Annotated in this window: 94 protein-coding genes, 1 tRNA gene and 1 pseudogene (1 of these 96 running past the window's edge); 53 read left to right on the top strand and 43 right to left on the bottom strand. The window is 67.5% G+C overall.

The features are described 5' to 3' along the window. The 6 genes in view from KOE53_RS06000 to KOE53_RS05975 are tightly spaced (at most 2 nt apart) and all read right to left on the bottom strand, a layout consistent with a single transcriptional unit that may run on beyond the window. Positions 1-1,292 carry the 5' portion of a protein kinase domain-containing protein gene (locus KOE53_RS06000; RefSeq protein ID WP_188045068.1) on the bottom strand. 424 nt of this gene lie to the left of the window's left edge, so 1,292 of the gene's 1,716 nt are visible here — the first part of the coding sequence; its start codon is at positions 1,290-1,292; its stop codon lies beyond the left edge, outside the window. Beyond that, entirely contained in the window at positions 1,289-2,770 is a 1,482-nt protein-coding gene (locus tag KOE53_RS05995; RefSeq protein WP_188057785.1) for a peptidoglycan D,D-transpeptidase FtsI family protein, read from the bottom strand. Before KOE53_RS05995 ends, KOE53_RS06000 begins: the two co-directional genes overlap by 4 nt. Then, positions 2,767-4,170, bottom strand: coding sequence for an FtsW/RodA/SpoVE family cell cycle protein (locus KOE53_RS05990; RefSeq protein WP_188045066.1), 1,404 nt, complete (start codon positions 4,168-4,170; stop codon positions 2,767-2,769). Before KOE53_RS05990 ends, KOE53_RS05995 begins: the two co-directional genes overlap by 4 nt. Further along, positions 4,160-5,407: a Stp1/IreP family PP2C-type Ser/Thr phosphatase gene (locus KOE53_RS05985; protein ID WP_188057784.1), complete on the bottom strand. Its 1,248-nt coding sequence runs from the start codon at positions 5,405-5,407 to the stop codon at positions 4,160-4,162. Before KOE53_RS05985 ends, KOE53_RS05990 begins: the two co-directional genes overlap by 11 nt. 2 nt (positions 5,408-5,409) lie before the next feature. Continuing rightward, positions 5,410-5,952, bottom strand: a complete 543-nt coding sequence (locus KOE53_RS05980; protein WP_188057783.1) for an FHA domain-containing protein FhaB/FipA — start codon at positions 5,950-5,952, stop codon at positions 5,410-5,412. Next, positions 5,949-6,704, bottom strand: a complete 756-nt coding sequence (locus KOE53_RS05975; protein ID WP_188045063.1) for an FHA domain-containing protein — start codon at positions 6,702-6,704, stop codon at positions 5,949-5,951. The genes KOE53_RS05980 and KOE53_RS05975 overlap by 4 nt, the downstream gene beginning before the upstream one ends. A gap of 252 nt (positions 6,705-6,956) precedes the next feature. Here KOE53_RS05975 and KOE53_RS05970 point away from each other — a divergent pair. Continuing rightward, positions 6,957-7,040 (top strand) — tRNA-Leu (locus tag KOE53_RS05970). A 191-nt stretch (positions 7,041-7,231) separates the two neighbouring features. Here KOE53_RS05970 and KOE53_RS05965 read toward each other — a convergent pair. Beyond that, positions 7,232-7,876, bottom strand: coding sequence for a metal ABC transporter ATP-binding protein (locus tag KOE53_RS05965; protein WP_188057782.1), 645 nt, complete (start codon positions 7,874-7,876; stop codon positions 7,232-7,234). Between the two features lie 56 nt (positions 7,877-7,932). On the opposite strand from KOE53_RS05965, the gene aztB reads away from it, so the two are divergent. Genes aztB through aztD form a run of 4 tightly spaced genes read left to right on the top strand, consistent with a single transcriptional unit; the run spans position 7,933 to position 12,283 of the window. Next, positions 7,933-8,832 (top strand): zinc ABC transporter permease AztB, encoded by a 900-nt coding sequence (aztB, locus tag KOE53_RS05960; protein WP_353055594.1) that lies wholly within the window; start codon positions 7,933-7,935, stop codon positions 8,830-8,832. Further along, on the top strand, positions 8,829-10,094 hold the full coding sequence (locus KOE53_RS05955; RefSeq protein WP_188057781.1) for an ABC transporter: 1,266 nt from the start codon (positions 8,829-8,831) through the stop codon (positions 10,092-10,094). The genes aztB and KOE53_RS05955 overlap by 4 nt, the downstream gene beginning before the upstream one ends. Then, positions 10,091-11,017, top strand: a complete 927-nt coding sequence (aztC, locus tag KOE53_RS05950) for a zinc ABC transporter substrate-binding protein AztC (protein ID WP_215401677.1) — start codon at positions 10,091-10,093, stop codon at positions 11,015-11,017. The genes KOE53_RS05955 and aztC overlap by 4 nt, the downstream gene beginning before the upstream one ends. A 51-nt stretch (positions 11,018-11,068) precedes the next feature. Beyond that, entirely contained in the window at positions 11,069-12,283 is a 1,215-nt protein-coding gene (gene aztD / locus KOE53_RS05945; protein ID WP_188057940.1) for a zinc metallochaperone AztD, read from the top strand. Between the two features lie 197 nt (positions 12,284-12,480). Here the strand turns inward: aztD and KOE53_RS05940 are convergent, their stop codons facing one another. Together KOE53_RS05940 and KOE53_RS05935 are read right to left on the bottom strand one after the other, a co-directional pair. Further along, entirely contained in the window at positions 12,481-13,719 is a 1,239-nt protein-coding gene (locus KOE53_RS05940; protein ID WP_188057780.1) for a YibE/F family protein, read from the bottom strand. A 142-nt stretch (positions 13,720-13,861) separates the two neighbouring features. Continuing rightward, positions 13,862-14,854 carry a LysR substrate-binding domain-containing protein gene (locus tag KOE53_RS05935; protein WP_188057779.1) on the bottom strand — a complete coding sequence of 331 codons (993 nt, stop codon included), beginning with the start codon at positions 14,852-14,854 and terminating at the stop codon, positions 13,862-13,864. Between the two features lie 129 nt (positions 14,855-14,983). On the opposite strand from KOE53_RS05935, the gene KOE53_RS05930 reads away from it, so the two are divergent. The 3 genes from KOE53_RS05930 to KOE53_RS05920 are packed head-to-tail and all read left to right on the top strand — an operon-like array spanning position 14,984 to position 18,240. Beyond that, complete coding sequence (locus KOE53_RS05930) at positions 14,984-16,363, top strand: MFS transporter (protein WP_251364183.1); 1,380 nt, start codon at positions 14,984-14,986, stop codon at positions 16,361-16,363. A 39-nt stretch (positions 16,364-16,402) separates the two neighbouring features. Next, positions 16,403-17,623 (top strand): FAD-dependent monooxygenase, encoded by a 1,221-nt coding sequence (locus KOE53_RS05925; RefSeq protein WP_188057777.1) that lies wholly within the window; start codon positions 16,403-16,405, stop codon positions 17,621-17,623. Further along, positions 17,620-18,240, top strand: coding sequence for an NADPH-dependent F420 reductase (locus tag KOE53_RS05920; protein ID WP_188057776.1), 621 nt, complete (start codon positions 17,620-17,622; stop codon positions 18,238-18,240). Before KOE53_RS05925 ends, KOE53_RS05920 begins: the two co-directional genes overlap by 4 nt. Positions 18,241-18,297: 57 nt before the next feature. Here the strand turns inward: KOE53_RS05920 and KOE53_RS05915 are convergent, their stop codons facing one another. Together KOE53_RS05915 and KOE53_RS05910 are read right to left on the bottom strand one after the other, a co-directional pair. Next, on the bottom strand, positions 18,298-19,278 hold the full coding sequence (locus tag KOE53_RS05915) for an epimerase (RefSeq protein ID WP_188057775.1): 981 nt from the start codon (positions 19,276-19,278) through the stop codon (positions 18,298-18,300). A 9-nt stretch (positions 19,279-19,287) separates the two neighbouring features. Further along, the gene (locus tag KOE53_RS05910; RefSeq protein ID WP_188045929.1) at positions 19,288-19,635 is read right to left on the bottom strand and encodes an ArsR/SmtB family transcription factor; all 348 of its coding nucleotides are present in this window, start codon (positions 19,633-19,635) and stop codon (positions 19,288-19,290) included. Positions 19,636-19,798: 163 nt separating this feature from the next. Here KOE53_RS05910 and KOE53_RS05905 point away from each other — a divergent pair, with 163 nt between their 5' ends. From KOE53_RS05905 to KOE53_RS05890, 4 genes are all read left to right on the top strand, one after another. Continuing rightward, positions 19,799-20,944, top strand: a complete 1,146-nt coding sequence (locus KOE53_RS05905; RefSeq protein WP_353055593.1) for an MFS transporter — start codon at positions 19,799-19,801, stop codon at positions 20,942-20,944. A 4-nt stretch (positions 20,945-20,948) separates the two neighbouring features. Next, a complete protein-coding gene (locus tag KOE53_RS05900) occupies positions 20,949-21,650 on the top strand; it encodes a TetR/AcrR family transcriptional regulator (protein ID WP_188057774.1) in 702 nt (233 codons plus the stop codon). 77 nt (positions 21,651-21,727) lie between these two features. Continuing rightward, positions 21,728-22,660 carry a nucleoside hydrolase gene (locus KOE53_RS05895; protein ID WP_188057773.1) on the top strand — a complete coding sequence of 311 codons (933 nt, stop codon included), beginning with the start codon at positions 21,728-21,730 and terminating at the stop codon, positions 22,658-22,660. Positions 22,661-22,780: 120 nt separating this feature from the next. Beyond that, complete coding sequence (locus KOE53_RS05890) at positions 22,781-23,902, top strand: serine hydrolase domain-containing protein (protein WP_188057772.1); 1,122 nt, start codon at positions 22,781-22,783, stop codon at positions 23,900-23,902. 71 nt (positions 23,903-23,973) lie between these two features. Here KOE53_RS05890 and KOE53_RS05885 read toward each other — a convergent pair whose 3' ends face one another. The 6 genes and pseudogenes from KOE53_RS05885 to KOE53_RS05865 all read right to left on the bottom strand — a co-directional run bounded on the left by KOE53_RS05885 (position 23,974) and on the right by KOE53_RS05865 (position 30,726). Then, the gene (locus tag KOE53_RS05885; protein ID WP_353055592.1) at positions 23,974-24,801 is read right to left on the bottom strand and encodes an ABC transporter ATP-binding protein; all 828 of its coding nucleotides are present in this window, start codon (positions 24,799-24,801) and stop codon (positions 23,974-23,976) included. Continuing rightward, entirely contained in the window at positions 24,798-26,513 is a 1,716-nt protein-coding gene (locus KOE53_RS05880) for a dipeptide/oligopeptide/nickel ABC transporter permease/ATP-binding protein (protein WP_188057771.1), read from the bottom strand. Before KOE53_RS05880 ends, KOE53_RS05885 begins: the two co-directional genes overlap by 4 nt. Beyond that, a complete protein-coding gene (locus tag KOE53_RS05875) occupies positions 26,506-27,516 on the bottom strand; it encodes an ABC transporter permease (RefSeq protein ID WP_188057770.1) in 1,011 nt (336 codons plus the stop codon). The genes KOE53_RS05880 and KOE53_RS05875 overlap by 8 nt, the downstream gene beginning before the upstream one ends. A gap of 103 nt (positions 27,517-27,619) precedes the next feature. Continuing rightward, positions 27,620-29,173 (bottom strand): ABC transporter substrate-binding protein, encoded by a 1,554-nt coding sequence (locus KOE53_RS05870; RefSeq protein ID WP_188057769.1) that lies wholly within the window; start codon positions 29,171-29,173, stop codon positions 27,620-27,622. A gap of 279 nt (positions 29,174-29,452) precedes the next feature. Next, a pseudogene (locus KOE53_RS13525) lies at positions 29,453-29,607 on the bottom strand (heat-shock protein HtpX); the annotation flags it as partial. 309 nt (positions 29,608-29,916) lie between these two features. After that, positions 29,917-30,726, bottom strand: a complete 810-nt coding sequence (locus KOE53_RS05865) for a tyrosine-protein phosphatase (protein ID WP_188057768.1) — start codon at positions 30,724-30,726, stop codon at positions 29,917-29,919. A gap of 178 nt (positions 30,727-30,904) precedes the next feature. Between KOE53_RS05865 and KOE53_RS05860 the strand changes: the two genes are divergently transcribed. Next, positions 30,905-31,591, top strand: coding sequence for a hypothetical protein (locus KOE53_RS05860; protein WP_215401676.1), 687 nt, complete (start codon positions 30,905-30,907; stop codon positions 31,589-31,591). A gap of 157 nt (positions 31,592-31,748) precedes the next feature. Here KOE53_RS05860 and KOE53_RS05855 read toward each other — a convergent pair whose 3' ends face one another. The 4 genes from KOE53_RS05855 to KOE53_RS05840 all read right to left on the bottom strand — a co-directional run bounded on the left by KOE53_RS05855 (position 31,749) and on the right by KOE53_RS05840 (position 34,610). Continuing rightward, positions 31,749-31,967, bottom strand: a complete 219-nt coding sequence (locus tag KOE53_RS05855) for an SCO4848 family membrane protein (RefSeq protein WP_188045927.1) — start codon at positions 31,965-31,967, stop codon at positions 31,749-31,751. Continuing rightward, positions 31,964-32,413, bottom strand: a complete 450-nt coding sequence (locus tag KOE53_RS05850; protein WP_188057767.1) for a MepB family protein — start codon at positions 32,411-32,413, stop codon at positions 31,964-31,966. The genes KOE53_RS05855 and KOE53_RS05850 overlap by 4 nt, the downstream gene beginning before the upstream one ends. Positions 32,414-32,430: 17 nt before the next feature. Further along, positions 32,431-33,945: an SDR family NAD(P)-dependent oxidoreductase gene (locus KOE53_RS05845; protein WP_188045925.1), complete on the bottom strand. Its 1,515-nt coding sequence runs from the start codon at positions 33,943-33,945 to the stop codon at positions 32,431-32,433. A gap of 80 nt (positions 33,946-34,025) precedes the next feature. After that, a complete protein-coding gene (locus KOE53_RS05840; RefSeq protein WP_251364182.1) occupies positions 34,026-34,610 on the bottom strand; it encodes a YdeI/OmpD-associated family protein in 585 nt (194 codons plus the stop codon). A 107-nt stretch (positions 34,611-34,717) separates the two neighbouring features. Between KOE53_RS05840 and KOE53_RS05835 the strand changes: the two genes are divergently transcribed. Continuing rightward, entirely contained in the window at positions 34,718-35,161 is a 444-nt protein-coding gene (locus KOE53_RS05835) for a nuclear transport factor 2 family protein (protein WP_188057766.1), read from the top strand. Positions 35,162-35,164: 3 nt separating this feature from the next. Here the strand turns inward: KOE53_RS05835 and KOE53_RS13810 are convergent, their stop codons facing one another. Beyond that, complete coding sequence (locus tag KOE53_RS13810; RefSeq protein ID WP_188057765.1) at positions 35,165-36,592, bottom strand: diguanylate cyclase; 1,428 nt, start codon at positions 36,590-36,592, stop codon at positions 35,165-35,167. After that, entirely contained in the window at positions 36,589-37,425 is an 837-nt protein-coding gene (locus tag KOE53_RS05825) for an alpha/beta fold hydrolase (protein WP_215401675.1), read from the bottom strand. Before KOE53_RS05825 ends, KOE53_RS13810 begins: the two co-directional genes overlap by 4 nt. Positions 37,426-37,525: 100 nt before the next feature. On the opposite strand from KOE53_RS05825, the gene KOE53_RS05820 reads away from it, so the two are divergent. Genes KOE53_RS05820 through KOE53_RS05810 form a run of 3 tightly spaced genes read left to right on the top strand, consistent with a single transcriptional unit; the run spans position 37,526 to position 39,142 of the window. Then, positions 37,526-38,335 carry an HAD-IIA family hydrolase gene (locus KOE53_RS05820; protein ID WP_188057764.1) on the top strand — a complete coding sequence of 270 codons (810 nt, stop codon included), beginning with the start codon at positions 37,526-37,528 and terminating at the stop codon, positions 38,333-38,335. Positions 38,336-38,391: 56 nt separating this feature from the next. Next, the gene (locus tag KOE53_RS05815; protein ID WP_188057763.1) at positions 38,392-38,850 is read left to right on the top strand and encodes a hypothetical protein; all 459 of its coding nucleotides are present in this window, start codon (positions 38,392-38,394) and stop codon (positions 38,848-38,850) included. Then, a complete protein-coding gene (locus tag KOE53_RS05810) occupies positions 38,840-39,142 on the top strand; it encodes a transcriptional regulator (RefSeq protein ID WP_188057762.1) in 303 nt (100 codons plus the stop codon). The genes KOE53_RS05815 and KOE53_RS05810 overlap by 11 nt, the downstream gene beginning before the upstream one ends. A gap of 257 nt (positions 39,143-39,399) precedes the next feature. On the opposite strand, the gene KOE53_RS05805 is transcribed toward KOE53_RS05810, so the two are convergent. Further along, positions 39,400-41,106 carry a hypothetical protein gene (locus KOE53_RS05805; RefSeq protein WP_188057761.1) on the bottom strand — a complete coding sequence of 569 codons (1,707 nt, stop codon included), beginning with the start codon at positions 41,104-41,106 and terminating at the stop codon, positions 39,400-39,402. Positions 41,107-41,507: 401 nt separating this feature from the next. Between KOE53_RS05805 and KOE53_RS13805 the strand changes: the two genes are divergently transcribed. Further along, positions 41,508-43,835, top strand: a complete 2,328-nt coding sequence (locus KOE53_RS13805) for a putative bifunctional diguanylate cyclase/phosphodiesterase (protein WP_188057760.1) — start codon at positions 41,508-41,510, stop codon at positions 43,833-43,835. A 35-nt stretch (positions 43,836-43,870) separates the two neighbouring features. On the opposite strand, the gene KOE53_RS05795 is transcribed toward KOE53_RS13805, so the two are convergent. After that, on the bottom strand, positions 43,871-44,731 hold the full coding sequence (locus KOE53_RS05795; RefSeq protein WP_353055591.1) for a hypothetical protein: 861 nt from the start codon (positions 44,729-44,731) through the stop codon (positions 43,871-43,873). Between the two features lie 251 nt (positions 44,732-44,982). Between KOE53_RS05795 and KOE53_RS05790 the strand changes: the two genes are divergently transcribed. The 8 genes from KOE53_RS05790 to KOE53_RS05755 all read left to right on the top strand — a co-directional run bounded on the left by KOE53_RS05790 (position 44,983) and on the right by KOE53_RS05755 (position 53,053). Then, entirely contained in the window at positions 44,983-45,759 is a 777-nt protein-coding gene (locus tag KOE53_RS05790; RefSeq protein ID WP_353055590.1) for an N-acyl amino acid synthase FeeM domain-containing protein, read from the top strand. Next, positions 45,759-46,700, top strand: a complete 942-nt coding sequence (locus tag KOE53_RS05785) for a ThiF family adenylyltransferase (RefSeq protein ID WP_188045918.1) — start codon at positions 45,759-45,761, stop codon at positions 46,698-46,700. Before KOE53_RS05790 ends, KOE53_RS05785 begins: the two co-directional genes overlap by 1 nt. Before the next feature lie 241 nt (positions 46,701-46,941). Beyond that, the gene (locus KOE53_RS05780; protein WP_188057933.1) at positions 46,942-47,580 is read left to right on the top strand and encodes a GntR family transcriptional regulator; all 639 of its coding nucleotides are present in this window, start codon (positions 46,942-46,944) and stop codon (positions 47,578-47,580) included. After that, entirely contained in the window at positions 47,577-49,103 is a 1,527-nt protein-coding gene (locus tag KOE53_RS05775) for an MmgE/PrpD family protein (protein WP_188057759.1), read from the top strand. The genes KOE53_RS05780 and KOE53_RS05775 overlap by 4 nt, the downstream gene beginning before the upstream one ends. Beyond that, positions 49,103-50,002, top strand: a complete 900-nt coding sequence (gene prpB / locus KOE53_RS05770; protein ID WP_188057758.1) for a methylisocitrate lyase — start codon at positions 49,103-49,105, stop codon at positions 50,000-50,002. Before KOE53_RS05775 ends, prpB begins: the two co-directional genes overlap by 1 nt. A gap of 69 nt (positions 50,003-50,071) precedes the next feature. Beyond that, entirely contained in the window at positions 50,072-51,262 is a 1,191-nt protein-coding gene (locus KOE53_RS05765; RefSeq protein WP_188057757.1) for a bifunctional 2-methylcitrate synthase/citrate synthase, read from the top strand. 2 nt (positions 51,263-51,264) lie between these two features. Further along, a complete protein-coding gene (locus tag KOE53_RS05760) occupies positions 51,265-52,035 on the top strand; it encodes an enoyl-CoA hydratase/isomerase family protein (RefSeq protein ID WP_188057756.1) in 771 nt (256 codons plus the stop codon). Next, positions 52,028-53,053 carry a DUF2804 domain-containing protein gene (locus KOE53_RS05755; protein ID WP_353055589.1) on the top strand — a complete coding sequence of 342 codons (1,026 nt, stop codon included), beginning with the start codon at positions 52,028-52,030 and terminating at the stop codon, positions 53,051-53,053. The genes KOE53_RS05760 and KOE53_RS05755 overlap by 8 nt, the downstream gene beginning before the upstream one ends. Positions 53,054-53,125: 72 nt before the next feature. On the opposite strand, the gene KOE53_RS05750 is transcribed toward KOE53_RS05755, so the two are convergent. The 5 genes from KOE53_RS05750 to KOE53_RS05730 form a co-directional block, all read right to left on the bottom strand. After that, positions 53,126-53,557: a DUF2871 domain-containing protein gene (locus KOE53_RS05750; protein ID WP_188045912.1), complete on the bottom strand. Its 432-nt coding sequence runs from the start codon at positions 53,555-53,557 to the stop codon at positions 53,126-53,128. Positions 53,558-53,577: 20 nt separating this feature from the next. Further along, entirely contained in the window at positions 53,578-54,222 is a 645-nt protein-coding gene (locus tag KOE53_RS05745) for a response regulator (protein WP_188045911.1), read from the bottom strand. Continuing rightward, positions 54,219-55,505 carry a sensor histidine kinase gene (locus KOE53_RS05740; RefSeq protein WP_188057755.1) on the bottom strand — a complete coding sequence of 429 codons (1,287 nt, stop codon included), beginning with the start codon at positions 55,503-55,505 and terminating at the stop codon, positions 54,219-54,221. The genes KOE53_RS05745 and KOE53_RS05740 overlap by 4 nt, the downstream gene beginning before the upstream one ends. Then, positions 55,468-57,609 (bottom strand): MMPL family transporter, encoded by a 2,142-nt coding sequence (locus KOE53_RS05735; RefSeq protein WP_188057754.1) that lies wholly within the window; start codon positions 57,607-57,609, stop codon positions 55,468-55,470. The genes KOE53_RS05740 and KOE53_RS05735 overlap by 38 nt, the downstream gene beginning before the upstream one ends. A gap of 93 nt (positions 57,610-57,702) precedes the next feature. Further along, entirely contained in the window at positions 57,703-58,374 is a 672-nt protein-coding gene (locus KOE53_RS05730; RefSeq protein ID WP_188045908.1) for a maltokinase N-terminal cap-like domain-containing protein, read from the bottom strand. A gap of 393 nt (positions 58,375-58,767) precedes the next feature. Between KOE53_RS05730 and KOE53_RS05725 the strand changes: the two genes are divergently transcribed. The 4 genes from KOE53_RS05725 to KOE53_RS05710 all read left to right on the top strand — a co-directional run bounded on the left by KOE53_RS05725 (position 58,768) and on the right by KOE53_RS05710 (position 62,413). Then, entirely contained in the window at positions 58,768-59,658 is an 891-nt protein-coding gene (locus KOE53_RS05725) for an ABC transporter substrate-binding protein (RefSeq protein WP_188057753.1), read from the top strand. A gap of 65 nt (positions 59,659-59,723) precedes the next feature. Beyond that, complete coding sequence (locus KOE53_RS05720) at positions 59,724-60,617, top strand: ABC transporter substrate-binding protein (protein ID WP_188057752.1); 894 nt, start codon at positions 59,724-59,726, stop codon at positions 60,615-60,617. Positions 60,618-60,620: 3 nt separating this feature from the next. Continuing rightward, positions 60,621-61,643, top strand: a complete 1,023-nt coding sequence (locus KOE53_RS05715) for an amino acid ABC transporter permease (protein ID WP_188057751.1) — start codon at positions 60,621-60,623, stop codon at positions 61,641-61,643. Then, complete coding sequence (locus tag KOE53_RS05710; RefSeq protein ID WP_285895460.1) at positions 61,640-62,413, top strand: amino acid ABC transporter ATP-binding protein; 774 nt, start codon at positions 61,640-61,642, stop codon at positions 62,411-62,413. Before KOE53_RS05715 ends, KOE53_RS05710 begins: the two co-directional genes overlap by 4 nt. A gap of 82 nt (positions 62,414-62,495) precedes the next feature. Here KOE53_RS05710 and tagD read toward each other — a convergent pair whose 3' ends face one another. Then, positions 62,496-62,888 carry a glycerol-3-phosphate cytidylyltransferase gene (tagD, locus tag KOE53_RS05705; RefSeq protein ID WP_188057750.1) on the bottom strand — a complete coding sequence of 131 codons (393 nt, stop codon included), beginning with the start codon at positions 62,886-62,888 and terminating at the stop codon, positions 62,496-62,498. Positions 62,889-63,123: 235 nt separating this feature from the next. On the opposite strand from tagD, the gene KOE53_RS05700 reads away from it, so the two are divergent. The 4 genes from KOE53_RS05700 to KOE53_RS05685 all read left to right on the top strand — a co-directional run bounded on the left by KOE53_RS05700 (position 63,124) and on the right by KOE53_RS05685 (position 66,229). After that, the gene (locus KOE53_RS05700; RefSeq protein ID WP_255499695.1) at positions 63,124-64,866 is read left to right on the top strand and encodes a putative bifunctional diguanylate cyclase/phosphodiesterase; all 1,743 of its coding nucleotides are present in this window, start codon (positions 63,124-63,126) and stop codon (positions 64,864-64,866) included. A 43-nt stretch (positions 64,867-64,909) separates the two neighbouring features. Continuing rightward, on the top strand, positions 64,910-65,065 hold the full coding sequence (locus KOE53_RS05695; RefSeq protein WP_188057748.1) for a hypothetical protein: 156 nt from the start codon (positions 64,910-64,912) through the stop codon (positions 65,063-65,065). Between the two features lie 58 nt (positions 65,066-65,123). Continuing rightward, positions 65,124-65,531, top strand: a complete 408-nt coding sequence (locus KOE53_RS05690; RefSeq protein ID WP_188057747.1) for an acyl-CoA thioesterase — start codon at positions 65,124-65,126, stop codon at positions 65,529-65,531. A gap of 125 nt (positions 65,532-65,656) precedes the next feature. Continuing rightward, positions 65,657-66,229 (top strand): DUF308 domain-containing protein, encoded by a 573-nt coding sequence (locus KOE53_RS05685; protein ID WP_251364181.1) that lies wholly within the window; start codon positions 65,657-65,659, stop codon positions 66,227-66,229. A 3-nt stretch (positions 66,230-66,232) separates the two neighbouring features. Here KOE53_RS05685 and KOE53_RS05680 read toward each other — a convergent pair whose 3' ends face one another. From KOE53_RS05680 to KOE53_RS05665, 4 genes are read right to left on the bottom strand one after another with little or no spacing between them, the layout of a single operon-like run. After that, positions 66,233-66,919, bottom strand: a complete 687-nt coding sequence (locus KOE53_RS05680; protein WP_188057746.1) for an HAD hydrolase-like protein — start codon at positions 66,917-66,919, stop codon at positions 66,233-66,235. After that, on the bottom strand, positions 66,916-67,371 hold the full coding sequence (locus KOE53_RS05675; RefSeq protein ID WP_188045899.1) for an SseB family protein: 456 nt from the start codon (positions 67,369-67,371) through the stop codon (positions 66,916-66,918). Before KOE53_RS05675 ends, KOE53_RS05680 begins: the two co-directional genes overlap by 4 nt. Positions 67,372-67,406: 35 nt before the next feature. Further along, complete coding sequence (nucS, locus tag KOE53_RS05670) at positions 67,407-68,099, bottom strand: endonuclease NucS (RefSeq protein WP_188045898.1); 693 nt, start codon at positions 68,097-68,099, stop codon at positions 67,407-67,409. Positions 68,100-68,108: 9 nt separating this feature from the next. Further along, positions 68,109-69,323, bottom strand: a complete 1,215-nt coding sequence (locus KOE53_RS05665) for an MFS transporter (protein ID WP_188057745.1) — start codon at positions 69,321-69,323, stop codon at positions 68,109-68,111. A 196-nt stretch (positions 69,324-69,519) separates the two neighbouring features. Between KOE53_RS05665 and KOE53_RS13800 the strand changes: the two genes are divergently transcribed. From KOE53_RS13800 to KOE53_RS05645, 4 genes are all read left to right on the top strand, one after another. Beyond that, the gene (locus tag KOE53_RS13800) at positions 69,520-70,452 is read left to right on the top strand and encodes a helix-turn-helix domain-containing protein (protein ID WP_188045896.1); all 933 of its coding nucleotides are present in this window, start codon (positions 69,520-69,522) and stop codon (positions 70,450-70,452) included. Between the two features lie 88 nt (positions 70,453-70,540). Then, positions 70,541-72,115 carry an alpha/beta hydrolase gene (locus KOE53_RS05655; protein WP_188057744.1) on the top strand — a complete coding sequence of 525 codons (1,575 nt, stop codon included), beginning with the start codon at positions 70,541-70,543 and terminating at the stop codon, positions 72,113-72,115. Between the two features lie 134 nt (positions 72,116-72,249). Continuing rightward, a complete protein-coding gene (locus KOE53_RS05650) occupies positions 72,250-72,948 on the top strand; it encodes a hypothetical protein (RefSeq protein WP_188057743.1) in 699 nt (232 codons plus the stop codon). 56 nt (positions 72,949-73,004) lie between these two features. Next, positions 73,005-74,495, top strand: coding sequence for an alpha/beta hydrolase (locus KOE53_RS05645; RefSeq protein ID WP_188057742.1), 1,491 nt, complete (start codon positions 73,005-73,007; stop codon positions 74,493-74,495). Here KOE53_RS05645 and KOE53_RS05640 read toward each other — a convergent pair. Together KOE53_RS05640 and KOE53_RS05635 are read right to left on the bottom strand one after the other, a co-directional pair. After that, on the bottom strand, positions 74,492-75,826 hold the full coding sequence (locus tag KOE53_RS05640; protein ID WP_188057741.1) for an MATE family efflux transporter: 1,335 nt from the start codon (positions 75,824-75,826) through the stop codon (positions 74,492-74,494). The genes KOE53_RS05645 and KOE53_RS05640 overlap by 4 nt on opposite strands. After that, positions 75,823-76,188, bottom strand: a complete 366-nt coding sequence (locus KOE53_RS05635; protein WP_188045891.1) for a hypothetical protein — start codon at positions 76,186-76,188, stop codon at positions 75,823-75,825. The genes KOE53_RS05640 and KOE53_RS05635 overlap by 4 nt, the downstream gene beginning before the upstream one ends. A gap of 406 nt (positions 76,189-76,594) precedes the next feature. On the opposite strand from KOE53_RS05635, the gene KOE53_RS05630 reads away from it, so the two are divergent. The 3 genes from KOE53_RS05630 to KOE53_RS05620 are packed head-to-tail and all read left to right on the top strand — an operon-like array spanning position 76,595 to position 95,143. After that, complete coding sequence (locus KOE53_RS05630) at positions 76,595-92,731, top strand: SdrD B-like domain-containing protein (protein ID WP_188057740.1); 16,137 nt, start codon at positions 76,595-76,597, stop codon at positions 92,729-92,731. Between the two features lie 14 nt (positions 92,732-92,745). Then, positions 92,746-93,150: a hypothetical protein gene (locus KOE53_RS05625; protein WP_188057739.1), complete on the top strand. Its 405-nt coding sequence runs from the start codon at positions 92,746-92,748 to the stop codon at positions 93,148-93,150. A 13-nt stretch (positions 93,151-93,163) separates the two neighbouring features. Continuing rightward, the gene (locus tag KOE53_RS05620; protein WP_188057738.1) at positions 93,164-95,143 is read left to right on the top strand and encodes a M13 family metallopeptidase; all 1,980 of its coding nucleotides are present in this window, start codon (positions 93,164-93,166) and stop codon (positions 95,141-95,143) included. Positions 95,144-95,192: 49 nt separating this feature from the next. Here the strand turns inward: KOE53_RS05620 and KOE53_RS05615 are convergent, their stop codons facing one another. Continuing rightward, positions 95,193-95,828 carry an NAD(P)H-dependent oxidoreductase gene (locus KOE53_RS05615; RefSeq protein ID WP_188057737.1) on the bottom strand — a complete coding sequence of 212 codons (636 nt, stop codon included), beginning with the start codon at positions 95,826-95,828 and terminating at the stop codon, positions 95,193-95,195. Positions 95,829-95,894: 66 nt separating this feature from the next. Here KOE53_RS05615 and KOE53_RS05610 point away from each other — a divergent pair, with 66 nt between their 5' ends. Beyond that, entirely contained in the window at positions 95,895-96,485 is a 591-nt protein-coding gene (locus tag KOE53_RS05610; protein ID WP_188057736.1) for a TetR/AcrR family transcriptional regulator, read from the top strand. Positions 96,486-96,568: 83 nt separating this feature from the next. Here the strand turns inward: KOE53_RS05610 and KOE53_RS05605 are convergent, their stop codons facing one another. From KOE53_RS05605 to KOE53_RS05595, 3 genes are all read right to left on the bottom strand, one after another. After that, complete coding sequence (locus tag KOE53_RS05605) at positions 96,569-97,549, bottom strand: tRNA uridine(34) hydroxylase (RefSeq protein ID WP_188057735.1); 981 nt, start codon at positions 97,547-97,549, stop codon at positions 96,569-96,571. Between the two features lie 212 nt (positions 97,550-97,761). Beyond that, the gene (locus KOE53_RS05600; protein WP_188057734.1) at positions 97,762-99,405 is read right to left on the bottom strand and encodes a hydantoinase B/oxoprolinase family protein; all 1,644 of its coding nucleotides are present in this window, start codon (positions 99,403-99,405) and stop codon (positions 97,762-97,764) included. A gap of 8 nt (positions 99,406-99,413) precedes the next feature. Further along, complete coding sequence (locus KOE53_RS05595; RefSeq protein ID WP_188057733.1) at positions 99,414-101,471, bottom strand: hydantoinase/oxoprolinase family protein; 2,058 nt, start codon at positions 101,469-101,471, stop codon at positions 99,414-99,416. 206 nt (positions 101,472-101,677) lie between these two features. Between KOE53_RS05595 and KOE53_RS05590 the strand changes: the two genes are divergently transcribed. The 9 genes from KOE53_RS05590 to KOE53_RS05550 all read left to right on the top strand — a co-directional run bounded on the left by KOE53_RS05590 (position 101,678) and on the right by KOE53_RS05550 (position 110,717). Beyond that, positions 101,678-102,469: a polysaccharide deacetylase family protein gene (locus KOE53_RS05590; RefSeq protein ID WP_215401674.1), complete on the top strand. Its 792-nt coding sequence runs from the start codon at positions 101,678-101,680 to the stop codon at positions 102,467-102,469. Continuing rightward, positions 102,469-103,239 (top strand): SDR family NAD(P)-dependent oxidoreductase, encoded by a 771-nt coding sequence (locus tag KOE53_RS05585; RefSeq protein WP_188057732.1) that lies wholly within the window; start codon positions 102,469-102,471, stop codon positions 103,237-103,239. The genes KOE53_RS05590 and KOE53_RS05585 overlap by 1 nt, the downstream gene beginning before the upstream one ends. Next, the gene (locus tag KOE53_RS05580; RefSeq protein WP_188057731.1) at positions 103,236-103,991 is read left to right on the top strand and encodes an SDR family NAD(P)-dependent oxidoreductase; all 756 of its coding nucleotides are present in this window, start codon (positions 103,236-103,238) and stop codon (positions 103,989-103,991) included. Before KOE53_RS05585 ends, KOE53_RS05580 begins: the two co-directional genes overlap by 4 nt. Positions 103,992-104,047: 56 nt before the next feature. Then, positions 104,048-105,778 (top strand): ABC transporter substrate-binding protein, encoded by a 1,731-nt coding sequence (locus tag KOE53_RS05575; RefSeq protein WP_188057730.1) that lies wholly within the window; start codon positions 104,048-104,050, stop codon positions 105,776-105,778. A gap of 98 nt (positions 105,779-105,876) precedes the next feature. Next, positions 105,877-107,208, top strand: coding sequence for an ABC transporter substrate-binding protein (locus KOE53_RS05570; protein ID WP_188057729.1), 1,332 nt, complete (start codon positions 105,877-105,879; stop codon positions 107,206-107,208). Then, positions 107,208-108,005 (top strand): ABC transporter ATP-binding protein, encoded by a 798-nt coding sequence (locus KOE53_RS05565; RefSeq protein ID WP_188057728.1) that lies wholly within the window; start codon positions 107,208-107,210, stop codon positions 108,003-108,005. The genes KOE53_RS05570 and KOE53_RS05565 overlap by 1 nt, the downstream gene beginning before the upstream one ends. Further along, positions 108,002-108,727 carry an ABC transporter ATP-binding protein gene (locus tag KOE53_RS05560; protein ID WP_188045877.1) on the top strand — a complete coding sequence of 242 codons (726 nt, stop codon included), beginning with the start codon at positions 108,002-108,004 and terminating at the stop codon, positions 108,725-108,727. The genes KOE53_RS05565 and KOE53_RS05560 overlap by 4 nt, the downstream gene beginning before the upstream one ends. Beyond that, complete coding sequence (locus KOE53_RS05555; protein WP_188057727.1) at positions 108,724-109,611, top strand: branched-chain amino acid ABC transporter permease; 888 nt, start codon at positions 108,724-108,726, stop codon at positions 109,609-109,611. The genes KOE53_RS05560 and KOE53_RS05555 overlap by 4 nt, the downstream gene beginning before the upstream one ends. Next, positions 109,608-110,717 carry a branched-chain amino acid ABC transporter permease gene (locus KOE53_RS05550; RefSeq protein WP_188045875.1) on the top strand — a complete coding sequence of 370 codons (1,110 nt, stop codon included), beginning with the start codon at positions 109,608-109,610 and terminating at the stop codon, positions 110,715-110,717. Before KOE53_RS05555 ends, KOE53_RS05550 begins: the two co-directional genes overlap by 4 nt. Positions 110,718-110,855: 138 nt before the next feature. On the opposite strand, the gene KOE53_RS05545 is transcribed toward KOE53_RS05550, so the two are convergent. Both KOE53_RS05545 and KOE53_RS05540 read right to left on the bottom strand, forming a co-directional pair. After that, positions 110,856-111,587 (bottom strand): SDR family NAD(P)-dependent oxidoreductase, encoded by a 732-nt coding sequence (locus KOE53_RS05545; protein WP_188057726.1) that lies wholly within the window; start codon positions 111,585-111,587, stop codon positions 110,856-110,858. A gap of 205 nt (positions 111,588-111,792) precedes the next feature. Beyond that, positions 111,793-112,566: a FadR/GntR family transcriptional regulator gene (locus KOE53_RS05540; RefSeq protein WP_188045873.1), complete on the bottom strand. Its 774-nt coding sequence runs from the start codon at positions 112,564-112,566 to the stop codon at positions 111,793-111,795. A 130-nt stretch (positions 112,567-112,696) separates the two neighbouring features. On the opposite strand from KOE53_RS05540, the gene KOE53_RS05535 reads away from it, so the two are divergent. Continuing rightward, positions 112,697-113,236: a YbhB/YbcL family Raf kinase inhibitor-like protein gene (locus tag KOE53_RS05535; protein ID WP_188045872.1), complete on the top strand. Its 540-nt coding sequence runs from the start codon at positions 112,697-112,699 to the stop codon at positions 113,234-113,236. Positions 113,237-113,239: 3 nt separating this feature from the next. Then, positions 113,240-115,261 carry an NADPH-dependent 2,4-dienoyl-CoA reductase gene (locus tag KOE53_RS05530; protein ID WP_188057725.1) on the top strand — a complete coding sequence of 674 codons (2,022 nt, stop codon included), beginning with the start codon at positions 113,240-113,242 and terminating at the stop codon, positions 115,259-115,261. The last annotated feature ends 82 nt before the right edge of the window (positions 115,262-115,343 follow it).

Here is a 115,343-nt window from a genome sequence, read left to right as displayed (position 1 = left end):
TCCGCCGCGGGTGCACCCTCGGCGCGACGCACATCGGTGAAGCCCATGCCCGTCAGGATCCCGGTGGCCTCATCGATGTTCTTTCCGACGAGGTCCGCGGCCGAAACTTCGGCACCGGTCTCGGCCGGCGGCTTGGTCGTGGTCGGCGGCTTGGTCGTGGAAGTCGTGGGCGTGGGCTTCGGCTCGTCGTTGTTGCCGTTCATCATGGCAAAGACGGTGCCGGCGCCGACGATCACGAGGATCGCGATCAGCGTGATCAGCGGCCACGTCCACGGGCTGCGCTTCTTCTTGCCCGGCTCCACCTCGTCACCGAGGTCGGCCAAGTGCGGCTCGTCCTGGCCGGCGATGACGGAGGTCCGCGGGATCGCCGTCGTCGCAGCGTCGTTCAGGGTGGTCTGCGGCAGCATGGTCGTTGCCGCGTCGGGCACGACGGTACCGAGGACCTGCGGCACGTAGGCGCCCGCGGTGCGGACGTCGCCGCGATGCAGCGCCGCTGCGGCCTGCGCGAGCTTCGCGGCGGTCGCCGGGCGCTCGTTCGCGTCCTTGGCGAGGCACGCGTACACCAGGAACCGCACGGGCTCGGGAATGCTGTCGGGCAGATCCGGCGGGGTGTCGTTGATCTGTGCCATGGCGATCGCGACCTGTGACTCGCCCGTGAAGGGGCGGCGGCCGGCAAGGCACTCGTACGCGACGACGCCCAACGAGTAAATGTCGGTGGACGGCGTCGCCGTGTGACCGCTGGCCTGCTCGGGCGCGAGGTACTGCACCGTACCCATGACCTGGCCGGTGGCGGTGAGCGGGACCTGGTCGGCGATACGGGCGATGCCGAAGTCGGTGATCTTCACCCGACCCTCGGGCGTGATGAGCAGATTGCCGGGCTTGATGTCGCGGTGGACGAGGCCGGCGTCGTGCGCGGCCTGCAGCGCGGTCGCGGTCTGGGCGACGATGCCGAGGACGCGGTCGGGCGGCAGGATGTTTTCGCGGTCGATGATGGTCGAGAGGGGCTCGCCGGGGACGAGCTCCATCACGATGTACGCGGAGCCCTGCTCCTCGCCGTAATCGAAGACGTTGGCGATGCCCTCGTGGTTGACGAGCGCGGCGTGACGGGCCTCGGCGCGGAAGCGCTCGAGGAAGCCCGGGTCACCCATGTACTCGTCCTTGAGGATCTTGATAGCGACGGTACGCCCAATGACGCTGTCTGTCGCTTTCCAGACCTCGCCCATGCCGCCCACGGCAATCCGTGAACTCAGCTCGTACCGTCCGCCGAACGTGACTCCTGCCGTAGGTCTCATTGGCCTAGCACCGCTTCCATGACTCGTTTTCCGATAGCTGTCGGCAGCTCGTATGAGCTCGCCAAGTAGTTGTGCGCCTCGCCGCCGCCGTTTGCCACGACGACCGCGATCGCAATCTGGGGATCTTCCACCGGCGCGAACCCGGTGTACCAGAGGGTGAAGGGCAGATCAGACCCGTCCGCGGCGGTGCCGTTCTCGGCGGTGCCGGTCTTGCCAGCAACGCGAACCCCGTCGATGCCGGCCGGGACGCCGGTGCCGCTCGGGTCTGAAACTACCTTCTCCATCATGCCGGTCATTGTCTGAGCGGTTTCTTCGGAGATGGGGTTCCCGAGCACCTCTGGCGTGAACTCGCGCTCGACACTGAGGTTCGGCGCGATGATCTGATTGACCAGCTGCGGCTTCATCAGCTCGCCGCCGTTCGCGATGCCCGCGGCCACCATGGCCATCTGCAGGGGCGTCGCGCGCACATCGAGCTGGCCGATGGACGACAGTGCGACCTGTGCCTGGTCGAGGGGCGCCGGCGCGACGCTGGGCGAGACATTGAGGGGGATCTGCAAGTCCTGCTCGAACCCGAACGCACGCGCCATCTTCGGCACCTCGTCGCGGGGCATCTCCATCGCGAGCTCCGCGATGGGGATGTTGCAGGACTGGATGATCGCGGTCTCGAGCGTGGCCTTGTCGCCGGGTCCACACACGGTCCGAGAAGCGTTCTGCATGATCGCGCTCGACTGGGGCAGCTGCAGCTGAGCCGGGTTATCGAAGGTCGAGGCCGGGGTCGCGGCGCCGCTCTCGATCGCGGCCGCGGCCACGAGGAGCTTGTAGGTCGAGCCCGGGTGGTACAGATCGCCCCCGATGGCCCGGTTGACGAGCGGCTGGGCAGGATCCTGCTCGAGCAGCCCGTAGTTCTCGATGATCTGCGCGTCGTTGTTCGACGAGAGCAGCGACGGATCAAAGCTCGGGGTCGAGACCATCGCGAGGACCTTGCCGGTCTTCGGATCGAGGGCAACGACGGCGCCCTCGAGGCCCGCCATGGCCTCATACGCGGCCTGCTGCGCGGCGGGGTTCAGAGTGAGCTCGACCGAGCTGCCCTGGGGGTCCTCGCCGGTGAGAATGCGCATGATCCGGGTGAAGAACTGCGCGTTGCCGATGCCCGAGAGCTCCTGGTTCAGCGCGCCCTCGATGCCGGTCATGCCCTGATTGCGTGAGTAATAGCCGGTGACGGGCGCATACATCGCGCCGCCCGGGTAGGTGCGCGTGAACTGGTACGTGTCGCCGGTCGGCTCGGACACGGCGACGGGATTGCCGTCCACCAGAATGGTGCCGCGCTCGATGTTGAAGCTGTTCTTGGCGGTGCGCTGGTTGAGCGGGTTCGCACGTAGCTCGTCGGCCTGCACGACCTGAATCATGGTCGTCGAGAAGCAGAGCACAATGAACATGAGGAAAATGACGCGAGTGACGCGCTTCAGTTGCTTATTCATGCGCGAATCACCAGCTTCGGTCGGTTGCGGACGGCGTTGGACAGGCGCAGGAGGAGCGCCGCGATGATCCAGTTCGAGATCAGCGAGGAGCCGCCCGCCGCGAGGAACGGGGCGGTGAGGCCGGTCAGCGGGATGACGCGCGTGACGCCGCCGATGACGATGAAGACCTGCAGCGCCACCGTGAACGCGAGTCCGGCTGCGAGCAGCTTGCCGAAGTCATCCTGACCGGCGAAGCCGATGCGCAGGCCGCGCCCGACGAAGAGGAGGTACGCCGCGAGAATCACGAAGAGGCCGATGAGCCCGAGTTCTTCGCCGAGGCTCGGGATGATGTAGTCGCTTTGCGAGAGGGGGGTGTCGTCGGGGAAGCCCTGGCCGAGCCCGGTGCCGCTCATGCCGCCGTTTGCGAGGCCGAAGAGGCCCTGCACGAGCTGATAGCTCGCGCCCTGCGCGTCGTGGAACGGGTCGAGCCAGTTCGTGAAGCGGCGGTTCACGTAGTCGAGCGTCTGGCTGGCGATGAGGCCGCCGGCGACGAAGAGGCCGCCGCCCAGGACGACCCAGCCGGTGCGGCCGGTCGCGATGTAGAGCATCGACAGGAAGAGGCCGAAGTAGAGCAGCGAGGTGCCGAGGTCGCGCTGGAACACGAGCACGCTCATCGCGGCCAGCCAGAACACGAGCAGCGGGCCGAGGTCGCGGGCGCGCGGGAAGGTGATCCCCGCGAACTTCTTGCCCACCATCGAGAGGGCGTCGCGGTTGCGCACGAGGTAACCGGCGAAGAAGATCGCGAGCAGGATCTTGGCGATCTCGCCGGGCTGGAACGAGAAGGGGCCGATCGAGATCCAGACGCGGGCGCCGAACTCCTCGCGGCCGATCCCGGGCAGCATCGGCAGCAACAGCAGGATCACCGCGACGAGGCCGGTGAGGTAGGTGTAGCGAAAGAGCACCAGGTGGTTCTTGATGATCAGGAGGACGGCGGCGGCCGCGACGACGGCGACGATGGTCCAGACGATCTGCCGAACGCTCGTCGCCTCCCAGCCGGTGAGCCCGACGGCGAGGTCGATGCGGTAGATCTGCGCGATGCCGATGCCATTGAGGAAGGTGGCGATCGGGATGATCAGCGGGTCGGCGTCGGGGGCGACCACGCGCACGACGACGTGGAGGCCAATGATCGCGACGACGAGACCGATGCCGAGGCCGAGCAGCGTGGTCGAGACGTGACCGAGCACGGTGAGGTCGACAATGATGACGGCGCCAATGCCGACCGCGAGGGCGAAGATGATGAGCGCGAGTTCGAGGCGGCGCAGGATGCGGGGTGCCCGGATCGCGGTGATGCGCTGCAGCACGGTCTCGCCGGTGCGCGCCTTCTCGTAGCCTGCCTCAGCGTTTTTCGGCTCACTCGTCATCCGCGTTCACCCCCAGCCGCAGCACGATGTCACGAGCCTCGTCGAGGGAGGACGCGTTGAGCGTGCGCTCGACCTGGCGCTGCTCGTAGCCGCCGAGGGAATCGACCGGGATGCCGGTGTCTTCCGCCTCGGAGTTCAGCGAAAGGCCGCCGATGTTCTGCTGCACGCCGCGGTAGATAATGACGGTTTCGCCGTCAGTGCCGACGAAGTAGCGGGTCTGGGTCCACTGGTATCCGAGCAGCACGCCGCCAGCCAGGGCGGCGATGGCGAGGCCGAGCCCGACGAGCCACATCGCCCGGCGACGGCGATTGCGCCGCTTTGTCTCGGCGATGAGCTCGTCGAGATACTCGTCGACGCGGGGCTCAAAGTGGCTCTCGGCGACCGGCTGCGTCCGGCGGCCAGACCGACGCCAGCCCGGCAGGCGAATCGCGGTGGTCTGCCGGCGTTCAGCGTGGGCGATGGGGGCCGCGGCCGAGCCCGCGAAACGGGGGCCGAGGTCTTGCTGCGGCTGCGCCGAAGCCTCAATGAGGACGACCGTGACGTTGTCGGGGGCACCGTGCGAGAGGCTCTTGTCGATGAGGGCGTCGACGGCGCCCTGCAGGTTCGCGCGACGGCGGAGGATGAGCTCCATCTCGTCGTCCTCGACGTAGCCGCAGAGGCCGTCCGAGCAGAGTAGCCAGACGTCGCCGGGGCGGGTATCGAGCACCATCGTGTCGATCTCGGGGGAGGAATCGACGTCGCCGAGCACGCGCATGAGGACGGAGCGGCGCGGGTGCGTCTTCGCCTCTTCCTCGGTGATGCGCCCGCTGTCGACGAGGCGTTGCACGAAGGTGTGATCCTTGGTGATCTGCTTCAGCTCGCCGCCACGCAGCAGGTACAGGCGGGAGTCGCCGATGTGAGCGACCGCGAGCTGGTTGTCGAGGGTCACAATGCCGGTGAATGTCGTGCCGAGCCCCGAGAGCTCGGGCCGGTCGTACACGGTCTCGGAGAGCTTGCGGTTTGCGGCGAGCAGTCGGTTGCGCAACGTGTCGGTCGCGGACTTCGGGTCAGGGAACTCGAGCCCATCAACCTCGGCGAGCGCCTGGGTGGTCAGCGCGGAGGCGACATCGCCGCCCGCGTGACCGCCCATGCCATCGGCAACGAGGAAGAGCCGGGAGCCGGCGAACGCCGAGTCCTGGTTGTTCGATCGCACCATCCCGACGTGGGATCCGATGGCGGTTGCGTACGAGATCGTCACGCCTACGGCCTCAGCTCAAAGGTCGTCGTCCCGATAGTCACCGGGACGAACGTCGCGAGCCGAATCGGGTCGTCCATGCGCACGCCGTCAACGCGGGTGCCGTTGGTCGAGTCGAGATCTGTCAGGGTCCATCCGGCGCCATCGCGGGTGAGCCGTGCGTGATACGTCGAGGTGTACTCGTCGACGATGACGAGGGTGGAGTCTGGGGAGCGGCCGATCGTGATGAGGTCCTCGTCGAGGGGGAGCGAGGTGCCCGCCGCGACGCCCGAGGTGATCATGAGGGTGCGCGCGGGGCCTGAGGATCCTGCTGAGGGCATTGCACCCGCGCCCGGAGTGATGACCCCTGCAACCGGTGCGGCCTGCAGTGCGGCCGCCTTCGGTGCCGACGGCGGCGTGCTTGCCGGAGGGTTCGGGCCTTCGCCGCGGAGCCTGCGGGCCGGGGCCCCGAACAGGTCGCTGCGGAGCGCATAGACAATGGCGAAGATGAACAGCCACAGCGTGACCAGGAAGCCCAGTCGCAGGATGAGTAGGGTCAGTTCGCTCACAGGCCCCTCCAGAAATCTTCGTCGATCTTCGCCTCAGCACCCGGCAGCTGCGCCGTGGGAGGTGCTGTTGGCCGCTGCCGCTGCGGAGCGCGCTGGGGAACCAGCTTGAACCGCAGCGTGCTTTGGCCGATGGTGATCACGATATCGGGGGTGAGGGCGGCCTCGCGGAATCGCTGGCCGTTGATCTTCGAGCCGTTCGTCGAGCCGAGGTCGCGGGCAATGCCGTGAGCGCCGTCCCAGATAATCTCGAGGTGCTTGCGCGAGGCACCGGTGTCGCCGATGCGAATATCGGCGTCGCTACCGCGTCCGATGGTGGTGGTGCCGCGACGCAGTTCGTGCCGCTTGCCGTCGACATCGAGCACCGCGGTCCAGGCGACGGTGCCCTCGACGCTGGTCGCGTCGATCTCGAGCACGCCCTTGGCGAGGGCAGGATCGGGGCGCAGCTCGACGTCGGCGTCGCCGATGAGCTGGTACCCCTGGCGGGCCGCGTGTTTGCGCACGACCGCGATGAGCTCTTCCTCGAGCGGAGTGCCCATGCCCGACAGTCGCGTGGCGTCGTCGGGGGAGAGGCGGACGAGGAAGCGGTTCGGGGCCAGCACGCGGTCACGGTCGACGATCACCGAGCCGATCTCGAGCTCGCGCTTGAGCGCGGCAGCGATCTCCACCGGTTGCACGCCGGAGCGAAAGGTGCGAGCGAAGGCACCGTTGACGGCGCGTTCAAGCCCGCGCTCAACGCTGTCTAGGATTCCCACTGTCTGCTCCTCTGGTCGCGCCGGTGGCGTCTCCGTCGTGCTGCGCTCACTCGCCGCGGGTGCGGCAAACAAGATCGCAGTTTGAGTATGAATGCTACTGGGCCGCGGGGGCGGTCGGCTGAACCCTCGCTGCTTTTCGGCGGATTCGCGGGGGATACGCGCCGGGGGTGCATGCTCACTTTGGTGTCGCGGGGGTTTCGCTGGTACGCTCATCTGGTTATCGAAACGGGAAGCCGTGGAGAGAGCAAACTCGCGCGAGTGGCGGAATTGGCAGACGCGCTGGCTTCAGGTGCCAGTGCCCGCAAGGGCGTGGGGGTTCAAGTCCCCCTTCGCGCACGAGTACAAAAACCCCAGATCAGATAAATGATCTGGGGTTTTTGCGTTTTCGGGTCGGGTGGGCTTGCGGCGGCATTTTTGACCAGATTGAGCGGGATCCTGCCGGAACTGCTGAAGGGTGGACGCTCCGCCGAAGTTGGGTGCGATGCTGGTCGAAGGCTGGCGGTGAGCTCAGGCGCGTGTTGCCTCCTTCAGTCGCGAAAAGACCGGGAACCGTCCCCGAGCCTGACGACCGCGTCGGCGATGCTGGTCGTTTCGGCATCGTGGGTGACGACCGCGACTGCGACGCCGCGTGCGGCCTCCTCAGCAAGGATCGCCCGCGTGCGATCGCGGCTTTCGGCGTCGAGCCCGGTCGATGGTTCATCGAGTAGCAGGATCGGGGCGTGTCGTGCGAGCGCCTGAGCCAGAAGCACGCGCTGCCGCTGGCCCCCGGAGAGTGCAGTGAATGCGCGCCCCGCGAAGGCTGACAGATCCACCCGCGTCAGCGCGTCCTCGACGGCTTGGAGACGCTCGGCGCGCCGCATGCCCCGCCCCCAGGGGCGCACGCTGGACCAGGTGCTCATGCTGACGACGTCGAACACGGTCAGCGGGAGTAGCTCGGGGGTGGTGGTGCGCTGCACGACGAGGGCGATCGGGCCGGTGGAGAAAACGCGCCCCGCGAGTGGGTGACGCACCCCCGCGAGGATCTCGAGGAGCGTGGATTTTCCCGAGCCATTGGGGCCAAGGATCGCCGTCACGGTGCCGCGTGGCAGAGCGATGCTCACGTCGTGCAGTACGCGGAGCTCACCGAAGGCGTAGTCGAGGTGGTGTGCTTGCAGAGCGAGTGTCTTTGTCATCGGGGCCAGTCTACGCCCTGTTGAGAATGATTCCCATTTGCATATATGGTGGGCGAGTGCCTTCTCTCCTCGAACCGTTCGCTACGGAGTTTGTGCTGCGCGCACTGCTCGGCGGGGCGCTTGCCGCCGTCATCTGCGGGATCGTCGGAACCTGGGTCGTGATCCGAGGAATGGCATTTCTGGGTGAAGCCATCGGTCACGGCATGCTGCCAGGGGTCGCGCTCGCCACGGTGGTCGGGGCCCCGGTCATGCTCGGAGGAGCAACCAGCGCCATTGTCATGAGCGCGATGATCGGACTGCTGCAGCGCCGAGGCCGGCTCTCCGCCGACACCAGCATCGGACTGCTGTTCGTGGCGATGCTGTCCCTCGGCGTGATCATCGTGTCCCACTCCAGAACCTTCGCGACCGACGCGACGGCGATGCTGTTCGGCGACATCCTCGCGCTCACCATCCCGGACATCGTGGCGCTTGCCCTCGCCGCGGCGGTGACCGCGTTCATCGCGACGACCCTGCACCGCAGCTTCGTCGCCGTTGCTTTCGATGCACGTATCGCCCAGACTCTCGGCCTACGCCCGCGCTTCGCGCAGCTCGCCCTTGTCGGGCTCGTCACCCTCGCCGCCGTCGCCTCGTTTCAGGCGGTCGGATCGCTGCTCGTTGTCGGGCTGCTGCTGGCGCCCGCGGTTGCAGCCGGCCCGTGGACCCGCCGTATCCCCGCGCGCATGGTGCTGGCGGTGGGATTCGGCATCGTCGCGGTCGCGCTGGGGCTCATCGGATCGTGGTACTTGGGCACTGCCGCGGGGGCCTCCATCGCGATCGCGGCAATCGCGCTCGCAGCAGCCTCATCGGGGGTTGCCGAGGTATGTGGCGCCGTACGCCCCTCCGCTCAGACGCCAGGCTCATCGCCAGCCCCAGACTCCATTCCTCCACTCATCTCCGAGCCCGAAAGCAGTTCATGACCGGTCGTACGCCCCTCGCCACCCTTGGTGTGCTCCTGATTCTGGCCCTCGTTGGCTGCGCCGAACCACAGACGCTGCCAACCGATGCTGCATCTCCCGTTCGCTCGGCTGACCACGGTGCGGTAGCTGAAGCCGTGGAGGTCGCGGAACCGCAACTGCATCTCGTGGCGATCGACCGCACCGGAAGCACTTCAATGCTCGACCTCCTGCGAAATCAGGCCTCCACGCTCGACCGCGTGACTTCGCCCTCCGAGGTGACCACGGACGGCCGATATGTGTTCGCCGCAAACGACGACGGTGTGGAGATTCTCGACAGTGGGGTCTGGGCCTGGGATCACGTCGATCACTTCCACTACTATCGCGCCGACGCGCGCACGATCGGCGTGGTACCGGGGCGCGGCATCGCACAGGTCTCGACCGGTTTACTCTCGACCGTGGGTTCCACTGGCCTGTTCTTCCCGACTTCGGGCGAGGCGGTGTTGCTCGACAACGCGGCCCTTGCACAGGGAGACATTGTCGAAACGTTGCGCATCGATACCGGTGCGCAGAACGGCCTAGTAGTGCCCCTCGAGCACGGCGCACTCGTCACCGGCGCGAGCTCGGGATCCCGAGCAGATCAGCTTCATCTTGTCGGTACGGACAGCGAGGACGATACGGAGACTGAAGACCAATCAGTTGCCTGCGTTGATCCTGCAGGTAGCATCACGACCCGGGTTGGTGTGGTCGTCGGCTGCGCAGACGGTGCAGTGTTGGCGACGCAAGACGGTAGCGGGAACACAATCATCGAGCGGATTGAATACCCCGCGAACGCTGCCGTTCCCGCGACAGAGTTCACCGCCCGCAAGGGGCGACCGACGGTGGCGGGCATCGGTGAGGACCCGGGTGTTTGGCTGCTCGACACGCGAGCGAAAAGCTGGCTCTGGATACCGAGCGACGTGGACCTGCTGGCGGCGGCGGCGGTGGATGACGACGCCGGGCACGTCGTTACTGTCGGTTCCGATGGGGTTGTGCGGGTGCACGCCGCGGAGACTGGCGAGTTGCTCGCCGCATCGGACCCGCTGCTCAACGAGACGCTATCCGGCCTGGCCGGCGATCCTGAATTGGCCGCGCTGGTGACCGTGACAGTCGATGCGGATCGGGCGTACGTGAATGCTCCTGCTGAGGGGGTCGTGTACGAGATCGACTTCGCCGACGATGCTCGCATTGCGCGAGTGCTTGACACCGGTGTCCGGCCAGATCACCTCGTGGAGGTCGGTCGATGAGCCGGCGCACCGCCATGGTCGCAGCGGTCTGCCTCGTGTTGTTCGGGGGCGTCGGCTGCGCTTCGCAGGGAACTAGCGAAGGGCCGCAGGTTGTTGTCACCACGAACATTCTTGGAGATGTGGTCGAAGAGGTGCTGGGCGATCAAGCCACCGTGACGACGCTCATGCGCCCGAACGCCGACCCGCACTCCTTCGAGCTGTCCGCGCAGGACGCGGCGCTTCTGGACCGTGCCGACCTCGTGGTGTCGAACGGGCTCGGGCTCGAAGAAGGATTGCAGCAACACCTCGACCGGGTGACAGACGCGGGCACTCCGATGCTCGTCGCGGGCGACGTCATTGACGTGCTGCCCTACGCGACCGGAGATGCGGCGGGCACACCTGACCCCCACATCTGGACCGACCCTGGGCGGATGATCGATGTGGTCGATGCGTTGGAAACCACCGCGGAGAAGATCCCCGGCATCGATTCGGTGCGACTGGCCGAGAGGGCGGAGGGGTATCGCGCCCAGCTCATCGAGCTTGAGTCTGAGATGAGTGCGGCCTTCTCACAGATTCCGGGCGATCACCGCGCCCTCGTGACCAACCACCACGTGTTTGGTTATCTCGCCGATCGCTTTGACTTTCGGGTGGTTGGGGCAGTGATTCCCGGCGGCACGACGCTGGCAGCTCCGAGTGCCGCTGATCTGCGCGATCTGAGTGCGGCGATCGAGACCGCCAGCGTACCTACGATCTTCGCCGAATCATCCCAGCCGGACCGTCTCATGCAGGTGCTTGCCAGTGAGGCGGACCTCGAGGTGCAGGTCGTCGAACTGTTCACCGAGTCCCTGACCGCGCCCGGCGAGGGCGCGGAGAGCTACCTCGAAATGATGCGCGCGAACACCGATCGTATCTCCACTGGCCTGTACCCCCGGCCGTCCCCATAGCCCCGACATCCGCAGTACGAGAACCACACAACAGAAAGAAGCGCAATGAAGATGACACGAAGAAACGCCCGTCTGGGCGCCATCGCAGCCGCTGCAGGAGTTGCCCTACTCGCTGCGGGCTGCAGCACAACCTCAGGCGAAGCTCCCGGAGCAGTCGCCACTGACGTCACGACGAGTGACGCGCACGACGCCGAGGGGCGAGTCGCCATCTCGTACGAGGGCGGAATCGCCCTGCTCGATGCGAAAACTCTCGAGGTGGTTGACGAGTTCAGTACGGAGGACTTCACTCGCCTGAACCCTGCGGGTGACGGCCGCCACGTGGTCGTGACCATCACCGCGGGGTTCCAATTGCTCGACACCGTGACGCCTGCACTCACCGACCTCGTGGTGCCCGCGACGGCCGCGGGGCACGTGGTGCGGCACGCAGGCAACACGGTGCTCTTCGACGATGGCACAGGAGTCACGACCGTACTGAACACTGCGGCGCTCGCCGAGGTCGGGGACGCGCTGCCGGAGGCCACAACCTACACCGCCGATTCTCCCCACCACGGGGTGTCGATCGTACTCACGGACGGCACACTCGTGACCACTGTCGGGGACGAGACGTCACGGAGCGGGGCGCACGCGCTCGAGTCACACGGGGACCACTGGGACGAGATCGCTTCGAGCGATGCGTGCCCCGGGATCCATGGCGAGGGAACCGCGGCCGACGAGGCCGTGGTGTTTGGGTGCGAGGACGGTGCACTCCTCTACCAGGACGGGGCATTTGAGAAGTTCGACGCCCCTGACGAGTTCGGGCGCATGGGGAACGCATTCGTCTCGGAGACCAGCCCCATTGTGGTGGGAGACTACAAGTCCGATCCTGATGCCGAGGGGTACCTGTTGGGATCTGTCGCGCTGATTGACACCGAAGCCAAGAGCTTCGAAGTGGTGGAGCTGCCCGAGAACGTGCGCTACACGTTCCGCGATGTAGTGCGTGGACCCAATGATCTGGCGTACATCCTCTCGACCGATGGCTCCATACACGTGCTTGACCCGGCAACGGGCGACATCGTGGACGAGTTCCCCGTAATAGACCCGTGGGCGGGCCCGGTCGACTGGCAGGATGCGCACCCGGCGATCGTCGCGAACGGCGAGACCGCGTATGTGACTGAACCGGCAACGAACACCGTTCACGCGGTGGATCTCACAACTGGGAAGATCGCGGCGTCTGTTGCCCTTGATCAGGTGCCGAATGAGATCGCGGTGACGCTCGGCGCGCACTGAGGCAAACCTGCCGAGTGCGGGTGGGGACTGTTTCGGCAATAGAAAAGAGACTTGCGGCCCGGTACATCAGCTTGCGCTGGTGTACCGGGCCGCAATCGCGCGCAGGGCGTCACAGGAGTGCTCGCCCGTCGAGAAGAAACTACCGAGTCTCGGATCGATTGCGTGGAACTGAGAGCTGCGGAAAGGAAGGCAGCTGGTTAGTGACCGTGACGCAGAGCCGCTGGCGGCGAATCGGCTTCGAGGTCTATGTGCGAAGGGGCTTTGCTGAAGAGCACTGAGAACGCTGTCGTCACCGGCATTGCGAGAACGAGCCCGGTCGCTCCGATGAGTGTACGGATGACCTCCTGCGCAATTTGTTCGCTCGTGATGAGCTCCAGAAGATCTCTGGGGTAGGTGTAGAGCAGCAAGAGCACGACAAGCATTGATCCGGTGTAGGCGAACACCAGCGTGTAAATACTCGATGCAATGTGATCTCTGCCCACTCGCATCGCCGAGGCGTAGATGCGGCGTTTGGAGAGATGGGGATTCAGTGCGCGCATCTCCCAGACTGCCGACGCTTGAGAGACGGTGATGTCGTTCAGCACCCCCAAGCCCGCAATCACAATGGTTGCGGTGAGGAGGTCACTCATCCTGAGACCGGGTATCGCGACCATGAGGATGGTGTCCTCCGTTGACCCGATCCCGGTGAATCTGAGCCATCTGGTCACCCACAGCCCGGCAACTGCCGTGAACAGAATCCCGAAGACGGAGCCGAACAGCGCCGCAGTCGTGCGATGTGAGACGCCGTGCGCGAGGTACAGCACAACAATCATGATCCCTATGGATCCGACTGATGCAACGAGGACAGGTGGCTTGCCGGCCAGAATGGCTGGGAGTACAAAGGTGACGAGGAGCGCAATTGCGATTGCGACACCGACGAGTGAAAGCGCTCCTCGCCACCTACCCACGGCAATCACAATGACCACGAATGCGAGCGCGACGAACACCATCGGAGCACCACGCGGGTAATCGTAAAACGCGTAGGTCGGCTTCGCGTCCGGCATGGATTGCGGTGCGTACTCGACGAGCTTCACGGTGTCGCCCTCGCGAGGTGGGCGCTGGGCACTTTGCCGGTCATCAAGTGTGAACGTGACTGTCTCTCCGACGGGGAGGGTGGCGCGCACGACCGTGCACTCGGCACCACCTTCAGGTGCGGTCACTTCCGCCTGCGGCATTCCGTCGTCGGCGCAGGCGACTGGTTCTGAGGAGGAGACCCGGGCCGTGACGATGGTTCCCTCAGCGCCACTGGAATGCGCAGCCGGCGAGACCTGGCCAGATTGAGGCCACAGTAGGAGCATCGACGCGACCGTCGCCAGCAGGATGACCCCAACAATTGCCGAAAGAGTGACTGGGAGAATCCAACGGCGAGAGATGGAAACAGATTCAGCGTCGCTCATACAACCAATCTAATGAAGCTCGTTGCTCACCGCGGGCTGCTCGGTCTGCCAGCCGCAGATCGTCACGACTTCTTCACGCGGGCGTTCCCGTCGCCGAGAATGACCTCGCCTCTGGCGACGACCCCCTACTGACGCTCGGCGATCAGCTCGATGATGCTGCGTTTGCGCGATCGAACGGCAGATCGGGCGTAACCGAGACGCCGGCTCGACCAAAGCCGCCGAGCTTTTCCACTGCGAAATCGAGCAGCGCCGATGCGCGGGGCGTGAGGTTCATGTCCTCGGGCCAAATCCCCACCATGTGGGTGATCGTGACTGGTGGGTCGAGGGGTCGAATGACAAAGGGACGCCCCTCGGGGCCGGTCGAAAGTCGGTTGGGCCGTGACATCAGGAGACCGTAGCCGAGGCCCCGGCCCACGAGCGCCTCGACCAGTCCGATCTCGGACACGCTGACAGCGATCTTGGGTTCGAGGCCGCGCGCAGCGAACGCGTCGATGACGTTGACCGTGCCGGGCGTCGCATAGAACTGGATGAACGGCTCGTCGGCAAGGTCCGAGAGATCAACGGTGTCAGCGGATGCGAGGGGATGCTCCGGATGCAGATGGACCTCGAGCTCGGTGGCGTAGATCTTGCGCCGGCGGTACCCGACCGGCAGAGATACGTCGAGTAAGAGGGCGACATCGAGGTGACCCGCCTCGAGGGCAGAAAGGAGCTCTTCATTCGTGCCCACCATGACCTCGAGCTGCACTCCCGGGTGGCGCTGGGGAAAGCCCTCGAGTAGCTCGGGCACCACGCTCGTGGCGAACGTCGAGTAGCAGCCGAGTTTCACCGGGCCCCGGAGCTCGTCTCCCTGTCCCATGCCGAGCAGCAGCTCTCGCGTGTCCGTGACAATCTGGCGGGCCTGCGCGGCGAATTGCTGGCCAGTCGGGGTGAGGGTGAGCCCACGCGCCTTGCGGCGCACGCACAATTGCTCGCCGACTGCACGTTCAATGGCGGTGACGGCCTGTGACAGCGCGGATTCCGAGATATGCAGATGGGCCGCGGCTGCACTGAGCGTGGTGAAATTCGGGAGCGCCGCGAACAGTTCAAGCTGCCTCAGACTCACGTCGGACACGGCCACCTCTTCTCGCGGAAACATCTTCAGTTTAGCCAAAGTACATCTTCATATTACTGTGATTTACATGTAGAGATGGGCCCCTCAGTATTGACACGAACAGCTTCCCAATCCCCGTGTGCTGGAGGGGCAACAATGACGTTAGGGACAACGATGACCGCTTCACTTTCCCCCGGGAAACCAAACTCTCAGCGCCGGATCGCCTTCGCGACAATCATCGGCACGACGATCGAGTGGTACGACTTCTTCATCTACGCGATGAGCGCGAGCCTCGTGTTCGCGCAGCTCTTCTTCCAGCCTGCGGGCGAAGAGATCGGGCTGCTGCTCTCATTTGCGACGGTCGGCATCTCGTTCCTGTTCCGCCCACTCGGAGCATTCCTCGCCGGACACTTCGGCGACATCATTGGACGGCGCGCAATGCTGGTCCTCACGCTCGTACTGATGGGTGTGGCGACGACGCTGATCGGCCTGCTGCCCACCTACTCACAGATCGGCGTCACCGCACCGATCCTGCTGCTCTTCCTGCGCATCCTTCAGGGTCTCTCGGCCGGCGGCGAATGGGGCGGCGCGGTCCTCATGGCCGTTGAGCACGCCCCGGCGAACCGTCGCGGTCGCGCAGGATCCTGGCCGCAGCTCGGAGTCCCGCTCGGCTTCCTGCTCGCATCGGGCATGACGGCCCTAATGACCGGTGTCATCTCACCGGGTGAGGCCTACCTCGAGTGGGGATGGCGCGTGCCGTTCCTGCTCAGCGTCGTGCTCATTGTTGTCGGCTTCGTCGTGCGCCGTTCGGTCGACGAGAGCCCGGTGTTTGCGGAGATCGCCAAGCGCGGCAAGCAGGCCAGTGTTCCGATCGTGTCGCTTTTCAAAAGCCACTGGCACCTCGTGTTGCTTGCAGCACTCGTGTTCGCCGGGAACGGCACGCTCGGGTACATGACCACCGGCGGGTTCCTGAATAACTATGCGATCAACGTGCAGGGCTTGAACACTCCAGTAGTGCTGCTTGCCGCATCAGCCGCCGCGGTCGTGTGGTTCTTCTCGACCCTCCTTGCGGGGTACCTGTCCGATGCGATCGGGCGACGAAACACCTTCCTGGTCGGCTTCGCGTTGCAGGCGGCTATCGTCTTCCCGATCTTCTGGCTCGTCGACAACGGAGGGCTGCCCGGGCTCTACACGGCACTCATTCTCATCTCGTCCGCTCTCGGGCTCACCTATGGCCCGCTAGCGGCCTGGTACTCAGAGATCTTCCCCGCATCGGTGCGCTTCTCGGGTGTTTCGATCTCGTACGCGGTGGGCGCGATCCTCGGTGGGGCGTTTGCCCCCATGATCGCGCAGATGCTCCTCGAAGCCACAGGGACGACTGCCGCCGTCTCTGGGTACCTCCTCGCCGCATCCCTCGTCGGAGGCGCGGCGACACTGTGCCTGCGTGATCGCTCGGGCATCCCGCTCGGCCCCGATCACGAAGCGGAGCAGGCGAGCGGAGCCACGATGTTCTCCTCACCGGCGGTCGCCCGTGAGCTCGTCGAAAAGCGATAGGGAATCACCCGTGTTGCGTAGTCCAGGCAAGGAGAACTCATGGTGAGTCAGACCACCAGAATTGCAGTCATCGGCGGCGGGATGGGCGGGCTCACCGCAGCAATCGCGCTGACGCGGATCGCCGGCGTTCAGGTCACGGTGTTCGAGCAGGCGAGCAAGCTCGGCGAGGTGGGCGCGGGCGTGACCGTTGCACCGAATGCCGCGCGCGTTCTCGACACGCTCGGCGTCCTCGAGAAGATCAAGGAGCTGGGAGCCGTCCCCGACGGGCACGGGGTGTACCTGGACGCGATGGGCAAGATGGTCACGGACGCGGCATGGGAAGATTCGGCAAAGCAGTATCAGAACATCGGAATGTACCGGCCGGACCTCATCAATGCACTGGCGGAAGGAGTCGATCCCGAGTCGATCCGTCTCGGCCACCGGCTGACGTCCGTTCAGGCACTGGAATCGGGTGTTCGCGTCGAGTTCGAAAACGGGGTGCACGAGGAGTTCGACGCCGTGGTGGGGGCAGACGGCATCCACTCGGTGGTGCGGAAGGCCGTGGATCAGCACCCTGAGCCCGTGTACTCCGGATACATCGTCTATCGCGGGGTCATTGACGCGTCGCGTCTTCCCGAAGACTGGCCAATGATTAGCCAGGTGTGGATGGGCGACAACCGGCACTTCATGTGTTACCCGCTGCAGCAACGGAACCTCTTCAACTTTGTCGCAGGCATTCCGAGCGACCGGCCCCTCAACGGACCCTGGTCTGGCCCGGCGGAGGTGAGCGAACTCGCCGCGGAGTTTGCGGGCGACGGCTGGGACCCGAAGCTCCAACACTTCATCGGTCTCATTGACAAGACCTTCTGGTGGGGCCTCTTCGACCACGAACCCCTCACCAACTGGTCACGTGGGCCAATTGCGTTGCTTGGTGACGCGGCGCATACGATGCTGCCGCACCAAGGCCAGGGAGTGAACCAGGCGATCGAAGACAGCATGGCGCTCGCCACATTCCTGGCGGCCGCCGAGAACGTGTCCGACATCCCCGAGGCGTTCCGGCGCTACACCGCGGTCCGCATGCAGCGCACCGCGATTCTGCAGAATGGGTCGCGCCGGTCTGGCGCAATGTTCGACGCCCAGTACGAGTTTGCGGACCTCACGAAGCGCGACGCTGATATTCGCGTCGGTCGAGACTTCCGCCGAAGTGCGGTGTTTGACTACGACGCGCAGAAGGTCGCAGAACAGGCGCTCAACCGATTCAGGAGGATCTCGGTCGCATGACAACGGTCAGCATTATTGGGAGCGGCAAGATGGGCGCCGCGATTGCAGAAGTCGCGGACCGTGCGGGAGCGGGTGTGCAAATCCTCAAGCGCAGTGCGACGAGCCCCTCCGCGGCCCGCTCGGGGTTCGAGTACGGCGTGATGGGGGACAAGCTCGCCGGCGATCTCGTAGTCCTTGCTGTCCCCAGCGCGGCCTACCCGAGCATTCTCGAGCACTATCGGGAGCAGCTCAGTAGCCGAGTGGTCATCGACATCAGTAATCCCATCGACTTCTCTACGTACGACGAGTTGAAGTCTCCGGCAGATTCCTCCACTGCCGCCGAGCTCGCCCAGATGCTTCCCGAGGGTGCATCGGTGGTGAAGGCGTTCAACGTCAATCTCGGCGACACACTCACCTCGGGCACGAACGGCACGACACCCACGACAGTCTTGTTCGCCGGCGACTACGCCGACGCGAAGATCGCGGTCGCGACACTGATCGAGGCGGCAGGAATGCGCGCGGTCGACGTCGGCCCGTTGACTCGCGCGAGGGAGCTCGAGGCGATGGGGTTTCTCCAGATCATCATGGCGGCGCTCGGGAAGACGCGCTACGAGTCAGGATTCACGCTGCTGGCGTGAGGCCTCGGATGCGTCGTCGACGCATGATGAAACCGGTGTCGGGGCCGGGTCCGTTGCCTAGGTGCCCTGGCTGACCACTGAGCGGAGTGCGGGCTCGAGATCGGGCCAGACGAACTGATAGCCGCTTGCCCGCAGCACCTCCGGCTCGACCCAGCGACTCTTGAGCACGAGCTCCGGCTCGGTGCGCAGCAACCACATCGCCGGCTCAAGCATCCACCGAAACGCGGGCAGCCCGATCCTGCGGTGCACCACCCGGCGCATGGTGGCCATGAGCTCGGCGTTGTTGGAGACGCCGGGGGAGGCCAGGTTGACGGGGCCCGAGATCTCTTCGTGCTCGATGAGGTGATCGATGGCGCCGACCACGTCGTCGATGTGGATCCAGCTGAAGCGCTGCTTTCCGCGGGATCGGCGAGAGTGCGCTGCCTCCGCGGTGGGGGCCGGGCCGATGCCGCGGTAGCGACGGTGACCGAACCACCAGCCGTCGTGCTGCGGCCCACCCAAGCCGAGTCGGGCGAGGCGCAGCAGCATGCTGGTAGCGGGGCCATCGCCGAGCACGATCGACATTCTGAGGGCAACGCGACGAGTGTGCGGGAGGGGCGCCGCGAAGAACTCGTGCTCCCAGTTCCGGGCAACATCCACGGAGAAGCCGGCGCCCAGCTCACCACGATCCTCGTTCATCGGCCGGTCCATCGAGTACCGGTAGATCGTCGAAGTACTGGCGTTCAGCCAGATCGCGGGCGGGTGCTCCGCCTGCTCGATCGCTCTGCCGAGGGTGGCCGTCGTGCTGAGGCGGGAGCGCAGGATCTCGTCGCGATTGCGGCGTGTGTAGCGGCAGTTGACGCTCTTTCCGGCGAGGTTGATGACGACCGCGGCTCCGTCGATCAGCCGGGTGATGGCCCCCTGGTCGTTCCAACTGGCGTCCGGTCCGTGGCGGCCGATGCACCGGACCTCGAACCCGCGCTCGCTGAACTCTTCGACCAGGCGCTGCCCGATGAAACCGGATGCGCCGGTGATGACGACTCGGGGAGGTGGGGTCATGCCTTCAATCTAGCGGCCCGACTCTGGCGCAACGCGCGAGTCGGACGCCGCGAAGAGGATGGCATCGAGCAGCCCGGGAAAGCGCGCGTCGAGCTCTTCCCTGCGCAAAGAAAGCCGTCGGCCCCGGCCGTTCGCGTCATTGCGAATGACGCCCGATTCCCGCAGCACCTTCATGAGGTGTGACTTCGTGGATTTCGGCATGCCCGGGTCGCTGAGCGTGCACTCGGCCATGTCGAGGGGCCCGCTGGATAGTTGACGGGCGATCGCGAGGCGTTCGGGGTCGCTCAGCGCGAAGAGCACGTGGTGCAACTCGATCTCTGCGGGGGCAGGGTGCATGAGCACCGTCGGGCTGGTCATGGTTCGAGAATAGTTGAACCACCCGTCAAGTGTCACTACACTCTAAAACTTGAGCAGTTCGAAAAACTTCGAACTTTAGGGCGAGCGGAGAACAGCGGTGGCGGCAAGGGCAGGCCTCGAAGCACAGGGCCGGAGCACGCGGTGGGGGTTCACCCTCTCGATCGTGTCCATCACCGCGATGATGGCGGGCGCGAGCGCGCCGTCCCCGTTCTACCCCGTGCTCGCTGAAGCGATCGGCTTCGACGCCGTCGCCATCACGATGATCTTCGCGATCTACGCGCTCACGTTGCTGCTCACCCTCTTGATTGCGGGGTCGCTGTCCGATCACATTGGACGGCGCCCGGTCGCGAGTGTGGGGCTCGTGCTCCTCGCTGCCAGCGTCTTCATCTTCTGGCACGCGGATACGGTCCCTCTGTTGGTGATCGCGCGAGTCGTGCAGGGGGTCGCGAGCGGGTTGCTGCTCTCCGCCGTATCGGCGGCGATCACCGACTTCGAACCGCCGTCGCGCCCAGGATCCGCCGCCGTTTGGAACGCCGTGGCCCCAATGGTCGGGCTGGGGCTCGGTGCGCTCGCGGCCGGCGTTGTCCTCGACCTTTTCAGCCACGCCCTGGCCGTTATTTTCGCGCCACTCGTCGTGCTGTACCTGGTCCTCGCGGTCCTCTTCTGGTTCATCCCTGAGACGGCCCCGCGTAAACCCGGCGCGATCCGCTCATTGCGGTTCAAACTGACGGTTCCTGAATCGATGCGTGGGGACTTCTTGCGCGGGGCACCCGCAATCTTCGCCGGCTGGGCCACGGGCGGATTGTTCCTCTCGCTCGGCGCCAACATCGTCCACACCGAGCTGGGCGGACAGGCCCACGCCTGGCAGGGACTCTCTGTCGGCGTGCTTGCCGGTTCAGGAGCGGTCGCCGCGTTCCTTCTGCGCCGACGGTCAGCACGCACGATCTCGATCTACGGCACGGCCGCGCTCGCGGTCGGGACGGCGCTGTCACTGCTCGCCCTCGCTGCAGGATCCCTCCCCGCCTACCTCCTCGCCGTAGCGGTGACCGGGTCTGGTTTCGGCACCGCCTTCTTTGGGGTGGTCAGTTCGCTTGCGCCACACATCCCCGCGACCGAACGCGCAGATGTGTTCGCGGTGATCTTTCTGGTTTCCTACCTGGCATTCGGAATCCCGACCGTGATCGCCGGCGCCCTCGTGCCGGTGTTCGGCCTGACCGCGGTGACCTACGGATATGGGGCGGTGGTGATCGTGCTCGCGGGTCTTGCGAGCCTGCTCAGGGTGCGACGCGGGAGAGCAGGCTTAGGCTAAGAAAATGGAGCGATTGACTGCCGAGCCGGCGACAAGCTCGGTCACACGCATAAAGCGAGACTTGAAAGTGCGCCTCGATGTCGACGTCATCGTGCAGGCAGGCCTCGAGGTCGCCGGTCGGCCGGGCGCGTCGAGTGTCACGGTCCGTGAACTTGGCAAGATGTTGGGCGCCGATCCGACCGCCATCTACCGGCATTTCCGCAACAAGCAGGGCCTCATGCAAGCGCTGGTGGACCGTGTGCTGGTTCTCTGTCAGGAGGGTGTCACTGCACCGCGCGAAGACTGGCGGACGAGGCTCGAGCAATTCGCTGCGTCCACCCTGACCGTCTTTGCCCAGTACCCGGCGATCAGTGTCAATGCCGCGAGCCTGAGCACCGACGGTCCCGGGGAGCTCGGGTCAGTCGAGCTCATCTTGGACGCCCTGCACGTCGCGGGGCTGAGTGGCGACGACCTCACGCGGTACTACGCCATTCTTTCGAGCTCGATGCTCGCGCACGCCTCGGGTCACGCGCACTGGCACTCGGATTCCGAGAATCCGACGCTGGAGGATCGTGACTGGATCGTCCAATCGTCCCCCATCTCGGCGGAGCGGTACCCAAATTTCGCCGCCAACCAGGAAAAGCTGCTCAAGCTGAAGAGCGCCAGCATCTACCTCGACGGGGTGTCTCTGATCCTGGACACTATTGAGGCGCAGATCGCTCGCTGACCGAGCGTGTCCCGGGCGTCCTCGGCCAAGATTGAGGCAGGAACCATCTCCCTGCTCTCAGAGAAACGACGTTGTTTATGGCCGAGAAAATCATCATCGACTGCGACCCCGGCATTGACGACGCCATCGCCCTACTTATGGCCCAGGCCAGCCCACAGTGCGAGGTCATCGGCATCACGACGGTCTCGGGAAATCAGACGATCGAGAAGGTGACCGGCAACGCGTTGCAGTTGGCTGAGCTGCTGGGGATGAGCGGCATTCCCGTCGCGCAGGGCGCCGCCGAGCCGCTCGTCAGGAATGCGGTGCAGGCCGACCCCCATGGCGAAACGGGTCTGGGCGGTTTTGTGCTTCCCGAAACCGAGCGCCGGCCCATTGAATGTGGGGCCGTGGAGTTCATCGTCTCGTCGGTGCAGGAACATCCGGCGCAGAGCGTCACGCTCGTGGCCATCGGACCGCTGACGAATGTTGCTCTGGCACTGCGCGCAGACCCGTCCCTTGCGCAGCGACTCAAGCGGATTGTCATCATGGGTGGCGGGCACCACGCGGGCAACATCACGCCGAGTGCGGAGTTCAACTTCTACGCGGACGCCGAGGCGGCGGCCGAAGTTCTTGAGTCGGGGGCAGCCATTGTCATGCTGGGGCTCGACCTCACGTGGCAGTCGGCGGTCTCGGATCGCGTGCGCGCCGAGATCGCCGCGCTGACGAGCCCTGTCGCGCGAGCGGTCGACGGGTGGCTGAGCTTCTACGCACAGGGTGAGGTGACCCCCGGGGAAGAGGGGCCGTCGATCCACGACGCATGCGCGATCGCCTACGTCATCAACGCCAGCATTGTGCAGACGAGACCGGCCGCAGTCTTGGTGGAGACTCAAGGGCAGTGGACCTATGGCGAATCGGTAGTCGACGAGCACGGGCGGCTCGACCGCGAACCCAACGCTGAGCTGGGGACCAGGCTCGATCGCGACGCCTTCTGGCGCCTCGTCACCGAATCACTCATGGCGTACGAACGCTAGGGCGGATCCCCCGCCAGTCTTGGATACCGGACGCTGACAGAGCCCTCGTCGGCGTGTGCTGGTCGCGAGCTCAATAGAGTTCGAAGTACCTATCAAAGACGATTCGAAAGAGGTACCGCAGTGATCGACTGGCAGACCGGACCAGACAACCGTTGGACGTTCCAGAAGCTCGACGAGATTCTCGCAACGCGGGCAGTTGGCAAGGGAGGTCAGGCGGTGTCACCCCTCGTCGCGGCTCTGCCCCAGCGGGCCACCGCCCCGATGCGGTGGAACCCTTTTGTAGAGGTTCCCGGATTTGCAGAGACCCTGGGAAAGACGTACACCGACTCGCTCATCGTGAGCCACCGGGGCGAGATTATCTTCGAGCACTATGAGCCGGGCATGACGCCACTCACCCGGCATATCTACATGTCGGTCTCGAAGTCGTTCTGCGGAGTGCTCGCCGGCATCTCGATCGAGCGCGGCGAGCTTGAGCCGAGCAAGCTGGTCGCGCACTACCTCCCCGAGCTTGCCGATTCCGCGTTCGGTGACGCGACGGTGCAGCAGGTGCTCGACATGACGGTCGCCCTCGACTTCAACGAGGACTACCAGGACGCCGAGTCCGACGTGCAGCGCCAGGACCGGGTCTCGGGCTGGCGCGCAGGGCGCGACGACGACCCGCATGACTCCTACGCCTTCCTCGCGACCATCCGGAAGGCCGACGAGCACGGCAAGAAGTTCAAGTACTCGTCCGCAGACACCGATGTACTCGGATGGATCCTGGAGCGGGTGACGGGCCAGAAATACGTCGACTTGCTCTCGGATCGGCTGTGGAGCAAGATCGGCATGACGGCGGACGCGTACATGACCGTCGACAAGGCGGAGTTCCCGATGGTGAATGCGGGCCTGTGTGGTACCACACGCGACCTCGCGATCTTCGGGCAGGCGGTGCTTGACGGGCACCCGATCCTGCCACAGGCGTGGCTCGAGGAGATGGCCGCCGGCGGCGACCCCGCACTGGCCTCGGACCGACTTGAGCTTTTCCACGACGGCGGCAGCTACACCGGGCAGTTCTGGCACACCGGTAACTCCGACCGGGCCTACTACGGCGTCGGGATTCACGGCCAGTACGTGTGGATCGACCCGACGCGCAACCTCGTGATCTCGAAGCTGTCGTCTGAGCCCTCGCCGGACAACGATGCGCTTGACCTGCTCAGCCTGCAGTTCTTCGAGCAGATCTCGCACGCGATCGACCGTCGCTAGCCCCGAGACAAGAAGAACGGGCCTGCCTCACGCTTCGTGAGTGCAGGCCCGTTCTTCTTGGTCGAAACGTCCTAGTCGATCGAGAACCCGGGCCGTCCCGGAACCGAATCGAGAAGCTTCGTCGTGTACGGGTGTCGCGGGTGGGTAAAGACGTCATTGGCCTCGCCTTGCTCCACGATTTTGCCGTGGAGCAGCACGAGGACGTGGTCACTCACCTGCTTCACCACCGCGAGGTTGTGCGAGACAAACAGCACCGTGAGCCCGAGCTCTCGTCGAAGGCCTTCAAAGAGCTCGAGTACCTCGGCCTGGGTCGAGAGGTCGAGCGCGGAAGTAATCTCGTCGGCAACGATGAGTTGCGGCCGCACCGCGAGCGCCCGGGCGATCGCGATCCGCTGGCGTTGCCCGCCGGAGAACTCGTGCGGGTACCGCTCGGCGGAGGCCGCGCCGAGCGACACCATGTCGAGCAGCTCGAGGATCCGCGCCCTGTGGGGCGTCACCCGTGCGCGCTGGGGGTCGAGCGCCTCGGCGAGTGTCTGCTGAACAGTGCGCCGGGGGTCGAGCGACGAGTAGGGATCCTGCGGAATCATCTGAATCTGACGCCGCAGCTCCCCGCGTTCGGCCCGGCCGGCATGGGAGATGTCCCTGCCGTTGAAGAGAATCTCGCCCGCGCTCACCTTGTTGATGCCCACGATAGTCTTCGCGATCGTGGACTTGCCAGATCCCGATTCGCCCACCAGGCCGACCGTCGTCCCCGCGGGGACCTCGAAGCTGATGTTGTCGAGGATCTGGATCGCGTGGGTTCCGCTGCCCAAGGTGACATCGAGGTGCTGCACCGAGAGGCGGTTTCCGCTCTCAGAACCCGTGGCCCTATGGTCTGCCGTGCTGATTGCAGTGCTCACTGCGCGACTCCTTCCGTGGCGTGCGCTGTTGTTTTGTCGCCTTCGCGGACGACGCGAATGGGGGAGGGGTCGTCGAGCGACGGCGTCGCCGCCAGCAGCTTGCGGGTGTACGGGTGCGACGCTTCGTGGCGCCGCAGCTGATCCCCGGTCAATCGTTCGATGATCTCGCCCTGCTTCATGACGAGTACCACGTCGCACAGCTCCTGCACCACTCCGATGTCGTGCGAGATGAAAAGCATCGCGGTCTGATTTGCCTGATTGATGGCGCGAAACTGGCGAAGCACCTCGGCCTGCACGGTCACGTCGAGCGCCGTCGTAGGCTCGTCCGCGATGATCAGCTTCGGCTCGGTGACCAACGACGATGCAATGGTCGAGCGCTGCAGCATGCCACCCGAAAGCTCGAACGGGTACTGCTTCATCCGCTTCTCCGGGTCGTGGATGTGGATCCGATCCAGCTGGTCGACCAGAGTTTTCGTGGCCTCGCGCCGCCCCAGCCCGAGGTGCACGCGGGCCACCTCGGTGAGCTGTGTACCCATCCGTAACGCCGGGTTGAAGGTGGTGCCGGGATCCTGGAACACGAGACCAATCTCGGTCGCCAACTTCTTCGGTTCGACCGTGCCGAGCAGGTCCATATCGTCGAGGCGCATGGTCTGTGCCTGCACCTGGATGCCCTCGGCCGAGAGGCCCGCGAGCGCCATGGCGGTCATGGACTTTCCCGAGCCAGATTCGCCCACGAGCCCGAGGACCTGGCCGTGCGCAATCTCGAAGTTCAGGCCCTTCACGAGTTCGCTACCGTCCGGCGCGAACACGTGCAGATCCTGCACGACCACGAGCGCCTTCGACTGCGATGGGTCAACCTGCGCGCTCTTGACGCGGGGGTTCTGGGGCTTCAATGCCCGACGAAGCCCCGGATCGAGTCGCTGCGCGAGCCCGTCGCCGATGAGCATGGCGGCGATGCCCGAGTAGACGAGCATGATGGACGGCGCGATGGCCTGCCACGGCTGCGTGTAGATGGCGGTGAGCCCGTCGTTGAGCAGCCGGCCGAAGTCGTACTCGGGGTTCTGCACGCCGAGGCCCACGAACGAGAGGCTTGAGATCTCGAGGAGGGCGAGCGAGAAGCTTGACGTGGACAGCACGAGCAGCGGGCCGGCAACGTTCGGGAGCAGGTGCCGGCTGAAGATCGCGTGGCCCGGGACGCCGAGCAGGCGCGCAGTGACAATGAAGTCCCGGTTGACGATGCCGCCCATCATGTTCGAGGTCAGGCGCGCAAAGCTCGGAATTCCAGCGACGCCGATGGCGACGACCGCCGAGAAGCTTCCCGGGCCCATGATTGCGGCAATGACGAGCGCCAGCACGAGCGAGGGAAACGCCACCGTCGAATCGATGGTCCTGAGGATGATGTTGCGCAGCCAGCGGGGCGCGAGCCACACGGTGCCTCCGATGAGCACGCCGAAGACGACCGCAACCGCGGTGGCGGAGGTGGTCATGATGAGCGTGAGCCGCGTTGCAACGAGCGTGCGCGCGAGGATATCGCGGCCGAGTTCGTCGGTGCCGAGGAGGTGCTCCGGGCTGGGGCCCTGTCGCGACCCGGAACCCAGTGTCGAGGCTGCCTCGTTCATGAAGATCGGGGCGAAGATCGCGACCAGTACGAGCAGCCCCATCATGACACTGCCCACAATGAGTGTGGGCGGCAGCTTCTTTGACTCAGCCATTGTCGGGCCCCTCAAGTGTGCGCGGGTCGATGAGACCCAGGATGATGTCGACCAGGAGGTTGATCACGATCGCGATGAAGCCGATCACGAGGATGATTCCCTGGATGTTGGGGAAGTCCTTGTAGATGATCGATTGCACGACCTCGAGGCCGAGCCCGGGATAGCTGAAGACACTCTCAATGATGATGGTGCCGCCGATGAGGCCGGCCAGGATCAGCCCGGTGAGCGTCAGCGTGCTCGACATGAGATTGGGAAGCGCGTGCACGATATAGAGGCGGATTGCCTTCAAGCGGTGCCCGCGAGCAGTGCGCATGAAATCTTGCTGCAGGACCGTGTAGGTCTCCTGCCGCACGATGCGCGCCATCGCAAAGGTCGGCCCGAAGGCGAGTGCCGCGATGGGAAGCACGAGGGCGCCCGGCTCCGAGACGCCACCGGCCGGGAGTACCCTCAGCCAGATCGCGAAAATCATGACCAATAGGGTGCCCGCGACATACGCGGGGAACGAGGCGAGGAAGCCCGCAACGGTGCCGAACGAGGTTGCTAACTGGGCGCGTTTGCCGCCGCCAGTCGCGACACCGACCGCCATCCCGAGCGGAATGGCGACAACGAGTACGGCAATGATGGAGCCGAACGCGAGTGCTGCGGTGTACGGCAGCTTCGTCGCGATGATGTCGTTGACCGGGATGCCGTAGCGGAACGAGGTGCCGAGCTCCCCCTGGAAGATGTTTCCGAGGTAGTGCAGGAACTGCACGGGGAGGGGGTCGTTCAGCCCCATCTTGTCGCGCAGCGCTTCGACCGCCTCAGGAGTGGCCTTCGTGCCGAGGATCGCAACCGCGGGGTCGCCGGGCAGCAACGGGACGATCAGGAAGGTGATGACGACGAGGAGCGCGAGCGAGAAGAGCAGCCCTCCGGCTCGGCGGATGCCGAAGGCGATCCAGCCGGATTGCAGCCACGGGGGCCTAGCACGGCTCGTCAGTGTGGTCAGAGACTCTGTAAGTTGCATGTCCGGCTCCTGCGTCAACTTCGACGCATTGGGGTTAGGGATACTGGTCCGCAACGGTGACTGAGGGATGCCGAGTCTCCGGCACCCCTCAATCACCTGCGAGCTATTTGACGATCCGGAAGATGTGGTCGTCGATGGAACCGCCCAGCATGAAGGACTCAAATCCCGGACGCTGCGCGTAGATGTACTTGTCGACCATGACCGGAATCGCATCGGCGTTCTTGATGAGCGAGGTGCCGGCCGCGTTCAGCGCGTCGCAGCGTGCCGCATCGTCCGCAACGAGTTGGGCGTCCGCGAACAGCTGGGCGGCCTCCGGGTTGTTTGTCCCGCCCATGTTGCTGCCGCCGTTCTCGGGGGTCTCGCCCTGCATCTGGCCGAGCGCGCTCGCGAGCGAGCCGATGTAGTTCAGGTCCAGGTAGACCGTCATATCCCAGGAGTCGGGCTCGTCGTAGAGGCGCGAAATCCAGGTGCCGAGGTCGACGTTGTCCATCGTGACGTCCGCGCCCGCGGCGCGCAGTGCCTCCTGCACGTAGGTGTTGCCCGAACCATTTACGCCGAAGATGTTCGTGCCGACGAAGCGGATCTTCACGCCATCCAGCACCTTCGCCCCGGCTTGGGGGTCATAGGCGATCTTGGCGGAGTCGTCACCCGTGTAGCACTGGGTTGCCGAGGACATAAACGTCGTGGACAGCTCGCCGTTCCCGCCCATGACGACCTTCTCCAGGGCAGCTTGATCGAGCACCTGCGCGACGGCCTTGCGCAGCGCAGGATCAGTGAAGGCGCTGCTGGGACGTTCGTTGAAGAGCACGTAGTTGTCGCTGAAGAGGAACGTCGAGATGGTGTTCTCGGAGTCGCCATCGAAGCGCGCCATGGTCTCTGGCATGATCTTGGCGATGTCGAGCTGACCATCCTTGACCATGTTTGCCGCCGCTGACGGGTCGGGCGCCATGCTGTAGACCATGGTCTGTGCAGGCTTGCCCGGCAGGTCGGTGGTCCACTCGGGCCACATCTCGTAGTCGTCACGCATTTCGTAGGTGTACTTCACGCCGGGCTCGACGGCGGAGAGGACGTAGGGGCCTGATTCCGCGCCCTCGACCGAACCGATGGCGAGGGCCTCCGGGTCAGCGAGCCCGGCCGGGCAGATGATGCCGGAGCTTGCAACGCTCAGTGCGTCCATGAGGAACGGCCACTCGGCGCCGAGCTGAATCTTGACCGTTCGGGTCGCATCGTCCGCGGTGATCACTGCCGGCTCGGCGCCGAAAGTGGTGTCGACCATGACGCTGCCGGAGTTCGCGAAGAACTCGAGCGAGTCCTTGACCAGGCTCGCGGTGATGGGAGTGCCGTCCGAGCAGGTGCCGCCCTCGCGGATTACGAGATCGGCCCCGAGTGGCGTGGACTCCCAGGAGTCGGCGAGGCCGGGGACGAGGCCGCTGTCGTCCTTGCGCACCAGGGTGTCGAAGCTCATGCGGCTGAGGATTGAGTCGGGCAACGCGATGATCTGGGTGGGGTCAAGTGTGGTGGGGATATCAAGCGTGACGCGAAGGGTGTCGGTCGGGTCCGCATCGCTTGCCTCCCCGCCCCCTACCGCGCATCCGGTCAGCAAAGTCGCGGTCGTCGCGAGTGCTGCGAGCGATTTCAGCTGTGTTGCTCTCTTCACAAGTCTTCCTTTCGTCTTTCGAATTCCACGTTGAATTGCGATGGCCGCGCGAAGCCCGGTGGTCGATGAACGTGGACCGATCCGAATGATCTCCGTTGATGTGCGGCTCGACAAGAAGCGTAGTCAACTAAGTTGACGCGATGAATCCATGCAATCAGAACCTGTCCGGTCGACCAGACAGGTGCGGTTGTTGTGGGGTCGGGTGTTCGCGGGATCCTAGGACCCGGGAGATCGAGGCCGGGGTGCGCGAGACTAGGTGCTTGGCAGCTCCCGCGCAGCGGCAATCGGATTGATCTGGTCCGCGGGATCGAGCCGGCTGACCGAACCTCGATCCTGTCGCCCGCAAGATGACGATGGCAGCCCGCCGCCGTTTGAAACCGTCCTGCGTTGTGCACGCATACCAACATCACGGCGGGGGGATCCGGAACTGACATGCCGCTCAGGCTCTTCTGTTTGGGTTGAGGTCGAACCACCGACGGGCAGTCCAGAGGGAGGCAGTGAGGATCCCGACCAAGTCCGGCACGTCGACCAGCGGCCCGACCACCCAACAAGCGCCTGCTACAAAGCCGAGCCGACTGTTCCCATCACCACCGAGATCGTGAGCTCGAAGTTGTTCACCGGTGCAGTTCAGGCGAGCGATGCGGAGTCATAAGTGGGCGCGGAGGTATCCTCGGGAGTTCTCGCATCGGCATGTTCTTGTGGAGATGAATGTCGATGCGTTACGCAAGTACGCTGGCCGTCGGCTACCCCTGGCTCACGAGGGCGCGCCGCAGCTCATCCGTCTCCGCGCCAGACAGTCCACCGGACGCCAGGTACCCGTGGGCATCCCCGTGCTCGGCGGCGACCCAATCGAGGGCAGCCTCAATCGCCTCTGCGGGCGACTTCGTCGCGAGCGTCTCGAGACGCGGGGTCAGCGGCATCCCTATGCTGGTGATGAGGCCCTTCAGCTGTTGCGCGAATGGCCCTGCCAGGTTCGCCTCAGTCTTGGTGTAGTCGGCCACGATCCGGTCGCGCGCGACGCCGGCGACGGAGAGCAGGAGAGCCGCAGCGAGGCCCGTGCGATCCTTCCCCGCGGTGCAGTGGAACAGGACCCCCGGCCGCTCGGTCGGCGCCGCTGCGATGACTGCCCGCGCGAGCGCCACAAACTGCGCGGCACTGTTTTCGAGGATCGAGGTGTACAGCTCGGGGAGCGTCGGTACTTGCTCCACCGCTGCCGCGAGCTGCTCGGGCGTCGGGCTCGCCGTTGCCCCGCTCGCGGGCAACAGGTGCTGCACCATCTCGTCCATCGCACCGCCCAGGACCGGCAGCGGGACGAACACCACACTGCCGTCCTCGGGCAACACGTCGGCGGCGCGTGCCCGCTCCGCGTCGGTACGCAGGTCGATCACGGTGCCGATGCCGAGGTCAGCAAGGGCTTGGATCCCTGCCGGGGTGAGCGAGGCGAGCGCATCGGAGCGAAAGAGTACCGGCGCCACTCGGCCGCCGCCCTCAGTGGGGAGATTCGCGAGTCCACGCGAGTTGAAGGTGATCTGGATGACCGAGCTGAGCTCCATTGCGGCCTGCTTTCTGTCGCGGACGGTCAGTGTATCCACCGCGGGTGCGGGTTTCGCGGGTTGCGGGATGCGGGGCCCGGTTGATACGGGAGTGGTGATCCTGCCCTGATCGGACCCGGGTACGCGCCTCGCCGCGAAATCTTGCCATGATGGACGCAGGCGACCGGAAGGAGGTCCCATGAGCAATTCAACGCCCCCGTCCGGTCAGGCGCGCACGGGCGAGCCCGGCCAGCGACGCAGGTTCACGCCGAGCCTGGCGCAGCAGTGCTGGGGTTTCATGATCGGTTCGGCGCTCTTCGCCGTCGGCACCGCCCCGGGGTTTCACGCGGTGGCCGGAACCCTGGCCACCAACTGGCTGTGCTTCATCGGCGCCTGGTTCTTCACGGCGGCCGGGCTGATCCAGCTCGCGCGGAGCACACCCGCAACGGCACGGATCCCTGATTCCACCGCGAGGCGCGTGCGCCCTGAATGGATGGCCGCGCTCGCGCAGTCGCTGGGCACTATTGCGTTCAACGTGAGCACGACCGCGGCCCTCGTCGCGCACAACCTCCCCGCCGAGCTGCACTACGTTTGGTCGCCCGACGCGGGCGGCTCGGCCGCCTTCCTGCTGAGTGGGGTGCTGCTCGTGATCGCGGACTCCCGCGGCCGAGAACGCCGCTTCGACTTCCGCGACGCCGACTGGTGGTCGGCGCAGATCAACCTGCTGGGGTGCATCGCCTTCGGGTTCTCCGCCATCGGCGCGTTCCTACTGCCCGGCGGGCAGGATCTCGACCCGACGCTCGCTGGCGCCGGCACGTTCATCGGCGCACTCTGCTTCCTCATCGCGTCGGCGGTCGTGCTGCCGCGACGCGCGGAACGGCGGTAGCTCGGGCGCGCGACGGCCAAGCGGTTTGATTCGCTCACTTGCCGGAGCGTTCTGAGTTCCCGGAGCCGGAAACCCGAGTTATTCGCTCCGGGAACTACGAACGCGCAGGGAACTGGGGGAGGCTCGGGCACGCGAGCTCGGGGTAGCGCGGGAGGCGCTAGCCGGCGACGAGCAGCCAGATACCCGCGATAGCCGAGGCCAGCCCAATGACGAGCGCGATACCGATCAGCCACGCGTGCACGGTGAAGAACTTCGTGGGCTTGCCGTGAGCGTCGAACGCGCGCTCGTCCGCTTTGATGCGCTTGAAGAACTGCGGCCACACAAGCGCGTTGTACGCGGCGTTGACGAGCAGGAGGACGGCGGCGAGAACGGTCATGGCTTCAGCCTATCCAGCGCGACAAAGAAGCCGATCTGCCACTGCTGCGTGCGCCTCGCTTGTGGGTTCGCGGCCGCGGCCCAGGGCGGGTAGACGCGGAAGCCGCGCTTGCCGCCGATCCCGCCCGCGGAGGCGATGCCGTGCTCGATCAGCGCACTCGCGGGGAAGACGAAGGCGCCGAAATTCGAGCCGTCTCGAACGGTGACGACCAGCGTTTCCACCGCGTCCTCGGCGGGGAAGGGCTCGGTGGAGCCATCGGCGGCCCGGCGCCACACCGTCACGAAGTGCCCGACCTTGGTGGGAGTGACCTTGCCCACGCGAAAGCGCACCGCGGACTCGGGCGTGCGCGCGATCGCGCCGCCGTACGCCCGGTTGTCGGGCTCTGGCGAGAGGCGCGAGGGATCATGCCCGAGCGCGGCACAGGCGCTGGCCACATCGGGATGCATGGTTGCGTCCGCGCCAGCTACCACTGGCTCGGCTTGTAGTCCTTCAGGAAGCAGCCGTACAGGTCTTCGCCGGCCTCGCCGCGCACGATCGGGTCGTACACGCGGGCCGCGCCGTCGACCAGGTCGAGCGGGGCGTGGAAGCCCTCCTCGGCCAGGCGCACCTTGGTGAAGTGCGGGCGCTCGTCCGTGATCCAGCCGGTGTCGACCGCGGTCATCAGGATCCCGTCGGTCTCGAACATCTCGCCCGCGCTCGTGCGCGTGAGCATATTCAGCGCCGCCTTCGCCATGTTGGTGTGGGGGTGCCCCGGGCCCTTATAGCGCCGTGCGAACTGCCCTTCCATCGCCGAGACGTTGACGATGTAGGTTCGATCGGCCTCGGCCGCGACCATCGAAGCGCGCAGGCGGCTGATCAGCAGGAACGGCGCCGTCGTGTTGCAGAGCTGCACCTCGAGCATCTCGAGCGGGTCCACATCCTGTACGTTCTGCACCCAGCTGTTGACGTGGTTCACGTCGGGCACGAGCCCGCCCGCGTCGATCGCGGTGCCGTCGGCGTGCTTCGCGAGCGACGACGAACCCGGGGTCATCGCGATCTGCGAGAGATCGTCGGCGGTGAGGTTCGGGCCGTAGCCCTCGGCGACGGTGCCGGCGAGCGCGGCGACGGAAAGCAGTGGGTGTTGCTCGACCGAGGCCTGGAGTGCCTGCGGGTGCGGGTCATTCGTGTGGCCAAAGGTCTCGATCTCGGGCAGCGGGCCGTCCGGCAGCGGCTGCAGCTCGGCGTCGGCGAGCAGCGAGTACGACCCCGGCGAGCGCCGGACCGTCTGCGCCGCGTTGTTGATGAGGATGTCGAGCGGACCCTGGGCTGCGACCGAGTCGGCGAGCCCGATGACCTGGGCCGGGTCGCGCAGGTCAATGCCGACGATCCGGAGGCGGTGTAGCCAGTCGCCCGAGTCGGGCAACGAGGCGAAGCGGCGCGCGGCGTCGCGCGGGAAGCGTGTCGTAATCGTCGTGTGGGCGCCGTCGCGCAGCAGGCGCAGCGCGATGTGCATGCCGATCTTGGCGCGGCCGCCGGTGAGCAGTGCGCGCTTGCCCGTGAGGTCAGCGCGGGCGTTCCGCTTCGCATGGCTGAACCGTGCACACTCGGGGCACAGCTGGTGGTAGAACGCGTCGACCATCGTGTACGGCTGTTTGCAGATGTAGCAGTTGCGCGGCTTGATGAGCTCGCCCGCGATCGGGGCGTCGGTCGAGGACGCCAGGTCGAGGCCCCGCGTCTCGTCGTCGATGCGGTCGGGAGCGCCGGTCGCGGTGGCGGCGATCACGGCGCGGTCGGCGGTGGCGACGGCATCGCGGATCTCCGCTCGCCGCGACTTCTTCACGGCCTTGAACATCGAGGCGGTCGCGCGACGCACGGAAACAAAGTCCGGGTGCGTCTCGGGAAGCCGGTGCACCGCCCCGAGCACGCGCAGCGTGATCTCGAGTTCAGTGGGATCGATCCCGTCGCCGAAATCTGCAAGGTCGGTCGGGTTCTCGGTCATTGGGCCAATTCTACGTGCTGCGGACGTGGGCATTCCGTGTGCCCGATTTCGCCGACCTCAGGGGCTGGGCAGGATCCCGCCTACTGCGGATAGGGGGTCTCTCCGCGGGCGAGTTGCTCGAGCGCACGTGCCAGGCGCCTCGCGCGGGTCTCGGGGGTGCGCGCCGTCGTCACTCGATGCAAAATCGAATACCGGTTCTGGGAGTTCAACGACTCGAACGTTCGTCGGGCGGCGTCGTCCTGGGCGAGCGCGAGCGTCAGGTCGCCTGGCACCTCCATGGTGGCCGAGCCGGCGTACGCGGCGTCCCACCGCCCATCACCCTGCGCCCGCTCGATCTCGGCGATTCCGCTGGGGCGGATCCTGCCCTCGTCCGAAAGTCGCTGGATGTGCTCGATGTTGCGGGCGGACCAGAGGCTGTACTTCCGGCGAGGGGTGAAGCGGCGCATGAAGATTGACTCGTCGATGGACTTGATCTGCCCGTCGATCCACCCGCTGCAGAGCGCCTCGTCGAGTGCCTGTGCGTAGCTCAGCGAGGTCGGGGACGTGGTGCCTTTCTTGGCGAGCATGAGCCAGACGCCGTCCGAGACGCCCTCCTGCTCGTCGAGCCAGGCGCGCCAGGCGTGGACGTCGGCGACAACGAGCGGGGCGATATCTGTCATGCTCATGATTTGACGGTACCGGTTCGCGGGGCGACGCTGCGCTTGCCTACGCGAGCAAGCGCTCGGTACTGTCGGGAGCGAGTGTCACTGGCGACACCGGCGAGGAGCATGTCATGGAGTTTTCGGCAGACGGCTGGCAGACGCTGATGGACGAGCGGGCGATCAGCGGGCGCATCATTGAGTTTGCCCGATGCGTCGACGAACGGGACTTCGAAGGGTACGCACGCACCTTCGCCGCCGATGGCGAGCTCGTCACGCCCTGGGGTGGGCACGCGGGCCGAGCGGGGCTCGCCGCTCACGTGCGTGCGGGGCTCGAACGCTACGTCGCCACGCAGCACGTGAGCGCGAATCACGAGATCACCGTCCAAGGCGATCGCGCTACCGCGCGCTCCACGCTGCTTGCGACCCATGTGCGCGATGCCGCGGGGACCGACTTCTGGACCACCGGCGGTCACTACGAGCTCGAACTCGTCCGCCTGGACGAAGTCTGGCTGTTCTCGCGGATCTCGCTGCACCCCGCGTGGAGATTCGATACGCGCACTGCCGCCGCACGGTAGCGATTAGTCCGTACTCGGCCCCGTCCAGTGGTGCAGCGTCACCGCGTCCTTGCCGCGTCGCTTTGCCGAATACATGGCATTGTCGGCCGCGTCAATGAGTTCCTCGGCGGTCGGCGGGCGCTCACCGGCGCGCGGCAGCCAGGTCATGACGCCGATGCTGCTGGAGAGAAGGGCGCCCGCCGCCGTATCGCCGAGCGGTTGACGGATCGCCCGCTGAGCTCGCATGGCGAACTCGCGCGCCGCCGCCTCGTCCACGCCCTTCAGTGCGACGACGAATTCGTCCCCGCCGAAGCGGGACACGATGTCTTCGGCGCGGCAGAGGCCGCGAAGTCGGCCGGCGATCACGCGGAGTGCCGCGTCGCCAGCTGCGTGCCCGAGCACGTCGTTGATCGCTTTGAACCCGTCGAGGTCGATGAAGAAGGTGGAGCAGGGCTCACCCGTGCGCGCGGCCTCGGAGAGCTGTTGCGCCAGGTTCTCGGCCAAGAGGCGACGGTTGGGCAGCCCCGTGAGGACGTCGTGCAGCGCCTGGTGCCGGATCTGATCCTGCAGGTGCAGGTGCTCGATGACCCGCTCCGCCTGCGCTGCGAGCGCGTGCAGCGTTTCCACCTCGTCGTCGTTGAACGGGGTGGGCCGGCGATACGCGCAGATGATTTCACCAAGCGTCGTGACATCGTCGGCTCCCAGGCGAGAAATGGGGACGATGAGGAGCGCTTCGACCCCCCTCGAAGCCAGGGAATCAGCGAGTTCGGGGAATCGAGAGCGCATCTCGGACCCGTCCCGGCAGGCGACTGGCTCCGAGCCCTGCGAAACGAGCGAAGCGGCGATATCCGTAGCGAGTGAACCGTACCGGCTTTCACGAAGGTCACTCGAGGGGCTCACAATGCGCACCGAGGTCCAGTCGGTCAGGCTCGCGCGCCCGGCCATTTCAACGAGAATCGCGCCCAGATCGTCGATTCCCTGTGCGAGTGCAAGTTGGCTTGTGGCGTCTTGCAGCAACGTGAGTCGTTCGTGGGCCTCGTCCGCCGCACGCCGCGCCTCAACCAGTTCGCGCTCGAACGAGATTCGTGCGGAGGCATCGATGACGGCAACGTAGATGAGTTGCGATCCGTCCGGGGCGGTGGACAGGTTGGCGCTCGCAAGCAGGGGGATTCGAACGCCGAGGTCATTACAGACCTCGAGAATGACGTCCTGCACGCGTCCGTTGTCGAGGAGTCGGGGCATGACCTGAGACTCGTAGAGCAGGCGTGATGCCGGGGTGAGCCACTCGACGAGATTGCGCCCGCGGAGCGAGTGTTCTTTGTCCGGGGCGCCCATCCACATCCGCATCCGTTCGTTGTGGGCGAGCACCTCGCCGTTCAGCGTCACGGCGAGCAGCGCGACCGGACTGTGCTCGATGAGCCGGATCTGCTCGGAGAGCTCGTCTTCCGTCACAACACGGCCCGAATTTCGGCCGAGATGAGATCCGGTTCGGTGAGGTGGACGAAATGACCGGCGCTGTCGAGCCGGACGAGCTCGCTCTGTGGCAGGCGGGCGGCGAGGTAGTCCCCGATATGCGGAGGGCAGATGATGTCCCCGCTGGACTGCAGGATCCTGCTGGGGGTGGGAACCTCTGCAAGTCGGTGGCGGACGTCGCTCAAGAACACCACCCGCGCAAACTGGATCGCTACCCGTTGCAGAGTGTTCGCGAAGAGCTGCTCGACCCGGCCCGTGACGTCGGGTCGGTCAGCGCGCGCTGTCACGGCAGGCGCCAAGGATGCGGCCCAGCTGGGCTGGTTGATCTCGATTCCCGTGATGAGGCCCAGCACATCGTCGTGGCTGAAGCCACCGACGTAATCGTCATCGTCGACGTACCGCGGCGAGGGGCAGACCATCACCAGGTGCCGGAACAGATCGGGGCGCCGGATCGACGCCAGCGCGCCGATCATGCCGCTGACCGAGTGGCCCACAAAGACGACGTCGGACAGGCCTGCCGCCTCGATCACTTCGATCAGGTCATCGGCGTAGCCATCGAGCGAGTTGTAGCGTTGCTCGTCGTAGGCGCTGAGATCTGATCGGCCGGACCCGACATAGTCGAAGAGGAGTACCTGGTGGGTCTCGGCGAACGTCTCGGCGATCGGGAGCCAGGTCGACTGGTCGGTGCCGTAGCCGTGTCCGAACACGATCGCCGGCGCTTCGGCAGGGCCCCAGTGAGCGACCGCGTTTCTTAGAAGTACGCCGTCCTTCGACAGCGTCGTTGCGAAACGGTGCGTGGTGCCCTGGGTCACACAGACCTCCATGATCATGCGTTTTGGCCGAGACTACTCCACTTCCGAGGCGGCGAGATCACGCAACCCGCCATTCACTCCGCGACGGTACGCTGGGGCCATGAGCGACCCACAGGCTGCAAACCGTCGAGGCAAGATCGAATGCTGGCTGACCGACATGGACGGGGTGCTGGTACGCGAGAATAAGGCCATTCCGGGGGCGGCCGAGCTGATCCAGCACTGGCGTGACACGGAGCAGCCTTACCTCGTGCTCACCAACAACTCGATCTTCACTGCTCGCGACCTCAGCGCCAGGCTTGCAGAGTCGGGCCTTGAGGTGCCCGAGGACCGGATCTGGACGAGCGCTCTCGCGACCGCCGCCTTCCTCAAGCAGCAGAAGCCCGGGGGAACGGCATTCGTGCTCGGCGAAGCCGGGATCCTGACCGCCCTGCACAGCGCCGGGTTCGTGATGACCGAGAAGAACCCCGACTTTGTCGTGGTGGGCGAGACGCGCAACTACTCGTTCGAAGCGATTACGAAGGCGATTCGCTTGATCGCGGGTGGCGCGCGCTTCATCTCAACGAACCCGGATGCGACCGGCCCGAGCCCAGAGGGCCCGCTGCCCGCGACCGGCGCGATCAACGCGCTCATCACGAAAGCCACGGGCAAGGAGCCCTACATCGTGGGCAAGCCGAACCCCATGATGTTCCGCTCGGCGCTGAATCAGATCGGCGCGCACTCGCACAACACCGCCATGATCGGCGACCGCATGGACACCGACATCATCGCCGGAATGGAAGCGGGCTTGCACACGATCCTGGTGATGACTGGCATCGCCGACCGGGAGTCGATCGAGCAGTTTCCTTTCCGCCCCGACGAGATTCTTGGCTCGGTCGCGGAGCTGCTGCCGGCTGGTACATCCGGCGAGTAGGGCGCGTCTCGCGATTGTGATTGCTTAACCAGTGGTTAAGTGATTGACTCAACCACATGGAAAGTCATTTTGGGGATCCACGTGACCCGGCATCCGTGCTTGACGCACTCAGCGCTGACCGTGGTCGCATTGGCGAACGGGTCACGGCTGAAACGTGGTGGGCTGCGCCTGCGCAGGGCCTAGGCGCGGCGCTGATCGTTGGGGCTCCCGCGGCCGGGCTGTTCTGGGCATGGCTGCCCGTCGCGCTCAGCGTGGGGGTCTTCGTCAGCGTCGAGCTGCTCTTCCGGAAGCGCAGCGGCTTCGGCATTAGTCGGCCGGCCGGTCCTCGGGGGCTCTGGTTGCTGGTTGCGCTCTTCGTGATTATCTTCTTCTCCTTCGTGATCAGCCTGGGACTTGCGCTGTTCGGTCTGACCGGCTGGGTGGTCGCCACGGCCGCGGTCTCGGGAGCCGCCACAGCGCTCATCGTTGTGGCCTATGACCGGGCGTACGCTGTGGAGGTGCGCCGTGCGGGCTGAACCCCGCTTTGACGAGGCGATCCACGCGCCAACTCGGCTGCGGCTGTGCGCGATGCTGCGCCCGCTGTCCGAAGCAGATTTCGCGGCGATTGCCGCGACGCTCGAGCTGAGCGAGGCAAACCTGTCAAAGACCGTGAAGAACCTCGCCGAAAGTGGCTATCTCGTCACGAGCAAGCAGGCCTCGCCGCAGCGAGCGGACGCGCGCCAGACGACCACCGTCAAACTCACCGCGCAGGGGCGACGGGCCTTCGACGGGCACATCGCGGCGCTGCGGGCAATGGTGGGCGACTAGGGGCGTTCGCGTCGAGGGATCCAGGTGCGCCGGTGCTTTCCGTGCGCCGGGACAAGGCGTTCGTGTGGTGTTGTGGCCACATCGACGATCGCAGTTCCCCTTCTGCCCCAACGAGACCCTTGGGCCGGTCGCTGCGCTGTTGCCGGCTGGTACGCCCGGAGATTAGGGCTGTTCGAACCCCCGAGCGTCACGATGCCCCGGCCGGAGCGGCCGAGGCATCGTCTGGGGAAGGGCGACGGGTGCTCGCCCCGGAGCCGCTAACCGCGCGACCGGGTCGCCCGCCTCACGCCTGCGGCGGTGAGGAGGCTTCCGCCGGCGAGCAGCAGGATCGCTGCCGCCAGGTTCGGGCCCTCACCGTCGACGCCCGTGGACACGAGCATCGGCGGCTTGGGCGAGGAGGTGGTGACGACCGGCGGCGTCTTGACCGCGCACTGCGGGTTCACCGTGAAGGCCTGCATGTCCATCACCGGATCTTCCGAGTCGCTCGAGACTTCCGCGACGAAATCTCCCGGTCCGTTGACGGCCTGTTCGAACTCCATCGTCTCCGCGGTGGCGGTGAACGGTGTCGATTCGGCGAGGCCCATCGGGCCGTTCAGGAGCAGCGTGTAATCGTCGCCGACCACCAGCGAGCCGATCGTGACGAGCACGGTGCTCGGCACGACTCCGTTCGGGCCGGTGCACTGCACGATGTCCACGTTCACCACGGGGACGGGGACGAGCTCCTCGCAATCATTGCGCAGCAGCATCTGGCCGTGTTCGTCCCAGTTCTGGCCGAGGAACTCGACGGGCGATTCGCCGTCAAAGTAGCTGAACGGCGGGATGATGTCGTCCGGGTGCACCCAGGCGTGACCATCCAGGATCTCGCCCTTGGGGAGGGTGAGGAACTCGTAGTACAGGAAGTCAGCGAACGAAGTGAACTTTGCCACCTCCGGGTAGTCGGTCACTGCGTGGCAGAATGAGACGTTGTCGCGAGGGTCGGGGCCTTCGCACTGGGTGAACGAGAACCAGGCCGAATCGCTCAGCTGTTCGGGTCCGTAGACCGTCACCGTGTAGGCGCCGAGCCCGTTCACGGGGACGTCAAGCATCGCTGTCATGCCTTCGGCCACGAAATCAACCGAATCGCTCCAGCCGTCCCGTGAGATTTCCACGGAGTAGTTGGATCCGACCATGAGGTCTTCGAGCGACACCGCGATCATCGTCGGAACCGGCTGGCCCACGGGCACACACACCGGCGGGGTAACGCTGATCACCGGGTCCATGGGCTCAGGGTCCGGGAGGTTGCAACCGTTGTTGTAGATCGCCTGGCCTCCCTCGTCCCAGTTCTGGCCCGGGAAGTGCGCATTTTGTCCATCTTCGTTGTAGTCGAAGGGAGGAATGATGTCCTCGCCGTTCTGGTGATCCATCCCCGCATGCCCATCAACCGTGCCATTCGCGTTGGGCCGGTTGACAACAAAGGGATTGTTCTCGGAGCCGGTGGCGTGACAGATCTTGATCTTGTTGTGGGGGTTGTCGTCCCCACCCGTCTTAGCAGTGTCGGTCGCCACGCGGGCGGATGCCGAGGGTGTCGATTCCGGGGTTTCAGTGGCGGTCGCTGCTGCGGGCTCTGGCTCGACTGCATCGACTGAGTCAGTGGGCGGTGCGACTTCCTCGGCGGGAGGGGTCACGACCTCGGGCGGAGGCGTGACCTCTGCGGGCTCGACAGGAGGAGGCACGACTTCGACTGGTGCGAGTGCCGCTTCGGCAGGCGCCGGTGCCGGCGGCTCGGGCGCGACGACTTCGGCGACCGGTGCCGGTGCGGCGGCCGGTTCGACGACGACGGGCGTGGGAGCCGAATCGTCGGCGAACGCGGTCAGTACCCCCGGCCCCAGGGTGAGTGCTGTTGCCGCGATCAATGCGACGAAGGTGCGGCCGTGACGCGAACGGTGCCCCGCATCACTGCGAGCGCGCCGCGTAGATATGCTCATGTGCTTCATCCGTTCTCATGCGGGTGCGACGCGTGAGAACAGGCCCCAGGTCGCACGACAATGGGTCAACCTGCTCGGAGCGTAGGATTCTGCGGGGCTCGGGGCATCGGTAGGGATTGCGTAGGAGACCTCCCCACTCGACATCGTTCGCACTGGCGTCGTCTCGCGGATGGCGCTCGCGGCGTATCGTCACGGAGAGGGGCTCGCTCTTGTCCGAGGGGGAGTCCGTCATCAGGATTGGTTGCCTGTCGGGAAGGCAGTGCACAAAGCTGTCCCACTCGCCCGCGGCAGTGCGTCACGGAACGAAATCGGGCGCCGGGCATGTCATGATTAACACGATCTTGGTGCTGTACCGCGCGTAGTGAACGTCGCGTGGGCACACCGCGACAGGGGTGGGGGCCGTGTTCAGACGCATTGACGCGACGAATCGGGGCGTCCTCTTTACCGCGCCTTTCGCCCTCTTCGCCCTGTGCGCGGTCGGCCTGGGTGTCTACTGGCTGAGCGGCTCGACGCCGCACTCCTGGGTCCTCGTGATCACGGTCATCGTGAGCGTCATTATCTGTGGCCCGTTCCGGATACAGGTCGGCCGTGTCGCGGGGCTGCCGCCGGTCGGGGTCGCGGTCATCATGCTCGCGATACAACCCACCAATGAATCCCCGCAATACAGCGTGTGTATTTGGGCGATCGGGCGCGTGATCTCAGAGCTGATCCTGCGCCGCAATATCCTCCAGGCCCTCTACCTGGCGGGCGTCAGCACCGCCGCCGCGTTCGTCTTCGTCGGGATTCACGCGAGCCTTGAGGCCCGCGGCGTCTGGTCGATCGTCAGTTTCCTCGCCGCGGCCGCGGCCTACTACCTCATCGTGCTGCTGGTCGAGTTCGTCCGGCTGCGGGGCCGCTGGGCGCTCGACCACAGTTTCGGGCTCTCCGCGCTCAGCCCGCTCCGACTGGGGGGTGTCATTCTCCTTGCCGGGAGTTCGGCCGCGCTCATCAATTTCGTCGACTCCACCGTGATCCCGTGGCTCGAACAGGATCCCGAAGCGACGCGCTCCCCGTTTGTCTGGGTGCTCTCGGCCCTGTTCTTCTACGTGCTCGCGCAGCGCGCGCGGTACGACGACATCGAACGTCGGCTGGGCGCGGTCGTGGAAGCGGCGGTCGAGCTGCCGGGCGAGACCGAGGGCGGTCTTGCTGGGGCGTTGCGGCGCCGGGTGCAGTCCATCGTCCAGGCGAGCAGCGTCGAGCTCCGCGGCCGGGCGCCCGAGCGGCACGAGATCGGCGCAGCCGTAAAGCTCGAGTCGGGCGTCGAGCAGTTCTTGATCGCTTCGCGAAAGTTGGGAGGGGTGCCCTTCGCGCGGGAGGACCAGCACGCGCTCGCCACCCTCGCCCAGATGGCAAGCCAGACCGCGCGGATTCAGCACGAGGTCAACACGCTTGAGCGGCGGGCGAACAGCGACCCGCTGACGAACCTGCCCAACTACGGAGCATTCCAACTGGCGCTGGTCGAGGCGAACGAGCACCGCCCGTACCACGAGGGCATTGCCCTGCTCTTCATCGACCTCGACAACTTCAAGAAGCTCAACGACAGCCTGGGGCACCACGCGGGCGACGAGCTGCTGCGGGCGGTCGCCGACCGACTGCAGAGTACGGCCGGGGGCGGGGACTTCGTCGCGCGCGTCGGAGGCGACGAATTCGTCGTGATCCTCACCGGGCTCGTATCGATCGAGCAGGCGAAGGAAGCCGCTGACCGGATCATCCGGGCAATCAGTGCGCCGCTCGCGCTCGCCGGACAGGACATGGTGCCGGTCGTCAGCGCCGGACTCGCGTTCTCGAGTCACCGCGAGCTCGACGCGCAGACCCTGGTCATGGACGCCGACCGCACGATGCTGCAGGTGAAGCGCTCGCGGCGCCAAGGTGGATCGGCGGAGGTGAGCACCTTCAGTATCGCCTCGCACCGCTCGACCCGCACCAACGACATTGTCGCGCGTGCGATCAACGAGGATCGGCTCATGCTCGCGTTCCAGCCGATCGTCAGCCTCGACGAGGGCAAGATCTGGGCGTTCGAGGCGCTCGTGCGGTATGTCGATCCGGAGCTTGGCCCCATCACGCCGCCATCGCTCGTGGCGCGGGCCAAGAGCCTCGGCCTCATGAATCTCCTGACCAAGCAGGTCATCACGAAGGCGTTGAACGCCGCCGAGGAGTTTTATCGCCTTGAGCCGAGCATCACCTGCATGACCGTAAACCTCGAGCTGCGCCAGATCAGCGAAGACGAGCTGGGGCCGTTTATTCGGGAGGCCGCTCGTGCCCACCCGAACATCTCCCTGTGTATTGAGCTCAACGAGCGCTCACAACGATCTGTCACAGACGAGCTGCGGCGCGATGCGGAGATCATGCAGGCTGCCGGAGTCATGATCGCGCTCGACGACTACGGCTCCGACGACTCATCGGTCGGCGCCCTGATCCGGTTCCCGATGGACATCCTGAAGATCGACAAGAGCCTCATCGACAATCTTGAGGACCAGCGTCAGCGCGAGGTCATCAAGGCGCTGCAGGGCTTCGGTGACAACCTGAACTACGCGATGGTGGTGGAGGGCATCGAGACGCAAGAGATGGTCGACGTGATGGTCGAGCTCGGTGTGCGCAGCGCGCAGGGCTACTTCTACGGCAGGCCGATATCGCTCGCGCGCACCACCGATCGTCTGCGACGCTGGGGCACGCAGGCGCTCGCCGAGTAGGCGCTGCACCGCCGCCCACTGGGGGACGGCCGCGGCTAGTAGTCGGAGTCGGCCTCGGACTGCGACGGGGGCGTCACGTCGACGCCGCCGCTGAGCCGCGCGATCGCCTCGTCGGGAGCGAACGTCGGATCCTGCTCGATGAACGCGTCGACGACGCCCACGAACGCGAGCGAAGCCACGGACCAGGTCTCCGTGCCGTTCTCTACCGGGAGGTCGAAGTGGGCCTCGACGAGGGTGGGAACCGTGGAGCGCACGATGCCGAGCCCCTCGATGACCGAGGCCGCCGCCACGACGAACGGCTGGTAATCGTTGTTGAAGGCGGGCTTGAGGCGGTAGCCGATCGTGGGAAGCACGTTGCGGTAGAAGCTCTCCATCGTGTCGACGAAAGACAGCTCGCTCGCCCGAAGCGCGTCGAGCACGCGCGTGCGCGCCTCACCCTCGGGCCAGGACATGATCGTGGTCGAGAGCGCTGCGTAGGTGCGCCACTTACTTGAAGCGGTCACCGCACCAAAGTTGTACTCCGCGGCGGTGCGGATAACGTCGACCAAGATACTGCGGCGCCCTGCGGTCGAGCGGAGGTCGTCCGTGCGCATGCTGAGGTACTGCCAGGTCGAGAGCAGGGTTTCGGTGTCGGCGCGGTCGATCTGCGCCTGGTTTGCCAGCTCGCAGAACAAATCGGTGAGGAAATCCTCGGGGGTCGCCCAGATCTGGTAGAACTGCTTGGCGGTAACGCCAGCCTCGGCGGTGATTGCCTCAATGCGCACGGCATCAATGCCGAGGGAGAGGCCGACGGACTCAACGTGGTGGGTCGCGCTTCGCAGAACCGCGGCGCGTGCCTCGAGGAGCGCAGGCTTGTCGCGCGCGCGCGCTTCCAGATTCCACTTGTCTGCCGGCACAGCTCCTCCAATCGCATTCTACTCTGTGGTTCATAGTAGCAATTCGACCCCAGCGATGGGGGGCAAATTGCGAACGACGCGCCCGAATTTGCTGCAGTGTCGCCTCGCGCCGCACGCGGCGTCGTTTCGGCACGTCTCGCAACGCGTTGTAGGGCAGAATGGAGTGTCGATGGGTCCCCATCGGGCCCACAATCCAGGGGGATTCATGAACTGTCCATTGCAGCGAGGGCACTGTGGCCTTCAGGGGGACGGTGACGTTGTCTCACGTTGATCGTTCGGTCACGAACCACCAGGTCATCCCGGTGATTGGCTCGGCGCTGTTCGCCGACGAACCCACCTCCAGGCTGGCGTGCGGAATCATCGCCGAGGGCGGTATTGCGGTTGCCGGGTTCGAGGCGGAGTATGCCGCCCACTTCCACCTTCGCAAGAAAGTGTATGTCGATCAGACGGGACAACTCGCGGAGAGCGAGTTGCAGCCGGACGGCACCGATCGCGACGACGACGACGCGCGCTCGGTCACGTTCGCGGTCTTCGAGAATCACGCGGACGGCGTGCGCGTCGTCGGGGTGTCCCGGTTGATCCTGCGCGGTGACGAACACCCACTTCCGGTCGAGGAGTTCTGCCCCGACTCGTTCGCCCCGGGCGACCTCACGGTCAACAGCGTCGAGGTGTCACGAGTCATCGCTCGCCACGAGCGGGCCGCGCTGCAGGATCTCGTGCAGTGGCACCTCTTTGCAATCATGCTCGCCTACGTGGCGAACCATGAGCTGGGGCGCACGTTCGCGATCATCGAGCCCTGGCTCGAGCGGGTGCTGAACGGCTCAATCGCGATTGAGCGCATTGGCGATCCGCGCTATGTCGAGCACTATCTCGACTACAACCTGCCGATCGAGATCGATATCCCGGCCTCTGCCGAGCTGGTGAACGCGCGCAACGGTGGCTTCATCGACCGCTACCGCGCCGCCGAGCCCGCCATGGCCTACTTCGGGCGCGCTGCCCGAAACGCCGCGAGCGAGCGGGCCGCCTGATGGCGAAGACCATCACGTCGCCCGAGTTCTCGCGCAACTACGGGTTCTGGAGCGAGGACGAACAGCGGGCGCTCGTCGAGTCGCGGGTCGCGATCGCTGGCGTCGGCGGGGACGGGTTCCAGCTCGGCCTCAAGCTGGCCCGCATGGGGGTCTCGCAGTTCAGCATCGCCGACCCCGAGGTGTTCGAGCCCGAGAACGTCAACCGCGTCGAGGGCGCGACCGCGTCGTCGGTCGGCCGCGACAAGGCCGAGGTGTTTCGTGAGCGCGTGCTCGACATCAATCCCGACGCCGAGGTCGAGACCTTCCTCAGCGGTGTGACGCCCGACAATGTCGAGCCCTTCATGCACGGTGCCTCGCTCGTGCTCGACGAGTCGGAGCTCACCCGGCCCGAGATCGGCACGCTCATCGCGCGACGGGCGCGGGCGCAGGCCATCCCCGACCTGCTCGTCATGAACATCGGCTTCGCGGCCCAGGTCACGTCTTTCGCACCCGACTCGGCGTGGACGTTCGAGCGGTTCATGGGGTTCACGCCCGAAACCCCGCTCGCCGAGATCGCGGAGGTGGGCGTCGACCTGTCACGCTGCCTGCCCTATATTCCGCCCTACACCGACCTGCGCTCGCTGCAGGCCGTGCAGGGCGAGGACGGGGCGGAGCCCGCGTCGCTCCCGTCGATCTCGATCGGCGTCGACCTCGCCTCGGCGATCGGCAGCGCACAGGCGTTCTTGCACCTGACCTCGGGCGTCTCGAACCGCCGCCGCTCGCCCGTCTGGGCGCCGCGCGTGGCGATCACCGACGCCTACAGCCTGCGCACCCGCATCTTGCGGGCTGGCCGGGCTTCGCACGTCGGCCACCTGCTGGTGGCGGCGGCGCGCGACAAGCTCGGCAAGAACCCGCAGGGCAGCTACACGCTCGCGGACATCGCGCGCCGGCGCTCCGCGTAGCGGCAGGATCCTGCTGGGTGGGGGCTCGTGCTGCCGGCTGCAGCGTCAGAGCTTCTCTGGCTCTTGGAGTGGGCGGTCGCGTTCGCCGCACCCTTTGGGACATTCTGTTCCCCCGGCGTGGTCTTGCGTCTGGGCAACTGTCCGCGATCTTCGCCTTTAGTATCCATAAAGGCGAGATACTCATGTTCTATGGCGTAATTCTGCCGTTTATGTATACGGTAAGTGCATGAGGGGTGTGGGCATACGGGCGAGTGATCGCGCATACGCGCTGCTGCTGGACGAGATTCAGGGCGGCGTGCTCGCGCCCGGCGCCGTGCTCGGCGAGGCGCCGCAGGCCGAGCGCCTGGGCCTCAGCCGCACCCCGGTCCGCGAAGCTCTCGGCCGCCTGATCGCCGACGGCCTCGTCGCGCAGCAGTCGCCGCGCGTCATGGTGGTCACCGATTTCGACGCCCGCGACGTGCGCTCGCTGTTCGAGACGCGTCGAGCGCTCGAAGAGACGGCTGCGCGCCTGGCGGCTCTGCGCGGAGACCGCGCGGTGTTCGCCGCGCTCGCCGACGCCTTCGACCGCGCGGGGCTTGGCCACGAGGGCGGCGTCGACGCCTACTACGCGCTGATCGCCGAGTTCGACGCGGCGCTCGACGCGGCGGTCGACAACGCCTATCTTGTGGCTGCCCTCCGCACCGTGCGCACCCACCTCGCGCGCGCCCGCCGCCTGGCCCGCGACAACCAGGAGCGCCTGCGCGCCTCGGTCGCCGAGCATCGGCTCATCGCCGGCGCGATCTCGGCGGGCGACGCTGAGCTCGCCGCCCATGCCACCCATGTACACCTGCACCACGCACTGACTTCGATCCTCAGCTCTCTGTCGGAAGGAACCCCATGACCGTCACCCACCACGTTCGCGTCTATCGCAGCGAAGAGGACCTGCCGCGTGCCGAGCAGCTCGCCTGGAAGATCGCGGAGGTCGCCACCGACCCCGTCGCCGTCGACCCCGAGGTCGTCGACATGATCATCAACCGTGTCATCGACAACGCCTCCGTCGCCGCGGCCTCGCTCGTGCGTGGCCCCATCGTCGCCTCGCGCGCACAAGCCCTCGCGCACCCCGTCTCGACCGGCGGCACCGGCGCCACGATCTTCGGCTGCGACCCGGCGACGAAGTCGAGCCCCGAGTGGGCCGCCTGGGCCAACGGGGTCGCCGTGCGCGAGCTCGATTACCACGACACGTTCCTCGCGGCCGAGTACTCGCACCCCGGTGACAACATCCCGCCGATCCTCGCGGTCGCGCAGCACGCGGGCAAGGACGGCGCCGCCCTCACGCGTGGCATCGCCACGGGCTACGAGATTCAGATGAACCTCGTGCGTTCGATCTGCCTGCACAAGCACAAGATCGACCATGTCGCGCACATTGGCCCGTCGGCCGCCGCCGGCATCGGGACCCTGCTCGGCCTCGACACCGAGACGATCTATCAGGCGGTCGGCCAGGGCCTGCACACCACGACCGCGACCCGGCAGAGCCGGAAGGGCGAGATCTCGACCTGGAAGGCGCACGCCCCCGCGTTCGCCGGCAAGATGGCCGTCGAGGCGGTCGACCGTGCCATGCGCGGCCAGACCAGCCCGTCGCCGATCTACGAGGGAGAGGACGGCGTCATCGCGTGGATGCTCGACGGCCCCGACGCGTCCTACGATGTGCCGATGCCCGCTCCCGGCGAAGCCAAGCGTGCCATTCTCGACTCGTACACGAAGGAGCACTCGGCCGAGTACCAGGCGCAGGCCTGGATCGACCTCGCCCGGAAGCTGCATGGCGAGCACCCCGAGCTGCAGGACCCGGCGAACATCGCGAGCATCGTGCTGCACACGAGCCACCACACGCACTACGTCATCGGCTCGGGCGCGAACGACCCGCAGAAGTACGACCCGCTGGCGTCGCGCGAGACGCTCGATCACTCGATCCCTTACATCTTTGCCGTCGCGCTGCAGGACGGTGGGTGGCACCACGTCGCCTCGTACGCCCCCGAGCGCGCGGGCCGCGCCGACACGGTCGAGCTGTGGAACAAGATCACGACCGCGGAGGACGCGGAGTGGACGCGCCGCTACCACTCGGAGGACCCTGCCGAGAAGGCGTTCGGCGGCCGCGTCGAGATCACGCTCTCGGACGGCAGCAAGATCATCGACCAGATCGCCGTCGCCGACGCGCACCCGCTGGGCGCGCGCCCGTTCGCCCGCGCGAACTACATCGCGAAGTTCCGCATGCTGGCCGAGCCCGTGCTCGAGCCCGCCGAGATCGAGCGCTTCCTTGAGCTCGTGCAGCGCCTGCCCGAGCTGAGCGCGGCCGAGGTGAACGAGCTCACGATCGTCGCGAAGCCCGGCCTGCTCGAGTCGGTGCCGAGCCCGAAGGGCCTCTTCTAATGCTGTACGCGAAGAGCACCCCCGAGGCCAAGCGCCGCGCGTTCCGCGAGCGCCTGGCGAGCGGCGAGCTGCTGCGGTTCCCCGGGGCCTTCAACCCGCTGTCGGCGCGCATGATCCAACAGAAGGGCTTCGACGGCGTCTACATCTCGGGCGCCGTGCTCTCGGCAGACCTGGGGCTGCCCGACATCGGGCTCACCACCCTCACCGAGGTGGCGGGGCGCGCGAAGCAGATCGCCCGGATGACCGAGCTGCCCGCAATCGTTGACGCCGACACCGGCTTCGGCGAGCCGATGAATGTGGCCCGCACCATTCAGGAACTCGAAGACGCCGGCCTCGCCGGCTGCCACATCGAGGACCAGATCAACCCGAAGCGCTGCGGCCACCTCGACGGCAAGGCGGTTGTCGACCAGGACACCGCGGTCAAGCGGATCCGGGCCGCGGTCGACGCGCGGCGCGACCCGAACTTCCTGATCATGGCGCGCACCGACATCGCGGCGGTCGACGGGCTGGACGCCGCAATCGATCGCGCGAAGGCGCTCGTCGACGCGGGCGCCGATGCGATCTTCCCCGAGGCGATGCGCTCGCTCGAGGAATTCGCCGCGATGCGGGCCGCCCTCGACGTGCCGATCCTGGCGAACATGACCGAGTTCGGCAAGAGCCGACTGTTCAGCACGCAGGAACTGTCAGACGTCGGTGTGAACATGGTGATCTGGCCCGTCTCGATGCTTCGCATCGCGATGGGTGCGACCTCCCGTGCCCTCGATACGCTGAACGACGAGGGCCATCTCACCGGCAAGCTCGGAGAGATGCAACACCGAGCTGACCTGTACGAACTCATTGACTATGAGGGCTACAACCACTTCGATACACACGTGTTCAACTTCGAGGTTGAGCGCTAACGAGACACCCCGGGGCCCGGCCGGCAACGTGCCGGGCCCCACCCAGCTGGCCACCGCAAAGGAGCAATCATGGCGGAAGTAGAAATCAAGAAGGGCCTCGCCGGAGTCACCGCGGACGTCACCGCGATCTCCAAGGTGAACCCCGAGACGAACAGCCTGCTCTACCGCGGCTACCCGGTGCAGGAGCTCGCGGCGACCCAGCCGTTCGAGGCGGTCGCGCATCTGCTGTGGACGGGCGAGCTGCCCACCGAGGCGGAGCTCGCGGAGCTTCGCGCGACGGAGCGCGCACACCGCGCCCTCGCCCCCAATGTCAAGGCGGTCATTGACCTGCTGCCGGTGGACGCCCACCCGATGGACGAGGTGCGCACCGCGGTCAGCGTGCTCGGGGCCTCCGACACCTCGGCCGGCGCGTCCGTACTCGACGCTTCGGGCAGCCCCGAGCTGAACCTCGAGCGCAGCATCCGCCTGTACGCGGCGTTGCCCGCGATCGTCGCCTACGGCCAGCGCCGCCGGCACGGCCTGCCGGCGATCGAGTCGCGCGACGACCTCGATTACGCCGCGAACTTCCTCTGGCTGACGTTCGGAGAGGTGGCCGACCCCGTGGTGGTCGACGCCTTCAACCGCTCGATGATCCTCTATGCGGAGCACTCGTTTAACGCGTCGACCTTCACCGCGCGCGTGATCACCTCGACGATGTCGGACCTATACTCGGCGGTCACTGGAGCGATCGGCGCGCTCAAGGGCCCGCTGCACGGCGGCGCCAACGAGGCCGTCATGCACATCTTCGATGAGATCGCTTCGGCCGAGCAGGTCGTGCCCTGGCTCGAGACCGCGCTCGCCGAGAAGCGCAAGATCATGGGCTTCGGCCACCGCGTCTACAAGCGCGGCGACTCGCGCGTGCCCACGATGCGCGCCGCGCTCGATACGCTCATCGCGTTCTACGATCGGCCCGACGTCGTGAAGCTCTACGAGACGCTCGAACACGAGTTCGTCTCGCGCAAGGGCATCTACCCGAACCTCGACTACCCCTCGGGCCCGGCCTACAACCTCATGGGCTTTGACACGCTCACTTTCACGCCCCTCTTCGTCGCGGCCCGGGTGACCGGGTGGACCGCACACATCTCCGAGCAGGCGGCCTCGAACGCCCTGATCCGCCCGCTCTCGGCCTACAACGGGCCGGACGAGCGACACATCGCGGGCTACGCGCCCGACGAGGCGGCGCTCGCCGCGGCCCTGCGTGCGGACGAGGCGGCGAGCTAGCCGTGACCGAGGCGCCGATCCTGCTTGAGATCAGCGACGGGCTTGCCCGGATCACGCTGAATCGCCCCGAGAAGCTCAACGCCTTCGACCGCGAGATGGCCGAGAGCTGGTCGAACCTGGCCACCCAGGCGGTCCGCGAGCCGGACGTCAAGGCGATCCTCGTCGAGGGCCGAGGGCGTGCGTTCTGCGCGGGCGGCGACGTCCGCGCAATCTCCGAGATGCCCGAGGGTGGTGCTGGCGTCAAGGCGCTGGCCGAGCGCATCAACATCGGCATCCGTGCGCTGCTCGACTCGGCGATTCCCGTCGTGGCCGCAGCCAACGGGGCAACCGCCGGCGGCGGCCTCGGGATCCTGCTGAGCAGCGACTATGCGGTCCTCGGCGAGCGCTCGAAGGTCGGTAGCCGGTACGCGAACGTCGGGTTGACCCCCGACCTCTCGGTGACCGCCCTGCTGGCCGCCGCTGTCGGTGAGCGCCGGGCGCTCCAACTGGTGTTGCAGGATCGGATGCTCACGGCCGAGGAGGCGTTGGATTGGGGGATCGCCGCCGAGGTGGTGCCCGATGAGCAGGTCTCCGAGCGGGCCGAGGCTATCGCCCGGTCCTGGATCGAGGGCGCGGCGGGAGCGTACGGCCAGGCGAAGCGGCTGATCCGCTCGCGGCCCGGGCGATCGATCGCCGAGCAGCTGGCCGAAGAGGCGCACACGATCGGCGCCGCCCTGGACGGGCCCGAGGCGCGCGAGCGCATCGCGAGCTTCCTCGGCGCGGCGCGTGGCTGAGTCGACCTTCCGCCGCACCGTGCCCCTGCCCGAGTTCCACGACCCCGTGCCGCTCTGCCTGCCCGATGGGCGGCTGAACCCGGCCGCCATCGGCTGGTCGCGCCGGCACCTGCACCGCACGAACCTGCCGCGCACCCCGCTCGCCTGGGGCCGGAATAAGCGCTGGGAGTACTGGGGCATCACGACGCCCGCGCACGTCATTGGCCTCACGATCTCGAGCCTGGATTACGCGGGCGTGCACCAGTTCTTCGTGCTCGACCGGGCGACCGGAGCGCAGATCGAACGCGGCGCGCTTGCGCCGTTCGCGCGCGGCGTTTCGCTGCCCGACTCGCTGCCCCCGTTCACCGCACGAGCGGCCGGTCGGGGCTACTCCTTCGAGTTCGTCGACGCGGGGATGGGCGCGACGGCCCGGCTGCGCGCGACGCTCGGCGAGCTCGAGATCGACGCCACCGTGCGTCTGCAGGGTGACGCGCTCGCCGTCGTGGTGCCGTGGTCGGAGAAGCGCTTTCAGTACACGGTGAAGGCGCCAGCGCAACCCGTCTCGGGCGCCCTCACGGTGGCGGGGGTGCGTCACGAGTTTGCTGCAGACTCGTTCGCGGTGCTTGACCGCGGGCGGGGGCGCTGGCCCTACTCGATGCAGTGGAATTGGGGCGCCGGCTCGGGGGTCGTGGCGGGCCGCACGATCGGCTTGCAGGTGGGCGGCCGCTGGACCGCTGGCACCGGCTCGACCGAGAACGCGGTGATGGTCGACGGCGTCGCGGAGTACCTCCCCGATGAGCTCGCGTGGGAGTACGACCGCGAGGCGCCCGAGCGGCCCTGGCGCGTGAGCGGCGAGCGCGTCGACGCGACCCTCACCCCGTTCGGGGTGCGCCGGGCTCGCACCAACGCGCTCGTCATCGACAGCGATACCCGGCAAGCGTTTGGGGTCTGGCGCGGCTGGGCGCTTCGTGAATCGGGCGAGCAGGTCGCGCTCGACGGGATCGTCGGCTGGGCCGAGGACGTGCAGAACCGCTGGTAGCTGCGCCAAACGACCACGGCGGGCCACCGGATCCTGCCCGGTGGCCCGCCGTGGTCGCGTCGGGGAGTGAGACTACGCGGCGGCGACGGCTGCCTGGTCGCGCTTGATGCCCTTGCCGAGCGCAAGGAAGAGCAGCACCATGCCGACGGTGAGGAAGATGTGGCCGAGGCCGGCGATCCCCGAGATCATCGCGTTGGATTCCTTGCCCATGACGGTGAGCGAGCCGTGCCAGATCATCATGCCCGACGTGAGTACGACGCCCGCGTTGTAGGTCCAGAAGAACCAGCCGAACAGCTTGCTGTCCGAGATGCGGAACTGCTTCTCGAGCAGCAGCACGATGAGCAGGACGATGAAGCCGAGCGTCAGCAGGTGGGTGTGGACGAGGCCCAGCTGGGTGAACTCGCCCGATGGGAAGTCGTACGCCTTTGTGAACTCGCGGTAGAAGAGGCCGGAGGCGACGCCAACCGCCATGTAGGTGAATGCGGCGACGTAGAGCTTGTGCATAGTGGACCTTTCGTTGGGAACTAGCTGTCTCGGGAATCGAAGGGGGAGATGAGGCCGGTCTCGCGCGCGAGCGTCACGGCCTTCGCGCGGCTCTCGACGCCGAGCTTGCCGAAGAGGTGCACGAGGTGGGTCTTCACCGTCGCCTCGGTGACGAAGAGCGCCTTGGCGATTTCGCGGTTCGAGGCGCCCGTGCCGAGCAACTGCAGGACTTCGTGCTCGCGCGCAGTGAGCTTGGGCTGCGGCTGACGCATCCCGTCGACGACGCGGCGCGCCATCTCGGGGGCGAGGACCATCCCGCCGGCCGCCGCCTCGGTCAGGGACGACAGGATCGTGGCCGCGGACACGTCCTTCAGCAGGTAGCCGGCGGCGCCGGCCTCGACCGCGCGCAGGATCTCGACGTCGTGGTCGAAGGTGGTCAAGATGATGACGGCCGGGGCGGGAGTCTGCGCGCGGAGCCGGGCGGTCGTCTCGACGCCATCGATGCCGGCGCCGAGGCGTAGGTCGCACAACACGACCTGGGGGTGCAGGTGTTCGGCCAGCGCGATGGCCTCCTCGCCGGTGGCCGCCTCGCCGACGACGGTGACCGCGTCGGAGTTGGCGAAGAGCGCGCGCAGGCCGGTGCGGACGACGGGGTGGTCGTCCACGAGCAGGACGGTGATGGTCATGGCTGAGGGTCCTCCAGTGGCTTCGCCGCGAGCGGGACGTGCGCTGAGAGGGCGGTGCCCTCGCCCGGGGCGCTCTCGACGTCGAGCCCGCCGCCGAGTTCGTGCAGGCGTGCGCGCATCGAGTGGAGCCCGTACCCGCCGGTCGTGGCGGCGCCGGATCCGCGCGAGCGGGTGTGCCAGGCCGAGGTGTCGAAGCCCGCCCCGTCGTCGACGATATCGAGCCGGACCGAGTCGCCGGCGTCCGCCAGGTTCACGACCACCCGGGTGGCCTCGGCGTGCTGGCGCACATTCGCGAGCGCCGATTGCGCGGTGCGCAAGAGGGCGACCTCGACGGTGGTGGGAAGCGCGGGCAGGTTCTCGTCGACGCGGAACTCGGTGGCGAGCCCGGTCTCTTCGGTGAGTCGCTCGAGCATGCGGCGGAGCGCTCCTGAGAGTGCGCCTTCGTCGAGCGCGGCGGGCGCGAGGGCGGCAACGATGCGGCGCACATCGACGAGATTGTCGCGGGCGAGCGCGTCGATCTGCTCGAGGGTGCGCGGCATCGCAGCGAGTTCCCCCCGTTCGAGCGCCGCGGTCGTGAGCAGCGAGATGGACGACAGCCCCTGCGCGACCGTGTCGTGGATGTCGCGCGAGATGCGGGTGCGCTCGGCCTTCGCGCCCGAAAGGCGTTGCGTCTTCGCGAGTTCCTCCTGCAGCGCCGCCATTTCGGTCTGGGCGTGCACGAGGGAGGCGACGAGCCGCTGCCGCTCCTGCAGGTCGTTCACCAGCTCGACATACCCGCGGGCGATGAAGAGCGCGAACGTTCCCCCCAGGAGGGGCCCGATCACGTTGGCGTAGCTGGTGGTGCCGAAGTGGAGCGGCGGGGCGACGGCCACGACGAGGAACACCGCGACCGAGCAGATGACTGCCCAGCGCCACCGCAAGATGTACCCCGCGAGGAGCCAGAGTGGGAACGCGAGCCAGATGAACTCGGCCGAGGCCGCCACCGTGCCGACCCAGATGAGGGCGAGGCCCGCGAGCCACCAGGCCGCCACGGGGCGGTCGTCGACGCGCCCCGCGAGCACCACTCCGCCGACGTACCAGCCAGAGAAGACGAGGGCGCCGAGCAGCACCGGGGCCGCGGGCGAGCCATCGGCGAGCGCGCGCAGGCACGCGACGACAATGAGCACGGCGGTGATGAAGTGCAGCCCGAGCTGCATCGACCGGATCGTGGCGCTCAGGGTGCGCGGGGCGCCCTGAGCGATCGGGCTATCGGGTGAGGGCGGCTTCGCGCGGCTGCTGGCCATGCTCTGATTCTGCCTCCTGATCGGCCGGATTGCGCGGGGCAGCGCCGCGAAGCGCCGCGCCCGGTGCCCGCGACGGCCACCAGATGCGGTCGCCGAGGAGCGCAAAGATCGCGGGCACGATCACGGTGCGCACCACCAGGGTGTCGACGATCACCCCGAGCCCGACGATGAGGCCGAGCTGCCCGAGGGTCACGAGCGGCAGGGTGCCGAGCGCCGCGAAGACCGCAGCGAGCACGATACCCGCGCTTGTGATGACGCCGCCGGTGCTGGCCACCGCCCGCACCATGCCGTCCCGGGTGCCGTGCAGGGCGGACTCCGCCTTCGCCCGATGCACGAGGAAGATCGTGTAGTCAATGCCGAGGGCGACGAGGAAGAGGAACGAGAGCAGGGGGACCTGGAGATCGAGCGCGTCCTGTCCGAAAAGGACGCGGCTGAGCCAGGATCCTGCCCCGATCGCCGCGAGTGCGCTCGCGACGTTCACGAGGAGCAGCAGGGTCGGTGCGACGAGCGAGCGCAGGAGCACGAGCAGCACGATGAAGCTGACCGCGAGCACGAGCGGGGCGATCAGGAACAGGTCTTGCGTGTTCCCGGCGCGGGAGTCGAGGTCGTCGGCCACCGCGCCCCCGACGAGGGCCTGTGCGCCCGGTACGTCGTGCACGCTCGCCCGCAGATCCTCGACGAGCGCGAGGCTCTCGGGGGTTCCGGGGCCGGGCTCACCCGTGACCATCAGCTTGCTCAGCGTGCCATCGGTCGACTCGCCGAGCGGGGTCACCCGGATCACGCCGTCGACGTCCGCCGCGGCGGCGCGCACGTCGTCGATCGACTCCGTGTCGGCGATGACGATCATGGGCTGGGACTCGCCAGCGGGGAAGTGCTCGGACAGGGTCTCGAGCCCGGCGGCCGACTCGGAGGCGACCCGGAACTTCTCGGTCTGCGTCAGCCCGATCGAGGTGCCGATGAGGCCGGTCGCCATGATGGCGAGGAGGGCAGCCCCCGCGACGAGGGAGACCACTGGGCGACGGACGACGCCGCCCGCGATGGTGCCCCAGAAGCGGCGGCGAGTGCGCGTCTCGCCCGGGCGCGGCACGAGGGGCCAGAAGACGCGTCGACCGCACATCGCGAGCAGCGGCGGCAACGCGAACAGCACCGCGACGAGCGCGATGACGAGGCCGATGGCGGAGGTGATGCCGAGGCCCCGGGTGCCCGGAATCACTGCGAAGACGAGGGTGCCGAGTGCGAGCACGACGGTGACGTTGGACGCGATGATCGCCGGGGCGGTCCTCCGCCAGGCGGTCGCGAGCGCCGAGCGGTGGTCTTCATCGAGAAGGAGCTCCTCGCGGTAGCGCGAGATGAACAGCAGCGCGTAGTTGGTGCCCGCGCCAAACACGAGCACGCTGATGATGCCGGCGTCGAACTGCAGACCGAGGGCGCTGCCGACGGTGTCGGTGACGAGGCTCGCCAGGCGGTCGGCGATGGCCACGACCGCGAGCGGGATCAGCCACAGGATGGGCGAGCGGTAGGTCACGATAAGCAGCAGTGCGACGATGAGGATCGTGACGAGCAGCAGGGTGAAGTCTGCGCCCTCGAACGACGCCGCGATGTCCGCGCCGAACGCGGAGCCGCCGGTCACCTGCGCGGTGATCCCGTCGATGGGGCTGGCCGCGAGTTCGGCGCGCACGTCCTTGACTGCATCGGCGGTGGCCGTGTTGTCCTCGCCGAGGGTGATCGAGGTCTGGATCACGGCGGCCTTGCCGTCCTCGCTCGTAAACGGCTGCGAGGCGGTGTGGCCGGTCGCGCGGTCGATCCCCGAAACCCACGCGCCGACGGCGGCGAGGTCGGCCTCGCTGAGCGTTCCCCCGTCGTCGCGGGTCGAGACGATCAGGATCGACCCCTCGTCGCTGCCCGCGAACTGTTCGCTGAGCTCGCGCACCTGCCCCGACTCGGAACCCACCGGCGACGGCAGATTGCTCGCGGGGGACTCGGCCCCGCTCAGCCCTCCGAAGAGCGCGACAATGGCGAGTACGACGACTGCCAGGGAAATCCTGGCGCCGCGCTTGGAGGTAAGGCGCTCGGCAAGGGAGGCGCGCTGGCGCAGATCAGACATGACCCCAGTCCAGCAGCGCGGTGCGGCAGAAACATCGTGCGCCCGGTTGAGATCGCCCTCAACCTTTTGGTTGAGGGGTGATCGTTCGTGCAGTTAGCCGCGCACGCCGACCGTCAGCGCGGCGAGCGGCTGCGGCGCCTCCTGCCCGGGCCAGTGCCCACTCAGGTGCCCCTGCGCGCCGCCCGAGAGGGCCGTCGCGAGCGCGCGCCCGCCGACCTTGCGGGTCACGATCAGGCGGGCGAGCCCGGTGTCGACCACGGCTGCGCCGTCGACGTCGCTCGCATCGATCACCGAGGCGGCGAAGAACTCGGGTACGGCCTGCTCGGCGATGCCGGATCCCTGCACCAGCGTCTTCCGAGGGCGCTCCACCAGGCCCTGGGGGCCATTCACAAACTCGGGCACGTTGGTGTCGGCCTGCGCGATGACGCGGGCGAGCTCGGTGCGGTAGACGGGGTCGCCGATCGCGTTGTAGATCCAGCGCGGACCGAGCACCGAGTGTTCCATCGTCGTTATGAAGAACTCCTCGCCGTCGGCCAGCGGCGCGGCACGATAGCTCAGCGGAACCTGCCAGGTGGCGGCGTCGGCGCCGGGGGTGCGCACGAGCAAGACCTCGACGCCCACCTCGCCCTCGGGGTCGTCGAAGCGGTACGAGCCGACGATCGTCGCGGCCTCGTGGTCGCCCGAGAACCACGGCTGCGTCGGCAGCCAGGTGGTGACGAGCTCGATCTTGGTGGGCGTGATAGTTGCGTCTTCGATGCGTGCCATGGTCAGAGAATACGCCCTCGGCCGGCCCGACATGCAGGCCGGTGAAAAGTCTCGGATTGGTCGCGATTGCCCCGACCGGGCATGCGGGCTGGGCTGCCGCCGGTACGCTCGAAGGGAGACGTTTCCCCGCTCGGGCACCGCGGCAAGGTGCCAGGGTGTACCCAGCAGCGGAGGGAAAGCGCGAAGATGCCACGCTTACCAGACAGGGTCTGTCGCGAGTGCGATGGTCATGAGGTGAGCGTGGCGTTTTTTCGCGGTGAGTTACAGACAGTATCTGTTGATGACCAGAGAGCCTGCCGCTTTCCGAGACGACTCGCCCCAGTACACTCAGGATCAATCGACCGGTCCGGGGGCGCCGAGCGCGCGCCCGCTCAGGAATCGAGAAAGGCATCAATGAAGACACGCACCATGCTCCCCGCACTCCTCGTGCTCGCGGCCCTCGGACTGACCGGCTGCGTCAACAACGCGGCGAACGAAGCCGGCACCCCGAACATTGCGGAGGGCCCCACGGTCGAGGTCGACACCGCGGCTGAGGCGCTGCTGCCCGCCGATATCCGAGATCGCGGCGTGCTGGTGCTGGGCGTCAACCCGTCTTACTCGCCCAATGAGTTCAAGGACGCCGAGGGCAACCCCACCGGTTGGACGATTCAGCTCACCGACGCGGTGGCCGCCAAGTTGGGCCTCGAGTCCGAGTGGCGCCAGGCGAAGTTCGACAGCCTGATCCCGAGCATCACCGGCGGCAAGATGGACGTCGGCGCGAGCTCCTTCACCGACAACGCCGAGCGCCAGCAGGTCGTCGACTTCGTCAACTACTACACCGCCGGCGTGCAGTGGGCTGCCCCCGCGGGCAAGACCGTTGACCCCGACAACGCGTGTGGGCTGAAGGTGGCCGTGCAGTCGGGCACCTTCGAGCACACGGACGAGGTGCCCGCGAAGAGCGAGGCGTGCGTGGCGAGCGGCAAGGACGCGATCCAGATCCTGCCCTTCGACAGCCAGGAGGACGCGAGCAACGCGGTCGCGCTCGGCAAGGCCGACGCGCTCTCGGCCGACTCGCCCGTGACGCTCTACGCCATCAAGAAGATGGACGGCAAGCTCGTCGCCGCGGGCGGCACCTTCGACGAGGCGCCGTACGGTTTTGCGATTGCGAAGGGCATCGACCTCGTCCCCGCAATCCAGGCCGCCGTGCAGTCGTTGATTGACGACGGCACGTACCTGGATATCCTCACGGAGTGGGGAGTCGAGGGCGGCGCGCTTGAAACCGCGACCCTCAACGCCGGCCAGTAACTTTCAGTCCCGCGGCGGCCAACCCGGTCTCCGCAACATGCCCCACTAGAGAGAAGGATGAATCGATGAAGATTCGCTACGTGCTCCCCGCCCTGGCCGCAGTCGCGGCGCTCGCCCTGACCGGCTGTGTCAACAACACCGAGGGCTCCACCACGGACACGGGGACTGACAACAGCTCCTCGATCAAGCCCGACGAGGCCGCGGTCGCCCTGCTGCCCTCGGATATCAAGGACTCCGGCAAGCTCGTCATCGGAACCGACGCCGAGTACCCGCCGAACGAGTTCAAGGACAAGGACGGCAACCCGGTCGGCTGGGGCGTCAACCTCGCCAACGCGGTCTCCGCCAAGCTTGGCCTCGAGCCCGACTGGCGCATCATGGGCTTCGACAGCATTATCCCGAGCATCACGGGCGACAAGGTCGGCATGGGCTCGTCGTCGTTCACCGACACGATCGAGCGCCAGAAGTCGGTCGACTTCGTCAACTTCTACACCGCTGGTGTGCTGTGGGCGGCCCCGATCGGCAAGACGGTCGACCCCGAGAACGCGTGTGGCCTGAAGGTCGCCGTGCAGGCGGGCACCTACCAGCACACCGACGAGGTTCCCGCGAAGAGCGAAATGTGCGTCGCCGATGGCCAGCCGGCAATCGAGATCCTGCCCTTCGACGGCCAGGCAGAGGCAACGAACGCCGTCGTGCTGGGTAAGGCGGACGCCTTCTCGGCTGACTCGCCCGTCACGCTCGCGGCGATCGCGCAGCTGAAGGACAAGATCGAGGCCTCGGGCGAGGCCTTCGACGTCGCGCCGTACGGCTTCGCAACCAAGAAGGACAGCGACATGACCAAGGCCGTGCAGGCCGCGCTGCAGTCCCTCATGGACGACGGCACCTACCTCACGATCCTGGAGGACGCGGGCGTCGAGGCTGGCGCGATTGAAGAAGCGACCATTAATGCGGGGAAATTTTAACCAATGAGTGAAACGAAGCACGGGGCTGCGGCGGGAGAGCCGCCGCAGTCCCTGCCGTTCTATGAATCTGAGCCGATCGTCGCGATCAAGCTCAAGCACCCGGGCCGGATCGTGTTCGCCACGCTCCTGGTCCTCCTCGCCGGCATCTTCATCTTCGACGCCGCGTTCAACCGCCCGGCGTTCGAGTGGGCCGAGGTGGGCAAGTACCTTTTCGATACGCGCGTCACCCAGGCCGCCGGCTACACGCTGCAGCTCACGATCTACTCGATGATCATCGCCATCGTGATGGGCATCGCCCTCGCGGTCATGCGACTCTCGCCGAACCCCATCGTGAAGTCCATCGCCTGGGTCTACCTCTGGATTTTCCGTGGCACCCCGGTGTACGTACAGCTCGTGTTCTGGGGCCTGCTCTCGGTGATCTACCCGACCATCGGTCTCGGCATCCCGTTCATGGAGCCCTGGGTCGCGGTCGAGACCGACCTCCTGCTCAACACGTTCGCGCTCGCCGTGATCGGTCTCGCGCTCAACGAGGCGGCCTATATGGCCGAGATCGTCCGCGCGGGCCTGCTCTCGGTCGACAAGGGTCAGGACGAGGCGGCCACCGCGCTCGGCCTGGGCTGGTGGCACACGATGACGCGAGTGGTGCTGCCCCAGGCCATGCGCGTGATCATTCCGCCGACGGGCAACGAGGTCATCTCGATGCTGAAGACCACCTCGCTGGTCACGGCGATCCCGTTCACCCTCGAGCTCTACACGCGAACCCGCGATATCGCTGCGGTGACGTACAAGCCGGTGCCCATGCTGATCGTGGCATCCATCTGGTACCTGTTCGTCACCTCGATCCTGATGGTGGGCCAGTACTACCTCGAGAAGCACTTTGCGCGAGGGGTGGCTCAGCGTCCCGACGTCATGAAGCCCACTACCGAAACGCAGACTCTCGGGGTGCCGTCGGCGACGGAGATCGCGAAGGCGAAGGCCGACCGGCCAAAGCCCGTGGCAGATCACGGAGAAGGTGACGCACGATGACCGATAGCAATGTGCCCATGGTCAAGGCCGAGGGTGTCTCGAAGGCTTTCGGGTCGAACCTCGTGCTCCGCTCTATCTCACTCGAGGTGGCGCGCGGCGAAGTGCTCTGCTTGGTGGGGCCCTCGGGCTCGGGCAAGTCGACCTTCCTGCGCTGCATCAACCACCTCGAGACGGTCGATTCCGGCCGACTGTCGGTCGACGGTGAAATCGTGGGCTACCGCCAGTCAGGCGACAAGCTCTACGAACTCCACCCGCGGGAAGCGTCGCGTCAGCGCCGCGACATCGGAATGGTGTTCCAGCGCTTCAACCTGTTCCCACACATGACCGCGCTCGGCAACGTCATGGCTGCGCCGATGCTGCTGAAGAAGGGCAGCAAGACGCAGCTCAAGGCGCGCGCCATGGAACTGCTTGCACGGGTCGGCCTGGCCGACAAGTGGGATCACTACCCCGCGCACCTCTCGGGCGGTCAGCAGCAACGCGTCGCCATCGCACGCGCGCTTGCCATGGATCCGAAGCTCATGTTGTTTGATGAGCCGACGAGCGCGCTCGACCCCGAGCTGGTGGGAGAGGTGCTCGACGTCATGAAGGGCCTCGCCCAGAGCGGCATGACCATGATCGTCGTGACGCACGAGATGGGCTTCGCCCGCGAGGTCGCCGACAAGCTCGTCTTCATGGATGGCGGCGTCGTCGTCGAAGAGGGTGACCCGCGCGAGGTGCTCTCGAACCCGCAGCGCGAGCGCACAAAGGCCTTCCTGTCGAAGGTGCTCTAGCGCACACACGATACGGGCCCCGCGGCGACTCCTGAACGGAGTTCGGCGCGGGGCCCGTATCGTTTCGGCAGGATCCCGTCGGCTAGGTGCCGAGGTCGTTCTTGATTTTGCTGGTGGAGATGCCCTCGGTGCGATCGAGGTAGACGAGCTCGCAGTAGGGGCGCAGCAGCTCGAACCGCGGGTCGCCCTCCCAGTCGCCGCCCATGACCACGGTGTCGATCTCGTAGCGCTGGACGTCGCCGATCTTCTGGTCCCACTCGTTCTCGGGGATCACCAGGTCCACGTAGCGCACGGCCTCGAGCATCGCCTTGCGTGTCTCGAAGTCGTGGTAGGTCTTCTTGCCCTTGCCCGCGTTGAACTCCTCGGTCGAGAGCGCGACGACGAGGTAGTCGCCGAGCGACCGGGCGCGGCGGAGCAGTCGAATGTGACCCCAGTGCAGCAGGTCGAAGGTTCCGTACGTAAGAACGCGCTTCATGCTCGACTCCAGATTCCTCAGGCGGCACCGGCTCGATGCACGATTGGAATGGTAGTACACCGGGCCTGAAGCGCTCTTGTGTACCGCGTCCAGAACGCCATAGCATCGCAGTAAACCGACACGGTACTGAGGAGCGAGGGTGCAACCTGGGGCTGGTAGTGACGCCGAGCCCGGCAACGGCCGTGAGCCTCAGCCGAGCGAGATCCGTTGGATTTCGACGTGCTTGGCCGTCGCCATGCGCGGGTTGACGGGCGCGGACCGGTGCATGGTGATTCTGCATGCGGGAACCGACCGCGAAGAGTTGTACGCGATGACGGGCCACGCGGGCTGGGATGACGTCCAGCACGACGCCGACCTCGACCCGCGACACTGGACCAAGAGCCCGTTCTCCCTGCCCGCGTTGGACGAGCTGCTCGCACGCGAGGTGAGTACGCTCAATCGGCCAGAGGACTCGGCCTTCGGGCGCTTCCTGTTCGAAACGCACGGCGTCGTCGCCTTTGCCACGGTTCCCCTGCACATTGACGGCAAGAACAACGGGCTGGTGGTCGCGCACTGGATTACGAACGAGCCGCCGACCGAACTATCGGCCGACCTCAGCCATCGCCTCGCCGCCCTCTCCCAGATCGCAGGGTTCGCGATGGCCTCGACGCAGTTGCACGAGCAGCTGCTGTGGGAGAGCGAGCACGACCCCATCACGGGGCTGCCGAACCGGCATCAGCTCGAGGCCGAGCTCGCCGAGCGGCTGCGCCACCCCGAACTCCACCGCGGCCTCGTGGTCGCGTGCCTCGCCGTTAACCGATTCGGTCGAGTGAACGACATGCTGGGCCGCGAGGGCGGCGACCGGGCGCTTCGCCGCGTGGGCCGGCGGCTGCGCCACCTGCTCGGCGAGCGCGCGATCATCGCCCGCACCTCGGGGAGCGAGTTCATCGTCGTGCTCGAGGGGCACGACAGCGATACCGGGGTGGACCGTGCCCTGGAGCGGGTCAGCGAGGGGTTCGAAGCACCGGTGGGGATCGATGCCGACCGCGTCTACCTGAAGTTCTCGTTCGGGGTGAGCCGCCTGGTCACGCGCGAGGCGTTGGCGCACGAGACGGACTTTGCGGCGGCCGCCTGTGAGCTCATCGCGGAGGCTGAGCGGAGTCAGTTGTCCCGGGTGCGCGAGCGGGAGGCCGCGCAGCTCGGACTCAGCAGCGTCGAGGAACTCATGCTCGACACCGAGTTGCACTCGGCGATTCGCAGCGAGCAGTTCTTTGCCGCGTACCAACCACAACTTGACCTGCGCACTGGGCGCGTCATTGGAGTCGAGGCGTTGGCCCGGTGGACGCACCCCGAGCTCGGGGCCATCTCGCCCTTGCTCTTTATCCCGCTGGCCGAGATGAACGGCCTGATCACGGAAATCGGCAGGGTCATGCTCGTCACGGCATGCCGAGACGCTCGGCGCTGGCGCGAGCAGGGCCTTGATATCGGGGTGTCCGTCAACGTTTCGGGGGCGCAGCTCGAACGGCCCGACTTCGCGGATCGCACCCTGCAGATTCTCCGTGACGAGGGCATGCCGCCTGGGCAGCTGACCCTGGAGATCACCGAGTCGAGGTCGCTCATCGATGAGCAGCCCGCACTCAACCACCTACGTCGGCTCGCCGACCTCGGGATCAACATCGCGATCGACGACTTCGGCACCGGGTTTTCCTCGCTGACGCGGCTCGTCACGCTGCCGATCGCGGAGCTGAAGATCGACCAGAGCTTCGTGCAGGGCGACGATAGCGAATCGCAGGCCGTCGTCGGGGCGATCGTGAGCCTCGCGCGCAGCCTCGGCCTCGAGGTCGTCGGCGAGGGGGTCGAGACCGACGAACAGCTCCGCTTACTGCAAGAGGCCGGTTGTGAGCGCGCCCAGGGGTATGGCATTTGTCGGCCCCACGGTTTCGAACAGACCACGAAGTTTCTGATTGAACACTCGCGTGGGGTTCCAGCTCTTCCCTAGGCAGGCGCCCGGGTGTACCGTGCAAACAAAGGAGGGAGACCTCATGAAGGAATCGAACGACGCACTGGTGCCAGACCACGAGTCTGATCCGGCACACAACGACGAACCCGGCCAGGACTGGGCGGACGAGGGCGGCGCCACCCCGGACGGGCCCGCCACTCACGTCGAATCCGGGCACTCGCATCACGACGCCGACTAGCCCGCCCGTCGCCTGTGCAGTGGGGCCGCGAGCCTGATCGCGCCAGTATGCTGGGCGCATGAACAGCTACCGGCACGTCGTGCGCAAGTGGGTCAAGCCGGCGGATCTGAACCAGCACGGCGCGCTTTTCGGGGGTCGGCTGATGGAGTGGGTCGATGAGGAAGCCGCGATCATCGCGGGGGTGCAGCTCGGGACGGTGAGCATCGTCACCCGCCACATGTCCGCCGTCGACTTCGTCGCGCGCGCCGATCGGGGCGACCTCCTGGAACTCACCTACGGCGTCGCCCGATTCGGGCGCACCTCCGTGACCCTGAGCTGCGTCGTCGAGAACGTGGCGACCGCGCAGGTCATTCTCACCCTCGCCGAGATCGTCTTTGTCGCGGTCGACGACGCCGGGCTCCCCGTCGCTCACGGGTTTCACACGGTGGCGACGGACAGCGTCCGGCTGCGGCCCGTGGCAACGTAGCTCGCTCCCGCGGGGGCCGAGTAATCGGCGCGCCGCGTGCAGAGGCGTCGCCTGGTAGGCAACCATGGGAGGTATAGGTGACGCTGCCCGACCGGGTGCGCGCGCCACGAAACTCGGGGAGCATCATGACCTCTGCAACTGACACCACCATGCCGCCGGTCGTCCAGGAGGTGACGAACGGCATCCGCACGATGCTTGGTCTCGGTGGCCTGCTCGCCGTCGTCGTCGGCATCTTGATCCTTGTCTCGCCGCTGAAGACCGCCGCGGCGACCGCCGCCATCGTCGCTGTGTACGCCGCTGCCGTCGGCGTCGTCTACCTCGGCTCGGCGCTCTTCTCGAAGGGCCAGGGCGGCTGGCACCGGGTCGGCGCGATCCTGCTCGGCCTGCTCTACCTCGCCGCGGGCATCGTCGCGATCGGCAACCTGACCGCGACCGCAGCGTTCTTGTTCCTCTTCATCACGATCATGCTGGGCATCACCTGGATCGTTGAGGGCATCGTGACGCTCACCTCGATCGGCACCTCGACCAACAAGGTCTGGGTCGTCGTGTTCGCGGTGATCAGCGTCATCGCCGGCGTCACCCTGCTGTTCTCGCCGATGATGGGCGCCGTCACGCTGTGGTGGCTCCTCGGCATCTCGCTGATCGTGCTCGGGATCCTGCAGATCGTGCGGGCGCTCACCTTCGGGAAGCAGAAGTAGCGACTACACCCCAGTCGGCACCGGACGGCCCAGGAGCAGCGCGCGCAGCTCCTGGGCCGTTTGTGCGTGCGCGAGTGCCCCGGCAGTGTCGTCGTCGTCGTGGTCGTAGCCCCAGCCGACGAGCACGGTCGGGATGCCGTGGGCGGCGGCGCCAATGATGTCGTGCACGCGATCGCCCACCATCACCGGACGGGAGAGGTCGGCGCCCTGCGCCAAGAGCTGCGCGAGCGCCTCGGCAATCACGGACTCCTTGGTGGCGCGGCCAACCGATTCGTCTGCGCCGACGCAGGCCCCGAGCAGCGGTATGAGGCCCAGGTGCTCGGCGATGGCGGCGACGAGCTGCTGGCCCTTGGAGCTCGCGACCGCCTGCGGGAGCCCGGCGGCGTGGATCTCGGCCATGAGCTCGAGCACGCCGTCAAACGGGGTGGAGGTCTCGGCGATGTGGGCGAGGTCGACGAGCGAGCGCATGACCCGCTGGCCCTCGGCGGCGAGCTCGGGCGGCATGCCCAGCACCTCAATGAAGCCAGTGGTGACGGGCGGGCCAATCAGGCGCGCGAGCACCTCGGGCGCGGGGACCGGCCACCCGAGGATCTCGAGTGTGCGCGTGAAGCGCCCCGTGATCTCGGTGCCCGAGTCGACGATCGTGCCGTCGAGATCCCAGATGACCGCGGTCCAGTCGGGGTGGCTCATCGCAGGCGTTCGAGCGTCGCCGCGTCGATGGGCTCTTCGCGCAAGGCGAGCTCAATGTACTTGCGCAGGATCACGAGGGGCACGCTGCCTGGGTTGATCTCGGCGGCGACGAACTTATCGGACGTGATGAGGCGCAGCGCCGAGAGTGCCGGCATGATCGCGCCGCGGGCGGCATCGGCCTTCGCCTTCGGCACGGCGGCGCGCAGCTCGTTTGCCGAGGTGAAGATCGGCAGGATCAGCTGACCCTTGGTCGAGCGGGTGGTCCGGATTCGGGTCACCTTGTTCTTGGGGGTGCCAGTCACGTCGACGACCAAGAAGCCCTCGCGCAGCGCGCGGAGCACCGCGGCGAGACGCTCGTAGTCGGGCTCTGCGAGGAGCGCCGCAATCGCGTCGCGCGCCTCGGCGTTCTCGGTGTCCGCGGACACACCCTCGGGAATCTGCGCTTCAGCCATGCGACTAGCCTACCGGCGGCCCGGCGGGCACCCGCTTAGAAGAGCGCGTTCACGTCCTCCAGGCCGCGCATCGCGTCGTAGTCGAGGACGACGCAGCGGATGCCGCGGTCTTCGGCGAGCGTGCGGGCCTGCGGCTTGATCTCCTGCGCCGCAAAGACGCCCTGCACGGGCGCGAGGCGCGGGTCGCGGTTCATGAGCTCGAGGTAGCGGGTGAGCTGCTCGACGCCGTCGATCTCGCCGCGTCGCTTGATCTCGACCGCGACCGAGACGCCCTGCTCGTCGCGGGCCAGGATGTCGACCGGGCCGATCGCGGTCATGTACTCCCGGCGCACGAGCGTGTGTCCCTCGCCGAGCACCTCGATCTGCGCCGCCATGAGCTCCTGTAGGTGCGCCTCGACGCCGTCCTTGATGAGTCCAGGATCGATGCCCAGGTCGTGACTCGTGTCTTGCATGATGCCGAAGATCGACACGATCAGTTGGTCGGCGGTCTTCGCGTGGACGACGCGCCACATCTCGGTCACGCCGGCCGCGACCTGCTCGTCGCTCGGCTCGATCGGAGCGAGCGAGCAGGGCGGGCTCATCCAGTTCAGCGGCTTGTACGAGCCGCCGTCGGAGTGGATGAGGATGCTGCCATCGCCCTTGAGCATGAGCACGCGAGTCGCCCGCGGCAGGTGCGCGGAGAGTCGACCCGCGTAGTCAACGGAACAATCTGCAACAACGATACGCACCCAGTCATTCTAGGCGGCGGGCTGGGGCTCCCGTGCAGCAGCGGCGAGGATCCCGGCGACCGCGATGACGAGCACGAGCGGAAGGAACGCATTCAGCAGCCCGAAATGGTCGCCGAGGAAGCCGAGCAGCAACGGGCCGATCAGGTACGCGCCGTAGGCGATGGCTGAGACCGCCGCGACGTCGCGCACCGCGGTCGCCGGGTTGTCCGCGGCGGCCGAGATGCCGAGCGGGAAGCCGTAGGCGACGCCGACGCCCCAGAGGATGGCCCCGACGACCGCGAGGGGGATGGCGGGGGAGAGGATGACGAGCAGCAGCCCGACGATGCACAGCACCGCGCTCGCGCGCAGCATCGTCACGCGGCTGAAGCGGGCGAGCATGGGCCCACCAGCGAAGCGGGCGACGGTCATCGACACGTAGAACGCGCCGAGCGCGAGCGCGCCCGCGTCGTTGGTGATGCCATAGCCATCCACCAGCGCCATCGGCAGCCAGTCGCTCGCCACACCCTCCGCGAGGCTGAACGAGAGTGCCATCACGCCGACCAGGACCACGCGGCGGTCGCGCCAGGGGCTGCGGGGGCGGACGCGGGGCGCGGCCGTGCCGCCCGGATCCTGCGCGTGGTGCAGCTCGCCGCCGCGAACGTCGGCCGGCACGACGAGCAGCGCGCACAGCACGCCGCCGGCGATCACGATGAAGGCGAGCAGCAGGTGCAGGGGCACCGAGACGCCGCCGGCCTCAGCGAGGGCACCGACGCCCATCGCTGAGACGCCGCCGAGGCTGTACGCGCCGTGCAGGAGCGGCATGCGTGAACGGCCGAGGGCGCGCTCGGCGTCGGCGCCGCTGACGTTCATGGCGACGTCGCTCGTTGCGAACGCGAACCCGAATGCGAAGAGGGCGAAGATCGCGGGGACCAGGTGCTGTTCCCAGATCAGCCAGGCCGCCAGGGGCATCGCGACTGCCTGCACCAGGACGCCGATGCGCAGGATCCTGCGCGCGCCGACCAGCGTGACCGTGCGCCCCGAGAAGATCAGGCCCGTGACGGAACCGACCGCGAGGCAGAGGCCCAACAACGCGATCTCGGAGGGGGTTGCCCCGAGGTGGTCGCGGACCGCGGGGAGCCGAGACAGCCAGGATCCAAACCCGAAACCGAGCAGGCCGAAGACGACGAAAATCCCGCCGACCCAGGCGTTCAGGCGACGGCGCTCATGCGCGGCAGAGTGGGGCACCGGGATCCTGACTATAAAACTGGGGGAGTCACAGCAGACTACTGCAGCGAGGCTCTCCCCGGGCAGCCCTCGTGCGCTGAACCGCTCGCCTGCGACGGTGAGGCCCGGGGGTGAAATGCGCCGCAGAATGACGCAAATTGCCCGTTCGCTGCGCACATTGCACCACCGGCGGCTGTCTGGCTGCTAGCGTTTCGCTGTGTCGCAGCAGAGTGCGCCCCAGGTTGAGGGGCTCGGAGAACGATCGATTACCCACTACGGACAACGCGAATTCGCGCGCGAGGGGGTGCGCGGGGTCGGCGGCGACCTGGGGATGAGCGCGAAGGTGCGCGCGTTCGGTCCCGTCCTCGTGATCGAGGCGTCGGGGAGTGGCTCAGAGTTCGAGCGCCGACCCGTCCGTCCGGGCCTGCCCACGATCGACGTGATCTTCGTCGGAGCCGGCGAGTTCGCCTACCTCGAAGGCGGGACCTGGCACGCCTCGCAGGGCCCGCTGATGGTGGCGCCGAGCGGACTGCCGCATCGGGTGCGGTTCACCAGCGAGTGGCGGTTCCTGGTGGCGCGGATCCCGCGGGACGCGCTGCTGCCTTTCGTGCCGGGGCTCACGGACACCGTCGGGATCTACGATGAGCTCACGATTCCGGAGCGCGCGATGGAGGCATTTCTCGCCCAGTCGGTGCAGAGCGAGGATGAGATCTCTGCGGGTGACGGCCTTACGGTGGGGCGGATGGTGCTTGAGATGGCGGGAGCGATGTTGCGCAGCCGACAGGGTGAGGCCTGGCAGCTGGGCACGCCCCAAGCGGTCCTGCGGGGCCGGGCCTGCGCGATCATCGCCGCAGAGCACGCGGACTCGGGACTCGACCCGGCGCGCGTCGCCGGCGGAGTGGGCGTCTCGCTGCGCCACCTCCAGACCCTTTTCGCCGACACGGGGAGCTCGGTGGCCGGGGAGATCCGGCGCGAGCGTGCGCGCGTTGCGCGCGCGATGCTCCAGGACAGTCGATTTGACGACCTGAGCGTCGAGCAGGTCGCCGGGCGCGCGGGGTTCGGCTCGAGCGTGAGCCTGCGTCGATCGCTCGACGTGCTGTACCAACTGAGCCCGAAGGAATTGCGCCAGCGGCGCACCCCCGCCGCCTAATCGTTCGGTGCGCGCGGAAACCGTGCAGATTGTGCGGTCGTCTCGCGCGCCGCTCCACCTCAGAAGGGATGCTCCGTAGTCTGTGCCCATGAGCATTGGGAACCGGGCTGGGCTGCGTCGCGTCGCCTCGGGCGTCGCGGGGTTGATCGGGGCGGCGCTGGCCGTGAGCGGTTGCGGACTGGTGGGTGGTTCGGGGGCCTCGCTCACGCCGACCGCGAGTGAGAGCGAGTGGCAGGCTGACGCATTCGCTGGGCTGTATGCGCAGGAGATCGACTGGTTCGAGTGCACCCCGGACGAGGGTCTCGATGCGTACACCGCGGACGCGCTCGAGGCGGCCGGGCATGATCTCAGCCAGATCGGGTGCGCCCTCATCGAGGCGCCCGTCGACTGGGACGACCCCGAGAACGCCGAGACGATCGAGCTGTCGATCGTGCACATCCCCGCCACGGGAAAGGAACCGCTGGGGACCCTGCTCGGAAACCCCGGCGGCCCGGGCGCCACCGGGGTGGACTTCATGCTGGGCATGGCGCTCTCCCCGGGCTTCGAGGGCGTCGCGGCGAGCTACGACCTGCTCGGCTTTGACCCGCGCGGCATCGGCGGCAGCACCCCGATCGACTGCGACGGCGCAGGATCGGACCTGCCCGTCGTGCAGCTCGGCGTCTGCATCGCCGAGAACCCGCTCACCCACACCATGGGCACCTCGCAGGTCGCGCGCGACATGGAGCTGATGCGGCACCTCATGCAGGACGAGGTGCTCAACTACCTGGGCTATTCCTACGGCACGATGCTCGGGGCGACCTACGCCACGCTCTTCCCCGAGCGGGTGGGCCGGATGGTGCTGGACAGCGCCGAGGACGCCGAGTGGGCGAGCCTGATCCACCTGTTCGACCAGCAGGTCGCCATCGCGAACGCGACAGTGGCGCTCGCGACCGCGTGCCGCACGGACTACGCGGACGAGGTCGAGGTGTGCCCGTTCGTCGACGAAGACTCGCTGCTCGCGGTGCTCGCCCAGCTCGACGCCGAGCCGCTCGTCGCGAGCGACGGTACCGAGATTACGGGTCAGCTGCTGCAGTCCTACCTGACGAGCGCCCTCTACCAGAGCCACTTTGAGCGGGGGCGCACCCTCGACACTATTGCCCTCGCCCTCTTCGGCGATCAGGAGGCGATCGACGAGATCGGCGCCGAGTTCGCCGACAACGGTTCCGGCATCGACATGGCCATGACCGTGGTCACCTGCCATTCGTTCCCCATCGAACCCAACATTCCGGGGCTGCTCGAGCACATCGAACGCGTCGGCATGCCGCGCCTGCTCGGCGGGCCGGCGATCGACGACGAGACGCTCGCCCCGTTCACCGACCTCTCGTGTTACACGCTCCCCGAGAGCGGGCTCGATCTGACCGAGTCGTTTTCGGCGCCGGACGCCGGGCCGATCCTGGTGATCGGGATTACGGGCGACCACGCGACGCCGTTCCAGTACGCCGAGGTGCTGACCGAGGAGCTCGGGAACGCCGTGCTGCTCACCCTCGACGGGCAGGGTCACGCGGCGTCGTACACCGGCCGCTCGAGCTGTGTGGACGATGCGGTCACCGAGTACCTGCTGGACGGGGTGTTGCCCGGCGAGGGCACGGTGTGCCGCGACGACGCGGTGCCCGCCGAGGGCTGAGCGCAGCAGTCAATCCACGCGATTCTCGTGCAACCCGCGCGAGATCGAGCCCGTTGGCCGATTCGTGCAGCGCAGGTCAGGCACACTGGCGAAACTGACGCGGAACACGCGTCCGATCAACGGGGGAACCACACATGCCTCAGGCCATTGACGACGCTGCGGTGACGCACACCGATTCCACTTGGATGAACCGGCACTTCGAGCTCGTCATCGCCATGCTGCTTGGCCTCGCGTCGATCGTCACCGCCTGGGCGTCGTTCCAGGCCTCGCTGTACGACGGCGAGATGTCGGCAGCCAACACCCGCGCGGGTGTGCTCTCGGCCGAGGCTGAGTCGCTGTACCTCGAGGGAAACCAGCAGTACCTGAGCGACGGTCAACTGTTCGACCGGCTGACCGAGCTGCGCATTCAGTCGACCAGCGCCGACGCCGCGGCCGCCGCGGTGGCCGCGGAGACCATCGACGTCCTGACGTTCCAGTCGATGAGCGAGGATTTCGCCGCGGCCGTTGAGTGGGCTGACGCCGAGAACGAGGCAGACCCCGAGATGTTCACGCACCCCCAGGGTGACGAGGCCTACCTGGCGACCCTGTTCGGCGAGTACGAAGAGGTGAAGGCGCAGGCGGACACCGAGCTCGCAAACTCAAGCAAGTTCAACGACCTGGGCGATCAGCTCACCCTGAACACCGTGCTGCTCGCGATCTCGCTGTTCCTCTTTGGTATCGCCGCGATCCTGCGCACCTATCGCACGCGCCTGCTGATCACGGGAGTCTCCGCCGTGGTCATGGTGGTCGCCACGGTGCTGACGTTCATCGTGGTGTCGACGCCGATCTCGTAGTGCAGCCGTGCGTGCCGGACGTTGGTCTGTCACCCGAACCTTTTGAGAGGAAAGCCATGAAGCGGTTTGGACTGTCGATTGTCGCCATTGCGGCTCTCGCGTTGAGCGCGTGCTCCACGGCGCCCGAGCCCGGCGAGAGCCAGCGGCAATCCGAGCGGTACCCCGGCGTCTATGCGCAAACGATCGACTGGGGAGCGTGCACCGAGGACTTCGGCATGACCGAGACGATGGCCGAGAAGCTCGAGTCGCGCGGTGCTCCCATTGACACCTTCCGCTGCGCCATGGTGGAGGCGCCGCTGAACTGGGACACCCCCGCGAGCCACCAGACGATTGAGCTCGCGGTCGTACATGTTCCCTCGACCGGGGATTCGCCGCGGGGAACGCTGTTTGGCAACCCCGGCGGCCCGGGCGGAAGCGGACTGGAATACACCTACGGCCAGACCACGCGTGAGGAATTCGGAGAGGTGCTGGCGAACTACGACCTCATCGGCTTTGACCCGCGAGGCATCGGCAAGAGCTCGCCGCTCGTGTGTGATGACGTTTCGGCCTCGAAGGTACTCGATATCGCTACCTGCGCCGACGCATACCCGCTCGCACACTCGATGGGGACCTCGCAGGTAGCGCGCGACATGGACTTGTTGCGGGAACTCATGGGCGAGGACCGACTCGACTACCTGGGCTACTCGTACGGGACGGTCGTTGGCGCGACGTACTCAACGCTGTTCCCCGAGCGCGTCGGACGGATGCTGCTCGACAGCGCCATCGGGTCGCAGTGGGCGAGTCTCACCGGCCACTTCGACCAGAGTTCGGCAATCGTGAAGGCGATTGAGTTCATGCTCGCTGAGTGCGGGGTGAGCTATGAGGTCACGACCTGCCCGATCGCGAACGAGTCGGCGCTGAGACACACGATTCAGTCGTTCGAGGAGCAACCAAAGTTTGCGAGTGACGGGACCGAGGTCGGGGGAGGCATGCTCTGGGGTCACCTGCTGAAGGCGCTCTATGGCGGCACCGTCCCCCGAGAGATCGCGCTCGATTCGTTCGGGCGCGCGATCGGCGGGGAACAGGCCGCGATCGATGAGATTGCCGAGGCGATGAGTGGAGGGGGTGCTGAGGTGGGGCTTTCCGGCCAGATCGTGAGTTGCCACTCGTTCCCCCGAGACCCGGACGTGCTCGGCTTGGTGGAGCGCGTGGAGGAGCTCGGCTTGCCCGAGATGCTCGGAGGGCCAGCGATAACCGACGAGGCGCTGATGGGGTTCACCGACCTGTCCTGTTTTGCCCTTCCCGAGGCTGGCGACGACCTCACCTCGTTCCGGGGCTCTCCTGACGCGACCATCCTGGTGGTGGGCATTACTGGAGACCACGCGACCCCCTACGCGCAGTCAGTCGCGCTGGTGCGTGAACTCGGAAATGCGCGCCTGCTCACGCTCGAGGGCGAGGGGCACGCGGCCGCATACACCGGCAAGTCGAGTTGTGTGACCGAGGCGGCTACCGCCTTCCTCGTGGAAGGGACGCTGCCCGCGGAGGGCACGGTCTGCGCGAAGGATTAGCCGAGCACGACCCAGCGCTCGCCGCGGGCGCGCAGCCCCAGCGTGACCGCCCGGGCGAGCATGAACACGAGGGTGAAGCCCGCGGTGAGTGCGATCAGCGCCGGCAGGCCGGTCGGGGCGAGGCGCGTGAGCAGCCACAGCACCGGAAGGTAGCAGGCGAGGTTGACGAGGCTGGTCCAGGCGAGGTAGCGCGCGTCGCCCGCGCCCATCAGCACGCCGTCGAGCACGAAGACGATGCCGGACAGGGGCAGCGAGAGCGCGAGCACCAGCAACACGGGCGGCAGCAACGCGAGCACGTCGGGGTCGTCCGTGAAGATGCGTCCGAGCCAGGGGCTCAGCGCCGCGAGTAGCGCACCGAACGCGACGCCGCTCGCGGCACCCCACCAGACGGTGCGCGCAAGGACCTGCCGGGCCGCCCGCGCGTCACGGGCACCGAGGGCGTCACCCACGAGGGCCTGCGCGGCGATCGCGAGGGCATCGAGCGCGAAGGCCGCGAGCGTGAAGAGCGTGAAGACGACCTGGTAGCCGGCGGTCGTGACCGCGCCGTGCACGGTGGCGGCCCCGACGGTCGCAAGTAGCGCCGCGCGCAGGCCCAGCGTGCGGATGAAGAGCCAGCCGCCGCTTTGGCCCACCTGCCGGAGGTCCGCCGCGTGGGGCCGCGGGCCCACGCCCGCAGCGCGCGCGTGCCGCGCGATCACCACGAGGTAGGCGATCACCATGCCCCACTGCGCGATGACGGTGCCCCAGGCGGATCCGGCGATGCCCCAGCCGAAACCGTAGATGAACAGCACGTTGAGGGCGGCGTTCAGTGCGAAGCCGATGCCGGCGACCGCGAGCGGCGTTACCGTGTCTTGCAGTCCGCGCAGGAGGCCAGCCGCGGCGAACACCAGCAGCATGGCGGGGACACCGGCTGCGGACGGCAGGAGGTACGCCAGCGCCTGATCGGCCACCGACTCGCCCCCGCCGAACGCCCCGACGAGGGGGCGCGCGGCGAACGCCAAGACGAGGGCGAGCACCGCCCCGAGGCCCAGAGCGAACCACAGGCCAGAGACTCCCGCCCGCATGGCGCCCGCGAGGTCACCCGCGCCGCGCCGCCTGGCCACCTGCGGCGTGGTCGCGTACGCGAGAAAGATCATCAGGCCGACGAGGGTGCTCAGCACTGCAGAGGCGACGGCGAGTCCGGCGAGCGAGTCGGCGCCGAGATGGCCGACGAGGGCGGTATCGACGACGAGGAAGAGCGGTTCGGCGATCAGTGCGCCGAGCGCGGGGATGGCGAGCGCCGCGATCCGGCGGTCTATCCCGCGGTGGGCACTGCGCCGGTCGGCCGTCACGCCACCGAGTCCACGACCCCGTTGAACCGGGTGCCGACGCCGTAGACGAACTCGCGGGCCGCCGCGGGGTTCGCGGGCTCGGGCAGGGCGGACTCGTCATGCTCGGCGCAGGTGATCAGGGTGAACTCGGGCCACCACTTCTTGGGGCGCGCCTGCTCGGTGAACCCGCACACCACGCACTGCAGCGTGACCCACACCGGCTTTTTGCCCGTGCGGTTCGATCGGGACTGCGCAAGCCAGGCCGGAGGGTGCGCGTTCATCTCGTCGAGCTCTGCCTGGCTGATCTGAGCGGGAATGCCGTGACGACGGGCCATCTCGAGCGAGATGTCGAGGGCAAGGGCAGCGTCGAAGCGTGAGGGCATGCCCCCAGGGTACGCCGGTGGCGGAGGTGGTGGGGATCCTGCCCTGAGGCGGTGGGCGCGCGAGGCGTGTGGCGAGTGGCCGTCAACGTGCGTTGTTCCATAGGATGTTCCCGGGGGGCGCCTTCGGTCGCTGGGGGAACTTTTTGGGGATTTCATGGCGAAAAGCTGTGTTTTATTTTGCTACGGACAGTCGGGGGACTGAGACCTGAGCTTTGATCGTTCATGCGTTTTCGATGACTACCGCGCCCAGCGCGCGCTGACGTAGTCACACTCAAGTAGTTCGCCGTTTTGGCATGCCCACAAACGGCTCGTGGTTTCAGGGGATTGTGTGTTGAAGAGGTTCTTTTCGGGTGTCGTCACTGCGGCGCTCGTAGTATTGCTCGCGCTGGCCGATGTCGCAGGAAGTATGACTGCGATTCCAGCGGCACAGGCCGCGGATACGCCGGGCATCACCCTCAACGGCACGGTAGACGAGGGTGACCCCGGGTACCTGAACTCGAAGTCGATCGTGCTGTCCTCGGGCAACGAGACCCGGGTGAACTACCGGCTCGTGCCCGGCTATGCGTCGGGAAACGCAACCGGTGTGCAGGTCAAGATCTTCCTGCCCTCGCTCGAGTACGTGAATGGCGAGTACCAGGTCGTCAGCCGAGACCGGGCCCCCAGCCCGCTCGGCGTGCAGGGCCGCGTGAGCGCAGGCGGCGGCTGGAACGTGCTGTCTGACACGACGGTCCAGGGCGGACCGATCGTCATGGAGTACATCGGCGACCTGGGCGCCGGCGTGAACCCCGCGTTCGACATCTTCCTGACAACCTACAACGACCAGACGGACGGGCCCTACGGTGGCGTGCCCGAGGGCACCCGGTTCGAACTGGGCGGCGCCGTCTCGTACGAGATGTTCAACCGGGTCCCGGGCTCCTCGTGGGAGACCCCGAACCAGCTGGACGACGAGTCGCGAGTCTCCGTCATCTCGTCTGATTTGCGCTGGGAATCCAACATCCAGGCGCACCTGCCGGCCGGGGGCACGGACTCAGTGCCGATCTGGGACCGCTATCAGTACGTCGACTACCTCTACTCGATCACCAACACCTCGACGAACGTCGCGTCGAACATCGACGGCTACTCGGTCACGTTTGACATCGACTCGACCGACAGCAACGTCAACGGGATCATCCCGTTCGACATCAATCGCTGGAAGTACATCGAGGGCGGTGCGCCCGTGCCCAATGGCGACCGAGAGGACACCTCGGGCCAGTTCGTCGGAGTCCCGGGTGAGGGCGGCGTGCTGATCTACGACGCGACCGACTGGGACGGCGTGAGCGAGCTCACGGAAGAGATTCCGTACACCTACTCGGGCACTGGCATGATCACGATCGATCGTGAGCACGGCGCGAACAAGCAGGAGCTCACCCCCGCGGGGGCCGCCGGCCCGACCGAGCGGAAGTTCGTGATCTCCCTGCCCCTGAGTCGGCAGGGCTTCCCGAACCCGCCCGCGATGTTCAAGGTGGCCGCGATCACCAACATCCTCTTCGCCCAGACGGCGAACTGGTCGAAGACCCGGATCGTCGAGCGCGAGATCGTCGTCCCGACGTACGAGTTCTCGTTCACGCACACGACGCAACAGGACGAGGTCGTCTACGGCTACGAGACGTTCAACGAGATCGCGAATCTCCGCAACGGCTCCAACGCGCCGACCTTCGACCCCTCGGTGCGCTACGAGGTGGACGAAGATTTCCTCCTCGACCGGGTCACCTACGAGTTTGACGAGGCGCACCTTTCGAGCTTTGAGCAGGCTGAGGTCACCTACTCGTACGTCGACGCGAACACGGGCGACACCGTCACCGAGGGGCTCGAGGCCACCGCGCTCGCGCGCGATGACGCCACGGGCGTCGTGACGCTGACCTTCGACGTGTCGCACCTGCAGCGCCTGGACTGGGACCACACGCTCTCGTTCAGCCTGGTCGACCGGGTCGAGCCCGGCGCGAGCCTGCCGCTGACCATCAAGGTCTTCGGCGAGCCGGTGCGGGTGGGCGTCATGACTGCCACGGCGACCGCGATCTTCACCGAGCGGATCGCGAGCAACAACGACTTCGGCGAGGAGACGACCTACACCGAGGTGCAGCACGAGACCGCGCTCGACGCGAGCTTCACCGTGATCTACCCGGATGAGGTCGTTCCCGACATCGAGGTGGACATCAACTCCCAGGGCGACCACACCACGGTGCCGTTTGAGTCTGTGGCGCTGATCGACTTCCTCTTCGGCGTCAACAATACGACCGCCGAGAACTCGACCACCACCCTCACCCTGAACACGAAGAGCGCGGTGCTCACTGAGGCTGAACTGACGCTGAAGGCCGCGCTGTTTGCGCAGGGGGAGAACCTTCGCGTCTCGGTAGCGACGCTCGACGGCGATGTCGAGAAGCTTGACCTGACGAGCTACGCGGGAAGCGGTGACTTCACGGTCGCCCTGCCCCAACGAGTGGCGACGGTCACCATTGACACCGACGCGCTCACCTCGGACGGCGTCGCAAACTTCGCCTCCGTCTCGGCGAAGGTGGGCCACAAACTCACGAAGCAGCACCTCGTGACCGGCGACATTCGGACCTACCAGCCTCGGCCGTACGACCAGGACACGACCGCGGAAGCAATCGGGACCATCGACATCCAGCTGCCGAACGAGCTCGTCCCCGCGGTCGACGTGATCGGCGTCTACGGCACGCTCGCGACGCGAAAGACCACCCACGTCGGCTACGAGTCGACCTTCCAGGCCGAGTTCCAGCTCGACACGCTGGGCGTGAACTCCCCAGAGTCCGAGTACGTCATCGACCTGCTCGCGCCGACCAAGTCCGGCGCGCTCGCGTTTGGCAAGATCGCGCTGCAGGCGGCGTACCTGGACAACGTCACCGACCCCGCGATCACGTTCGTCGATGCGAAGGGCAAGACGCAGCGGTTCACCGCGCCCGAGGTGGCCGCGGCTGAGGTCACCCTGACGGACATCGCGAAGATCGTCGTCTCCGGCACCAATCTCAGCCTGCAGGGCCCGCAGACCATCGCCCTTGCCGAGTACAACGCGGACATCGAGATCGGGTCTTCGCAGACCGTCCGCGCCACCTTCACGGGCACGCAGGAGGCGCCGTACGAGGACGAGAAGTCGGCGACACAGAAGAACCAGATCACGGTGCGCGAGACCCAGACCAAGGTCAAGGTCGAGGGCGTGAACCAGGTGACGCAGCCGGTCGGCGCCGGGAACACCTACTCGGTCGACATCTACCGCTGGTGGGGCAAGGGGTCCACCTACAACACGCAGGACTCCACGCTCGATCAGGGCTACAAGTCGCTCGGCGGGTTCACCTCGACGCTCACGAGGCCCACCGAGACCTTCGACAACAACAACCAACGCGTGAGCGTGGACGTCGAGCTGCCCTACGAGCACTTCGACCTCTACTACCTCAAGATCCGGGAGGACATGCGCGAGTATGTCGACTCGGTGGACGTCTACCGGATGGTCGACGGCAAGGAAGTGCTCTGGAAGACGGTGCCCGGCAGCGACTGGGTCAACAACTCCGCCGAGGGCGCAGGCTTCTGGCGCATCGGCACCGCGCGCCCGGACATTCTCGACCAGGAGATGTACGCGAGCTACCCCGGCGTTGCGGGAGTGAGCAATCACCCGTACTACAAGGAAGCCTGGGATCAGGACGTCCGTCCCGACGCTCCCGTGTCGCGCGTCGACATCACGCTTGAGTTCACGCGAGAGGGCAACGATGCCGTCCCCCAGATGGCCGGCGTGCAGAACGACGTCGTCGAGTACATGGGCCGCTTCCACTCGTCATCAGTGGGCGGCAAGCAGCCGACCGACCTCACCGCGACCGACACGATGGGCCTCGGCACTGAGCTGACGCGGACGGACCGTGCCAGCATCAACTCCCTGGTCGCCTACCCGTTCGCGCAGACCAAGACCGGCGCGAACGACAACACTTCGCTCGCGAACAAGGTCATCACGATGGGCTCGGTGGGCGAGTACCTCGCGAGCATTTGGAACGCCAACACGACGAACTGGAGCTACTACTCGGGCCACGGGCCCGACGTGTACTCGCCCGCCGCCACCGAGTACGACGAGTGGCTGGGCCTCTACGACCCCGCGTCGTTCCATGACGAGCTCGTATACGAGTTCGTGTACCCGGCCAGCCCGAAAGACAACGGCGTCTACAACCTCAAGGCGACGCACGTCGCCATCGCGAACACGAGCACACTGCAGTACCTCACCGGTGTGCGGGTGCTCGGCGAGAACGGGAAGACCGTCGAGATCTCGTTCGGGGCTGAGCTGACCGACACCGCTCGCTTCGATTACGACAACTCGCTCGCGGCGGGCATCCACGACGACGGCGACGGAAGCTTCACCGTGTCGTTCGGCGAGGACGGCGTCTTCCCCGAGAAGTTCGAGGGCATCTTCCGCCAGGTCTCCGGCTTCGGTGAGCGCACCGCCGAGATCGACGGCGCGGTCGCCGACACCCTCGGCGCCTCGCTCGCCGAGGTCGACGTCCGCGTCGGCGGGGTCGTGAACGGCAACCAGGCCCTGAAGGGCACGACGAACCTGTACCGGGTGCCTGACGACACGCAGATGAAGACGCTGCTGCACTCGACGAGCGCGACCCTGACCGGCTACACGCCCAAGCTCGGCGCCTCGCTCGACATGCAATTCGACAGTGTCAAGGTCTACGACTACCAGGCCGACGGCGTCACCCCCAATACCTCTCGGGTGGTGGCGGGGATCGCGAACTCCTCCGAGGCCGACATCAAGGACCTCGTCCTGAACGTCAAGCCGGACGCGAACTTCCGCTCGCAGCTGGTCGAGATCCCTGAGGACATCTTCGCGGGCGACTGGTCGGTCGACTCGGTGGTCGTCTCCCAGGGTGCGCAGCACACCCCGATCGCGCTCGACGAGTTCACGCTCAACGAGGCGACGCGCAACTACGAGTTCGACCTGCGGGCGCTGTTCGCCGACGGCACGCTGACGACCCAGGAGGTCGCGGTGACGCTCGGCGGCGAGGCCACGCTGCTCAAGCAGCACGTGGACAACATCGCGGTCGCCTTCGTACCGAAGGACGACACCGTCGGGCTGTGGGGCTCGCTGACCCGGGCGGAGTCCGAGGTCCCGCTCCCGACGCGCATGCGCGACGGCGGAGACGTCTTTGTCACGGGCGTGTGGGTCGACGAGGACGAGCACGGCTCGAACTGGAACTCGAAGCCCAGCTTTGTTTCCGAGCGCAGCAAGGGCAGCAACGAGCAGGTCATGCACCACAGCTCGTTCAACGCGAATGCCACGGTGACCTCGTACAACCCGATCTTCGCCTCGGCGGGCGGAGGCAACGCCGGCGCGAAGCCGACGCTGACGCACGCCAGCCCGACGAGTTCCCTCGCCCCGCGCATCTACACGCGGGTCGCGCGCCTGCAGACCCACGCCGTGCATCTGCAGAACGACTTCTCGAAGGCAGACGCGACGCACCTGTTCTACGACGCCGACACCGGCGCACAGATCAACTTTGCCAACATCGCGGTGGGCGACACCACCAAAGTGCTCTACGAGCTGCGCAACGTGGGCGTGACCGCGACGGACAACGCGGGGGCAGGATCCCTGCCCGTCTTTCGCCCGCAGGCGCACATCGAGGCGCCCGCGTTCATGGAAATCTCCTCGGTCGAGGCCACGTCGGCATACCTGTTGGGTGACCCGAACCGCGGGGCGATCATCGGCGAAGGCCCCAACGCGGCCGTCGACGTGCCGGCCGAGCAGGTGGCGGTCGACACGCGCAACCCCAAGCGCACCGACGTCACGTTCGACCTGACGCTGAACGACGGCGAGTCTGTGTTCTTCCTCGTCGAGTACACCGCGACAAACGATGCGGGCGCGGGGCTGGGCGCCACGCAGGGCAAGACCCTGCAGTGGAACACCTACGCGCGGCCGGCCTATGCCCACCACTTCATGAGCTACAACAGCGACGGAGCGAACGGCAACCGGGTGACCGGCACGACCGCGGCAGTGAACTTCGACGGGGACAGCTTCGCCGAGCAGCTCGGCCGGGTCCACAACACGCTCTACCGCTACGCCGACCCGAACCAGCTCGTCATCGAGAGCCGCTTCGACACCGAGAACGTCTCGGGCCAGAACATGACCCTGACGGTCAAGAACATCCGCAACGAGATCCTGCACGACAACACGCGCCTCGACCTGTTCGTGACGCTCGACAAGAGTGCGCTCTCCGGGTTTGAGCTGACGGGCTTCCCCGCCCCGACCTATCCCGCGGGCTTTGCGGGCGAGTTCGCGGCGCCGAAGGTGTCCTTCTTGGACGCCGGCGGCAAGTGGATCGCCGCCGAGGCGTTCGACGCGTCGGTGCACACGCTGCGCGAGGTCAACCAGCTCCGCGTCGAGTACGGCACCGTCCCGGCGCTGGGCGACGCCGCGACGGTGTTCGAGGCCCCGAGCTTCCAGGTTTCGGGTATCGGGCACTGGAAGACCGCGGGATCGCAGTCGACGAAGTCGTATGTCATCTCCTCGCAGGCGACTACCCAGCTGACCCACCAGGATCCTGCCGGATCGCCGGTCGCGGAATACACGTACCGCAGCGAGGCGTCATCGACCGCGTGGAAGGCCATCCCGACGGTCGAGTTCAACCTGCAGTCGTTCGACAGCGCAGCCGAGGCCCGGGCGCCTTACAACGGCGCGGCGCTGGGCAAGACCGGCTACCGTCCGGGCGACCAGATTCACTACCGGGTGACCGCGAAGAATCACACCACGTTCCAGGGCACGGCCACCAACACGCCCTACGGCAAGGCGCCGCTCACGCACCCCGTGATCTTCGACAAGATCCCGGAGTACCTGCATGCCGAGCTGTTGCAGTACGTCAGTGACGGGATGCTGGACGTCACGGCGGCCACCGCGGCCGGAGCCCTCGAGATCCGCGTGCTCGACGCCGCGGGGAACCCCCGCCCCTTCGTGCAGCCCACCGCGACGGTGCGCACCGAGACCGGGCTCGACGTCGCAGGCGCGCAGACGTTCGCGAACGACCGCCACAACGACGGCTGGGGGCGCCTTTCGGGTGCGGAACCCGCCAACACCAAGGTCAACCCCGCGAACGAGATCAGCTTCGAGGTGATCACCTATTCGTTCAGTGCCGACAGCCTCGGTCGCGGCGAGCAGATCGAGATTGTCTACGCGGCGACGGCCCGCGATGCGGGCCTGCCGGTCGCCAAGTACCCGAACGGTACGTCGGTCTTCGCGCCGCTCTTTGGCTGGTACGGCAGCAACGTTCCCGTGGCGAACACCGCGCAGAACGTCGCGATGGACATGGCGACGCTCCTCCACGACGCCGGCATCTCGGGCGACCGCGGCCACGAGATGACCGCGGCAGAGTTCCTCTCGAACTCCTTCTCATGGCAGCCGGGCGGGAACGAGCAGCGACGCGACGCGAGCAGCTCCTCGGGCTCGTACACGCAGGCCACCTACTACGACGCGTCGGCGAACGCGCAGAAGTCGCACACGGCGCACCTGCGTGAGACGGCCACGAACGACCTGTACGTCTCGTTCGCCTCGGCCGCGCTCGACGAGAACTTCGGCTACGCGACAAAGGCGCGCGTGAACGACGGCGCGGTCACGTCCGGTGACCGCATCCTCTGGACCCAGGACGGCATGCAGCTCAACCGCGCCTGGCTGTACGGCGCGAGCGAGATGGTTCCCGACACCCAGCGCGGCGCCTGGGGCGTCGACAACGCGAACTTCTACGAGCACGATGGGTCGCTGAACTCCTCCAACCGGCATCGCTTGGGCTACACGCCCTATGTCGAGGACGACTACACCTACGCCGTGCAGCTGCACGAGGAGTTCACGGTGCGGCTGCACGCCGCAAACCTGGGTGACCGCGCAATCACCAGCGGCCTCGAGTACACCGAGATCCTGCCCCTGGGCATCAGCCCGTTTGATGCCGAGGGGAACCTCCTCGGCATCACGGCGTTCGATGCCGCGGGCGCCGCGCTCGGCAGCACCGTCGAAATCGTGCAGACGCCCGACGACGACCAGGGCTTCCGCGCCCCGGCGCAGTCCCAAGAGGCCGGCACGTACGCGGCGGACACCCGCGACGACATGCTCCCGTACGTCGTCAAGGTGACGGTTGCCAGCCCGGTCACGAGCCTGTTCCACTCGGCGGGCACAAGCCAGGACGCCCAGGCGCAGCGCGTGGACATTCGCGTCCGCGTCGCCGAGGAGCTGCCCCCGACGGCCGGTGATATCTCGTACTGGCACGACGAGCTCACGCTCACGAGTGTCGCCGAGGAGCCGTTCCTCGAGATCTACAGCGAGCAGTACGGCGCGTTCAACCGCGCCATCGGCACCTACAACCAGGCGCGGTTCCCGAACGACGGCATGCCGCAGGGCATCAAGGTCAACGACCTCTTGTACGACTTCGGAAGCTACAGCTCGTATTTCTCGGTCGAGCCCTGGGGCACCTACATTCGCGGACTGAACGCGCAGGCGACCAAGGTCGAGCGGGACGGCAAGCCCGCCCTGGCCACCGGCGACCAGATCGCGATGCGCAAGCCCACGCTGCGAGTATGGAGCGGCGCGACGAAGGACTCGTATAGCGACGCCTACGACTCCACCATTCAGGACTTCGCAGTCGACCTCTACGAAGAGTTCACCATCAACTCGACCGTCGAGAACCAGCAGCTCGAGGTGCTCGGCGAGTACAACCGCGTGAACAGCGGCTACAACTACTACTCGGGCGACAACTTCAACGACGACATCTGGAAGAACGCCCCCCAGACCATCGGCGGGGCCCGCGGATCGTGGTTCGAGCCGACGGTGTCGGTCGCGCTGCCGTACGGCGTCGCGCCGGTGCTCAAGGACGGTTCGTACGCCCGGTATGACGCGAAGCTCGCGGACCTGCAGCAGGTCACCTTCGCCGCCTCGGTGAACGCCGTGACCTACCAGTCCTCGGTGCCCGCCCGGGACGTCGCAGAGTACTTCGCCGTCGAGGTGGAGCTCGTAGAGGACGCGCTCGGCAAGCGCTTCGTCCTGCACTTCACCGCCGATGGTGACCGCGCCGTCGACGTTGCATACGGCGAGTCGCTCGTGATCTCGCCCCGCGTGGTCACCATCGACACCCCGACGTTCGGGGCCGACACCGACGACAGCCGCTACACCGAGGTGCTGACGTTCGCCGGTACGAAGCGGCCGGTCTTCAACCCGATCGTGTCTGATCGCTACACGACGGGCTCGACCCCCTCGCTCAGCGCGCGCGACCAGGGCGTCTCTGCCGCCCCGAACAACGTGAAGTCCGCGAACGGGCTCTCCATCACGGTGAACGACCGCGCCCGGCGCGACTCTACGAGCACCTGGAGCAAGAACGTCGGCGCGCTCAAGATCACCGAGCGGCTGATCTCGGCGACCCAGCATTACGCCGACGATACGGACATCGTGCTGAACGGCGGCGTCGGCTGGACGGAGAAGGCCCAGGCGTTGACCCCGGACGGCCTCGCCACCAAGCACGACAAGCGCGGCGCCTATGGCGGCACCCTGCTCAACCTCAAGAAGCCGTCGATCACGAACACCGCGAAGGCGGCGACCTTCGCGGACGGGGCCGAGCAGGATCTGGTCCAGGTCGACGCGGCCGGCAAGTACTGGTACGTCACCGAGGTGAAGAACGAGCCGACGAGCGCGGCCGACCCGTACGAGGAGATCAAGACCGCAGGCGACGTGCACAACTCGCGCTTCGTGCTCACGCAGTTTGTGACGAGCTTTGCCGAGGCGACCGGCGAGGTCCGCATCAAGCTGGGTGACCAGGTGTACGACCGCGACGCGTTCGAGGCCATGGGGTACTCGGTGAAGCGGATGACCCCGGGCGAACTCGCGGCTGATGCGCACCGCAACCGCATCCAGTGGGTCGTGACGACCCCGCCGAACGAGCGCGGCACCTCCGGGCAGCTGCGCTCGGGCGAGAGCTTCAAGGTGCTCTACGAGGTGCAGCTCGTGGACGGCTACGCGGACAATGTCGCGTCGCAGGACCACGTCTGGAGCGCGGACGAGCTGATTGCCGACTCGTATGTCTCGCTCATCTCTGACGACGTAAGCCTGATCCCGGCGGGCGGCCCGCAGCGGGCAGAAGACTTCATCGTGCAGTCCCTGAAGTCGATGAAGTACCACACTCACGCGTCGGACACGGGCGCGCAGTCCGATATCGACAGCAACGGCGACCTCGCGGGCATCTACGCTGCCGACACGGTCGAGATCGAGATCCTGAAGCCGAGGGCCCAGGTGCGCATCAACACCACGCGGCCGCGCATCGCCTACTCGAATGGGATGTCCGGGGACACGTACTTCAACTCCTCGGACACGATCGAGTACCTGATCACGCACGCGAAGAACACGGGATCCGGCCTGAAAGAGCTCGTGATCGAGAATGTCTTGCCGACCGACGAATCGAATGACTCGACCGTCTCCGTCAGCAATCAAGAGATCGCCACGAGCACGCGCTACGTCACGTCCGGCGCGTGGGCGCTGCCGCAGGCGATGCTCGACCGGCTCGCGGCGAACGGGACGAGCGTGGACGAGGCGTTCAAGACGTACGTCTACGTGTCCGACGAGCTCGCGGAAGACGGGTACGAGGCCGGAGACTGGGAACTCTTGAACCCCGGCGGCACCTCGATCCTGACCAATGAACGCTTCGACATTCCCACGTCGGAGCAGGCGGGCCAGCGGAAGATTCGCGTGGTGGTCAAGGCGCTCGACCCGAGCAACTACCTGGTTCCCCAGGGCACCCGCCTCGACATCGACGCGGACCCGGTGGCCGACGGCTCGCAGTCGGTCCTCGACACGGACCCGACGAATCAGAGCACCACGCAGTATCCGGCCTCGGTGACGGATAACGCCATCGCCTTCGGCGTGCGCATCTCCTCGAACGCCAAGTCGACCCTGTTCGTCTACGGCACCGCGCAGGTGTGGGGCAACTACGTGGGGACAAGTGTGTCAAAGCTCGCGCAGAGCGAGACCCGGTCGTACCTGACGCCGTCGCGCCCGGTCGTGAACGTGAACTACGACGCGCTCTACTACCGCAGCGATTCGACGAAGCCGACGGAACAGCGATTCGGCTGGTCCGACGTCACTGCCATCGCGCCCAAGTCCTCGCCGCACCTGAAGTTCAGCGGCGAGTTCATCAACGCCGACGACACCATGTGGTCGCGCGACGAGGACAACACGTACGCCGAGGACACGCTCGTCGACCCCTTCGTTACCTTCCAGCTCCCGGCCGTGATGGAGTCCGGCGCGGACTTTACCTACGTGCCGCGCGACCAGATCACGCAGGATCACCCCCTCAGCGACGAGCACCGCTCGCGGTACTCGCTGACGGACAAGGAGAACAACCTGTGGACGTGGAAGCTGCTGCGGGCCGACGGAACCGAGGCAAGCCCGGACTCGCATCTCACGCACACCAAGATCTACTCGGGGCCGTGGGCCGGCTTTGACCGGAACGTGGTGTCGGTGTGGTTCGACGGGAGCGTCTTCCCCGGCGACAAGATCGTGGTCGAGTTCATCGGCTCGGTCGATGCGTACTCGCCTGGCGCGGACGCGGAGGACCTCCGGTCTCGCGCGATGGTCACCAACAACACCGGCCTGCTGCACCCGCTGAACTCGCAGCAGAACTCGGGCAACCGCCTCGGGTACTCCACTGACAGCAACGACTTCAACGACAACCGCCTGTTGAACGACCGGCTGGTGTTCTCGGAGAAGTCGCTCTTCCAGTACGAGACCTACGACAACTTTGGCAAGCGCAAGGTGGCCTACTCCGACCTGAACCGGGCAGGAACCGTCGCGCCGGAGCTGACCCCCGTCCGTCAGGGGGGCGAGTTCGCGTTCGAGGTCTCGGTGGACAACTCGAAGGAGGCGGGGGACCGGGCGTACCCGTACCCGATCCTGTACGACGTGCTGCCGTTCGTGAAGGACACGTCGATCACCAATGCGGGCATCGCGCGGGACTCGCAGTACTCGGCCTGGCTCCGGCCAGACAGCCTGAAGCTCGAGCGCGAGGGCGCCGACAAGAAGACGTACGGCGCGGGTGAATACACCGCGTACGTCGGCCCGTTCACGAAGCGGGGCGGAGAGATCGTGCAGACCGACCTGGTGCCCCACGCCGAGGCCGCGAGCGAGTCGTTCTATGACGCGCTCGGCCTGCCGGGCATCCCCTCGGCGACGCGCGACAAGTACTTCGTCAAGCTGAGCGAACTCCAGAATGATCCGGCGCTGCTGCAGCAGGCGAAGAGCCTGCTCGTGCTCTTCAACAACCCCGCCGAACAGCTCCCCGGCCAGAACAAGCTCAAGCTCACCTATTCCATGCAGGCCCCGCACAACGCCCCGGCGTACCTCGAGCAGTTCGACGAGCCCGAGAAGAAGGCCGCGTCGTCGCTCTGGAACTCGTTCGTGGCGACGCAACGCGTCAGCCGGTTCATCCCGCAGGAGTCGAACAATGCGGGCGTCGTCGTGACGGAGAAGCAGGACAACGTCTACCTCGGCAACTACGTGTGGAATGACGTGAACTACAACGGCGAGCAGGATGAGGGGGATCCCTACGTCGACGAGAACGGGCGCACGCACCTGTCGCCGTCGCAGGACCTGAACTTTGACGGCGAGGTCGACGACCCGGGAATCAACGGTGTGCGGGTGACGTTGCTCACGGCTGCGGGCTACAACGTTGACGCGCTCGGTAACCCGATCCACCAGGCGGGCGGCGACTGGGTCGTCGTCGACGAGGCGACGGGGGAGTCCGTGCTGGACGAGGTCTTCGCGAAGCCCATCCCCTCCGAGGGCCCACTCGTCACCGCTACCGAGTCGGATATCCACGGCAACGCCGGGTACTACACCTTCTCGAACATCACGCCGGGCGACTACCGGGTGATGCACGAGTTCCCGAGGGAGTACGACAGGTTCCTCGCGACGACCGCCGAGGTGTTCCAGGGTGCCGGGGTCCAGAACTTCGCCCCCGGCGCCGCGCTCGACATCCCGGCTGCGGTCGATGGCTCGGCGTTCGTGACGATCACCGAACCGGCCCGCGTTGACACGCAGACTACCGACGCCGAGCGCATGAGCTTCGACATCGGGGTGGCGGAAACCATCCTGGTCGGCGGCACCGTCTTCGCGGAGGACATCGCGACCCTCGACGGCTACCAGGCCGGTCCGACCGAGACCGGGATTCCGGGGTATCACGTCACGCTGAAGCGCCCGAACGGCGAAACCGCGGTCGACGTCTACGGCGACCCCATGGTGCAGGTCACCGATGCGGAAGGGAAGTACTCCTTCGCGCTACTACCGGTGGATCGCCAGTACACCGTCGAGGTGACGGACGAGAACGACGGGTTCAACACCGAGCGCCTGGTGTCGCCCTTCGTGCACCACGCCGACCCGTTCGCCGAGGCGAACGACAACGACGGCGTGAACGAGAAGGGCACGAAGATCGTGAAGACGGGCGCCCTCCACTTCGACCTCGAGGGGCTCTTCCGGTCACAGTTCGCGGACCGCGACTCGGTGAGCGTGGGCTTCTACGAGAAGACCACCTACGGCGTCATCGGCAACCGGGTGTTCGACGATCTGGACCGGGACGGCGTGCAGGACGCGGGCGAGCCCGGGCTTGCGGGCCAGGAGCTGCAGCTCGAGCAGTACACGCGCTCCGGCGACGAGTGGGTGCGTACCGAGTTCGCGCGTTCTGCGGTGTCGAACGCGGACGGGTACTACTACTTCACGCAGGTCCCGAGCATGCTCTACGCGGACGGTCAGCCGGTCGAGACCCGGTACCAGGTGGTCGCCAAGAACCTGCTGACGGGGTACACCTTCGCGCCGACGAACGCGTTCCTGGCGGCGGCGGTCGCCGGCACGCAGGCAAACGAGGTGGACTCGGACTTCTTCCCGAACGGGACGATGCACGGCGCGTCCCCGGTGGGCGAGCACCTGATCAGCGTCGTCGAGATTGACGAGGGCACCGGGGTCGTCTTCGGCGTGACCGACAACACCGTCGACCTCGGCCTCGTACGGCACGCGCTTTCATCGCTTTCGGGCGAGGTCTTCGTGGACAGCGATCGCGACGGCGTGCAGAACGACCACGCCGCGCCAGCGGAGAAGTACACCGCGACGCTCGAGGTGAGGGTCGGAGACGCGTGGGTCGATGCCCGCCAGGACGCCGGCGGCCGCATGATCGAGCCCGCCCAGGCGCAGGACTCGGACGTCGTCATGCAGCATGTGGGGGCAGCGTCGTACCGCTTCAATAACCTCCACATCATCGATAGCATCGCGCTGCAGCCGTACGAGTACCGCGTGCGAGTCACGTCGATTCCGCTCTGGCAGGACGTCACGGTGCTGCATGCGGGGGACGACCCGACGCTCGACAACGACTTCACCCTGGCGGCGCGCGATATCGCCCACACGGCGGTGTCCGACAGCCGGATCCTGGGAGAGCTCCAGAACGAGCTGCTCCCGATCCAGACCTTTGTGGGTGTGGACGCCGAGCACGTCGACCTGGGGCTGTTCGGCCTCGCGACGCAGGCCACGATCGGCGACTTCGTCTGGGATGATCGGAACCGGGACGGCGTGCAGGACGCGGGAGAACCCGGGATCCCGGATCTCCGTGTGGTGCTCAACCGCGTGGTCGACGGCGAGCTCGTCGTCGCCGCCGAGACGCAGACCGACGCCGACGGCGCGTACGCGTTCGTGGCCGATGCCGCCGACCAGGACCCCGCGAGCGCCCGGTTCAACCAGCCGCACGTGTATGTGGTCGAGTTTGACCTGACGTCCCGCCAGACGCTCTCTGCGTTCAAGGCAGGGGACGACACGAAGAACTCGAAGTTCAGATACCTCGTCTCGGGGGGCGTGGCGCTGTACGGCCACAGCATCGCCGACCCGGCGCACGCCGCGGTCTCGGAGGAGTTCACGCTCGTGTCGGGTGACGCGAACGGGTACGCGCAGTACGGCAGCGTGGCTGACACCGACCGGGTCGATGGCGGCGTCGTCGTGCACGACTCGATCCGGGTGCTCGGCGACACCGTCTACGAGGACACGAACGTCGACGGCGTGCAGGATCCTGCCGAGCCCGGAATCGCGGGCCTTGCGGTCTCGCTCTTCCAGCTCAACCGGGACACCGGCCTCTGGGAGGCGCACGAGGACGCGGATGGGCACGCCTCGGTGACCACCGACGCCGACGGGCGGTACGAGTTCTCCGTCGAGGTCGCGGATCTCGACAAGGGCTCGGCGCACTACCGCCTCGCCGAGGAGTACCGCGTGCTCATCACGGCGCCGGCGAACCTCCGACTCGTGGAGATCGGCAACGTGTTCTTCCCGACGGGGCGAAGCGACGTGGACGGCATCCCGGTGCCACAGCCGCGAAGCTCGGTCCTCACCGGGGCGATCGCCCTGGTCGATTCCGATGCCGAGGGCGTTGTGCTGGGTTCGGCACGCGACGTGCGCACGGCCGACGCTGGGTTCGCGGTCTTCGCTGACGCTGTCACCATCGGCGGTCGAATGTGGGACGACGCTGACGCGAACGGCCTGCAGGACGAGGGCGAAATCGGCATCGCCGGTCGCACCGTCGCCCTGTGGGAGCGCGTGGGCGATGACTGGGTGCCGGTAACGGACCTGGGCGGCCACGACACGACGCAGACCGACGCGGAGGGCAACTACAGCTTCACCGTGAGCCCGACGCACTACGACGAGGGCGAGGCGAACTTCCTCGCGCCGCGGGAGTACCGCGTCTCCGCCGTGCGCGAGGGCTACCAGGTCTGGTCGCCGCTCAACGCGGGCGACGACCGCGCGCTCGATAGCGACCTCATCGCGGCGGATCCCGGCTCGGGCGAGACCCACACCGGCGTCACACACGGGTTCTCGATCGTCGACCACGACGGAACGGTCATCGATGTGACCTCGGTGCGAGACGACCTGCAGATGGACATCGGCCTGCAAGCCTTCGCCCACGAGGCGATCGTCGGCGGCACCATCTGGGATGACGCAAACGAGGACGGCGCGCAGCAGCCGGGCGAGGGCGTGCTCGCGGGCCAGACGGTGACGCTCTGGGAGCTCGTGGAGGGCGAGTGGCAGATCGCCACCGATGCCCGCGGCAACTCGTCGCAGCTCACCGACGCGGACGGGGCGTACGAATTCGCGGTGTCCCCGACGGACTACGACGAGCACTCGGACGGGTACCTCCTGCCGCGCGAGTACCGTACCGCGGTTGCGGTTCCCGGGGGCTACCTCCTGAGCGGCGGGAGCACGACCGCGTCGCTCGAGGGCGAGCGGGCGGTGTCGCAGAGCGCGCAGATTACGACGCTCGACGACGCGGGCAGCGTGGACATCTCCGCCGTGCAGAGCGATCGCACGCTGAGCTTCCCGTTCGTGAAGGTCGCGCTGGCGTTCACCGGTTCGAGCTTCGCGCTGGGATGGGTCGCGGTCTTGATCCTGCTCGGCCTCGTCGTCGTGTTCGCTGGGGTGCGACGCCAGCGCTCGCCGCACGCTCGGAAGACATCATGAGAGAAGGGGTGGCGATGACTGATCGCGGCAAGCATGCAATGGAACCGGAGATTCAGGAGGGCTCGGGGGCGTCCCGCCCGCGGCGCACGCTGCTGTGGGCCGGGGGCGCTGCCGCTGCCGCGCTGACGGTGGGGGCGCTTGCCTGGTGGAACTGGCCGGCGCCGGGCGTGGCGGACGTCACGATCCTGGGGGTCGACTACACGACCAACATGGAGGTCGAGGAGCACGGCGGATATGTCTACGTCACCGTGCCGGTGAACTCCGACCCGCGCTCGGTGGTGGTGGAGGTCGGCAACGCGGGAGACGACCAAGAGATCCGGGAGTTCCTCGATGGCCTCGACACGCTCGTCCCCGGCGAGCACGTCGTCGAGCTGCGAGCGTCGAACCTCCACTTCATCGTGGACGGTCTGGCCGAATAGATAGGGTGGTCGCATGACCGCAGCCACCACGCCCTCCTCCGGAATCGACCTCGCCGAACTCGACTCGGCCGTCCGCCCGCAGGACGATCTGTACCGCCATGTCAACGGCAAGTGGATCGAGCGGACCGAGATTCCCGCCGACAAGGCGCGCTACGGCTCGTTCGCGGTGCTCGCCGAGAACGCTGAGGACGCGGTCCGCGAGATCATCACGCAGACCGAGGCCCCGGCCGCCGGTGCGGGCAGTGCCACGGAGGCCGAGAAGGTCGCCGCGCTGTATGCGAGCTTCATGGACGTCGAGCGGGCGGATGCGCTCGGCGCGGACCCGATCCTGGGCGATCTCGCCCGCGCGCTCGCGGTGGGCTCGGTTGCCGAGCTCGTGGCGCTCGTCGGCGAGCTCGAGCGCGAGGGCCTTGGCGGGTTCTACGGCATGTTCATCGACAACGACCCGGGGGATCCGAACCGCTACATCGCGTTCGTGATGCAGGGCGGGCTCGGCCTGCCCGACGAGTCGTACTACCGCGAGGAGCAGTTCGAGGAGGTGCGCGGCCAGTACCTGGCGCACATCGAGCGCATGCTCGAGCTTGCGAAGGTTCCGGGGGCCGCCGAGAAGGCCGCGCTGAGCTACGAGCTCGAGCGCCGCATCGCCGCGAGCCACTGGGACAAGGTTGCGAGCCGCGACATCCAGAAGCTGTACAACCTGCGCGACTTCGCCGGGCTGCAGGAGATCACCCCGCAGCTCGACTGGAGCGCGTATCTGAGCGCGATGGGCGCGCCCGAGGGCGCGTTCGCCGAGGTCGTCGCCGGCCAGCCCGACGCGCTTGCCGGCCTCGCCGCGCTGCTGGTCGAGGACGAGCTCCCCGCCTGGCGGGCCTGGCTCGCCTGGGCCCTCGTGCGCTCCTCCGCCTCGTTGCTGTCGCAGGAGATGTCGCGCGCGAACTTCGAGTTCTATGGCACCGCACTCACCGGCGCGACCGAACAGCGCGACCGCTGGCGCCGCGGCGTCTCGTTCGTCGAGGGATCGATGGGCGAGGCGGTCGGCCGGCTCTACGTCGAGCGCCACTTCGACGAGTCCGCGAAGGCGTCGATGGACGTGCTTGTGGGACACCTCATCGAGGCGTACCGCGAGTCGATCCAGGAGCTGGACTGGATGGGGGCGGACACGAAGGTGCGCGCCCTCGAAAAGCTCGACAAGTTCACCCCCAAGATCGGCTACCCCGTGAAGTGGCGCGACTACTCCGCGCTCGAAGCGGACGCGGGCGACCTTGTCGGCAACTCGCGGCGCGTGGCCGTGCTCGACTTCAACCGCGAGCTCGGCAAGCTCGGGCGTCCGATCGACCGCGACGAGTGGTTCATGACGCCGCAAACCGTGAACGCGTACTACAACCCGGGCTTCAACGAGATCGTCTTCCCCGCGGCGATCCTGCAGCCGCCGTTCTTCGACAAGAGCTGGGACGACGCGGCGAACTTCGGCGCGATCGGCGCCGTTATCGGCCACGAGATCGGCCACGGCTTCGACGACCAGGGCTCGCGCTACGACGGCGACGGCAAGCTCACCGACTGGTGGACCGAAGGCGACCGCGCGGCGTTCGAGACGCGCACCAAAGCACTCATCGACCAGTACAACGCGCTCTCGCCCGAGGGTGCCGACGGGCAGACAGTCAACGGTGAGCTCACGATCGGCGAGAACATCGGCGACCTCGGCGGCCTCGCGATCGCGTGGCGCGCGTACCTGCGCTCGCTCGCCGGCGCCGAGTCGCCGGTGATCGACGGGCTGAGCGGAGCCGAGCGCTTCTTCCTCTCCTGGGCCCAGGCCTGGCAGCAGAAGTCGCGTCCCGAAGAGGTCGTGCGCCTGCTCACGATCGACCCGCACTCGCCCAACGAGTTCCGCTGCAACCAGATCGTCGCGAACCTCGAAGCCTTCCACGAGGCGTACAACACGCAGCCCGGCGACAAGCTCTGGCTCGATCCGGCCGCGCGCGTCTCGATCTGGTAGCGGCTGCTGGCGGCCCGGATCCTGCGCAGGATCGCGGGCGCCGGGCAACCTAGGTGCGTTGAGGCTCGCTCTGCAGGACCGCGGAGCGGGCCTTTGGCGTTTCATCCGGGCGCCCCGCATCGCGCTGCCGGTCGCCCGCGCCGATGCGCTCGGACGTTTCGAGCCAGCGGCTGATCTTCCCCTCGCTCGCGGCGCCCACCCCCATGAAGCGGTGCACGCGGAACGGGCGCACGCCGCAGAACTTCAGCGTTCTCCGGCCAATCTGTGCGGCGGCGGGCGTGCCCATGAACGGCAGTGCATAGCCGGGGGTGTCCGAGAGGAGCAAGAGTCGCCCGCTTCGCCCCGCGAGGAGGCCCCGCGGGAATCCGAGCGGCGTCATCTCGTACTCCTCGTGCGGAAGTAGGGCGCGGTCGAAGAATCCCTTGAGCAGTGCGGGCGCGGACCCCCACCACATGGGTGACGCCACGACAATCCGGCTCGCCGCGTGCAGCGCCTCCCGGGCGTCGGCGAGATCCGGCTCGATCGGGATCCGTCCTCGGTAGCCGAGCCGGAGGTTCGGGTCGAAGTCGAGTTCCCGCAGCCGAAGGAGGCGGGCGTTGCCGTTGCCGGCGACGTACCGCTCGGCCATCGCCGCGGTGAGGGACTCAGGGTTCGGGTGGCCGTCGATGACGAGTGTGGAAGTCATGTTGCCTGCAATCTTGGCACTGTCTATTTCAGGTGGACAGTGTCAAGATAGGGAAGAGTGTTGCTCGTGTCAAGTTCCCAGGGGTCGTACCACCACGGCAGTCTCGCCCGAGCGCTCGAAGACGCCGCGATGCAACTACTCGAGCGCATGCCGGCGCCGGAGATCAGCCTGCGCGAGGTCGCGCGCGCGGCAAACGTCAGCCACAACGCGCCCTACCACCACTTCACCGACCGAAAAGGGTTGATTAAGGCGCTCGCCGAGCGCAGCATGGCAGATCTCGTTGACGCGGTGCATGCCGCTGTGGCCGCGGGTGGCAGTGCGCAGGAGGATCTCTTCGCCGGAGGGGTCGCGTACATCCGCTTCGCGGTCGATCGCCCACACGCGTTCAACGCGGTCTACGACCCGACCGTGTGCATTCCTGGTGCGCCCACTGAGCGGATGGCGCCGCTCATCGACGACCTCGCCGTGACGCTCGGCCAGGCCGTCGCGGCCGCGGGGCTTTCGGAAGAGGAGGACGCGCGTTCGCTCTGGGCCACCATTCACGGCCTCGGCACGCTCAGCGCTGCGGGCCACTTCTCGGTGGACGAGGCGATCTCGGCGTACGCGTCGGCGCTGAGCCGCCTGCTCGGGGTGCACGAAGACTCACCCGGGGTGTGAGGCGGCCCAAGTGGTTGACCACCGTGCGCACGATTGCGATTCGCGCGCGGGAAGCGGATGCGCGAGCGAGCGCTGGAAACGCGTTAGCCCGCCTGCGCTGCCGATGCCACGGCCGCGGGACTCGCGTCGACGGAGCCCCCGTGCTCGGTGCAACGTGCATCGGCGTGCTCCGCGCACGTGACGAAACGCGCGCGGCACGACGGGTCGGCGCAGTTCTGCAGTGTCGATGACGGGGTGGCGCAGACGGCGCAGCGCCCGAGCACCGCGGCGTTCGGTGCGAAGTCCAGCGCCTCGCGCCCGTCGAACACCGCCAGCGAGCCCTCCCAGAGCCCGTCGTTGCCGAAGGCCTCGCCGTAGCGGACGATGCCGCCGTCAATCTGGTACACCTCGCTGAAACCGCGCTTGATCATGGCGGCAGAGAGGATCTCGCAGCGAATGCCGCCGGTGCAGTACGTGACGACGGGGCGATCCTTGATGTCGTCGAAGGCTCCCTGCTCGATCTGCTCGATGAAGCCGTGGGTGCTCGACACCTCGGGCACGACGGCGTCCTTGAACCGACCGATCGTCGCCTCGTACGCGTTGCGGCCGTCGAAGAAGACGACGTCCTCGCCGCGCTCGGCCACGAGTTCGTTCACTGCCTCCGGGCTCAGGTGCACGCCGCCGCCGACAATGCCGGCCGCGTCGACCTCGGTTTCGTCGGCTAGGCCGAAGGCCACGAGCTCGTCGCGCGCCTTCACGCTCAGGCCGGGGAAGTCGGTGATGCGGCGCCAGGGCGCGCGTCGGTCGATCCCGTGCAGCGGCTCGGCAGCGTCGTCCGCGAAGCCCGTCCCCTCGCTCCACTTCACCTCGAGCCCGGCGAAGGGGCCGTACTCGCGGGTGCGCCGGAGGTACTGCTTGCAGGCGTCGATCTCGCCGCCCACGGTGCCGTTAATGCCGTGCTTCGAGACGATGATGCGCCCGCGCAACCCGAGCGATTCGCAGAGCTCGCGCTGCCAGAGGCGTACGGCCTCGGGGTCGGCGACGGGGGCAAACGTGTAATACAGCAGGATCTTCGGGTCGCTCACGGCTTCAATCGTACGGGCGGCGCCTGCGTGAACGCGCCGGATCCTGCCCCAGGAGTCTGTCGCCCTGCCGCCGTGCTGCCCGCCACCACCTGCCGACCCGTCACATATGGCTCTTCGGGGTGGCCGGGAGGAGCAATATGCGACGGGTCGATGGGGATGAGGAGGCGAAGGGTGAAGGGGGAAGGAGCGTGCGGGGCGGGGGAGTGGGTCCGCTACGCCAGGCGGCCCTCCGCGCGGTCCCACGCGGCGAGCTCAGCGCTCCGCTGGGCAGGATCCCCGAAGCCGCCGCCGCCCGCGGTCTCCACGCGGACGACCGTGCCCGGGGCCAGCAGCCGGGACGTCTTCCGCGGGGTGTCGAGCACGGTGCCGTCCGGGCCGAGCACGGTGATCGTCGTCGCCTGGGCGACCGCGCCGCCCGACGCCCCCTCGGGGGCGAAGCGCGCGTCGGTCTGCTCGGCGTAAAAGGTCACGTGCTGCGGGTGCTCGAGGATCTCGTACTCGCGGCGCAGCCCGAGGCCGCCGCTGTGCTCGCCCCGGCCCTGCGAGCCCGGGATGAACTCGGTCTTCAGGATGCGGATGTTGTAGTTTGTCTCGACCACCTCGGTCGGCATGACGCCCACGTTGGACATGTAGGTGTCGACGCCGTCGAGCCCGTCCGAGCCGGCGGTGCCGCCCGTGCCGCCGCCGACCACGTCCGCCATGACGGCGGGAAGCCCGGTCGAGGGGTTCGTCGAGCCCGCGTTGAAGCTGAAGAAGCTGACCGAGCTCGATGCGACCGCGCGGTCGGGCCAGATCTGCTGCATCGCGCGGATGAGCGTGTCGGCGAGGCGCTGGCACGTGTTGTGTCGGATGGACACGGCGGCCGGCGGCAGCGGGTTGATGACGGTGCCCTCGGGCGCGATCACGTCGACCCGGCGTAGCAGGCCGTCGTTCGAGCCGATGCCCGGGGCCACCACGCAGCGCACCGCGTAGACAAGGCCGGCGCGGGCGCTCGCCCACGGCACGTTCATGGCGCCCGCGGTCTGCGGGTCAGACCCGGACAGGTCGATGTGCAGCCGGTCGCCCCGCTTCTCGATGCGGGCGTGGATGCGGGTGGGCGGGCCGTCGCGGCCGTCGTCGTCGAGCGAGCCCTCGGCCTCGCCCACGCCGTCGGGGAGCGCCGCGAGCGCGTTCTGCACGGCGAGCTCGACCACGTCGAGCATGCGCACCATCACGGCGAGCAGCGTCTCGGGGCCGTAGAGCCGGGCGAGCTCCTGCACCCGCTCGTCGCCGAGCTGGCAGGCCGCGCGCTGGGCGCGCAGGTCGCTGAGCGTGCTCAGCGGGTCGCGGAAGTTCTCGGTGAGCAGCGCCACGAGGTCCTCGTTCTCGACGCCGGCGATGGAGAGCCGGATCGGGGGCATGACGACGCCCTCGCCGTACAGCTCGGTGAGCTCGGGGCCTTCGCTTCCGGGGTTCACCCCGCCCACGTCGATGTGGTGCGCGGCGGTGCCGGCCCACGCCGCGAGGGTGCCGTCGATGTAGATCGGCGTGACGATGTTCACGTCGGGCAGGTGCATCGCGCCCTGGTACGGGTGGTTGCAGATGAAGGCGTCACCCGGATTGATGCGCCCGTCCCACTTCGTGAGCACGGACTTCACCACGAGTGACATCGCCCCGAGCTGCGCCGGGATGTAGTCGGCCTGGGCGACGAGGTCGCCCTCGGCGGTGAAGAGCGCGCACGAGAAGTCGTCCATGTCGCGGATGATCGGGCTGTAGCTCGAGCGCTTGAGCAGGCTGCCCATCTCTTCCGCGGCGGAGAGGAGCGCGGCGGAGGCGACCTCGAAGGTCACCGTGTCGATTTCAGGAGTCAGAGACATGATGCGGTTCAGGCCTTTCGTGAGTGATCGGTGACCACGAGGTCGAGGGTGCTGAGTGCCTCGACGCTCTGGCCGGGCAGCAGCACCGTGGTGGCGTCCATCTGCTGAATGATCGCGGGCCCCGTGAACCGGGCCCCGGCCGGGATGCGTGAGCGGTCGATCACGGGGATTTCTGCAGGATCGAAGCCGGGCAGGCGGACGCCCCGCCGCGCGACGATCGCCGACTCGGGCAGCTCGCACGCGGCGACCTCGACGGCCGCCTCGTCGGCGCGCTCGATCTCGCCCGTGGAGGCGAGGCGGACGGTGACGATCTCGACCGGCTCGCCGAGGTTGCTGTGGCCGTAGCGCTCCCGGTGCACCTCGTGGAACTTCGCGGGCAGCTCGGCGAGCTGCTCGGGGGACCAGCCGGCGACGGGGATGTTGAGCTCGAAGCCCTGTCCGCGGTAGCGGCAGTCGACCGACGCCTCCTCGCGGATCCGATCCTCGGGCACGCCGTCCGCGAGCAGCTGCTCGCGGGACTCGGCGCTCGTGGACGCGAACCAGGCGATGAGTTCGTTTGTCGCGGAGTCCCCGGCGGGCAGCAAGATGGTCTGCGAACGGTCGCTGCGGAGGCCAGCGACGAGCAGTCCGTCGGCGGCGAAGAGGCCTGGGCGCAGCGGCAGGATCGCCTGCTTGAGCTCGAGGTGGCGCAGCAAGAGACCCGTGTGGAGGGGGCCCGCCCCGCCGAAGGGCACGAGCGAGAACTCGCGCGGGTCGAGGCCGCGCTCGACGCTCACCTTGCGCAGGGCGCGCACCATATGGGCGAGGCCGATCGCGAGGATCGCCTCCGCTGCCTCCTCGACCGAGAAGCCGAGCGGCTCGGCGATCCGGCGCACCGCGGCCACCGCGAGCTCGCGGTCGAGGGTGAGCCCGCCGGCGAGCTCGCCCGTGCCGAGGGTGCCGAGCACCGCGTGGGCGTCGGTGATGGTGGGTTCGACGCCGCCGCGGCCGTAGCAGGCGGGCCCGGGCACGGCCTTGGCCGATGCGGGGCCGACGCGCAGACGCCCGGTCGTATCGATCCAGGCGATGCTGCCGCCGCCGGCGCCGATCGTGTGAATGTCGACCGAGGGCGCGAGCAGGGTGTGATCCTGCACCTCCTGGAGCGTGGTGAAGGGGATCTGGCCGTCGCGGATCAGGCAGACGTCGGTCGAGGTGCCGCCCATGTCGAGGCTGATGAGGTGCGGCTCGTCGAGCGAGCGCGCGAGGGCGACGAGGCCGGCGACGCCGCCCGCGGGGCCCGAGAGCACCAGGCGGTGGGCTTCGGCGCCCGCGCGCTCGGCAGGGACGGACCCGCCGTTGGACTGCATGACGAGGAAGGGGGCGTCGACGCCGCTGTCCGCGAGCGCACCGGCGGCGCGCGTGAGGTAGCGCTCGACGAGCGGGCGCAGGGCCGCGTTGATGCCGGCGGTCGCCGTGCGCGGGTACTCGCGGAACTCGCGCGCCACCTCGCTCGAGAGTGTCACCGGCAGCTCGGGGAAGGCTGCGCGTAGGGCGTCGCCGACGCGCTGCTCGTGGCCGTCGTTGAGATAGCTGAACAGGAACGAGACCGCGATGGCCTCGGGTGCTGCCTCCCGGATCTCGGTGATGAGGTCGGTGAGCTCAGTCTCGTCGAGCGGCGTGAGCACGCGTCCCGCGGAGTCAAGGCGCTCGGTGAGCTCGAAGCGCAGCGCGCGCGGCACGAGCTCGGCGGGGCGCCGCGGCGTGAGGCTGTACACGTCGGGCCGGTTCGACTGCCGGTAGCCGAGGACGTCGCGGAACCCACGGGTCGTGACGAGCGCGACCCGGGCAAGGTTGCCCGTGAGGGTTGCGTTCGTCGCGACGGTCGTGCCGTGGCACACGAGCGAAACCTCGTCGCGCGGCACGCCCTGGGCGGCCAGCGCGTCGACCGCGTTGCTCAGGCCCCGGGACGGGTCGTCGGGCGTCGAGGCCACCTTCGCCTCCCGGATCGCGCCGTCACTGCTCCGTGCAATCGCGTCGGTAAAGGTGCCGCCGGCGTCGATGCTGATGGTCCACTGCGTGGGGCTCACGGTGGGTCCTTTCTCCAGTCACTCCCGGCAGCTTCGCCGGAATACCTCTGAGTCTGTGCTGCTTCCGCCGCGATTGACTCCGCTATCCGACGGATCTCTCTGCCGGATCCTGCCCGGGGCGAGACGCCTGGGTACGTCGAATGACGGATGCCCGCCCCACGGCGCGCCCGGAAGAGTGGACTTCGCACGAGGATGTGAAAGGGCAAATGATGACGATGTGGCCGGACGGGTACTCCTTTGGGGCGACCGTGAGTTTCGATTTCGACGCCGAGGAGGTCTGGATCGGCGAAGACCCCGAGAACGAGAGTCGGCCGGGCGTGCTGTCGCAGGGCGCCTACTCGCCCAAGGTGGCGATCCCGCTCATCCTCGCCATGCTCGGGCGCCAGGGCATCACGAGCACGTTCTACGTCCCCGGCCGCGACGCGCTGCGCCACCCCGGCCGCGTGCGCGAGATCCTCGCCGCGGGCCACGAGGTCGGCCATCACGGCCACTCGCACCAGTCCCCGACGCTGCAGAGCCGCGACGAGGAGGCGGCCGAGATGCGGGACGGTCTGGCCGCCCTGCAGGGCCTCGGCGCGGATGTCGTCGGGTACCGCTCGCCGTCGTGGGACTTCAGCCCCAATACGCTCGACCTGCTCGAGGAGCACGGTTTCGCGTACTCGTCGAACCTGATGGACGACATTCGTCCGTACCGGCACGAGGGCCGCCCCCTCGTCGAGGTACCCGTGTCGTGGATGCTCGACGATGCCCCCCACTTCTGGTTCGCCTCGGACACCTGGCAAAAGACCATCCGATCGGCCGCCGAGGTCGAGGCGCTGTGGCTCGAAGAGATTGAGGGGATTGCGGCCCTTGGCGGCCACGTCATGCTGACGACCCACCCCCAGTTCATCGGCCGCCCCGGCCGCCTCCTCATGCTTGAGCGGGTCATCGAACGGATGCGCGAGATGGGCGCCTGGATCGCACCCACTCGCGACGTGGCCGACCGAGTGGTCGCCTAGTGGGGGCCGCACGGCCGGTCGTGATCGTGACCGGCGCGGCCTCGGGCATCGGCCGCGCGATCGCCGAGCGCCTGCTCGCCGACGGCGCGCGCCTCGCGCTCTGCGACCTGGACGCCAGCCTGACCGAGACCTTCGCCGCCGAGATCGCGCGCGGCGACGTCGTCGCGCGTGTCGGCGACGTGTCGGCGGATGGCGAGGCGGACGCGCTCGTCGGGGCGGCGCTTGCCGCCTTCGGCCAGCTCGACGGCCTCGTGAACAACGCGGCGACGGGCGGGCCCGGCGCCGAGGTCAGCACCCTGGACCTCGACGCGCTGCGCCGCACGCTCGATATCAACGTTGTCGCGCTCGTCGCCCTGGTGCAGGCCGCGACCCCCGCGCTCACGAGCGCAGGCGGCAGCATCGTGAACCTCGGTTCGGTGTTCGCCACCGAGCCCGTCCGCGCCGGCGGCGCGTACTGCATGAGTAAGGGCGCGGTACACACGCTGACCCGCGTGCTCGCGATCGAGCTCGGCGGCGCCGGGGTGCGGTGCAACACGGTCGCCCCCGGCTACATCTTGACGAAGATGCACGAGGACGAGGTCGCCGGGCAGGCCGCCGAGCTCGGCATTGCGGTCGATGAGCGCTTCGCCCAGCTGCGCGCCGAGGTGCCCCTGCAGCGTCACGGCACCCCCGCGGACATCGCGGGCGCGGTCGCCTGGCTGCTCGGCCCGGACTCCGCCTACGTCACGGGCCAGTCGATTCCCGTCAACGGCGGGATCCAGTTCTCGTGAGCGGCGACGCGGTGGACGGTACCCGGGGCCTTGTCGTCTCGGGGGCCCACCCCGAGATTGTCGACGCGGTGGCGGCCCTCGCCGTCGAGCGCGGCTGGCGGGTCGCGGTGCTCTCGGACATCGCCTGCCAGCAGGATCTTCTCGGTGCCGGCTTCGATACGGAGGGCAACGCCGAGCTCGCGGTCAACCTCAGCGACCCGTCGTCCATCGAGTCGGCGTTTGCCGGCATCACCGCGCAGTGGGGCCGCGCGCCCGACGCCGTCGTGCACTGCACCAACCCGTCGCACACGGCCGCGGCCGTGACCGAGTCGGCGAGCGAGTGGGACGCGAACCAGGCCGATGAACTGCGGGCCGCCTTCCTCGTCGCCCAGGCGGGGGCCCGCGAGATGCTGCGCCTGCGCGGGGCCCGCGCCGAGCTCGGCAGCGTCGTGTTGGTCGGCTCGCTCGCGGGCAGCCGCGGCTCGATCCGCTCCTCGGGTGTCTCGCGGGCGACCGCCGACGGGGGACTCGTCGGGATGACCCGGCAGCTCGCGGTCGAGTGGGGCGGCGACGGCATCCGGGTGAACGCGGTGCAGGCCGGAGGCCTGGATCCTGCGCTGCGCAACAACCCGGACTACCTGGCCCGCGTGCCGCTTCGCCGCGCGGCCGCCCCGCGCGAGGTGGCGGAAGTATGCCAATTTCTCGTGAGTGAGGCATCCTCATACGTGACGGGTGTTGTGCTGCCGGTAGATGGGGGCCTGCTGGCGGCGTGAGACGGGTAACTGGTTCTCTCGGGAACCCCGATTCAATACATACATAAGGGGGCAGGATGCAGGATCGACTCGCGATTGAGCAGGTGGTTGACCGCTCGACCCCGCTCGAGTCGTTGCCCCGCGAGGTGCCGGCGCAGCTGTGGGAATACACCCAGGCCTTCCTCCGCGTCGAGCGTCGGACTGTCCGCTTCATGTGGCGCGACGGCGACCGTTGGCTCGACGTCACCCTGGTGCGCGGCGAGACCACCGGCGGGGCGCGCGCGCTGCCGCGCGTCTCGGTCCGGATCAACGAGGCCGAGATGCCTCGCGGGATCACCGCCCGCGAGTTCGACGTCCTCACGCTGGTCGCGCTCGGGCTGACGAACGGCGGCATCGCCGAGCGCCTCGGCACCTCGGCCCGCACCGTCTCGACCCAGATCGAACGGCTGCTTGGCAAGCTCGGCCAGGGCACCCGCGGCGGGCTCGCGGCGCTCGCCGTCGACGTCGGCCTGCTGCGGCTGCCCATGCCGGGCGGCGCCCCCGAGGCGGGCGGGATCGGCGTGGCCGAGCTCGAGCTCGCCCATCGCTCAAACGCCTCGCACGGCCTCAGCCCCATCCGCGCGAACGAGGCGGACCGAGCCCCGATCCTGCTCGGCATCGTCATTCCGAAGGACGTCGGGGGTGACACGGAGCAGATGCTGCACGGCGCGCTGCTCGCGGTCGACGAGGTCAACGAACAGGGCGGCCTGGGCGGGCGGCAGATCAAGGTCATTCAGGCGCCCGTCGAGATGTTCGGCTGGGAGAGTGTGCGCGCGGGTCTGCAGTCGCTCTTCGACGCCGGTGTCGACGCCATCGTGACGAGCTACGTGAGCGCCGAGCACCCGGGTTTTCTCGAGCTCATCGCCGACTACGGCCGGCCCTTTCTGCACACGGCGACGTTTGACGCGGACGTGCTGCGCACCGAGGCCGAGCCTTACCGTTACGGCGCGATCTTCCAGACCTGCGCGTCAGAGGTGCACTATGCCCCGGGCATGCTGCGCTTCGTGCAGGCACTCGAGGCCTCGGGCAAGTGGACGCCGCGCACGCACCGGGTCGTGGGGATCGAGCAGGCCTCGATCAGCATGCGGCTTTCGACGCCCGCCTTCATCGAGACGGCGAACGCCTGTGGCTGGGACGTCGCCCGCACGATCGAGACCCCCGCGGGCGCGACGGACTGGGAGCAGGTCATCGCCGAGGCGAACGCCGTCGAGCCCGACGTGCTCTTCGTCGCGAACTACCTCGAGGACGAGCTCGTCGCGTTCCAACAGGCCCTCTTGCGCGACCCCATTCCGGCGCTCGTCTATAGCGTCTACGCGCCGTCCATCCCGTCCTTCGCTGAGCGCCTCGGCGCCCAGGCCGAGGGGATCGTCTGGTCGACGACGACCGGCACCTACGACGACGACCTCGGCCGCCGCTTTCGGCGCCGCTACCGCGAGCGCTTCGGCGCCGACCCCGGCTGGTCGCAGGCCGGCGCGGCGTACGACCAGGTCCGGGTGCTCGCCGCGGCGTGGTCGTCGGTCGACGCCCGCAACGTTACCGAGGTCACCCGGTACATCCGGCGCTGGCCGCACCGCGGCGTGAACGGGGTCTACTACTTCGGTGAGAGTGGTCACGCGCCGCTGCTCTACCCCGACACGACGAACGACGCGGCGCTCAGCCAGGCCCACCTCGTCTACCAGATGCGTGGGCGCGAACAGGTGCTGCTCGCGCCCGAGCCCTTCGGCAAGCTCAGCGACTTCCGGCTGCCTCCCTGGATTTCCACGGTGTAATCCGTCATTTGACGCATGACGCCCGGGCTCCGGCGCGATTGCATGAGTATTGATGGCCGCTGCGTGCGGCCACTGCATGCACCCACAAAGGAGTGAAGATGACCGATCATCGTGCTGAGCCGCCAGTTCGTCGGCCAAAGCCAGTGAACCGACGGAACTTTGTCACCGGCCTCGGGCTTGCCGGGGTGGGCGGTCTGCTCGCCGGCGGTGGCCTCGGCTACGGGCTCGCCCCGCGCGGCGCCCAGGGGGGCGCGGTGGGTGGCGGAGGCGTCACCAAGATCGGCATGGTCGCCCCGGTGACCGGCCCGTACTCGGGCGACGGCCAGGAGATGGTGCGCGGCGCCGAGCTCGCGGTCGAGGACATCAACCAGGCCGGCGGCCTGCTCGGCAATCAGCTCGAGCTCGTCACCGCCGACATCGCCGACATGGCGCCCGAAAACTTCATCCAGGCGGCCCAGCGGCTCGTCTCGCAGGAGAAGGTGGCTGCCGCGTTCGGCGGGTACACGACCGCGACTTCGGTCGAGTTCGACATCTACGCGCAGGCCGGCGTGCCCCTCTTCCACACGAACACGCTGCAGGAGAACACGGACTTCGTCGTCAAGAACGGCATGACCAACATCTTCCAGTGCTGCCCGACCGAGATCTGGTACGCGAGCGGCTTCATCCAGCTCATGCAGGAGTGGATCGAGAGCGGCGTCTGGACGCCGTCATCGAACACCGTCGCGGTGATCTCAAGCAACGACTCGTACTCGATCTCCATCGCGAAGGTGCTGCAGGAGGGTATCAAGAAGCTCGGCTGGACCGTCACGATGTACGAGGAAGTCAGCGTTCCCTACGCCGACTGGGGCCCGCAGCTCTCGAAGATCCGTAACAACCCGCCCGGACTCATCTTCATCACCGACTACCTCGCGGGCGATCTCGCGAGCTTCGCGAAGCAGTTCGCCGCCGCCCCGACCAACTCGCTGCTGTACCAGCAGTACGGCCCGAGCGTGCCCGAGTACCTCGAGCTCGCGGGCGACGCGGCGAACGGCGTGGTCTGGTCGACCACGATCGGCACGCTCCCCGACGAGATGGGGACGGCCTTCCGTCAGCGCTACCTCGACACCTACGGCACCGAGGCCGGCCTCAGCCAGTCGGGCGCACAGTACGACATCGTGCGCCTGTGGTCGCGCGCCGCCGCTCTTGCCGGCGACCCCTACGCCTTCGAGCGGGTGACGAACGCGGTGCTCGCGAACACCTTCCGCGGCGTCGTGGGCACCTACGGCTTCGACCAGAAGGAACTCACCGCGATTCCGTTCCCCGACAAGCTCGCCGACCCGAGTCTCGCGATGCCGCACCTGACCTACCAGATCCAGGACGGCAAGCAGGTGCTCTTCTCGCCGGCTCCGTACGGCCTGGGCGAGTTCGTGCTGCCGAAGTGGCTGAGCTGATGAGCACCGAAGCTGCCCTGCTGGAAGTGCGGGGCGCGACCAAACGCTACGGCGGCCTCACCGCCGTGAACGACGTCAGCTTCGAGGTCCAACGCGGCGAAATCTTCGGCATCGCGGGCCCCAACGGGGCGGGCAAGACGACCCTGTTCGACGTGCTTACCGGCATGGTGCGGGCGACCGATGGCGAGACCCTGTTCCGGGGCAAGCCGATTCACCAGGCGACGGTGCACGAGATCTGCCATCTCGGGATCACCCGCACCTTCCAGCAGCCGTCGGTGTTCGACAGCGAAACCGTGCTCGGCAACGTCCTGGTCGGCGCTCACTTCGGCTCGGGCGCTCCCTGGTGGCGCGGCCTGCGCCGGGGCGACGAGCAGTGGGACCACGCGGTCTCGGCGCTCGATTTCGTCGGCCTTTCCGGCCGCGAGTCCGAGGTTTCGGGACCGCTGCCCGTCTACGACAAGAAGCGGCTCATGATTGCCTCGGCCCTCGCGAGCGGCCCCGAGCTGCTCTTCCTCGACGAGCCGTTCGGCGGGCTCACGGACGAGGAGATCGACCAGCTCATGGTGCTTCTCGAGAAGATCCGCGACAGCGGGGTCACGATCGTGCTCATCGAGCACGTCATGCGCGCGCTCATGGCGCTTGCCGACCGGATCCTGATTATGAACCAGGGCGCGACCCTCTTGCAGGGCGACCCCGCGACGGTCATGCGCGACCCCGAGGTGGTGCGCGTGTACCTCGGTACCGGAGCCGCCGCCGAGGCGACCCGCTCGCTGCCAGTGAAGGGAGAACGGGCATGAGTGAGAACTCGATTCTGGAGGTGACCGGCCTCGTCGCGGGCTACGGCTCGACGCCGGCGGTCCACAACGCCACGTTCTCGGTGAACGAGGGTGAGTGCGCCGTACTGATCGGCCCGAATGGGCACGGCAAGACCACGATCCTGCGCGCGATCAGCGGCCTGGTGCGACCGTCGGGCGGCGAGATCCGCTTCGACGGCCAGGTCTCGACGCACGAAAAGGTCGAGAAGCTGGTCGACCGCGGGCTGATTCACATCCCGCAGGGCGACCTCGTGTTTCCCGACATGACGGTGGCCGAGAACCTGACGCTCGGTGCCTTCTCGCGCTCGGCGCACAAGCTGGCCAAGGAAAAGCTCGAGCGCGTCTTCGAGCAGTTCCCGAAGCTCGCGGAGCGCTCGGGCCAGCGCGCCCGCACGCTCTCGGGCGGAGAGCGGCGCATGCTCGCCCTCGGCCGCGGCATGATGGGCGAGGCCCGTCTCATGATGATCGACGAGCCGAGCCTCGGCCTCGCCCCGGTCATCGTCGACGAGGTGTACGAGCTCATTCGCGGCATCGCGGACTCGGGCCTCACGGTGCTGCTGGTCGAGGAGAACGTCTCGCGCGCCGCGACGCTCGCCGACCGCGTGCACCTGGTCGAAAACGGAGAGATTCTCCGCTCGGGCACCGCGGACGCAGTGCTCAACGACGCCGCCGTGGCGGCCACCTACCTGGGGGTGACGGAATGAACCTCATCCTGCAAACGCTCGTGAGCACGATCGTGCAGGGCTCGATGCTGGCGCTGATCACGATCGGAATGAGCCTCGTCTACGGCACGCTGCGCGTGTTGAACATGGCGCAGGGCGTCATGGTGATGCTCGGCGGTGTCGCCGCCTACGTCACCGTGGCGAACCTGGGGCTCTCGCCCTGGTGGGCCTTGCTGATCGCCGCGATAGTGACCTTCGCCCTCGGCGTCGCGAGCTATTTCATCGGCGTGAAGCCGCTGGTCGGCAAGGCCGGCGTCGACTTCGAGATGACCGCGTTTATCTCGACGTTCGCCATCGCCACGATCCTGCAGAGCGTCGTGCTGTGGGTGTTCGGGCCCCGCCAGAAGAACTTCCCCGAGTTGATCTCGGGCAGGATCGAACTCACGGACGGGGTCTCGATCACGTGGCACCAGGTGCTCACCGCGGTCATCGCGATCGGCATGCTCGCGGCGCTCGGGCTGTTCCTCACCCGCTCTCGCTATGGACTCGCGATCACCGCGGTGGCGCAGAACCTCGACGCCGCCCGCCTCATGGGCATTCCGGCCAAGCGGGTCTACGTGCTCACGATGGGCATCGCCAGCGCGCTCGCCGGTGTCGCCGGCGTGCTGCTCGCGCCCGTGTACTTCGTGTCGCCGAACATGGGTGACCTGCCCCTGTTGCAGGCCCTGATCGTGGTGATCTTCGCGGGGCTCGGCAGCGTCCGCGGCACCGTCATCGCCGCCTACATCATCGGCTTCGTGCAGGCGGCAGTGTCGATCTTCTGGAGCTCGACCTTCGCGCTCCCCGTCCTCTACGCGATCATCGTGGTCGTGCTCATCGTCCGGCCCTACGGGATCGCCGGCAAGCCGCAGGAGGCCCGACTGTGACTCAGAACACTGCAGTGGGTGTGGGCACGACCCGCACCCAGAAGCTCCCTCGCTGGGACGCGAAGGCGCTCGGCTGGCCCCGCCCCAACTGGGTGGTCATCGGCATCGCGATCGTGATCGCCGCGCTCATCCCGATCGTCGCGCCCGACCGCAGCTGGGTGAGCGTCGCGACCCTCGCGATGATCTGGATCACGCTGGGCCAGAGCTGGAACCTCGTGCTCGGCTACGGCGGGGTGTGGAATTTCGGCCAGCTCGCGTTCTACGCGATCGGCGCGTACGCAGCGGCGCTGTTGTCGCTGCACGCGGGCCTGCCGCCCTGGCTCGGCATCCTGGCCGGCGGCCTGATCGCATCAGGGATCTCGCTGCTGCTCACCATCCCGGTGCTCCGGCTGCGCGGCATCTACGTCTCGCTGCTCACCTTCGGGTTCGCCGAGGTGGTGCGCCTCCTGATCGTCGCCGACCAGTCGGGCGTGACGGGCGGCTCGTACGGCCTGTCGGGCTTTGGCGGGCTGGGGTTCGAGGGGCTCGGCGGCAACGCGGAGGGCAACGCGAACTACTGGGTCGTGCTCGCAATCGCGATCGTCACGAGCGTGATCATCACGGTGATCGTGCGCTCGCCGCTCGGCAACGGCATGATCGCGCTGCGCGACAACCCGGCGCTGGCCGCGGCCCGGGGCATCAGCCCGCGCACGACGCAGATGCTCCTCTTCGCGATCTCGGGCTTCTTCGCCGGGGTCTCGGGGGCGCTGTACGCCTACGTGTTCAAGGTGGTCGCCCCGACGCTCATGGGCCTAGGCCCGATGACGCTGCTCGTGACCATGCTGGTCGTCGGCGGCCTCGGCACCGTGGTCGGTCCGATCGTCGGCACCATCATCATCGCCTTCGTGCAGGCGCGCATGCAGGAGTTCCCCGAGGTGCGCCTCGCGGTGCTCGGCGTGGTGCTGCTCGTCATGGTGCTGCTCATGCCGCGCGGACTCGTACCGGTGTTCAGCCGAGCGTGGCAACGGCTGAAGGATTGGGTGGCCGAGGAGGAGGACGTCCCGAAGGACGACCCCGACTACCCGAGGCTGCTCGCCGAGGCGCGCGCGAAGGAGGCCGCGGGCTAAGTGCCGGGCGGCTGCGCCACCGGCGGTGAAAGCCGCTGCGGGGCGCCGGCCGCGCCGATCGACACGCAGGGCCCGGGAGAGCGAATCTCCCGGGCCCTGCGTTGTCGCGGCCGATCGGCAGGTCGACGGCCGCCCGCGCTACGCGACCAGGTAGCCGCCGTCGACCGGCAGCACGACGCCCGTGATGTAGCTGGCCGAGTCGCTGCTGAGGAACAGGCAGGCGCGGGCGACGTCCTCCGCGGTGCCGAGCCGGCGGGCCGGCAGGCGAGAGACGAGCGACTCGGTGGCCGCCGCGTCCTCGACGATCGTCGTCATGGGAGTGTCGATGACGCCGGGCGCGACCGCGTTCACGCGGATGCCGGCGCCGCCCAGCTCGACCGAGAGCTGGCGGGTCAACGAAACGACCGCGCCCTTGCTCGACGAGTAGTGCGCCGACGGCTCGACCTCGTCGCCGCGCCCGTAGGCGACCGAGGTCAGCAGCGTGATCGCCCCGCCCGTCATGCGCCTTGCCGCGGCGCGCGACACGAGGAACGAGCCGGTCGCGTTGATCGTCATGGTCTGCTGCCAGTCCGAAAGGGTCAGCTCGGTCACCGCGCGCGTGCGATAGATCCCGGCGCAGTGCACGACCGCGTCGGGGGCGCCGCCCAGGGCGATGACCGCCGCGTCGAACGCCGCCTCGACGGCGGCCTCGTCCGTGATGTCGGTGCGGATATGCACGAGGCCGTCCGCCGCCCAGTGCTCGGCCGCCGCGTCGAGGCTCACGACGCGCGCGCCCTCGGCGAGTGCGAGCTCGGCGGTCGCGCGGCCGATACCTGACCCGCCTCCGGTGACCAGCAGGCGGCTCGGGGAGGGAGTGGGGCGCGCGTTCATGGGCAAGGTGCTCCTGTGCATAGATAGGGGACGTGATCTGCCTATCTCAGCAGGATCCCGCCCCACCCGCATCCGTTACCTGACGGACGGACGGGCGGCGCGGGGCGCCCCCATCTAGTGAGCGCAAATTGCTGCTTCGCGCGCGTTGAAGGAGCAAATTGCGCTCACTAGAGGGATCGAGCCGGAGAAAAAGGGGAGGGGAGCGCTAGCGGGCCTCGCCGACCCCGCTCGCCTGGTTGATGCGTTCCTGCTGCTCGGGGGTGCGCGTCAGGGGAGGCACGACCTCCTGCGCGTCGTTCACGATGACGACGTCGTGGTCGACGTGGTTCGCCATCGAGTGCACGGCGTCGATGAAGTCGCCCCGGCGAATCGCGTCGAGCACGCGGGCGTGGTCGCGCTCCATCGCGGCGGCGCTGCCCACGTTGGCCAGGCGGCCGCGGTGCTCGGGGGTGCGTAGCTGGTCGTTGATGCCGGCGTAGAGCGACGCGAGCAGCCGGTTCTTCGCTGCGACGAACAGGAGCTGGTGAAAGCGGCTGTCGAACGCGGTTACGTCGCTGCCGGTGTTCAGTACGGGGCAGCGCGAGCAGCCGAGCTCTTCCTCTGCCGCGATCTCGAGCGCCGCGAGGTCCTCGTCGGTGCGGTGGTGGGCGGCCTGCTGGGCCGCCTCGATCTCGAGCGCGCGGCGGTAGCTCAGGATCTCCTCGAGCGAGAAGTCGCTCAGGAAGTCGTTGAGCAGGGCGCTCGTGGGCGACGCCGAACGCACGAAGGTGCCGCGGCCGGGGTTCGTCTCGAGCATGCCGAGGCTCGCGAGGGAGCGCACGGCCTCGCGCACGGTCGAGCGGCCCACGCCCATCTGCTCGGCAAGCTCTGCCTCGACCGGGATCCGGTCGCCGACCGCCCACTCGCCCGTCGTGATGCGTCCGCGCAGGTACGCGAGCGCGGCGCGGGCGCGGGTTGAACCCGAGGACCCTGCATTCATCTCGTACCTCACCAATCAGTTGCCAGAATTCCACTATAACTTGGCCGGGAATGGAACCGCCCCCCGCCTATGCTGGGGGACACGCTGCCGCGGTGCGCGGCGGGCGAGCAACACACGAGGAGCGGCAAAGATGCGCGAACCCCTGAACCCCTACGCCAACCTGCGTCAGGTGCCCGGCTTTTTGGTCACGAGCACCGACATTCAGGACGGCGAACCGTTGCCCGCCGAGCAGTTCGCGACCTACGCGGGTGGCCTCGGGCGCTCGCCGCAGCTGAGCTGGTCAGGCTTCCCCGCAGACACCCAGAGCTTCGTGGTCACCTGCTTTGACCCCGACGCCCCCACAGGATCCGGGTTCTGGCACTGGGCTGTCGCGAACCTCCCGGCGTCGGTCACGTCGCTTCCGGCCAATGCGGGCGACCCCGGGACGGGCCTCCTGCCCGAGGGCGCGATCACGATGCCGAACGAGATGCGCGAGCCGTCGTTCACCGGCGCAGGTCCGCCCGAGGGCACGGGCGTGCACAACTACTGGTTCGTCGTGCACGCGCTGAACGTGCCCCGCATCGACATCGACCCGCAGGCGACCCCCGCGGTGCTCGGGTTCATGATGCGCGACGCCGTGATCGCCCGCGGCATACTCGTCGCCACCGCCGAGTTCGGCGGAGCGGCCTAGGTCATGGCGCGCTTCGAGCAGCTGTTCACGCCCCTGACGATCGGCGGCCACACGCTGCCGAACCGCGTCATGATGGGTTCGATGCACCTAGGGCTCGAGGAAGCCCCCGGCGGCTTCGAGCGCATGGCCGCCTTCTACGCCGAGCGTGCGCGCGGGGGCGTCGCGCTGGTCGTCACGGGCGGGATCTCGCCGAACCAGGCGGGGCGCCCGGGCGTGGTCGGCGCGGTGCTCGACGACGAGTCGCAGCTCGCCGAACACCGGCTGCTCACCGAGGCGGTGCACGCCGCGGGCTCGAAGATCCTGCTGCAGCTGCTGCACTTCGGCCGCTACGCCGAGCACGACGATCTTGTGGCGCCGAGCCCACTGCGCTCGCCCATCAAGGCACGGGTGCCGCGCGAGATGAGCGACGCGGACGTTCGACAGACCATCGCCGATTTCGGCCGCGCCACCCGGCTCGCGCTCGCCGCGGGGTACGACGGCATCGAGGTCATGGGCTCGGAGGGGTACCTGCTCAACGAATTCCTCGCCCCCGCGACGAACCAGCGGGACGACGCTTGGGGCGGCGACGCTGAGCGGCGTCGTGCGTTCCCGCTCGCGGTGGTGCGCGAGGTGCGCTCGGCGCTCGGCGCCGGGCCGATCCTGTCGGTGCGTGTCTCGGCCGTCGACCTCATTCCCGGCGGCAGCACGGGGGACGAGACCCTCGCCTACGCTGGCGAGCTCGCGGGCGCCGGGGCCGACCTGCTCGTGACCGGCATCGGTTGGCACGAGTCGCGCGTCCCGACCATCGCGACGAGCGTGCCGCGGGCGGCCTTCGCCGAGTTCACGCGCGCGCTCAGGGGCGCGGCCGGCATCCCGGTCGCCGCCGCGAACCGGATCAATACGCCCGAGGTGGCCGAGCGCCTGCTCGCCGGCGGCACCGCCGACCTCGTCGCGCTCGCGCGCCCCCTGCTCGCCGACCCCGCGTTCGTGGCGAAAGCGCAGGCGGGCACCCCTGACGCGATCAACACCTGTATCGGCTGCAACCAGGCGTGCCTGGACCACGCCCTCTCGGGCCGAATCACCTCGTGCCTCGTCAACCCGCGCGCCTGCCACGAGACACAGCTCGTACTCGGCCCGACGCGCAGCGCCCGCAAGATCGCCGTCGTCGGCGCCGGCCCCGCCGGCCTCGCCGCCGCGACCGCCGCGGGGGAGCGCGGTCAGCGCGTCACCCTGTTCGAGGCGCGCAACGAGATCGGCGGCCAGTTCGATTTGGCCCGGCGGATCCCGGGCAAGGAGGAGTTCAGCGAAACGCTGCGCTACTTCACGGGCGAGCTCGAGCGCCGCGGCGTCGAGGTGCGCACCGGCACGCGGGCGACCGCCGACGCGCTCGCCGCCGAGGGCTTCGACGAGGTCATCATTGCCTCAGGTGTCATGCCCCGCCGCCCCGCGATCCCGGGAGCCGATTCGTCCATCGTGGCCGACTACGCCGAGGTGCTGCGCGGCGAGCGGAGCGTCGGTGAGCGCGTCGCGATCCTCGGCTCGGGCGGCATCGGCTTCGACGTCGCCGAGTTTCTCACCCAGGACGGCCCGGCGAACGCGCTCAGCCCCGAGCGCTTCGCCGAGTCGTGGGGTGTCACGCAGGATCCCGCCGTCCCCGGCGGAGTGCTGCGCCCCCGGCCCGAGATCAGCCGGCGTCGCGTCACAATGCTGCAGCGCAAGGCGACGAAGCCGGGAGGGGGGCTCGGCCTCACGACCGGCTGGATCCACCGCGCGGAGGTCTTGCGCCGAGGTGTCGAGCACGTCGTCGGCGCGAGCTACGACGAGATCACTGAGCGGGGCATCCGCATCACGGTGGACGGAGTGACGCGCGAGCTCGAGGTCGACACCGTCGTGCTGTGCACCGGGCAGGAGTCGGTCGAAGAGCTCTCGGCGGCGCTTGCGGCACTCGGCATCCCGGCGCAGGTGGTCGGCGGGGCGCTGCTCGCGGGAGAGCTCGACGCGAAGCGTGCGATCAAACAGGGCACCGAGGCGGCCGCGGCGCTCTAGGGCGCCTCGGCGCGCCCCACTTTCATCGAGGCGTGGGGGACGGGGGGGTGTCAGAGCGCGCCCCCCCCCCGGTGGGGCCCCC

Source organism: Leucobacter sp. CX87 (assembly GCF_018682295.1).
In the GTDB taxonomy this organism is placed as follows: Bacteria; Actinomycetota; Actinomycetes; order Actinomycetales; family Microbacteriaceae; genus Cx-87.
The sequence above is the reverse complement of the archived record's forward strand: the minus strand, read 5'-3'. Positions and strand labels throughout refer to the sequence as shown.

What these genes read in the sequence shown, in the direction of transcription:
- KOE53_RS05995 (WP_188057785.1), bottom strand. Translation starts at nt 2,770, where the DNA reads ATGAATAAGCAACTGAAGCGCGTCACTCGCGTCATTTTCCTCATGTTC.
- KOE53_RS05990 (WP_188045066.1), bottom strand. Translation starts at nt 4,170, where the DNA reads ATGACGAGTGAGCCGAAAAACGCTGAGGCAGGCTACGAGAAGGCGCGC.
- KOE53_RS05965 (WP_188057782.1), bottom strand. Translation starts at nt 7,876, where the DNA reads ATGACAAAGACACTCGCTCTGCAAGCACACCACCTCGACTACGCCTTC.
- KOE53_RS05955 (WP_188057781.1), top strand. Translation starts at nt 8,829, where the DNA reads ATGACCGGTCGTACGCCCCTCGCCACCCTTGGTGTGCTCCTGATTCTG.
- aztC (WP_215401677.1), top strand. Translation starts at nt 10,091, where the DNA reads ATGAGCCGGCGCACCGCCATGGTCGCAGCGGTCTGCCTCGTGTTGTTC.
- aztD (WP_188057940.1), top strand. Translation starts at nt 11,069, where the DNA reads ATGACACGAAGAAACGCCCGTCTGGGCGCCATCGCAGCCGCTGCAGGA.
- KOE53_RS05940 (WP_188057780.1), bottom strand. Translation starts at nt 13,719, where the DNA reads ATGAGCGACGCTGAATCTGTTTCCATCTCTCGCCGTTGGATTCTCCCA.
- KOE53_RS05935 (WP_188057779.1), bottom strand. Translation starts at nt 14,854, where the DNA reads ATGTTTCCGCGAGAAGAGGTGGCCGTGTCCGACGTGAGTCTGAGGCAG.
- KOE53_RS05930 (WP_251364183.1), top strand. Translation starts at nt 14,984, where the DNA reads ATGACCGCTTCACTTTCCCCCGGGAAACCAAACTCTCAGCGCCGGATC.
- KOE53_RS05925 (WP_188057777.1), top strand. Translation starts at nt 16,403, where the DNA reads ATGGTGAGTCAGACCACCAGAATTGCAGTCATCGGCGGCGGGATGGGC.
- KOE53_RS05920 (WP_188057776.1), top strand. Translation starts at nt 17,620, where the DNA reads ATGACAACGGTCAGCATTATTGGGAGCGGCAAGATGGGCGCCGCGATT.
- KOE53_RS05915 (WP_188057775.1), bottom strand. Translation starts at nt 19,278, where the DNA reads ATGACCCCACCTCCCCGAGTCGTCATCACCGGCGCATCCGGTTTCATC.
- KOE53_RS05910 (WP_188045929.1), bottom strand. Translation starts at nt 19,635, where the DNA reads ATGACCAGCCCGACGGTGCTCATGCACCCTGCCCCCGCAGAGATCGAG.
- KOE53_RS05900 (WP_188057774.1), top strand. Translation starts at nt 20,949, where the DNA reads ATGGAGCGATTGACTGCCGAGCCGGCGACAAGCTCGGTCACACGCATA.
- KOE53_RS05895 (WP_188057773.1), top strand. Translation starts at nt 21,728, where the DNA reads ATGGCCGAGAAAATCATCATCGACTGCGACCCCGGCATTGACGACGCC.
- KOE53_RS05880 (WP_188057771.1), bottom strand. Translation starts at nt 26,513, where the DNA reads ATGGCTGAGTCAAAGAAGCTGCCGCCCACACTCATTGTGGGCAGTGTC.
- KOE53_RS05875 (WP_188057770.1), bottom strand. Translation starts at nt 27,516, where the DNA reads ATGCAACTTACAGAGTCTCTGACCACACTGACGAGCCGTGCTAGGCCC.
- KOE53_RS05865 (WP_188057768.1), bottom strand. Translation starts at nt 30,726, where the DNA reads ATGGAGCTCAGCTCGGTCATCCAGATCACCTTCAACTCGCGTGGACTC.
- KOE53_RS05860 (WP_215401676.1), top strand. Translation starts at nt 30,905, where the DNA reads ATGAGCAATTCAACGCCCCCGTCCGGTCAGGCGCGCACGGGCGAGCCC.
- KOE53_RS05855 (WP_188045927.1), bottom strand. Translation starts at nt 31,967, where the DNA reads ATGACCGTTCTCGCCGCCGTCCTCCTGCTCGTCAACGCCGCGTACAAC.
- KOE53_RS05850 (WP_188057767.1), bottom strand. Translation starts at nt 32,413, where the DNA reads ATGCATCCCGATGTGGCCAGCGCCTGTGCCGCGCTCGGGCATGATCCC.
- KOE53_RS05845 (WP_188045925.1), bottom strand. Translation starts at nt 33,945, where the DNA reads ATGACCGAGAACCCGACCGACCTTGCAGATTTCGGCGACGGGATCGAT.
- KOE53_RS05840 (WP_251364182.1), bottom strand. Translation starts at nt 34,610, where the DNA reads ATGAGCATGACAGATATCGCCCCGCTCGTTGTCGCCGACGTCCACGCC.
- KOE53_RS05835 (WP_188057766.1), top strand. Translation starts at nt 34,718, where the DNA reads ATGGAGTTTTCGGCAGACGGCTGGCAGACGCTGATGGACGAGCGGGCG.
- KOE53_RS05820 (WP_188057764.1), top strand. Translation starts at nt 37,526, where the DNA reads ATGAGCGACCCACAGGCTGCAAACCGTCGAGGCAAGATCGAATGCTGG.
- KOE53_RS05815 (WP_188057763.1), top strand. Translation starts at nt 38,392, where the DNA reads ATGGAAAGTCATTTTGGGGATCCACGTGACCCGGCATCCGTGCTTGAC.
- KOE53_RS05805 (WP_188057761.1), bottom strand. Translation starts at nt 41,106, where the DNA reads ATGAGCATATCTACGCGGCGCGCTCGCAGTGATGCGGGGCACCGTTCG.
- KOE53_RS05785 (WP_188045918.1), top strand. Translation starts at nt 45,759, where the DNA reads ATGGCGAAGACCATCACGTCGCCCGAGTTCTCGCGCAACTACGGGTTC.
- KOE53_RS05775 (WP_188057759.1), top strand. Translation starts at nt 47,577, where the DNA reads ATGACCGTCACCCACCACGTTCGCGTCTATCGCAGCGAAGAGGACCTG.
- prpB (WP_188057758.1), top strand. Translation starts at nt 49,103, where the DNA reads ATGCTGTACGCGAAGAGCACCCCCGAGGCCAAGCGCCGCGCGTTCCGC.
- KOE53_RS05765 (WP_188057757.1), top strand. Translation starts at nt 50,072, where the DNA reads ATGGCGGAAGTAGAAATCAAGAAGGGCCTCGCCGGAGTCACCGCGGAC.
- KOE53_RS05750 (WP_188045912.1), bottom strand. Translation starts at nt 53,557, where the DNA reads ATGCACAAGCTCTACGTCGCCGCATTCACCTACATGGCGGTTGGCGTC.
- KOE53_RS05745 (WP_188045911.1), bottom strand. Translation starts at nt 54,222, where the DNA reads ATGACCATCACCGTCCTGCTCGTGGACGACCACCCCGTCGTCCGCACC.
- KOE53_RS05740 (WP_188057755.1), bottom strand. Translation starts at nt 55,505, where the DNA reads ATGGCCAGCAGCCGCGCGAAGCCGCCCTCACCCGATAGCCCGATCGCT.
- KOE53_RS05735 (WP_188057754.1), bottom strand. Translation starts at nt 57,609, where the DNA reads ATGTCTGATCTGCGCCAGCGCGCCTCCCTTGCCGAGCGCCTTACCTCC.
- KOE53_RS05730 (WP_188045908.1), bottom strand. Translation starts at nt 58,374, where the DNA reads ATGGCACGCATCGAAGACGCAACTATCACGCCCACCAAGATCGAGCTC.
- KOE53_RS05725 (WP_188057753.1), top strand. Translation starts at nt 58,768, where the DNA reads ATGAAGACACGCACCATGCTCCCCGCACTCCTCGTGCTCGCGGCCCTC.
- KOE53_RS05720 (WP_188057752.1), top strand. Translation starts at nt 59,724, where the DNA reads ATGAAGATTCGCTACGTGCTCCCCGCCCTGGCCGCAGTCGCGGCGCTC.
- KOE53_RS05715 (WP_188057751.1), top strand. Translation starts at nt 60,621, where the DNA reads ATGAGTGAAACGAAGCACGGGGCTGCGGCGGGAGAGCCGCCGCAGTCC.
- KOE53_RS05710 (WP_285895460.1), top strand. Translation starts at nt 61,640, where the DNA reads ATGACCGATAGCAATGTGCCCATGGTCAAGGCCGAGGGTGTCTCGAAG.
- tagD (WP_188057750.1), bottom strand. Translation starts at nt 62,888, where the DNA reads ATGAAGCGCGTTCTTACGTACGGAACCTTCGACCTGCTGCACTGGGGT.
- KOE53_RS05700 (WP_255499695.1), top strand. Translation starts at nt 63,124, where the DNA reads ATGCGCGGGTTGACGGGCGCGGACCGGTGCATGGTGATTCTGCATGCG.
- KOE53_RS05695 (WP_188057748.1), top strand. Translation starts at nt 64,910, where the DNA reads ATGAAGGAATCGAACGACGCACTGGTGCCAGACCACGAGTCTGATCCG.
- KOE53_RS05690 (WP_188057747.1), top strand. Translation starts at nt 65,124, where the DNA reads ATGAACAGCTACCGGCACGTCGTGCGCAAGTGGGTCAAGCCGGCGGAT.
- KOE53_RS05685 (WP_251364181.1), top strand. Translation starts at nt 65,657, where the DNA reads ATGACCTCTGCAACTGACACCACCATGCCGCCGGTCGTCCAGGAGGTG.
- KOE53_RS05680 (WP_188057746.1), bottom strand. Translation starts at nt 66,919, where the DNA reads ATGAGCCACCCCGACTGGACCGCGGTCATCTGGGATCTCGACGGCACG.
- KOE53_RS05675 (WP_188045899.1), bottom strand. Translation starts at nt 67,371, where the DNA reads ATGGCTGAAGCGCAGATTCCCGAGGGTGTGTCCGCGGACACCGAGAAC.
- KOE53_RS05655 (WP_188057744.1), top strand. Translation starts at nt 70,541, where the DNA reads ATGAGCATTGGGAACCGGGCTGGGCTGCGTCGCGTCGCCTCGGGCGTC.
- KOE53_RS05650 (WP_188057743.1), top strand. Translation starts at nt 72,250, where the DNA reads ATGCCTCAGGCCATTGACGACGCTGCGGTGACGCACACCGATTCCACT.
- KOE53_RS05645 (WP_188057742.1), top strand. Translation starts at nt 73,005, where the DNA reads ATGAAGCGGTTTGGACTGTCGATTGTCGCCATTGCGGCTCTCGCGTTG.
- KOE53_RS05635 (WP_188045891.1), bottom strand. Translation starts at nt 76,188, where the DNA reads ATGCCCTCACGCTTCGACGCTGCCCTTGCCCTCGACATCTCGCTCGAG.
- KOE53_RS05630 (WP_188057740.1), top strand. Translation starts at nt 76,595, where the DNA reads ATGACTGCGATTCCAGCGGCACAGGCCGCGGATACGCCGGGCATCACC.
- KOE53_RS05625 (WP_188057739.1), top strand. Translation starts at nt 92,746, where the DNA reads ATGACTGATCGCGGCAAGCATGCAATGGAACCGGAGATTCAGGAGGGC.
- KOE53_RS05620 (WP_188057738.1), top strand. Translation starts at nt 93,164, where the DNA reads ATGACCGCAGCCACCACGCCCTCCTCCGGAATCGACCTCGCCGAACTC.
- KOE53_RS05615 (WP_188057737.1), bottom strand. Translation starts at nt 95,828, where the DNA reads ATGACTTCCACACTCGTCATCGACGGCCACCCGAACCCTGAGTCCCTC.
- KOE53_RS05600 (WP_188057734.1), bottom strand. Translation starts at nt 99,405, where the DNA reads ATGTCTCTGACTCCTGAAATCGACACGGTGACCTTCGAGGTCGCCTCC.
- KOE53_RS05590 (WP_215401674.1), top strand. Translation starts at nt 101,678, where the DNA reads ATGATGACGATGTGGCCGGACGGGTACTCCTTTGGGGCGACCGTGAGT.
- KOE53_RS05575 (WP_188057730.1), top strand. Translation starts at nt 104,048, where the DNA reads ATGCAGGATCGACTCGCGATTGAGCAGGTGGTTGACCGCTCGACCCCG.
- KOE53_RS05570 (WP_188057729.1), top strand. Translation starts at nt 105,877, where the DNA reads ATGACCGATCATCGTGCTGAGCCGCCAGTTCGTCGGCCAAAGCCAGTG.
- KOE53_RS05565 (WP_188057728.1), top strand. Translation starts at nt 107,208, where the DNA reads ATGAGCACCGAAGCTGCCCTGCTGGAAGTGCGGGGCGCGACCAAACGC.
- KOE53_RS05560 (WP_188045877.1), top strand. Translation starts at nt 108,002, where the DNA reads ATGAGTGAGAACTCGATTCTGGAGGTGACCGGCCTCGTCGCGGGCTAC.
- KOE53_RS05555 (WP_188057727.1), top strand. Translation starts at nt 108,724, where the DNA reads ATGAACCTCATCCTGCAAACGCTCGTGAGCACGATCGTGCAGGGCTCG.
- KOE53_RS05545 (WP_188057726.1), bottom strand. Translation starts at nt 111,587, where the DNA reads ATGAACGCGCGCCCCACTCCCTCCCCGAGCCGCCTGCTGGTCACCGGA.
- KOE53_RS05540 (WP_188045873.1), bottom strand. Translation starts at nt 112,566, where the DNA reads ATGAATGCAGGGTCCTCGGGTTCAACCCGCGCCCGCGCCGCGCTCGCG.
- KOE53_RS05535 (WP_188045872.1), top strand. Translation starts at nt 112,697, where the DNA reads ATGCGCGAACCCCTGAACCCCTACGCCAACCTGCGTCAGGTGCCCGGC.
- KOE53_RS05530 (WP_188057725.1), top strand. Translation starts at nt 113,240, where the DNA reads ATGGCGCGCTTCGAGCAGCTGTTCACGCCCCTGACGATCGGCGGCCAC.